The organism is Amycolatopsis speibonae (assembly GCF_042647925.1).
Taxonomy (GTDB): domain Bacteria; phylum Actinomycetota; class Actinomycetes; order Mycobacteriales; family Pseudonocardiaceae; genus Amycolatopsis; species Amycolatopsis speibonae.
On record NZ_JBHRWK010000036.1, the window covers coordinates 1 to 91,339 of the forward strand.

Genomic DNA, 91,339 nt, shown 5'->3' on the forward strand with positions numbered 1-91,339 from the left:
CCAGCGCGCCACAGCTCCTGCGGCAGTTCGGGAAGGAAGGTCTCGGACACCTCTCCATAATACGCCACATCAGTCGAACATGTGTTCGTAATTTTAAGTGACAATGAAAACGGGGCATCGACACCTATAGAGTGATTTCGCCAGAGCGAAGCCACTACCCGCCGCAACACCAAGATCGCCGAAGACTCAAGGAAATCCCGACACGCACTCAAAACAGAACAGCACTAAGAACCTCGCGAGAGGCAAAGGTGAAAGGCATTCATCGGGGCTGTGTTTCGAAAGTGCAGGGAGTACTGGTGAAGCAGGCAGGCCTCAAGAGGTGAGCGTTTTCGTATAACGGTGACAGGGCACCGAAATCGGCCCATCGAAACCAAAGGCCAGGTTGTCGAACAAGCCCTCGTCGACCCATCCGCTCCGCTCGTAAAACCGCCGCGCCCGCGCGTTCCCCGGCGCCACGGCGAGCCAAGCGTGGGAATGGCCGCCGTCACCCACCCGGCGTTCGGCTTCCGCGAGCAGTGCCCCGGCCACCCCACTCCCGCGATGATCCGACGAGACGAAGACCTGTTCGACCTCGTCGCCGATGACCATCACGAATCCCGCCACCTCACCGTCCACCACGGCGACCGCGGTGTCGGCGATGCTCTGTTCGGCCCGTGTCCAGAACGACTCGCGGGTGCGGGCCCGCACGAGTTCGGCGGGAACGTGGCCGAGATGGCCGTCCTGCCAGCCGTGGTACCAGATGTTCGCGACGGCGTCGGCGTCCGTGGGGGTCGCCCGTCGAAGTGTCAAGGACATGACCCGAAGTCTAGGAAACCAGCGCGCCGATCCGCCGGTCCACCTCGTCCGCGCTCGCGTTCCCTGCGACGAGTGTCACCACCTGCTCGCCGTCGTCCGCCAGCAAGGTCGGGTATCCGGTGACCCCCAGGTCCCTTGCCCGCCGGAAGTCGGTCGCCGCGGAAACCCGGTCCAAGGCGGTCTCGACGGCGTCCCCGTCCAAGCCCGCCCGCTGCGCGACCACGCGGTACGTCGAGACCTCGGACAGGCTCAGACCGTCGAGATAGAAAGCCTCCTGCAGCAAGGCCGCGAGCCGCACCGCGCGGTCCGGCGCGACTTCGCGCAGCGCCGCCATGCCGCAGGCGGCCGCCTCGGAGTCCATGACGAACTCGCCGTCCGCGATGAGACGGTCGTAGCTGTCCCCGAACGGGGCGCCGGTCCGGCGGGTGATCTCGGCGTTGGCTCCCTGGACGTAGCCGAACTGCCGGATCGGCACGCGGCGCCCGCCGATGAACAGGCCGCCGGACACCACTTCGACCAGCAGGTCGGGATGCCGGTGCGCGACGTCGGCCATCGTGCGGGCGAACCCGTACGACCAGCCGCAGTACGCGTCGAAGACATAGATGAGCTTCATGACGAGACTCAACAATGCCTGACCAGTCAGATATTCCTACCGGAGCCGGGGGAGTGCGTCACGGGCGGAATGGCTCAGCGTCCGCAGGTCCAGCGCGAACCGTTCGCGGTGGTCCGCGGGCAGCGGGTCGAGGAAGAGCCGCTGGATGTTCTCGACGTGCACCCGCGCGGCCCGCACGGTCGTCTCCTCGCCCTTGTCCGTCAGCCGGACGAGTTGCACGCGGCGGTCTTCGGGGGCGTTGGACCGGACGACCAGGTCGAGTGTCGTCATCCGGTCGACCAGCCGGGTCGCGCCGCCGGTGGTCAGCACCTGCTCCTGCGCGATCGCGCGCATGCTCATCCCGGCTTCGCCCGACCTCCCGACGATCAGCAGGACCTCGAACATCAGGTGCGAGATCCCGCATTCGGCCTCCAGCGCGCGGCCGAGGAGGTATTCGAGCCGGTTCGCCGCGCCCATCATCCGGCCGAACGCGACCACGCGCGGATCGTAAGCGGCTTCTTTCGCCGTGGTGATGCCCATTTCAGCTCCCTGCCGACAAGGCCAAATAGACGTCGAGCTGTTCGGTGAACTCGGTCAGATCGGTGCCGAGCAGTTCGCTCGCCCGGCCGATCCGGTACCGCAACGTGTTGACGTGGACGTGCAGCGCTCGCGCGGCCCGCGTCGGCGAGCCGGAACATTCGAGGAAGACGCGCAGGGTGTGCACCAGATCGGTGCCCTGTTCGGCGTCGTAGGTCAGCAGCGGGCCCAGCACCCGCCGCCGCAACGCCGCCCGGAGGTCGTCGGGCGCGCCGGCCAGGAGCAGCCGGTGCATGCCGATCTCGCCGCCGGGGACGACCTCGATCGTGCCCGGCCGCATCCCCGCCACGGCCAGCGCGTAGCGCGCGACCTCTTTCGCGCCCCGCAGGACGGAAACCGGGGAGCGGTCGCTGATCCCGATCAGCACCCGGCGGCAGGGCAGCAGCGACTCCACTGTGGACAATGCGGCGGTGACAGCGGCGGGCCAGTCGTCCGGCCATTCGCCGTCGTCCTCGGCCAGCGCCCAGGTCGTCTCCCCGGCGGGCCCGACGAGGGCACCCGGTGGCAGCAGCTCGGTCAGGATCCCGCGTGCGGCTTCGGATCCTTCGGTGCGGGCGACGACGACGCGCAGATCGCCGCGCAGCCCGGTCGCGGTCAGTGCCGCGTGCGGATCGCTTCCCTCGTCGAGCGCGGCGAGCAACGGTTCGAGCACCCTGTCGGTGACCGCGCGGACCTCGTCCGCCCGCGTGCGCGCGAGCCCGATCAGCCCGGCGAGTTCTTCGGCGATCTCCGCCTGGGCGGCGGTCAGCGCGCCGCCGATCGCGAGCAGCCACGGCAGCGCGTGCCTGCCGCCGACCGGCCGGACGGAGGCGTCGTCGGCCTCCAGCGAACGTCCGCCCGCGGCCACGAACCGCCGTACCAGCTCCGTGGCCGTGGCCGTGGGCTCGACCCAGCAGGGGAGGCCGATCTCCGCGCGCGCTCGTTCCATCAGCGTTTCCAGCGACGCGTCTTCCGTCGCCGCTGAAAGCAAACGCTTGCGAGCGCCTTCCGCGGCCGCGGCCAGCGCCAGCACGACGCGTTCGGTGACGACCGAGAACGACAGGTCCGTCGGTACCTCCAGCAACGGAATCCCGTGTCGCGTGCAGGCTTCGACGAGGTCTTCGGGGATCCCGTCGGAATCCGCTCCGGATGCCGCCAGCGCCACGGCCCCGGCCTTCGCCAGCGCGGCGACGAAAGCCTCGGAATCACCCGGCCCGCGCCACCACAGCAACCCGCTCAGGACGAGTTCGCCCGCCGACACGTACCGCCCGGGATCGGGCAGTTCGGTGACGTAGATCCGGGACACCGGACGGTCGAGCAGAGCCTGCCCGGCGCGCACCCGCAAGCGCAGCCCGGGAAGAGCGAGCAGAGTTTTCACGGTCGTCATCAGGTTTGTAGGAAAGCACAAAACAGCCCGGCCGGGCAGGGGAGATTTCATGCTTCGGCACCGTTGCCGCCATACGGGCGCAGGGCGTCTACTGAGTCAGCCGTCACAGCACTCCGTCGAACCGAGGAGCCCGAGAGTGGATTTCCTGCGCCCCAGCTCGCTGACCGAGGCGCTCGCCGTCAAGGCCGAGCGACCCGACGCGGTGCCGATCGCGGGCGGTACGGACGTCATGGTGGAGCTCAATTTCGACCATCGTCGTCCCGGCGCGCTGCTCGACCTGAACCGCGTCACGGAACTCGCCGAGTGGACCGAGACCGACGGCGGGATCCGGCTCGGCGCGTCCGTGCCCTACGTCCGGGTGATCGCTGAGCTGGGTGAAGTTCTGCCCGCGCTGGCGATGGCTTCCCGCACCGTCGGCTCGCCGCAGATCCGCAACCGGGGCACCGTCGGCGGGAACCTGGGCGCCGCGTCGCCCGCCGGTGACACGCATCCCGTGCTGCTCGTGCTCGGCGCCGAGGTCGAGGCCGCGTCGGTGCGCGGGACGCGGAGGATCCCGGCCGAGGAGTTCTACCTCGGCGTCAAACGCAACGCCCTCGAACCCGACGAGCTGATCACCGCGGTGCATCTGCCCGCCGCCGTCGGCCCGCAGCAGTTCGCCAAGGTCGGGACGCGCAACGCGATGGTCATCGCGGTCTGCTCGTTCGCGCTGGCCCTGCATCTGGACAGCCGCGAGATCCGCGCGGCCGTCGGCTCGGCGGCCCCGACCCCGCGCCGGGCGACCGCCGCCGAAGAATTCCTTTCCGCCGAACTTCCCTGGTCCACCAAGGCGGCGATAGCGGATTCGGTCAAACGCCGGTTCGGCGAGCTGGTCTCGCAGGCGGCGTCGCCGATCGACGACGTCCGCGGCAGCGCCGACTACCGCAAGCACGCGCTGTCCGTCCTGGCGCGGCGAACGCTGACCTGGGCGTGGAACGACTTCCAGAAGGGTGAACGCGAGTGCGCGTGAACGTGACGATCAACGGCGAGTCCCGCCAGGCCGACGACGTCTGGGAGGGCGAGAGCCTGCTCTACGTGCTCCGCGAGCGGCTCGGTCTCCCGGGCTCCAAGAACGCCTGTGAACAGGGCGAATGCGGGTCCTGCACGGTGTACCTCGACGAGGTCCCGGTGTGTTCGTGCCTGGTCGCGGCCGGTCAGGTCGAGGGCCGCGAGGTCCGCACGGTCGAAGGGCTCGCCGAGGGCGACAAGCTCGACCGGGTCCAGCAGTCCTTTGTGGACGCGGGCGCCGTCCAATGTGGCTTCTGCACCCCCGGCCTCGTGGTGGCCGCGCACGATCTGCTCAACCGGGTCGAGAACCCCGCCGACGAGGAGATCCGCGAGGCACTGGCGGGCAACCTGTGCCGGTGCACCGGGTACGAGAAGATCCTCGACGCCGTCCGGCTCGCCGCGACCAGGGGAGAGACCGCGTGAAGACCGTCATCGAGAACGCCGCGATCGCCACCGTCGACGGCGCGGGCACCGAGCACGCCTCGGGTCACGTCGTCATCGAGAACGACCGCATCGCCGCGGTCGGCGCCGGGAAGGCGCCCGAAGGCGAGTACGACGAGCGCATCGACGGCTCCGGCCACCTGGTCACGCCCGGGCTGGTCAACACCCACCACCACCTCTACCAGTGGGCCACCCGCGGCCTCGCCGCCGACCACACGCTGTTCGAATGGCTCGTCGCGCTGTACCCGATCTGGGGCAGGCTCGACGCCGACATCACGCACGCGGCCGCCACCGCCGGACTCGCGCGGCTCGCGACCACCGGATGCACGACAGTCGCCGACCACCACTACGTCTTCCCGCGCGACGGCGGAGACCAGGTCGAAGCGCTCGCCGCCGCCCGGATCCGCGTCGGCGTGCGGTTGCACGTCGTCCGCGGTTCGATGGACCGCGGCGAGTCGCAGGGCGGGCTCCCGCCGGACAACCTCGTCGAGGAGACCGAGGCCGCGCTGCTCGGCACCGAAGCCGCGATCGACCGGTTCCACGACGCCTCCGCCGGCGCCCATCTGCAGATCGCGGCCGGTCCGTGTTCGCCGTTCTCGGTGAGCGAGCGGCTGATGACCGGCGCGGCGGAACTCGCGCGGCGCAAGGGAATCCGGCTCCACACGCATCTCGCCGAGACGATCGACGAGGAGAAGCAGTGCCTCGCCGAAGTCGGCTGCACCCCCGCCGAGTACGCCGACAAACTCGGCTGGCTCGCTGAAGACGTCTGGCTCGCGCACTCGATCCACCTCGCCCCGGAAGCGATCCGGCGCCTGGGCGCCACGGGTACGGGAGCGGCGCACTGCCCGACGTCCAACGGGCGGATCGGCGCCGGGATCGCCCCGGTCCGGCAGCTGCTCGACGCCGGGGTCGCGGTCGGGCTCGGCGTCGACGGCGCCGCGTCCAACGAATCCGGTGGCCTCGGCGAGGAACTGCACCAGTCGCTGCTGCAGGCGCGTCAGCGTGGCGGGCCGCGTGCGCTGACCACGCGCGAGGCGCTGTGGATGGGCACGATGGGCGGCGCGCGCTGCCTGGGGCGCCAGAAGGATCTGGGCTCGGTCGAGGTCGGCAAGCTCGCCGACCTCGCCGTCTGGGACCTGAACGGCCTGAACTACGCCGGGATCACCGACCCGGTCGCCGCCTTGGTGCTCGGCGCGACCCCGCCGATCGCGCGGCTGTTCGTCGGCGGCGCGACCGTGGTGACCGGCGGGACCCTGCGCGAGGAATCCGAAGACGAGATCGCCCGTGAGCTGGCCGTGGCCAGTGCCCGGCTGAGGGAGACGGTATGACCACCACTGAAGTCTCCAAGCAGACCACCGAAAACGGTGTGGGCGCGAGCCCGCTGCGTCCGGACGGCACGGTCAAGGTGCGCGGGGAGTTCGCGTACTCCTCGGACCTGTGGCACGAGGACATGCTGTGGGGCGCGACGCTGCGCAGCCCGCACCCGTACGCGCGGATCACCGGCGTCGACATCACCGAAGCCCTTGCCGTGCAAGGGGTCTACGCGGTGCTGACCCACGAAGACGTACCCGGCGTGAACAAGTACGGCCTGGAGCACACCGACCAGCCGGTGCTCGCCGTCGACATCGTGCGCTACCAGGGCGAGCCCGTCGCGCTCGTCGCCGCGGACCACCCCGAGACCGCGCGCCGCGCGATGAAGCGGATCAAGGTCTCCTACGAGGTCCTCGAACCGGTGACGGACTCCGAGAAAGCCGCCGCCGGCGAGGGCGCCGAGCTGCACCCCGGCGGGAACGTCGTGCGGCACGCCAAGATCCGCCACGGCGACCAGTCAGTGAAGGCCGACGTCGTGGTGTCGGGCGTCTACGAGGTCGGCATGCAGGACCAGGCCTTCCTCGGGCCAGAGTCCGGCATGGCGATCCCGGACACCGAGGGCGGTGTCGATCTTTACGTGGCCACGCAATGGCTTCACGTCGACCAGCAGCAGATCGTCGCCGCGCTGGGCCTGCCCAAGGACAAGGTGCGGCTGACGCTCGGCGGGGTCGGCGGCGCGTTCGGCGGCCGTGAGGACCTCTCGATCCAGGTCCACGCGTGCCTCTTGGCGCTGCACACGGGCAAGCCGGTCAAGATGGTCTACAACCGCGAGGAATCCTTCTACGGTCACGTGCATCGCCACCCGGCGAAGATGTACTACGAGCACGGCGCGGACAAGGATGGCCGGCTCGTTTATGTGAAGGCGAAGCTGTACCTGGACGGCGGCGCGTATGCCTCGTCCACCGGGGCCGTGGTGGCGAACGCGGCCACGCTCGGTGTCGGTCCGTACAATGTGGACAGTGCGTCGGTCGACTGCTGGGGTGTGTACACCAACAACCCGCCCTGCGGCGCGATGCGCGGCTTCGGCGCGGTGCAGGCCGGCTTCGCCTACGAGTCCCAAATGGACAAGCTCGCCGACGCCTGCGGGATCGACCCCGTCGACCTCCGGATCCTCAACGCGATGGAGGAAGGCAGTCTCATGCCGACCGGTCAGGTGGTCGACTCCGCCGCGCCGGTCGCGGAACTGCTGGAACGCCTGCGCGCCAAACCGCTGCCGGTCACGCACGAGGAGCTCGACCTGCGCCGGATGCCCGGCGGCGTCTCCAACACCACGCACGGCGAAGGTGTCGTCCGGGGTATCGGCTACGCGGTCGGCATCAAGAACATCTGCTTCTCCGAGGGTTTCGACGACTATTCGACGGCCCGCGTGCGGCTGCAGCTCGTCGGCGGCGAACCCGCGGCGACCGTGCACACCGCCGCCTGCGAGGTCGGCCAGGGGCTGGTCACGATCATGCAGCAGATCGTGCGGACCGAACTCGGCATCGAGCAGGTGACGATCCTGCCGATGGACACCACCATCGGCAACGGCGGTTCGACGTCGGCGTCGCGGCAGAGCTACGTCACCGGCGGTGCGGTCCAGGCCGCTTGCGTCGCGGTGCGATCCGGGCTGCACAAGCACTTGGCGGGCAGACTCGCCGCCGACGGGAAGCTGAAGGTCGTCGCGAACAAGGTCGTCTCCGTCGACGGCAGCGTGCTGGCGGACCTCGCCGACGTCCTCGGCGACGAGGTCTTCGACGAGACCGTGGAGTGGCGTCACCGTCCGACGACGCCCATCGATCCCGAGACAGGGCAAGGGAACGCGCATGTCCAGTACGGCTTCGCGGCACATCGCGCGGTCGTGGACGTCGACACCGAACTGGGGCTGATCAAGGTCGTCGCGCTCGACTGCGCGCAGGACGTCGGCAAGGCGCTCAACCCGCAGGCGGTGCTCGGCCAGATCCAGGGCGGCTCCGCGCAGGGCCTCGGGCTCGCGGTGATGGAGGAGATCCAGACCGTGGACGGGAAGATCCGCAACCCGTCGTTCACCGACTACCTGATCCCGACCGTGCTGGACATGCCGCCGATGGACATCGACGTCCTGGAACGGCCCGACCCCAACGCGCCGTACGGTCTGCGCGGGGTCGGCGAACCGCCGACGATCTCGTCCACCCCGGCGATCGTCGCGGCCATCCGCGCGGCCACCGGGCTCGCGCTGCCCCGTGTCCCGGTGCGTCCCGAACACCTCACCGGCACCTGACATCCGCCTTTTTTCGAGCTAGGAGCACATCCGTGGGTACCCGTCTGTCCATTTCGGAGTCCGACGAGCAGAAATGGCTCGCCGAAGCCGTCCAGCTGGCCACCACGAACGTCGAACGCGGCGGTGGCCCGTTCGGCGCGATGATCGTCCGGGACGGTTCGGTGCTGGCCACCGGGACCAACCAGGTGACGCCGACGCTGGACCCGACGGCGCACGCCGAGGTGGTCGCGATCCGCGCGGCCTGCCAGGCGATCGGCGACCACAAACTCGACGGCTGCGTCCTCGTGACCTCCTGCGAACCCTGCCCGCTCTGCCTTTCCGCCGCGCTCTGGGCGCGTGTCGGCAAGGTCGTCTACGCCGCGGACCGCCACGACGCGGCCGAGGCGGGCTTCGACGACCGCGAGTTCTACGACCTCTTTTCCCGCCCGCGCGAGACCTGGTCACTACCCGTCGGCCAACTGTCCCTTCCGGACTCTTTCGCGCCTTTCCAAGCCTGGCTGTCGAAACCCGACAAGAAGGCTTACTAGCATCTTCCCGCCCCACAACGTTGTGGAGTAGGCATGACCCAATTAGGTACAGAGCGTCCCCACCTGCCCCCGTCCGAGCCGGGGCGGCTGTCCGGGCTCGACCGCTGGTTCAAGATCTCCCACCGCGGCAGCACGATCGGCCGCGAGGTGCGCGGCGGGATCACCACCTTCGTCGCGATGTGCTACATCGTGTTGCTCAACCCGCTCATCCTCGGCGCCTCGGCCGACATCACCGGCGCCCGGCTGAGCACCGAGGCGATCACGACCGCGACCGCGCTGGCGGCGGGCGTCACCACGATCCTGATGGGACTCGTGGGGAACGCGCCGCTGGCGCTCGCTGCCGGTCTCGGCGTCAACGGTGTCGTGGCGTTCCAAATGGCGCCGACGATGACGTGGGCGCAGGCCTTCGGGCTCGTCGTCCTCGAAGGCGTCTGCATCGTGTTCATGGCGGTTTCCGGCGTCCGGGAACGGATCATCAACGCGATCCCGATGCCGCTCAAGGTGGCGATCACGGTCGGCATCGGGCTCTACATCGCGCTGGTCGGCCTGGTCAGCGCCGGATTCGTCACCCGGACACCGGACTCCGCGCAGTCGACGGTGCCGGTGCGGATGGGGATCGGCGGGCACCTCGAAGGCTGGCCGATCGCGATCTTCTGCCTCGGCCTGCTGCTGATGATCGTGCTCGTGAGCCGTCGCGTGCCGGGCGCGGTGCTGATCAGCATCGCCGTCGCGACCGGGCTCGCGGTGCTGGTCAACAGCGTGTTCCACGTCAAGGGCTGGGGACTGGTCGAGCCCAAGGTGCCCGACCAGGTCGTCGCGCATCCCGACTTCAGCCTGCTGGGGGACATCGATCTCTTCGGCGGCTTCGCGTCAGCGGGCGCTGTGACCGCGGCGGTCTTCCTGTTCACGCTGGTGCTTTCCGGATTCTTCGACGCGATGGGCACGATCACCAGCGTCTCCGAGGAAGCGGGGCTGACCAAGGACGGCAAGGTCGAGGGGATGGGCCGCATCCTGCTGGTCGACGGCGCCGGCGCGCTCGCGGGCGGCGTCACCGGTTCGGCCCCGAACACCGTGTTCCTCGAATCGGCCGCCGGTGTCGGAGAAGGCGCGAGGACCGGGCTGGCGAGCATCGTCACCGGTGGGTTGTTCACCGCCACGCTGTTCCTGACCCCGCTCGCGGCGGTCGTCCCGGCGCAGGCCGCGGCGCCCGCGCTGGTCGTCATCGGCGGGATGATGATGGCCCAGTGCGCGCGGATTCCCTGGCGTGACCTGGACTTCGCGATCCCGGTGTTCCTGACCATCGCGCTGATCCCGTTCACCTACTCGATCACCAACGGGATCGGCGCCGGGCTGGTCGCCTACGTGCTGATCAAGATCTGCAAGGGCAAGACCCGCGAGATCGGCTGGATCCTCGGGATCTTGGCCGCGGTGTTCGGGGTGTACTTCGGGATCGAAGGGATCATGTCGTGGTTCTGATGTTCCTCAACGGCGGCGGGATGCGCGGTGGACCGCTGCACGAGCAGTTGCAGGGCGCGCCGCTGTGCTGCGTGGCCCGCTCCGCGCCGAAGTACCACTACTTCTCCGTGGGCGACCGGTTTCCGGCGATGCACGAAGGCGGTTCCGGATCCGTCGTCGGTGAGGTCTACGACCTGCCGCTGGCGGTGTTGCGGGACCACCTCGTCCCCGTCGAACCGCCGGAACTGGAGCTGGGCGTCATCGAACTGGAGGACGGCGCGGCCTGCCTCGCCACCGTCCTGCGTTCGTCCTTTGTGGACTCCGGCGAGCTGACGGACATCACCTCCGTCGGCGACTGGCGGGCCTACCTGGCGTCCCGTTAGCTATCCGTGAAGGCCTCCTTCCCTACTTTCAGGGTAAGGAAGGAGGCCTTCACGGCAACGTCAGAGCACGAAGACGAGGTCGCTCGCCGCCGCGTGGAACATTTCGGGCGCGCCCGCGTAGAAGGCGCGCCAGACGCCGGGCTTGCGGTGGTCGGCCGAGGCCGCGAAGGCCCAGGTGGTGCCGTTCCAGGTGGCGTCGACCGTCGTCGCCGTGGTCCAGCGGTAGGTGCCGAACGAGAAGTACTGGAGTTCGACCGGGATCGGGTTCGCGGTGTACTGCCCGGGGAAGTCGATCGTGCCGGAGCCGGTCACGGCCTTGGCCGCGCCCCGGCCCGCCGCGAACGACGTGATCTTCGCCGGGTGGAGCACGACGATCTTCGGGGTGTCGGCGCGCGAGTTCGCGATCGCCGGGTCGGTGGAGAAGAAGTCGGCGTGGTAGTTGCCGGTGCGGATCGGGGTCAGGGTCGCGGTGTAGACGCCGGTGGCGTCGGTGACCGGCTTGGCCTGGGCTTCGCCGCAGAAGCCGTTGAAGCAGAACGAGATGCCCACCTCGGCCCCGGCGATCGGGGTGGCGTCGGCCTTGGTGAGCTTCCCGGAGACCGTGACGGTCTTCCCGGCGTCGATCTTGGTGCTGCTGGTGGTCGTGGTGAGGGTGGACGGCTGGACCTCGGCGGCGGTCGCGGGCACCGCGCCCGCGGTCAGCAGGGCGGCGGCCGCGATGGTGCCGATCACGAGCTTCCTGATGATCATGTGCTCCCCAAACGGATTCCGGTGTTGGTGACCGCTAGGTCGGCCGGAAGCCGTTGTGCGTTGCGGGGAATCTTCTCTGTTCAGCAGCCCGCCGTCGGTGCTTCACGCATCGGGGAGCAACGTGCGCGCGAGCGCGACGGACGACAGCCCCGCGACCTCGAGCGCTTCGGTGTTACGCAGCGATCGGCTCAACACGAACGCCCCTTCGAGGCTGTTCACCAGGGCGATCGTGAGCTGCCGGGAGGCCGCGGGTTCGAGGCCGTACTTGCCCAGCTTCGCGGCGCCGGTCTCGATCCAGGCCGTGAACACGTCGGCCGTCGCGATCCGCAGCTTCTCGTTGGTGCTGGCGACCTCGAGCGCGACAGTCGCGATGGGGCACGCGTCGGCGTAGTCGGTCTCCTTGAGCGTTTCGGCGGCGCCGGCGAAACACGCCTCGATCCCGTGGATCAGGTCCGGCTCGTCGGCGAAGAAGATCTCGAAAAGCGCGAGGTACATCATCCCGGAGGTGCGGATGACCTCCTCGCCGAGCTGTTCCTTGCCGCCGGGGAAGAAGTGGTACAGCGAGCCGAAGGGCGCTTTCGCGGCCTCGACGATCTGCTTCACCCCGGTGCCGGTGTACCCGTTCCGCCGGAGCAGCTCGGCGCCGGCGTTCACGATGCGTTCCCGCGTTCCTGTCACGCCCCCATGATAGAGCGTTCTATCTAACCCCTGAAACGTGAAAGATACTCACTTCTATTGTGGACGGAGGTGGGAACTTGTCAAGATCGGTCGGTAGTCCAACGACGGATCACGAGGTCGCCATGCGCCGTACCGCCCGACTTGTCCTCGCCACGCTGGTGGCAGTCGTCTCTCTAGCGAGTTTGGGGACACCGGCGAGCGCCGCCGAGACCCCGTCCTTCCGCAAGTACGTCGCCCTCGGCGACTCCTACACCGCGGGTCCGCTGATCCCGTGGCAGCAGGCGAGCTGGTGCTTCCGGTCGAACAACAACTACCCGGCCTGGCTCGCCACCAAGCTGGGGCTTTACTACAAGCCGGGCGCCTTCACCGACGTCAGCTGCTCGTCGGCGGACACCACGAACATGCTCAGCCCGCAGACCGTCCCCTCGCCGAGTCTCGCGCTCGGCTCGGCGCCGGCGCAGTTCGACGCGCTGACCCTGGACACCGACCTGGTGACCATCGGCATCGGCGGCAACGACTACGGCGTCTTCGGCAGCCTGATCGGTACCTGCCCCGAGCTGCGCGACGAAGACCCGACCGGTTCGCCCTGCAAGAAGCACTTCACGATCAACGGGACCGACACCCTGCTCGCCGCGCTCAAGAACACCCAGCGGAACCTCGAACGCGTCGTCAAGGGTGTCCGGGAACGTTCGCCCGCCGCCACGATCGTGCTGGTCGGCTACCCGCGCATCGTGCCGTCGAAGGGCTATTGCCCCAGCGTTCTCCCGTTCGCCGACGGCGACTACGCCTGGGCCGACGAGGTCGAGCGCGCCCTCAACAAGGCCGTCTCCACCGCCGCCCGGAAGCAAGGTGCCCGTTACGTCGACACGTTTGGGCCGAGCAGCGGTCACGACGCCTGCGCCGGGGACGCGGCCTGGGTGAGCGGCAAGGACACGAACCTCTTCCGCGCGGTGGCCTACCACCCGTACGCCGCCGGGATGAAGGCCGAGGCCGACCTGATCTTCAAGACGCTGGGCGGCACCGCCGCGGCGTCTGAGAAGGCGCCGGACGCGCGGAACGCGAGCACTCCGGGCGAACTCCAGCGCAAGGCCGCCGCGGCCGGACTTGTGCCGCGGTCCTAGCCGCCCTCAACCCTTGGTCCACCTTCCGGCGATACCTGCGGTCGATGTTCGCCGAGCGTGCCCGGCCTTAGCGTCGGGAGCCGTTGGGAATCAAGGGAAGAAGGGGGCAGGAGATGAAGCGGCTACTGACCGCCGGGGTGATCCCGGTGGTCGTGGGCGGGCTGCTCGCCGGAGCCGTGCCGGCTTCGGCGAGCACGCTGAACACGACGAACATCCCCGGGTACTACACCGGTCAGACACTGGATTGGCATCCCTGCGCGGCGGACGAACTGGTCACGTTGCCGCCGGGCACCGACATCGGCGGACTCGAATGCGCGTCCTATCGCACCCCTCGCGACTGGGACCGCGCGAACGAGCGGCAGGACTTGACGATCGCGGTCAGCAGGCTGAAGTCGACCGGGCTGTCGACGGCCTCGGTGCTGACCAACCCCGGTGGCCCCGGCGGTCCCGGGCGCTGGTTCCCGGTGACCTTCCGGGGGCAGGAGAAGCTGCGCGAACACCAGGACGTCATCGGCATCGACGTCCGAGGGACCGGCAAGAGCACCAACGTCACCTGCCGGGACACCGCCGGGCTCATCCAGCAGCTGGATCCGCGTGACCGCGATCCGCGCAACCTGGACCAGATCCTGGCGAACGCGGAGCACGTGGCCCGATCCTGTCAGAACGCCAACGGTGAACTCGGGCCGCTGATCACCACCTACCAGACGATCAAGGACTACGACCTGCTCCGGGTCCTGCTCGGTCGGGACAAGATCAACTGGATCGGTTACTCCGGCGGCACCTGGCTGGGCGCGCACTACGCGCAGCAGTTCCCCCAGCGGGCCGGACGGTTCGTGCTGGACTCGTCGACAGACTTCACCACCGACTGGCAGAAGACCTTCGACCGGCAGGCGGTCGGCTTCGAACGGCGCTGGCGGCAGGACTTCCTGCCGTGGATGGCGCGCTACGACGCCAAGTACCACTTCGGCACCAGCGGCGAACAGGTCCGCCAAACGTACGAGCGGGTCCGCTACGCCTTGTCCCGCAACCCGATGGACGGGAAGGGGCCGATGCAGCTCGAGTCCGTCATGGTCTACCTGCTGTACAAGAAGACGAGCTTTCCGGCGCTGGCCGACCTGATGGTCAAGGTCCGGGACGCGATGGAGAAGGGCGCGGCCCCGCAGGCCAAGGCCGCTCTCGACGCCGCGAGCGACTTCCCCGACGCGCAGGACGGGACGTTTTGGAACACCGTCTGTGGCGAAGGGCGGTTCGTCGGTACCCGCGAGTCGCTGATCCGCGACTCACAGCGGAACCTCGACCGAGGGCTGCTCCTGGCGGGTGGCGGCAAGCTGAACGCTTCGGTCTGCCTGTTCTGGGACAAGCAGCCGCGTCCGCTGCCGAAGCTGGACGGCAAGGGAGTGCCGCCGGTGCTGATCGTCCAATCCGAACACGACCCGGCCACGGCGATCGAGGGCGCCAGGCGGGCACACGCGGGATTCGCGAATTCGCGGATGCTGACCGTGACCGGTGAGGGTGACCACGGGATCTACGCGGGCGGCAACCCGGCCGTGGACAAGGTCGTGGACGCCTACCTGGTCGACGGGGTCGTCCCCGCCGACCAGAGCGTCACCGGGATGCCGCTGCCGACACCCTAAAAGGCGGCGAGGGTGTGCCAGGCCAGACCGGCGTCCTCCGCGTCATCGCGAAGGACCACACCCTCGATCAGGCCGTACGGACGATCGGCGGCGTAGAAGACCTCGTTGTCGTTCTTCAGTCCGAACGGCGACAGATCCACCAGGAAGTGGTGCTTGTTCGGCAGTGAAAGCCGGACTTCGGCGACTTCGCCGCGTTCCTCGAGCACAGCCTCTCCCATCGCGTACAGCGTCTGCTGCAGGGAGAGGCTGTGCTTGTCCGCGAAGGTCTCCAGCAGGATCCGCCGGACCTCCGCGTGGCTCGTCGCCCAGTCGATCCCGTCGCCCTGATAGCGCCAGCGCGCGGTCACGGCGGTCGCGAGGATCCGGTCGTTCGTCTCGGCCAGCGTCGTGTACTCGTCGCGCGGGAAGCCGTGGAACTCCGAGCCGGTCGACTTGAGCACGACGAGATCGTCCAAACCGGACACCACCCAGGCTTGATCGTCCTGAATGGTCACCGCCGTCGTCCGCTGTTCGCTGCCCGCCTGGGAGAACGCGTGGTCGTGGCCGGAGATGCGGTTCCAGCCGTGCTCCCCGATCAGGATCCGGGCACCGGAAATGTGCTCGAACGAGTCGACGAAATGCCGTCCGAGGCGCAGCGCGAAGTCCTCGATCTCGCCGACAGGGGACTCCTTGGCGAAGGCGTAGACGGTGTTCTTCTGGGTATCCGTCGCGACGACGTCGGCGTTGTCGCCGGTGAGGTGCGTGGCCGCGAGGTCGCCGCGCAGCGACGTCGAAACGGTGAGGTCCTTGAGGTGGTGCACGCTGCCCTCGCGCCGCACGGTGACGAGCCGGACTTCGGCCTTGCCGTACTGGTTGGGGCCCAGGGTGATGGCCACGGGCGATCAGCTCCCTCGATAGGTGGAATAGGCGAACGGGCTCAGCAGCAACGGCACGTGGTGGTGCTCGGTCCCGTCGGCGATGCGGAAGGTCAAGATGACTTCGGGGAAGAAGGAGTCCGGGCCCAGGTGGGCGCCGGTGTCGAAGACCAGCCGGTAGACCCCGGGTTCCAGGGTGTCCGGGCCGAGGTCGCGGATCCGGCCGTCGGCGTCGGTCCGCCCGTCGGCGACGGGTTCGCCCGCGCCGGTTTCGAGCCGGACCCCGACGCCCGCCGCCGGCCTTCCCGCGGCCGTGTCGAGGATGTGCGTGGTCACGAGGCTCATGCCGTCACCGCCTTCTCCAGCCGCAGCGCGGCGATCTTGGTCAGCTCTTGGCCGGCCACTTCGAGTTCCTTCTCCGGATCGTTCGAGAGTCTCGAACGCAGGTTTTCCAGCAGTTCGGCACCGCTCCGGCCGCTCGCGCACACCAGGAAGACATGTCCGAACGTCGCTTCGTACTCGGCGTTGGCCGCGGCGAACTCGCGCGCCGCGTCACCGTCCACACCGGACTGTTCCGAGCGCGACCAGCCCGCCTCGGTGCTCTTGCCGCCCGCTTTCTCCCCGATCCGGGGATGGGCGGCCATGGCGCGCCGGATCTCTTCGGGGCGCAACGGGGTGAGCGCTTCGGACGCGGCGAGCAGGGCGGCGACGTCGGCGTACGGGCGCCTGGCCAGCAGGGATTCCACCCAGCGCGGGACGTCGAGGCAGGCTGTCAGCGCCGGCCGGACGTCCTGAGCGGGAGCCTGGTCGAACTCTCGAATGGTGAGCGGCACGGGAACCGACGGTACGGCGACGATTCCCCTGTCGTCAACATTTTGTTGAAATAGCTCTTCAGTCTTGGTCTCGGTTGAGGTAGTTGTAGACCGTGAACCTCGTGACCCCCAGCGCCTCGGCGACTGTCGACACCGACTTGCGGAGGCCGAACGCGCCGCGTTCCTTGAGCAGTCGCACCGCGCGCTGCTTGGCGGCGCGGTCGAGAGTGTCGAGCTTGCCGCCGAGTTCGCGTTCGACGTCGCCGATGAGCCGGGCCAGCGCGCTGTGCAGCTCGACGGGGGGTTCGTTCGTGTCGTCGCCGACCTGCCGGAGCTGGAGGGTCACGCGGGTCGCGCCGCCGTTCAGCGCCGCCCTGGCGATGGCGGGGAGCGCGTCGAGCAGGGTGTCGGCGTCACCGCGGACGAGGGTGCCGAGCGGGCCGAAGTCGGCGGAGAGGCCCGCGCTCTCCGCCGTGTCACGGGCTTTGACGGCGTGCTCGGGTGGCGGACCCTCGCCGTGGAACGGTTCGCTGGTGAACTCGGCTTCTAACTGCACCAAGCGAAGGTAGCGCCGCTCCGGCTCGTTGACGAGCAGGGTGGCCGGAGTTAATGTCGGAGTGCGAAACCTCGATTCCACCTAGTGGAAATTGGAGGCTTTAGATGGACTTGGTGATCAAGGCCGCGCGAGCCGTGACGGCCGCCGGAGAGGTACCCGCGACCGTCGGTGTCGACGAGGGCCGCATCGTCGCCGTCGAACCCGCCGGGGCCGGCCTGGACGGCGATCGGGTGCTCGAACTCGGCGAGGACGTCGTCCTTCTGCCGGGTCTCGTGGACACGCATGTGCACGTCAACGACCCGGGCCGCACCGAATGGGAGGGTTTCGCTTCGGCGACCCGCGCGGCCGCCGCGGGCGGGGTCACCACGATCGTGGACATGCCGCTGAACAGCCTGCCGCCGACGGTCGACGTCGCGTCGCTGGAAGTGAAGCGCAAGACCGCGGAGGGCCGCGTGCACGTCGACGTCGGGTTCTGGGGTGGCGCGATCCCCGGCAATCTCGCGGATCTTCGTGGCCTGCACGAGGCCGGGGTGTTCGGCTTCAAGTCGTTCCTGCTGCATTCCGGCGTCGACGAGTTCCCGCCGCTGGACGCGCGCGGACTCGAAGAGGCGATGACTGAATTGCGGACCTTCGACGGCATGATCATCGTGCACGCGGAGGACTCCGACGCGATCGACCACGCGCCCGACCCGCACGGCGAGAAGTACGAGGACTTCCTGCACTCGCGCCCGCGCGGCGCGGAGAACGTGGCGATCGCGCAGGTCATCGAACTCGCCAGGAGGACCGGTGTCCGCGCGCACATCCTGCACCTGTCGTCCTCGGACGCGCTGCCGATGGTCGAGAGCGCGCGGCGCGACGGTGTCCGGCTGACCGCCGAGACCTGCCCGCACTACCTGAGTTTCACCGCGGAGGAGATCGGCGACGGCGCGACGCAGTTCAAGTGCTGCCCGCCGATCCGCGAAGCCGGGAACCGCGAACTGCTGTGGCAGGGGCTCGCGGACGGTGTCATCGACTGCGTGGTGACCGACCATTCGCCGTGCACGCCGGAGCTGAAACGCTTCGACAGTGGCGATTTCGGGCTCGCCTGGGGCGGGATCGCCGGACTGCAGCTCGGCCTGCCCGCGGTCTGGACCCAGGCCCGGCAGCGCGGGTTCGCCCTCGCCGACGTCGTCCGCTGGATGGCCGAGCACCCGGCCGCGCAGGCGGGGATGCGGCGTAAGGGACACCTCGCGCCGGGCTACGACGCCGACTTCAGCGTGTTCGCGCCCGACGACGCTTTCGTCGTCGACGTCGCGAAATTGAAGCACCGTAACCCGGTCAGCGCGTACCACGGACGCCCGCTCGCGGGCGTCGTCCGGAGCACGTGGTTGCGGGGGAAAGAGATCACCGGTGACGACCCGGCAGGCGTTCTGCTGACCCGGGGTGACTGCTGAGATGGAGGAGACCGTGAACGACCGTCCTGAGTGGACAGCCCTGCCCGACCTGGCCTCGCGGAAATTCGGCGGGACCGTGATGTGGGCGACGGACGAGTTGTTCGCCGAGAAGGAGAACCTGGTCAATCCGTGGGTGCCCGCGCATCGGACGGAGACCTTCGGGCCCAAGGGGCAGGTCTACGACGGCTGGGAGACCCGGCGGCATCGTGAGCCCGGCGACGACCAGGCCGTCGTCCGGCTCGGCCTGGCGGGCGCGATCACCGGCGTCGTCGTCGACACCGCGTTCTTCAAGGGGAACTACCCGCCGTTCGTCTCGGTCGAGGCGTGCGCCGTCGAGGGCTACCCGAACGCCGCTGAACTGGCCGGAGTGGACTGGGACGTGCTCGTGAAGCGCGGCGTGGCCGCGGGACACACGGAGAACTTCTTCGAGATCGGCGGGAGCAAGCGCTACACGCACGTCCGGCTGACCATGCATCCGGACGGCGGGGTCGCCCGGCTGCGGGTGCACGGCACGCCGATCCCGGATCCTCGCCTGCTCGACCTCGGCGCGCTCGACCTCGCCGCGCTGGAGAACGGCGCGGTCGTCACCGGGTGCAGCAACATGTTCTATTCCTCGCCCAACAACCTTTTCTCGCCAGGGCTCGCGGCGCATCAGGCCGAGGGCTGGGAGACGGCGCGGCGCCGGGACGACGGGAACGACTGGGTCACCGTCCGGCTGGCCGGGGCGGGCGTCGTCCGGTTCGCCGAGTTCGACAACAGCAACCTCAAGGGCAACGCGCCTGGTTGGGCGGCGCTGAGCGGCCGGGACGGCGACGGCGAGTGGGTCGAACTGTTGCCGAAGACGCGTCTGCAGCCGGACACGCGGCACCGGTTCGTACTGGCTTCGGGACCTGAAGTGACCGAAGTCCGTCTCGACATCTACCCCGATGGCGGGATGGCGCGCCTACGCCTCTTCGGAGCGCTTTCCGAGCGAGGCCGTGCCGATGTCGCCGCGCGCTTCGAGGGCGCTCAGGGCTGAGCGCCGGGCCGGTTCAGGTACGCGGAGAACAGCGACAGGACGATCCCGATCGAGAAGATCGCGGTGAGCCACCAAGCGCCGCTGATGGACAGGTTCCACACCAGGGCACCCGCCATGAGCACTGCCATGACGATGTTCCTGAGCTGCAGCGGCGTCGGTTTGACCATACCGCCACCTTCTCACGCGTCCGGATTTTTCGAAGCGGCGGGCAACCCCGTGGGTGTGACATGCGTAAGCGATGTGTCAACTTGTCACCCACGACTGGGGAGATCGAAGTGCCAGCCGAAACCCGAAGAATCCCGCGGCGGGGCCTCGCGCTCGTTGCCGCGTGCCTGGCCGGGAGCGCCTTGTTCACCGCTCCCGCGCAAGCGACGACGCCCGAAACCGTGGCGCGTGCGCAGAACAAACCGGTCGAAATCCTCTCCGAGCGTACGGAGAACTCGGCCACCTTCGCCAATCCCGACGGCTCCCGCACCACCCAGGTGCACGGTGGTCCGGTCCACGTCCGCCGCGGCGGCGACTGGGTCCCGGTCGACCTGACCCTGGTCAAGGGCGCGGACGGTCTCATCCGGCCGAAGGCGCATCCGCGGGACCTCGTGCTGGGAGGCGCGAGCGGGGATCTCGCCACGGTGCAAAGCAGGGACGGGAAGGTCACCCTGCAGTACCCGGGCAAGCTGCCCGAACCGGTGCTGACCGGTGAGGTCGCCACCTATCCGGAGGTCCAGCCCGGCGTCGACCTGCAGGTCAAGGCCACACGGACCGGGTTCGAGCAGTTCTTCGTCGTCAAGCGCCGTCCTGATCGTCCGCTGACCTTCGCCCTCCCACTGCGGGCCGCCGGGCTCACCACGCGCACCGACGCGGACGGGAACACGCAACTCGTCACCGCCTCCGGCGCGGTGGTGGGCAGCGTGCCCGCCGCCGAGATGTGGGACTCGCGGGTCGACCAGCGCAGCGGCGATCCGGCCGCGAAGGTGAAGGTCGGGAAGGTGATGTCCGCCAAGGAACGCGGCACCCTCGGCCTGGACGTGACGCCGGACGCGGGGTACTTCGCCGATCCGGCGCGGGCGTATCCGGTCATCGTCGATCCCGGTGTCTCGCTGTGGACGAACTTCGACACCTTCACGCAGTCGAACATCGCGGACACCGACCAGTCCGGCGCCACCGAACTCCGCATCGGCACCTATGACGGCGGAGCCACGAAAGCCCGGTCGTACCTTCACTTCGATGTGTCGCGATTCCGCGGCGCGGAGATCGAGTCGGCCACGTTGTCGTTGTGGGCCAACCATTCCTACTCGTGCTCGCCCCGCAACTGGGAGATCTGGGACACGGCGCAGGTGAGCACCGGAACCCGCTGGGCGAACCAGCCGCAGCCCTACACCCGCTGGGCGACGACGAACGCGACCCGCGGCTACAGCGCGACCTGCGCGGCGGACTGGGTCCGGACCCCGATCGCGAACCTGGTCGGCGCCTGGGCCGGCGCGGGGGTCACGACCGGTTCGATGGTGCTGAAGGCGGAGAACGAGGCGGATTCGTTCGGCTGGAAGAAGTTCTCGTCCAGCGAAGGCGGCAAGTCGCCGTACCTCGAGGTGACGTACCGGAACCAGCGGCCGAATCCCGCCGCCGGGCACGACATCTCCGACCGCGTCGACATCGGCGGTGTCACCCACACGAAGTCCCTCACCCCGACGCTGCGCTTCACGCCGACGGACCCCGACGGCGGCAACGTCACCGCGGTCTTCTACGTCTACGAGGGCGAAACGATGATCGGGGACTACTGGCAGTGGGACGTCCCGTCCGGCAGCACGGCGACCTGGACGGTGCCGCCGGGATTGCTGCAGGAGAACCACAGCTACCGGTTCCGGGCCACCACGTTCGACCCGGGCGGGGAGTTCGCGGACGACGCCTGGGTCTCGCTGCAAGCGGTGTCGAGCGGGCTCTACGCCGACGTCGCCGCGTGCGGCTGGAACAACGGGACCAAGGTGCAGCAGTGGCCGTCGAACGGCGCGGACTGCCAGAAGTTCTTCCCGTGGGGTACCGGTGACGGCTACTACCAGTTCCGCGCCAAGCATTCCGGGCAGGTGCTGGACAACACCGGCTGCAGCACGGCCAGCGGGAACCCGGTGACCACCTACGACCGGGTCGCGGGCGCGTGCCAGAAGTGGACGATCGAACCGCAGACCGTCGGCACGGGGGTCTACCGGTACGCCGTCCAGAACGCGGGCAAACTGCTGGACCAGGGCTGCACCGCCGCCCAGGGAGCGCCGCTGTTCATCTGGGACCGGATTCCCGGTCGTGGCTGCCAGAACTGGCGGATGCCGGTGTCCCCGGCGAACGGCGTCACCGTCGGGTGGCTGCCGTTCACGGTGAGCACTTCGGCGAAATAGCGGTCAGAGGCGTGGGTACAGATGGTCGTGAGTGGCAAGTCGCGTTAGAACGGCACTTGTCACTCACGACCACTGTGCCCCCCGTCAACAGCACCTGAACTAACCGAGCGCGGAACGAAGCCGCCGGTCCCGTTCTTCCGGTGTCTGCCGAGGACAGCTGGCGCATTTAGGATTGCCCGCTTCGTAGATCAGGCAGCAGGAAGCTCGGCGCACCACGGTGTTCCGCCCGATCCGGGAGAACCGCGGCTCCGGCATCCCGAGTCCGATCGCGGCCACGAGCGGCGCCGCCAGCGTGATCGCCCGTTCGGTGTCGCCGGTCCACAGGAGGCGGTTGCCGATCGAATCCGTCGCGATCGCGCCCAGCGCGCGCGGATTCGCCCCGGTGACGTCCGCGATCGTGCCGATCGCCGTGCCCAGCGTCGTGGCGAACGCCTCGCCGAGTTCGGTCAGGCCGCCGGTGAGGCCCCGTGACGATCGGGCTCCGGTGAAGCGGCCGTCGGGGACGAGGTCGATCGTGACGGCGTCGAGCGACGGGTCCAGAGGGGAGCCGTCGCGCACGAGGGATTCCACCGATGGGGCGACGAGGACCGAGGACAGCGAGTACCACCAGATCGTGCCGAGGACTTCAGGCCGTGAGCAACCGTAGAGTTTCGCGGCGCCACCGATGCGGGCGCTGACCCAGGCGGCGTCGGCGAGCAGGGTCGCGGGCGCCTCCATCAGGGCACCGGCCGGTACAGCGTGACGCTGAACGAGGTGGTGACCTCCACCGGGTCGGTGATCGCGTCGAGGCGTTCGCGGCGTCCGTCGCGGTGGAGGTGGTGCGCGCTCGGGCCCATTTCGACGACCTGGCGGATCTGGGCGGGTGACAGCGTCACCTGCTGGGTGACATCGCGCCGTTCCGCTCGGCTGAAACGCTCGCCGAGGGTTTCGGCCAGCCGCGCGTCCTTGCCACCGTCGACGGAGATCACCAGGTCGCCCAGTTCCCGGAGGTGCCCGGGGTTCGGCGTCGCGACGACCAGCAGCCCGTCCGCGGTCAGGACGCGGTGGAACTGAGGGGCGTTGCGGGGTGCGAAGACGTTGAGGATCAGTGAAGCGCTCGAGTCCGCCACTGGCCAGGGTTCCCACAGATTCCACACGGCCGCGCCCGCGCGCGCGTGTGCGCGGGCGGCCCGGCGCAGGGCGACGGCGGAGACGTCGAGCGCCAGTCCGTACGCGTCGGGGACGGCGTCGAGCACGTGCGCGAGGTAGTACCCCGTGCCCGCGCCGGCGTCGATGATCAGCCCGCTCTCGACATGCTCCGAAGCCACCTTCGCGAGGGCGTCGGCGAGAGGGAGATAGGCACCCGAAGAGAGGAGGTCGACGCGCGCCGCGACCATCGGCGCCGTGTCCGCCGTACCGGCCGGGATGCGCGCGTGCAGAAGATTGACGTAACCCTGCTTCGCTACGTCGAACGAGTGGCCCCGTCCGCAACGCACCGTGCGATCGGCTGCCCCGACCGGGCCACCGCAGACCGAGCACAGCAGCGACCGGACGATCTCCGGTGGCAGTGGGTCATTGCCGTGCTCATGCGCGTTCATGGGCATATTCGACCACGACGTTTCGCAACCGGACAGAACGCACCGGGTCACCGGAAACCTGCACGTAACAACGCCGTACCGACAGTTCACGCGGGTGAAACCTGAATCGCGGCCCGAGGAAACACCCCGGCCCAAAGATTCCTGCGCAGTACACCCCAGGCACGGGAGGAAGATTGTGCTGAACGCAGGAGACACGGCATGGGTACTGATCAGCGCCGCGCTGGTCATGCTCATGACACCGGGATTGGCGTTCTTCTACGGCGGCATGGTCCGCGCGAAGAGCGTCTTGAACATGCTGATGATGAACTTCATCGCGCTGGCCGTAGTCGGTGTCCTCTGGACGCTGTACGGCTTCACGATGGCGTTCGGCAACGACCTGGGCGGTGGGCTGCTCGGTAACTTCGATTTCGCCGGTCTCTCGAACATCTCCGGCAAACTCGCCGGGTTCGCGACCGCCGCGACCGACACCGCGCCCGAGGTCGCCTGGCCCGGCGCGGACGGGCTGCCGTTGTTCGCCTTCGTGATGTTCCAGCTGATGTTCGCGATCATCACGCCCGCGCTGATCTCCGGTGCCATCGCCGACCGCGCCAAGTTCTGGGGCTGGACGCTGTTCGTCGCGGTCTGGGTGACCATCGTGTACTTCCCGGTGGCGCACTGGGTGTTCTCGTTCAACGGCTTCATCGGCGCCGATTCGGTCGGCGGCTGGATCGCCAACCAGCTCAAGGCGCTCGACTTCGCCGGCGGTACCGCGGTCCACATCAACGCCGGTGCGGCCGGGCTGGCGCTCGCGATCGTGCTCGGCAAGCGCAAGGGCTGGCCCAAGGGCACCGGACGCCCGCACAACGTGCCGTTCGTGCTGCTGGGCGCCGCGTTGCTGTGGTTCGGCTGGTACGGCTTCAACGCCGGTTCGTCGCTGGCCGCCAACGACCTCGCCGCCGTCGCGTTCACCAACACCACCGTCGCGACCGCGGCCGCGATCCTCGGCTGGCTGATCATCGAGCAGATCAAGGTCGGCAAGCCGACCACCCTCGGCGCCGCTTCCGGTGCCGTCGCGGGTCTCGTCGCGATCACCCCGGCGGCCGGGTTCGTCAGCCCGCTGGGTGCCATCGCCATCGGCCTCATCGCCGGTGCCCTGTGCGCCTTGGCGATCAGCCTCAAGTTCCGCTTCGGTTTCGACGACTCCCTCGACGTCGTCGGCGTCCACCTCGTGGGTGGCCTCGTCGGTACGCTGCTCATCGGTTTCTTCGGCACCACCAGCGTCAACTCGCTCGGCGTCGACGGCCTGTTCTACGGCGGCGGCCTCGGCCAGCTCGGCAAGCAGGCAGCGGCGGCGGGCGCCGTCCTCGTGTACTCGTTCGTGCTCACCTTCGTCATCGGCTGGGTGATCAAGAAGCTCGGCGGGTTCCGCGTCAGCGCGGAGGATGAGGTCAGTGGTATCGATGAGGCCCAGCACGCGGAGAGCGCGTACGACTTCACCGGTTCGGGCGGCGGCCTCGGCCAGCCGACCGGCATCCCGGTCAAGGCGCCCACCGGACACGCGGCCACGAAACTCGAGGAGAGCAAGGCATGAAGCTGATCACCGCGATCGTCAAGCCGTTCACGCTCGACGACGTCCGTTCCGCGCTGGAACAGCTGGGCGTGCTCGGCATGACGGTCAGCGAGGTGCAGGGCTACGGCAGGCAGAAGGGCCACACGGAGGTCTACCGGGGCGCGGAGTACTCCGTCGACTTCGTGGCGAAGCTGAGGGTCGAGGTCGTCACTGACGACGCCAATGTCGAGAAGGTCCTCGACGCGATCACCACGGCCGCCCACACCGGCAAGATCGGCGACGGGAAGATCTGGGTGACGCCGGTGGAGACGGTCATCCGGGTACGCACCGGCGAGCGCGGCTCGGACGCCCTTTGACGCTCGGCGTGCGCCGCGTCTTGGAATCGACCAGAACGGCGCTTCGCCCGAAGGGCTCGCTAACGCGGAGGCGGGTCGCCGTACAGCTGAAGGTGAGGAACACATGCCAACGAGCGACCCGGCTACGCGTTCGCGATCGCGCCACATGATGAGCACTGCGCTATAGGCGTCAGGGATGGCCGACGGGGGTGAGCTGGTCAAGGCCACCGAGCGGTTGCTCGAGGGCAGGCACGGGAGACTGGGAGCGGCCGCTTTGCGGGCGGCCCTGGTCGACCTCTACGAATTTTGGTTGGGCAAGGGCGCCACGGCGGCCGGCGTCGACACCGCTGAACCCGGTGTCGCGCTGGCCGCCGTCGGCGGCCTCGGTCGCCGCGAGCTGGTGCCCTTCTCCGACCTCGACCTGTTGTTGCTGCACAACGGCAACTCCCGTGTCGGCGAGATCGCCGACGCGATCTGGTACCCGTTGTGGGACGCCAAGATCGGCCTCGATCACTCGGTCCGCACCCCGGGTGAGGCGCTGAAGGTCGCGTCCGAGGACCTGCGGACCGCGATGGGGCTGCTCGACATCCGCCACCTCGCCGGGGACGCCGAGATCACCGCCAGGCTGGCTGCCGCGGCCCGGGACCAGTGGCGGCGGACCACCCGGAAGCGGGTGGGCGAGCTGTCGGAGGCGGTGCACCAGCGCTGGGCCCGCAGCGGTGAGATCGCGCAGTCCGCCGAGCCGGATCTCAAGCACGGCCGAGGCGGGCTTCGCGACTTCGCCGTCTTGGAGGCGCTGGCGGCGGCACAGCTGACAGCCAGGCCCGGCGAGGAACTCTTGGCGGCCAAGAGCCTGCTGCTCGACGTCCGGACGGAGTTGCGCAAGGAACTGCGCCGGGAGCGGGACATCCTCAGCGCGCCGGAGGCCGGGACGGTCGCGGGCGAACTCGGGTTCGGCGACAGGTTCACCTTGGCACGCAAGCTTTCCGGTGTCGGGCGGACGATCGCGTACGCGGTCGACGTCGCGCTCCGGTCCACTGTGGAACCGCCCAAGGCGCGGTTCGGGCGGCGGCCGGCGCGGACGCCGCTCGACGAAGGCGTCGTCCTGCACGGGAACGAGGTCGCGCTGGCACGGGACGCGGTGCCCGCCAAGGATCCGGCACTGTTGCTGCGGGTCGCCGCGGCGTCGGCCCGGATCCGGCGGCCCATTTCGCACGGGACCCTGCGGGCACTCGCCGAGACCGCGCCGGAACTACGCGCGCCGTGGCCCGCTGACGCCCTCAAGGCGCTGGTGGAACTGCTCGGCGCGGGCGAGGGGCTGGTCGACGCCGTCGAGGCGCTCGACCGCACCGGCCTGTGGGCGCGGCTGTTCCCCGAGTGGGGAGCGGTGCGGGATCTCCCGCCGAGGTCGCCGGTGCATTCGTGGACCGTTGACAGGCATCTGGTCCGCGCAGCCGTCGAGGCGTCGAAGCTGACGACCACCGTTTCCCGGCCGGACCTGTTGCTGATCGGCGCGCTGCTGCACGACATCGGCAAGGGGCGCGAGGCGGACCATTCCGAACTCGGCGCGAAGATCAGTGCCCAGGTGGCGGCCCGGCTCGGGTTGACGGAGACCGACTCGGCGCTGGTGGCGGCGATGGTCCGGCATCACCTGCTGCTGCCGCACACCGCGACGCGGCGGGACATCAGCGATCCGGCCACGATCCAGCGCGTGACCAAGACGCTCGACGACAACCTCGTCCTGCTGGAACTGCTGCACGCGCTGACGACGGCCGATTCGCTGGCCACCGGGCCGGGCGTGTGGACCGACTGGAAGGCCCGCCTGCTCGCCGAACTCGTGTCCGGCTGCGAGGAAGCCTTGCACGGCAAGGGTTTCTTGCCGCCGGAGCCGATGGGCGCCGAGCAACGAGAGCTCGTCGCCGAAGCCGTCGCGTCCGGCCGCGGGGAAGTGCGGATAACCGCCGTGGGCAAGGTCGTGACCGTGGTGCTCGCGGTCCCGGCCCGCGCCGAACTGCTGGCGCCCGCCGCCGGAGTGCTCGCGCTGAACTCCCTGGAGGTCCACGCGGCGGTGCTGCGCGGGCACGACGGGGGACGGGCGGGCGTCTTCACGGCGTCACCGAAGTTCGGCTCGCTGCCCGACGTCACGTTGCTGCGGGAACAGTTCGCGAGGGCGGTGGCCGGGACGCTGCCGCTCACCCAGCGGCTCGCGGCGAAGGAACGGGACTACGGCGGTGGCGAGACGCCTTCGGCCGGAGCGAAGGTGATCTGGTTCGACGACGAGACCAGCGGGCGGGACACGGTCGTGGTGGAACTGCGGGCCGCGAACCGGATCGGGCTGTTGTACCGGGTCGCGGGCGCGCTGCGCCGATGCGAGGCCGAGGTGCGCTGGGCGAAGGTGGCCACGCTCGGCGGCGCGGTCGTCGACTCGTTCGCCGTCGCGCCGCGGACGGGCAAGGTCGATCAGGCGTGGCGCTCGAAGATCGAAGCCGCGCTGCTGGCGGCCGCTTCTTGACGGCCCCCGGGGCGGGAGCGAAGGTCCCTTGCTCCCGCCCCGGGGTGTCGCGCGAAGTGCGGAGGGTGACGGTGGCAGGATGTGCGCGGTCGAAACCCGAAGGCTCCGGAGGGCGGTGATCGCGTGCTGGGTCATGAGCAGAACTCGCCAGGACCACAGCGGATCACACTGCCGCCGACAGTCGTCGCTTCTCATTTCCGGGCGTGCGCGGACGACCTCGCCGTCTCCCTGAACGCGTCCGGCACCGCCGCGACAGTGCCCGAGCTGCTCAAGGTGATCCGGCATCTCGTCGCGGGCCAGCAGGCGCTGGCCATCGCGCTCGAAGGCATGGCGGGCCGGGTCGAGGTGGGCGGCGAAGGCGCGCTGGCCACCGCCCCGATGGTCGACGTCGAGGTCGTCGCCGAAGTACTCCGAGCGGCCGCCACCGCTGTCGACTGTTCGGCCGAAGCACTCGCCGAATCGCGTCCGTCATTCGAATGTGTGAGCGAATCAGTCGCCCCTGACACCCGTTTGTAGCTGTCCCGCCGCTTCGGCGCGTGGATACGCTGACCAGGCGGAGGTGGGCCATGCGAGCGGTGTGGAAAGGCACGATCGGATTCGGGACCTACGCCGTTCCGGTGAAGGCGTACAGCGCGACCGAAGAGCACAACCTCCCCCTCCATCAGGTGCACGAGCCGGACGGCGGCAGGGTGCGGGTGAAGTGGGTCTGCGAGGTCGACGGTGCCGAGGTGCCCGCGGCCGAGATCGCCAAGGGACACTCCGTTCCCAGCGGTGACGTCGTCCTGCTCACCGGCCGGGACTTCGCTTCGCTGCTCGCGCCGACCACCCAGTCGATGGACGTCATCGGCTTCACCCCCGCCGAGCAGGTCGACTCGATGTACTTCGCGCGCAGCTACTACTTGGAACCGGAGCCGGCGGGTACCAAGCCGTACGTGCTGCTGAGTGAGGCGCTGCAGCAGACCGGGCGGATCGCGATCGTGAAGGTGACGCTGCGCCGGCGCGAGACGCTGGGTGCGCTGCGCGTGCGTGACCAGGTGATCGTGCTCGAGACGATGCTGTGGCCCGACGAGATCCGGCGGCCCGACTTCCCGTTCCTGCACGAGGACGTCGACTTGCGGCGCGGAGAACTGCGGAACGCGGTTTCGCTGATCGAAGACCTCACGCAGGACTTCGACCCCGGCCGGTACACCGATCGCTACCGTGAAGCGCTCGAAGCGCTCATCCAGGCCAAACTCGACGGGGACGACGTCCTCCAGCCGACCGCCGCCGAACAGGCGGAAGGGGTGACGCGCCTGCTGGCGGCCCTGCAGCAGAGCTCCGTCGAGGCCGACCGAGCCCCGGTCGAGAAGGCCAAGGAAGCGGCGGAGAAAGCACGCCAGGCGCGGACGCGGGCGAAGCGGGCCTCGTCGTCCACCAAAACCGGTTGAGTAGTTCTACCCAGGGACAGTTGAGGGTCTTCACGCTCCCGTGACCCCGTGGTGACCGGGCATTGTTATGCCCATCGCGAGGAGAGAACGCGGGAAGCGGAAGTCGCCAGGTACTGGGGGTCCGGCGAGACCGAATCCCGCGAAGCTCGCCAAGTGTGCTTACGGTCGGCTCGCGGGGAGGCGAGCCTTCCGTAGGGGCTCCGGTACCGGTCTGCGAGGGGCGGCCGGTCCCGGAGCCCTGTCTGCGTCAAGCCTGGAACGCCGAAGCGTTGTCCGTGACCCAGTCCGCGTAGCTCCGCGGCGGGCGTCCGAGCGCTTCGGCCACGCCGTCGGTGACGAGGCCGGGCTGCCCGGCGAGCCGCCGGTACCTGTTCATCAACGCTTCGGCGAAGGCTTCCGGAAAGCCGCGCGCGATCATGGTCTCGGCGGCCGCGTCCGCCGGGATTTCCTGATACCGCAAGGTCTTGCCGAGCACCGTGCCGATCACCTCGACCATTTCCGCGTGGGTGAGCGATCGCGGGCCGGTCAGCTCGAGTTTCCGGCCGGTGAACTCGTCGGTCAGCAGGGCGCGGGCCAGTACGTCGGCCAGATCTTGTTCGTGCAGCGGCGCTTCGGCGAAGTTCGCGAACGGGCCGTAGATGACGTCGCCGGCGCTGATCTGGCCCGCCCAGGTCAGCCGGGTGTTGGCCGCGAAGAAGGACGCCCGCACGCTCACCCAGTCCAGCCCACTGGCGACGGAGGCTTGCTCGACCTCCTTGTTCCGGTCGCCCTGGAACCGCGACGGCTGGTGCTCCGCCGGTTCGTCGACGTTGGTGGCCGACAACGCGACCACTCGCCGCACGCCGTGTCGCTTCGCCAGCGCGAGCACGTCCGAGGGGGCGGCGGCCGCCGCCCGGGAGTGCAGGAAGATCCCGGTGACGCCCGCCATGAAGGGGGCGATGCTGTCGGGAACCGACGGATCCCCTTCGACGACTTCGACGCCGGAAGGCCATCCGGATGCGGCTTCGGCGTCGCGGGTTATGGCTCGTACGTGCGCTCCAGCCTCGACGAGCTTGGCGATCAGCGGCCGCCCCACCAAGCCGCCGGCCCCAGTGATCAGGTACATGACCCATCTCCTTATCGGTTGTCATACAATATGAAAACCGTATCACCTGTGAGCATGGGAACGAGATCATATGACTTTCGTAACACCCGATGGCCGACCTCGGCGACGGAAGGTCACCGGGATCAAAGGGGCGCTGCGCGAGCTGAACAACCAGTTCGCGCTCTTCAACCACCAGCTCAGCGCCAAGGTCGCGCTCAAGCCGGTGGATTTCGACTGTCTCGAACTGCTCAACCTGCACGGTCCGCTGAGCCCGAGCGCGCTCGCGAAGCAGGCGGGCCTGCACCCGGCCACCATGACCGGGGTGCTGGACCGGCTGCAACGCGCGGGCTGGGTCACCCGTGACCGTCCGCCGGACGCGGTCGACCGCCGCGCGGTCGTCGTCTCGGTGACCGGCGATCGTGACCGCGAGATGTACCGGCACCTGGCCGGGATGAACGCGAAGATGGACGACCTCTGCGACGGCTACACCGACGCCGAACTGGACCTGATCGCCGATTTCCTGGGGCGCACCACCGCGGCCGGGAAAGACGCGACCGGGGACCTGGCGGGGGAAAGCGAATAGGCGAGGTCGTCACCGCGTCAACCCCCGGCCTCGGACACCGACTACCCTGGGAAGCCGTCGGTCCGTACCGGCAAGCCACAACGACCCAGCTGGAGCGTGCACACCCGTGTTCGACACCCTCTCCGATCGGCTCACGTCCGCCCTGCAGACCCTGTCTCGCAAGGGCAGGCTCTCCGACGCCGACATCGACGCCACCGCGCGCGAGATCCGTATCGCGCTGCTCGAGGCGGATGTCGCGCTGTCGGTGGTCAAGGACTTCATCGCCCGGATCAAGGAACGCGCCAAGGGCGCCGAGGTGCACGGCGCGCTGAACCCGGCGCAGCAGGTCATCAAGATCGTCAACGAGGAACTCGTCACCATCCTCGGCGGCGAGACCAGGCGGCTCACGTTCGCGAAGAACCCGCCGACGGTCATCATGCTCGCGGGTCTCCAGGGTGCCGGTAAGACGACGCTCGCCGGAAAGCTCGCGATGTGGCTGAAGAAGCAGGGCCACGCGCCACTGCTGGTCGCCTGTGACCTCCAGCGCCCCAACGCGGTCACGCAGCTGCAGGTCGTCGGCGAGCGGGCCGGGGTCGCCACGTTCGCGCCCGAGCCCGGCAACGGCGTCGGTGACCCGGTCGACGTCGCCCGCCGCGCCATCGACGAGGCCAAGCGTGCCCAGCACGACATCGTCCTCGTCGACACCGCCGGCCGTCTCGGTGTCGACGAAGAGCTGATGAAGCAGGCCGCGGACATCCGCGACGCCGTTTCCCCGGACGAGACGCTGTTCGTCGTCGACGCGATGATCGGTCAGGACGCGGTCACCACGGCCGAGGCGTTCCGCGACGGCGTCGGCTTCACCGGCGTCGTGCTCACCAAGCTCGACGGTGACGCCCGCGGTGGTGCCGCGCTGTCGGTCCGCCAGGTCACCGGCCAGCCGATCCTGTTCGCGTCGAACGGCGAGAAGCTCGAAGACTTCGACCTCTTCCACCCGGACCGGATGGCCAGCCGGATCCTCGGCATGGGTGACGTGCTCAGCCTCATCGAGCAGGCCGAACAGCATTTCGACCAGGAGAAGGCCGAGCAGACGGCGGCCAAGCTCGGCAGCGGCCAGCTCACCCTCGAAGACTTCCTCGAGCAGATGCTCGCGGTCCGCAAGATGGGCCCGATCGGCAACCTGCTCGGCATGCTGCCCGGCGCCGGGCAAATGAAGGACCAGCTCGCGCAGGTCGACGACAAGCAGCTCGACAAGCTGCAGGCGATCATCCGCGGCATGACCCCCGCCGAGCGCGCGGACCCGAAGATCATCAACGCTTCGCGCCGCGTGCGGATCTCGAAGGGGTCCGGTGTCGCCGTCCGCGACGTCAACGACCTGGTCAACCGCTTCTTCGAGGCGCGCAAGATGATGGCGCAGATGGCGGGCCGGTTCGGCTTCGGCGGCGGAGGCGGCGGCAGCAAGACCCGCAAGGGCAAGAAGGGGAAGAAGGGCAAGGGGCGCGGCCCGACACAGCCCAAGGTCCGCGGCGGCTTCCCTGGCGGCATGCCGATGCTGCCCCCGGGCGGGATGCCCGGCGGTCCCGGGGGCGGGATGCCCGACCTCTCCCAGCTCGGCGGCATGAACGACGTACCCGGGTTCGACCCGAAGAAGTTCAAGCTGCCGAAGGACAAGTAGCCCGTGGAGGCGCTGCATCTGGCGGGGGTCGTCCTACCGGACGGCGAGCACCGCGAGCTGTGGGTCACCGGCGGCCGGATCACCAGCGAACCGGTCGCCGGAGCGGAAACCGTTGTCCGGGAAGGCTTTCTCGTTCCCGGACTGGTCGACGCGCATTGCCATCCCGGAATCGGGGCCGGCGGCGCGACGACCCTCGAAGAGGCCACCGAACAGGCGATCACCGATCGCGACGCCGGGACGCTGCTGATCCGCGACTGCGGGCTGCCGATCGACGTCCGGCCGTTGCAGGCGCGCGCCGACCTGCCGCGGATCATCCGCGCCGGACGGCACCTCGCCCTGCGCAAGCGCTACATCCCCGGCCTCGGCATCGAACTCGAAGACCCATCCGAGCTGCCGAAGGCGGTCGCCGAACAGGCCCGTGACGGCGACGGCTGGGTCAAACTCGTCGGCGACTGGATCGACCGCGGCGTCGGCGATCTCGCGCCCCTGTGGCCCGACGACGTCCTCGCCGAGGCCATCGCGGTCGCGCACGCCGAGGGCGCCAAGGTGACGGCGCACGTGTTCGGCCAGGCCGCGTTGCCGGGCTTGATCGACGCGGGCATCGACTGCCTCGAACACGGCACGGAACTCTCGTCGGACCAGCTGGGCGTCCTCGCCGACCGCGGGATCGCCCTCGTGCCGACCCTGATCAACATCGAGAACTTCCCCGGGATCGCCGACAAGGCCGGAAAGTACCCGGTCTACGCCGATCACATGCGCGCGCTGCACGCGGGCGTCGGCGACATGGTCTCGACGGCGATCGAGGCCGGTGTCCAGGTGTATGCCGGGAGCGACGCGGGCGGGATGGTCGAGCACGGCAGGCTCGTCGACGAGATCGAGGCGCTGCACAAGGCGGGCATGTCCGCCGAGCAGGCGCTGGCGTCGGCTTCGTGGGCGGCTCGCGAGTGGCTCGGTGTGCCCGGGATCGTCGATGGCGCTTCGGCCGACCTGCTCGTCTACCCGTCCGATCCGCGTGAGGATCTCGCGGTGCTACGGCATCCGAGTCACGTCGTCCTGCGTGGCAAGATCTACGCCTGACCCGACTCCACCCGTGACCGGAGCGGCACTTAGCGTGGAGGCGTGGTGGACGACGGGCAGGCTCGCGAGCGTTTGGTGCTCGGAGCGCACTGGGGATTCGTAGCGTTCTTCGCGGGCATCGCCGGGTACCACTTCGTCACGCTCGTCATGAGCTTCGTGATGTCAGGCCGCTTCGGCGGCTACGACCCGCTCGAACTCCGTGACGTCGGCCCGCTGCTGATCCTCGCGTTCCTGCCGACCCTCGTACTCGGCCTCGGCCCCGCGGTCGGCTCCCGCGTCTGGGGGCAGGGACTAAGCACGGACTTCGGGCTCAAGCCCACCTGGCGCGACGTCCGGATCGGGCTCGCCTGCGGAGCGGCCGCGCTCGCCGCCGGTTATCTCCTCAACCTGCTCCTGCTCGCCGTGTACGGGACCGACGGCGACGACAGGACCTTCTCCGACGTCTCGCCCAGCCCGATCACCGAACTTTCCGGCACCGCCGAAGGCGACACCGTCTGGCTGGTGTTGGCCGCCGTCATCGTGGTCCTCGCCGCCCCGGTCACCGAAGAACTGCTCTTCCGCGGCACGCTCTGGAACGCGATGGGCTTCCACCGGCTGCCCTCGTGGGTGATCCTGCTGGTCACCGCGCTGGTGTTCGCCCAGCTGCACGGGGAGGCCGCGCGCACGATCGCGCTGTTCGGCCAGGGCATCGCCATCGGCCTCGCGCGCTATCTTTCCGGCCGGGTGAGCGCGGCCGTCATCGCGCACGCGGCCAACAACCTCCCACCGGCTGTATTGCTCTTCGCGGCGAGGTGATCGCCGCTCGAGGCGGTTAGAGTCTGTGAGTAACCGAACGATCACCGGAGGATCGGCGTGACCGTATCTCAGCCCAGGGAGCCGATCCCCGAGGCCGCGCCGCCGGACGAACTCATCGCCGGAGGTGAGGTGGCCGAGCCCGCCACGCCACCGTCGCATCGCTGGGGATTCGGGGCCTTCCTGCTGGTGGAGGCTGTCCTGCTGGCGTCGGCGGCGTTCATCAGCGTCCTGCTCGGCGACGTCCAGCCCGGCCAGCCCCTGCCGATGCGCATGGTGTTGCTGGGCACGATGGTGCCGACGATGATCGCCGCCGGGGTCGCGCTGCTGATCACCCGGCTGCGCGGCAACGGCCCGGTCATCGACCTGCGGATCGGCTGGAGCTGGGCCGACGTCAAGGTCGGCCTCAAGCTCGGAGTGCTCGGGCTCGGGTTCACCTCGCTCGCCGCGTGGGCCTGGACGCAGCTGGTGGGCAACGAGAACGCGACCTCGGCGATCAGCGCGCTCGTGGAAGACCGGCGGATGTCGGTTTCGGCGGCCGTCGTGATGTTCATCTACCTGTGGCTGGTCGGGCCGATCTGCGAGGAGATCATCTACCGCGGCCTCCTGTGGGGCGCCGTCGAGCGGCTGCAGTGGCGCACGGAACGCTGGGGGAGGATCGTGGCGTTCCTGGTCTCCACGGCCGTTTTCGCGGCGAGCCACCTCGAACCGCTGCGCACCACGTTGCTGCTGGTGATCGCGATCCCGATCGGGCTGGCCAGGGTGTTCACCGGACGGCTGCTCGGCAGCGTGGTCGCCCACCAGGTGAACAACTTCCTCCCGGCCGTGACGATCCTGCTCGCCTCGCTCGGGATAGCCGCGTTCTGACAGTCAGTCGGCGTCTGGCAGAATGTTCGCTTGCCTGCTTTGGCCGGACCCTCTCACCGCGCCCGAGCTCCGGACCTTCGGGTGTGCGTAGCCGTTCCCCACTCGGCTGGCGTGCGCCTTCCACATGCATCAGAGAGAACTGAGGAGTACCCACACCCGTGGCCGTCAAGATCAAGCTTCAGCGTCTCGGCAAGATCCGTGCGCCGTACTACCGCATCATCGTCGCCGACGCGCGCACCCGCCGTGATGGCAAGGCCATCGAGACGATCGGCAAGTACCACCCGAAGGAAGAGCCGAGCTTCATCGAGGTCGACACCGAGCGGGCCCAGCACTGGCTGTCCGTCGGTGCCCAGCCGACCGAGCCGGTCCAGCGCATCCTCGAGATCACCGGTGACTGGCAGAAGTTCAAGGGCCTGCCGGGCGCCGAGGGCACCCTGAGGGTCGCCGAGCCGAAGCCGTCGAAGCAGGACCTGTTCAACGCCGCGCTCGCCGCCGCCGGTGACTCGGCCTCGGCCGAGGCCACCACGCCGAAGAAGAAGTCCGCCCCGAAGAAGGCGGAAGCCGACAAGGCCGAGGCCGCCGAGGGTGACAAGGCCGAGGCGTGAGCTTCCTCGCTGACTCCCTCGAGCACCTGGTGCGCGGGATCGTCGACAACCCGGACGAGGTCCGGGTCGAGCTGCTGACCACGCGTCGTGGCCGCACGCTCGAGGTGCACGTGCACCCCGACGATCTCGGCAAGGTGATCGGCCGGGGCGGTCGTACCGCGACAGCCCTGCGCACCGTCATGGGCGGCATCGGTGGCCGCGGCGTCCGTGTGGACGTCGTCGACACCGATCGCTGACCAGGGACAAAGAGACAGATCGAGATGGACGTCGTAGTCGGCCGGATCGCCAAGGCGCACGGAATCCGCGGGGAACTCGCGGTGGACGTGCGCACGGACTCGCCGGAACAGCGGTTCGCGGTCGGTTCGGCCGTCATGACGAAGCTGCGTGACGGCAGTAGCAGAAACCTCACCATCGCAGCCGCCCGCGAACACAGCGGGCGGCTGCTGGTGCGTTTCGAAGAGGTGCTGACCAGGGACGTCGCGGAGACCCTCCGCGGCGCGCTGCTGATCGCCGACACCTCCACGCTGCCGCCGACCGAAGACCCCGACGAGTTCTACGATCACGAACTCGAAGGCCTGCGGGCCGAACTCGCCGACGGCACGCTTGTCGGCAAGGTGCTCGAGATCGTGCATTCGGCGGCGGGGGAACTCCTGTCGATCGAGCACGACGGACGTGAGGTCCTGGTCCCGTTCGTGAAGGCGATCGTCCCGGCGGTCGACGTCGCGGGCGGCCGCGTGGTCCTCGACCCGCCGGAAGGCCTGCTGGACGCCTGATGCGCCTCGACGTCGTCACGATCTTCCCCGAGTACCTCGACCCGCTCCGCGCCGCGCTGCTCGGCCGCGCGATCGACCGCGGCCTCATCGAGGTCGGCGTCCACGACCTGCGGAACTGGACGCACGACGTCCACCGCGCGGTCGACGACGCCCCGTACGGCGGCGGGCCCGGCATGGTGATGAAGCCGCAGATCTGGGGTCCCGCCCTGGACGAAGTCTGCGGTGAGAACACCCGCCTCGTGGTCCCCACCCCCGCCGGACGGCCGTTCACCCAGGCCATGGCCCACCAGTACGCCGCCGAGGAACACCTGGTGTTCGCGTGCGGCCGCTACGAGGGCATCGACCAGCGGGTGATCGACGACGCCGCACAGCGGATGCCCGTCGACGAGGTCTCGATCGGCGACTACGTGCTGGTCGGTGGCGAGGCCGCGGTGCTGGTGATGGTCGAGGCCGTCGTCCGGCTGCTGCCCGGCGTACTCGGCAACGCCCGCTCCGCCGAGGAGGACTCGTTCTCCGACGGCCTCCTCGAAGGCCCCAGCTACACGCGGCCCGAGGTCTGGCGCGAGCTCGCCGTGCCGGACGTCCTGCGGTCGGGAAACCACGCGCTGATCGACCGCTGGCGCCGCGACCAGGCACTGGAACGCACCGTACGGCGCAGGCCCGAACTGATCGGCCTGCTGCCGGAGGGTAGTCTCGACAAGCACGATCTCCGGGTCCTCGAGCGGTTGGACGAGGGCACCGGCGAGGCCGGGTCGAGCACCTGAGTCCCGGTCTGCAATACTTGACAGGTTGGCGTGAGTGGACGCGCGGCTTCACAGCCGGCGCCGTACACCGGAACGCCATCAGCCCCCGGGTAGGTCGCAGTGCCCGACACTGCGCGCCCAAGCTGCACGTAAGCCATACGAAGACGAGGACGGACCACCGATGAACACCCTGGACGCGCTGGACGCGCAGTCACTGCGTTCCGACATCCCGGACTTCCGACCGGGCGACACGCTCAAGGTTCACGTCCGCGTCATCGAGGGCAACCGCGAGCGTAACCAGATCTTCCAGGGCGTCGTGCTGCGTCGCCAGGGCGGCGGCATCCGCGAGACCTTCACGGTCCGCAAGGTGTCGTTCGGCATCGGCGTGGAGCGCACCTTCCCGGTGCACTCGCCGAACATCGCCGAGGTCGAGGTCTACAAGCGCGGCGACGTCCGCCGGGCGAAGCTGTACTACCTCCGTGAGCTTCGCGGCAAGGCCGCCAAGATCAAGGAACGCCGCGAAAACCGCGAGAAGACCTCGGCTAACTGAGTAGCCACACGGTTACAGGTAACCTGGCGTCGTGGTCGAACCCGTGTCCCAGAACACCTCCGAAGACGAACCCGATCGCCCCGAAGAGGAGCGCCCCACCCGGGCCTCCCGCCGGGGCCGATCCGGTTCCAAGAAATTCGGCAAGGTCAACAAGAAGCGGTCGTTCTGGAAGGAACTGCCGATCCTGATCGTCGTCGCACTCGTGCTGACGATCTTGATCCAGCAGTTCCTCGCCAAGGTCTACATGATCCCCTCGGGATCGATGGAGACCACCCTGCACGGCTGCTCCGGGTGCACGGGCGACCGGATCCTGGTCGACCGGATCACGTACGACTTCACCGATCCCGGCCCGGGTGACGTGGTGGTCTTCAAGGGACCGCCCGCCTGGGTCGGCGAGATCGAGACGCCGGAGTCCGGCAACATCTTCGTCACCGGCTTCCGCGCCCTCGGATCGCTGATCGGGTTCGCGCCGCCGGACGAGCGCGACTTCGTCAAGCGGATCATCGCGGTCGGCGGCCAGACGGTGCAGTGTTGCGACAACAACCGGGTGGTCGTGGACGGCAAGGCACTCGACGAGCCGTACGTCCACTGGGAAGAGGGCATGCCGCCCACCGAGAAGACGTTCGAGCCGGTCAAGGTGCCCGCCGGATACGTCTGGGTGATGGGCGACAACCGCAACAACTCGAGCGACTCCCGGTTCCAGGGCGGCGGTGGCGTCAACGGCGCCGTCCCGGTGGACAACATCATCGGCAAGGCTCGCGTCATCGTGCTCCCGCCCGGCCGCTGGGGTGGCGTTTCGGACCACAACCCGCAGGCGAACGCGCAGCCGCTGGCACTCGGTGCGCCGGCCTGGCAGCAGGGGCTTCCCCTGGGCGTCGGCATCGCCGCGGCGTGGCCCGTGGTCTTCTTCGGCAGGCGGATGTCGGCCGGAGTGCGCAAGGCGGTCGACGACCGGAGGCGGTAAGGCCTTGAGAGTTCCTGTACCGCTCACACCGGCCGAGCCGCTTCGGCCGCCGCGGGCAGTGGTGCGCGGCGACCTCTTCTGGGGGTTGCAGGGCGCGCTGGACCGGCGGGGCCTCGGGCCCGTCGCCGGGGTCGACGAGGCTGGGCGCGGTGCTTGCGCCGGCCCGCTCGTCGTGGCCGCCTGTGTCCTGCGTCCCGGCGACGCCGCCCGGCTGCCCGAACTAACCGACTCGAAGGTCCTCACGGCCAAGGCCCGCGACAGGGTCTACGACCGGGTCGTGCAGCGTGCCGTCGACTACGCGGTCATCGTCATCCCGGCGGCCGAGGTCGACTTGTTCGGCATCCACGTCATGAACCTCGAAGGCATGCGACGTGCCGTTTCGGCGCTGCGGAAGACCCCTGGCTACGTCTTGACCGACGGGTTCCGCGTGTCCGGGCTGCCCGCCCCGAGCGTCCCGGTGATCAAGGGGGACAAGGCCGTCGCCTGCGTGGCGGCGGCGTCCGTGCTGGCCAAGGTCACGCGGGACAGGATCATGGGCGACCTGCACGACGTCCACCCGCACTACGGTTTCGACGTGCACAAGGGGTACAGCACGTCCGAGCACAGCGCGGCGCTGAACACGCACGGTCCGAGTCCGGTCCATCGCTGGTCGTACGCCAATGTGGCCACCGTGGCCGCCGCGCATCGGGCGCGGCCGCCTCACCCGGTCGTGCTGACCGTCGCGGCACTGGAAAACCCGAGCGTGCCGATACGTGCCCTCGGCCCCTACGTGGGTAACAATGAACGCTCCGCCGCTGGAGTGTCAGCAGAATCGCGAGGAGGGGCGCGGATTTCATGAGCGCAGAGGATCTCGAGAAGTACGAGACCGAGATGGAGCTCTCGCTTTACCGCGAGTATCGCGACATAGTCGGCCAGTTCTCGTACGTGGTGGAGACCGAGCGGCGATTCTATCTGGCCAACGCCGTCGACGTGCAGGTGCGCGACGGTGGCGGTGAGGTGTACTTCGAGGTCCGCATGTCCGACGCGTGGGTCTGGGACATGTACCGGCCGGCCAGGTTCGTCAAGCACGTCCGGGTCATCACGTTCAAGGACGTCAACGTCGAGGAACTCGACAAGCCGGATCTCCGGCTGCCGGAGGAAGGTCCGTTCTCCGGCTGATCTTCGGAAGTAAGTGAAGGCCCTCTTCAGAGCGCTGGACGCCCTGAAGGGGGCCTTCACGTTTCCCTAGCACGATCACCGACGATTTCCGGCTCGCACCCCTCCGCGACGTCCGAGTTATCCACAACACCCCAGTTGTCCACAGGCGGGCGAATCGAGCCTGTTCGACGGCCGCTCACCCTGGCAGCGTTGATCGCACACACACCGTGATGATCGCTGAGGGGGATCGAGATGACGAGCACGGCCGAACAGCCACCCGCCGGGGCGCCGCACATCGAGCTGGGCCGATGGGGCGAAGAACTCGCCGTCCGGCATCTGGAGAAGACCGGGTATGTCGTCCTGTACCGCAACTGGCGCTGCCGGGACGGTGAACTGGATCTTGTCGCGACGGACCGGAAACGCCTCATCTTCTGCGAGGTGAAGACGAGGACGGGGCTGGGCTTCGGCACTCCGGCCGAAGCGGTGACCCCGGCCAAGGCGGATCGCATCCGCCGTCTCGCGCACCAGTGGCAGCGCAGGTTCATGATCCGCTGGTGCCCGGTCCGCTACGACATCATCGCGATCGTCGCCCGGCCCGATGCCCGGCCGAAGGTGCGGCACATCAAGGCGGCGTTCTGAATGGCGCTGTCGAAGTCCTGGTCCGTCGCGCTCATCGGCGTCGACGGCAGGATGATCGAGATCGAGGCCGACATCGGCGGTGGGGCGCCGAAGGTGACGATGGTCGGGCTGCCCGACCCAGGGCTGAGGGAGGCCAAGGACAGAGTCCGCTCGGCCGTCCGCAATTCGGGGCAGACGTGGCCGGACGAAAGAGTGATCCTCGGCCTGTCTCCGGCGAACCTGCCGAAGGTGGGGTCCGGCTACGACCTGGGCATCGCGGCGGCGGTACTGGCCGCGACGGGGTCGGTTCCGGCCACGAAACTGCTGAACACCGTGCTGCTCGGCGAACTCGCCCTCGACGGCAGGGTGCGTGCCGTCCGCGGGGTCCTGCCGGGGCTGCTGGCGGCGCGCAACGCCGGATACCGGCGCGCGGTCGTGCCCGCCGAATCGCTGTTCGAAGCCGCCCTCGTGGACGGGCTGGAGATCGGCGGGGTAGCCCGGCTGAGCGATTTCGTGGACTGGCTCAAGGGCGAAGGGGAACTCACCCGGCCCGAGCCGTTCGTCGCCCAAGAGCCGCCGCGAGTACCCGACCTCGCCGACGTCGTGGGACAACCGGAAGCGCGTTGGGCACTGGAGGTGGCCGCTGCGGGCGGGCATCACCTGCTCATGACCGGTCCTCCCGGGGTGGGCAAGACGATGCTGGCGAAACGCCTCCCCGGCCTCCTCCCACGACTGAGCTCCGAAGAGTCGTTGCAGGTCACCGCGGTTCATTCGATCGACGGTTCGCTCTCCCCGACCGAACCGCTGGTCACCGTGCCGCCGTTCGTCGCGCCGCATCATTCGATCAGCGTGCCCGCGCTGATCGGCGGCGGCAGCGGCCTGGCCGTTCCCGGTGCCATCAGCCGGGCGCACCGGGGCATCCTGTTCCTCGACGAGGTCTGCGAATTCGGCCCGGAACGGCTGGAGTCGCTGCGCACGGTCCTCGAAGAGGGCGAGGTGCGGATCGCGAGGGTCAAGGGCGCCGTGCGGTACCCGGCACGCTTCCAACTGGTGCTGGCGACCAACCCCTGCCCCTGTGCCCCGACGAAAGACGCTGACTGCACCTGCTCGGCGTCCGCGCGAAGGCGGTATTTGGGCCGGCTCTCCGGACCCTTACTCGATCGGGTGGATCTGCGGGTTCGGTTGCGCCCGCTGTCCGCGCTCAGCGCGCACCTGGGCGAGCCGCCCGAGGCGTCGGCGGCCGTCCGGGAGCGGGTTCTGGAGGCGCGCGAGCGCGCCGGAAAGCGCTGGGCCGAGCACGGCTGGCCGACGAACGCGGAGGTGCCCGGCCCGGCACTGCGCCGCGAATTCGCCCTGCCACCGCAGGTCACGGCCTTGCTGGACCGCGCGCTCGAAAGGGGTGCGATCACCGCGCGCGGCGCGGACCGATGCCTTCGCATCGCTTGGACACTCACCGATCTGAAGGGTGCCGACAAGCCGGAGGCGGACGAGGTCGCGGCGGCCCTGAACTTCCGAGAGAGGTCATCCGGATGAGTGAACTCGAAGCCGAACGCGTCGCGCGGTCGTATCTCTTGCGCGTGGCCGAGCCTCCGGCGCCCGCCTTGGTGGGTTTCGTCGGCGAACACGGCCCGGTCGTCGCCGCGGAACGAGTGCGGCGTGCCGATTGCCCGCCGAAGGTGCGCGACGAGACGGCCGCGCGGCGTGCGCACGACTACGCCGAGCGGGATCTGGAGCGCGCGGCCGCCGACGAGACCCGGCTCGTCATCCCGGAAGACGGCGAATGGCCGGCTTGGCCGTTGCTTTCGCTGGCCGTCGCCCAGGGCCGGGGTGTCTCCGGCATGGCGCCTCCGCTGGCGCTGTGGGTACGCGGCCCGGCCAGGCTCGACGAGGCGGTGGACCAGGCGATCGCGATCGTCGGCGCCCGCGCGGCGACCGAGTACGGCGAGCACAACGCGGCCGAACTCGGGTATCACCTGGCGAGCAGGGGGATCCCGGTGTTCTCGGGGGCGGCGTACGGCATCGACGGCGCGGCCCACCGGGGCGCGTTGAGTGCGGACGGCACGACGGTCGCTTTGCTCGGCTGCGGGATCGACGCCGGTTATCCGGCCCAGCACACGACCCTGTTGCGCACCATCGGGAAGACCGGCGCGGTGGTCAGCGAGTACCCGCCGGGCACTTCGCCCGCGAGGCATCGGTTCCTCGTCAGGAACAGGCTCATCGCGGCCCTCACGGAAGGGACCGTCGTGGTCGAGGCGGGCAGGCGCAGCGGCGCGCGGAACACCGCCGGTACGGCCGGAGCGCTGGGCAAGGTCGTGATGGCGATGCCGGGACCGGTGTCGTCGGGGATGTCCGCCGGCTGCCACACGCTGATCCGCGAAGGCGAGGCCACGCTGGTGACCTCGGTCGACGAGATCCTCGAGACCGCCGGACGGCTGGGGGAGCACGGCGCGGATCCGTCGAAACCGCGCCGCCGCACCGATCGGCTGGGCCCGGAAGCACTGCGAGTGCACGACGCGCTGTCCGAACGGTCGGCGAGACCCGAGGAGCGGATAGCCGCCGAGTCCGGCGTGCCCGTCGAGCGCGTCCGCTCCCTGTTGCCCGAACTGGAACTCGACGGTTTCGCGGAAAGAGGTGACGCAGGGTGGCGAAGACGGGCCACCAAGACCTGACTGGCCTACACCTGAGACGCCATCCCGGCACGATCCGACCACGGACACCGCAACAGGGTGCGGCGATACTTGACCATCCGCCGTACATCGCGCAGCGTGATCGGCATGCCGTCGACCGAAGGTCCCCACGGCACGGGAAAACGCGCCCGCAGACCCGATCTGCGCGCCGCCCGTGCGGCGCTGCCGGAGCCTGTCCGGAAGCTGATCGACGACTACGAGCGGCACCTCACCCTGGAACGCGGGCTCTCCGCGCATACCGTGCGTGCCTACCTCGGCGATGTGGTGTCGCTGCTGGGCTTCGTGGACGGGAACGGCGGCCGGTTCGAGGATCTCGACATCGGGACGCTGCGCGGCTGGCTGGCCCGGCAACGCGAGGACGGGGCCGGGCGGACGACGCTGGCCAGGCGAGCGGCGGCGGCCCGCACCTTCACCGCGTGGGCTCACCGAGGCGGGGCGCTCGCGTCCGACCCGGGAGGGCGGCTGGTGGCGCCGCGCGCGCACCGCAAGCTTCCCGGGGTCCTCCGCGCGGAGCAGGCGAGCGAGGTCATGCGCTCCTCAGCCGCCGGTGCCGAACAGCGCGACCCGGTGGCTTTGAGGGACAGTGCCATCGTGGAACTGCTCTACGCGACCGGTGTGCGGGTCTCCGAACTGTGCGGGCTGGATACGGGCGACGTCGACTTCTCCCGCCGCGTCGTGCTCGTGCTGGGCAAGGGCGGCAAGGAACGCGTCGTGCCGTTCGGTGTCCCCGCCGAGGCGGCTTTGCGGGTGTGGCTGGACGAGGGCAGGGGAAAGCTCGCCGTCGAAGCGAAGGGGCCGGTCGAAGCCGCACTTTTCCTGGGGGCACGGGGAGGCAGGCTCGACCCGCGGGCGGCCCGCCGGGTCGTCCACGACGCCGTCGGCTCGGTTCCGGGTACGAGTGACATGGGGCCGCACGGCCTGAGGCATTCGGCGGCCACTCATCTGCTCGAAGGCGGTGCCGATCTTCGGAGCGTTCAGGAACTGCTTGGTCACGCTACGCTGGCCACAACGCAGCTCTACACTCATGTGACCGTCGATCGGCTGAAGGCGATCCACGACCGCGCGCACCCCCGGGCCCGATGATGCCGGGGAGGACTCGGCAGGTGACCCGGCGGCCCGAACCGGCGGCGCACGCGCATCCGCACGAGCACGGAGATCACGCTGAGTCGCATGCTGAGAACGGCGGTCCGATGACCGCCGACCCACATGTCACCGAAGCCGCCGGGAAACACCGTCCCGGCGGGGACGGTCCTGCCGTCGCGCCCGGAACGCGGACGAGCTACGAGGTCGACGCCGGGATCCAGGCGTTGTGGCGGGAGTTCACCGAGTCGCCGGACCAGATCGTGCGCGACAGGCTCGTGCTGCACTACGCCCCGCTCGTCAAGTACGTCGCGGGCAGGGTCGGCACCGGCCTGCCGACCCACGTCGACGTCGGCGACCTGATCCAGTCCGGGATCTTCGGCCTGGTCGACGCGATCGAAAAGTTCGAACCCGCCAGGGGCCTGCGGTTCGAGACCTACGCCATGCAGCGCATCCGGGGCGCGATCCTCGACGATCTCCGGTCCCAGGACTGGGTCCCCAGAGCGGTGCGCAGCAAGGCCCGCGAGGCCGAGCGTGCGCTGGAACGCCTCGGCGCCCGCCTGAACCGCACGCCGACAGACGCCGAGCTGGCGGCCGAGCTCGAAATCAGCGTCGACGACCTGCGCGAGTTCTACGGCCAGATGCAGCTGACCAGCGTCATCGCACTGGAAGACCTGGTCGCCGCGGGCAAGGACAGCGGCTCGCTGGTCGACACCCTGCCCGACGACGGTGCCGTCGACCCGGTGGCCGTCCTGGTCGACCAGGACAACCGCCGCCAGCTGGCGGCGGCGATCGCCCAGCTCACCGAACGCGACCGGATCGTGGTCGGTCTCTACTACTTCGAGAGCCTGACCCTCGCCGAGATCGGCAAGGTCCTCGGCGTCACCGAGTCGCGGGTCAGCCAGCTGCACACCCGCGCCGTCATGCGACTGCGCGCGAAGCTGGTCGAGCAGGCCTGACGGCCCCGGGAACCGTCCCGCCGGACGGGTGTCGTCCGTCCACACACGGTTGTCGTCCGTCTGATCACGCGTGACCTCCTGTAGAGACCGTCGCACCGCCGCGACCGCGGAGCACCTCCTCGACGCCATTCGGCCAGACGCGCCCACAGCCGTGATCAGACACGGGACTCGCGTGATCAGACGCGGAACTCGCGTGATTGGGCAGGCGACATGCGTGATCAGGGGCGCGACTCGCGTGATTGGGCGGGCGACTCGCGTGATCAGGCGCGGGACTCGCGTGAGCAGGGGCGGGAGCCGCGTGGCTGGGCGGACGACACGCGTGAGTCGAACGCGCGCGGGAGGGCGCTCAGTCTCCTTCCCACGGTTTGAGGCGGATCTCGGACGGTTCACCGATCAACGCGAGCGGATCGACGTACTCTTCGCCCCGCCGGACGCCGAAATGCAGGCAAGCCGGCTCGGGACAGCCTGGATGGCCCGCGACGAGCGTTCCGAGCACCTGGCCCCGGTAGACCTGATCACCCGCGGTGACCGTCGGAGCGAGCGGTTGGTAGCTGGTGCGCAGACCTCCGTCGTGATCGATCGAAACCACCCCGCGGCCCGCCACCTGCCCGGCGAACATCACCACTCCCTCGGCGGCCGCGAGCACGTTCGTGCCCGGTGCGGCGGCGAGGTCGATGCCCCGGTGGCCTGGGCCGTACGGCGTCGACGGCGGCTCGAAGTACCTGGTGACGCTCGGTGCCGGAGAAAGCGGCCAGGAGAGGCGCCCTTGCGGCGAAGGCGCGCCTCTGGCCGTTCCCGGCGTCGCCGAAGCGGCCAAGAGCGCGAGCACGGTCGCGAGGATCACGAGGCGGGGAAGGCCTCGCGGGCGCCCCGGACGGCGGTGCCTGCCACCGGTGCGGTCGATCGCGAAGGAATGCCTGGTGACAGGGCGGGAACAGGTCGTCGTCGTCATGTGTCCCAGCTTGCTGGCACGGCGTGGCGTGCGGGGCGCGCCGATGGAATCTGTGGGTAACCGAGCCGGTTGTGGACAACCGCTCTCATCAGGGGCTGCCGGTGCGGTAGGTGGCGACGACAGGGAGTAGACTTCTTTGCGCGGTCCGCGTCAGCGGGCTGACTTCGCGTGCACGTGCGCGCTCCCGATGGCCGATCTCCTCACGGAGGGTCAGGACAGGCGGGAGCACACGGCCCGGCGGTCCCTGGGGTCACTTCACTCCCGGGTCCGGGCCCGAGCATCTGCACCAGGGCGATCGGCCACCCGGCCGTGAGCGACGAACCGAAAAGCGCGGTCCCGGCGGAGCCGGGCGCGCACGACACAGAAGAGGTTGATTCCGGCAATGGCCGTCGTCACCATGAAGCAGCTGCTCGACAGCGGCGTCCACTTCGGGCACCAGACCCGTCGGTGGAACCCGAAGATGAAGCGCTACATCTTCACCGAGCGCAATGGCATCTACATCATCGACTTGCAGCAGACGCTGACGTACATCGACCGTGCGTTCGAGTTCATCAAGGAAACCGTCGCGCACGGCGGCACCATCATGTTCGTCGGCACGAAGAAGCAGGCTCAGGAAGCCATCGCTTCCGAGGCCGCGCGCGTGGGCATGCCCTACGTGAACCAGCGCTGGCTCGGCGGCATGCTGACCAACTTCCAGACGGTGCACAAGCGTCTTCTCCGCCTGAAGGAGCTCGAGTCGCAGGAGCAGACCGGCGGCTTCGCCGGCCTGACCAAGCGAGAGATCCTCACGCTCACCCGTGAGAAGGACAAGCTCGAGAAGACCCTCGGCGGTATCCGCGACATGGCCAAGGTGCCGAGCATCGTGTGGATCGTCGACACCAAGAAGGAGCACATCGCCGTCGGCGAGGCTCGCAAGCTGAACATCCCGGTCGTCGCGATCCTGGACACCAACTGCGACCCCGACGAGGTCGACTACCCGATTCCGGGTAACGACGACGCGATCCGTTCGGCCGCGCTGCTGACCAAGGTCGTGGCCGAGGCCGCCGCCGCCGGTCTGATGGCCCGCTCCAGCCGCAACGGTTCTTCTTCCGCCGACACCAAGCCCGAGGCGGGCGTCGCCACGGGCGAGCCGCTGGCCGAGTGGGAGAAGGAGCTGCTCGCCGGCTCCGAGACCGCCGCCGCGGACGCCAAGGAAGCCGCCGCCGCGACCGGCGCGGCCACCGAGGCCACCGAGGCCCCGGCTGAGGCTCCGGCAGAGGTCCCGGCCGAGCAGGCCACCGCCTCTTCCTGATCCACCCGCTTGTGGGGCCGCCTCCGGGCGGCCCCACGAGTACCTCCCCAAAAGACTTTTCTCGTACCTGAAAAGGACGGATACACCCACGATGGCGAACTACACCGCCGCAGACGTGAAGCGTCTCCGCGAGCTGACCGGCTCCGGCATGATGAACTGTAAGAAGGCGCTGGAGGAGAACGACGGCGACTTCGACAAGGCCGTCGAGTTCCTGCGCATCAAGGGCGCCAAGGACGTCGGCAAGCGCGCCGAGCGCGCCACCGCCGAAGGCCTCGTCGCCGGCGACGGGGGCGTGCTGATCGAGCTCGACTCCGAGACCGACTTCGTCGCGAAGAACGAGGACTTCCAGGCCCTCGCCGCGAAGATCGTCGAGGTCGCGAAGGCCGAGAAGACCAGCGACGTCGAGAAGCTGAAGGCCGCCTCGCTCGACGGCAAGACCGTCGACGAGCAGGTCCAGGCGATGGCCGCCCGTATCGGTGAGAAGCTCGAGCTGCGCCGTGTCGCCGCCTACGAAGGCACCACCACCACGTACCTGCACCGTCGCGGTGCGGACCTCCCGCCCGCCGTCGGCGTGCTCATCGAGTACACCGGCGAAGGCGAAGCCGCCGCCGAGGCCGCTCGCGGTGCCGCCATGCAGGTCGCCGCGCTGAAGGCCAAGTACCTCACCCGTGACGAGGTCCCGGCCGAGATCGTCGACAACGAGCGCCGCGTCGCCGAGGCGACCGCCCGCGAAGAGGGCAAGCCGGAGCAGGCCATGCCCAAGATCATCGAGGGCAAGGTCAACGCCTACTACAAGGACAACGTCCTGCTCGAGCAGCCGTCGGTCAAGGACAACAAGAAGACCGTCAAGGCCCTGCTCGACGAGGCCGGCGTGACCGTGAGCCGGTTCGCCCGGTTCGAGGTCGGCCAGGCCTGATCCAGGCGCGGAACACAAGAACCACCACTGTGCCCCGTCTCCGTCCATCGGGGACGGGGCACAGTCGGGTTTCAGAGCATTAGGGAGGGCGACATGGGTGTCCGGGTCGAAGGCGGATACCGGCGGGTGCTGCTGAAACTGGGCGGCGAGATGTTCGGCGGCGGTTCCATCGGGGTTGATCCGGATGTGGTGCACTCGGTCGCTCAGCAGATCGCCGACGTCGCCCGCACGGGCGTGCAGATCGCCGTCGTGATCGGCGGCGGCAACTACTTCCGCGGCGCGGAGCTGTCGCAGCGCGGTATGGACCGTGACCGCGCCGACTACATGGCGATGCTCGGCACCGTCATGAACTGCCTGGCGCTGCAGGACTTCCTGGAGAAGGAGGGGTTGCCCACCCGCGTGCAGACCGCCATCACCATGGGGCAGGTCGCCGAGCCGTACATCCCGCGCCGCGCCGAGCGTCACCTGGAGAAGGGCCGCGTCGTCATCTTCGGCGCTGGGGTCGGCATGCCGTACTTCTCGACCGACACCGCCGCCGCGCAGCGCGCGCTCGAACTCGGCTGCGAAGCCGTCTTGATGGCGAAGGCCGTCGACGGCGTCTACACCGCGGACCCGAAGAGCGATCCGACCGCCGAGATGTTCCACGAGATCAGCCACCGCGAGGTGCTGGAACGGGACCTCAAGGTCGCCGACGCCACCGCGTTCAGCCTGTGCATGGACAACAACATGCCGATCATCGTGTTCAATCTGCTCACCGAGGGGAACATCGCCCGCGCGGTCAGCGGTGAGAGGATCGGCACCCTGGTCGACACCCCCGCCGACGGGGTGCCCGCGTAGTCCTGCTCTGATCTTCGCAATCGGTACGCATACACAACAACGGGAGTTGCCGTGATCGACGAGACCCTCCTCGACGCCGAGGAGAAGATGGAAAAAGCGGTGTCCGTCGCCAAGGAGGACCTGTCGTCGGTACGCACCGGCCGGGCCCACCCTGGGATGTTCTCGCGCGTTGTCGTCGACTACTACGGCGCGCCGACCCCGCTGAACCAGCTGGCGGGAGTCAACATCCCCGAAGCCCGGATGGCGTTGATCAAGCCTTACGACCAGACCTCGCTCAACGCCATCGAGAAGGCGATCCGCGAGTCGGACCTCGGTGTGAACCCGAGCAACGACGGCAACGTGATCCGCATCGTCATCCCGCAGCTCACCGAAGAGCGCCGCAAGGAGATGGTGAAGGTCGCCAAGTCCAAGGGTGAGGACGCCCGCGTCTCGATCCGCAGCGTCCGCCGCAAGGCCAAGGAAGAGCTGGACCGGATCAAGAAGGACGGCGAGGCAGGCGAGGACGAGGTCGTCCACGCCGAGAAGGAACTGCAGAACCTCACCGACTCGTACACGCACAAGGTCGACGAGCTGGTGAAACACAAGGAAGCCGAGCTACTCGAGGTCTGATGAGCCAGGTGAGCGAGGAACGCGAGGACCGGGTGGAGAACCCGGAACCGGTTCCGGCGGAGAAGCCGGAACCGGCGCAGAAGGTTTCCCGCGCCGGCCGTAACCTGCCCGCCGCGATCGGGGTCGGGCTGGTGCTGGGGGCGGCGATCGTGACGTCCCTGCTCACCGTGCGCTATCTGTTCATCGGCATCATCGCGATCGCGATCGCGGTCGGCACGATCGAGCTGGCCGGGGCACTGAAGCGCGCGGCGGGCATCCGGATCGCGCTGGTCCCGGTGCTCGTCGGCGGCCAGGCGATGATCTGGCTGGCTTGGCCGTACGGCCGCGAAGGCGCGTTGACGGCGTTCGTGCTGACGGTGCTCGTCTGCCTGCTGTGGCGGTTGCCCGGCGGTGCGGACGGCTATCTGCGCGACATCAGCGCGTCGGTCTTCGCCGCCGCGTACATCCCGCTCTTCGGTGCCTTCGCCGCCATGCTCGTCCCGCCCGAGGACGGTGTCGGCCGGGTTCTGGCGTTCATGATCGGCGTCGTCGCCTCGGACACCGGCGGTTACATCGCCGGCGTGCTGGGCGGCAAGCATCCGATGGCGCCCAGCATCAGCCCGAAGAAGACCTGGGAAGGCTTCGCCGGGTCGCTCGTGGCCGGTGTGGTCGCCGGTGCGCTGACGCTGAGCCTGCTGCTCGACGGCCACGCCTGGCAGGGTGTGCTGTTCGGTGCGGCGATCGTCTGCACCGCGACACTGGGCGATCTCGTCGAGTCGCTGATCAAACGCGACCTCGGGGTCAAGGACATGGGGAACATGCTGCCGGGGCACGGCGGGCTGATGGACCGGCTCGACTCGTTGCTCCCGTCGGCCGTCGTCTCCTGGCTCCTGCTCTCGGCGTTCGTCCCCGTCTAGACGAAACCCATGTGACAAGTCCGGTGCGCCGGGCCAAGGTCGGGAGTATGCGAACTCGACGGATGAGTAAGCGGCTTCTGACCCTGGCTCTGAGCGTGGTGACGCTCGGCGCCCTGACGACAACCGTGGCGGAAGCGGGCGAAAGCCCGGTCGTCCGCACGGATTCCGGTCCCGTTCGCGGCGTGAGTACCAGCGAATACCGGAGTTTCCAAGGCATTCCGTTCGCCGCGCCACCGGTCGGTGAGCGGCGCTGGGCGCCACCCGCCAGACCCGAGCCGTGGACCGCCGTGCGGGACGCGAGCAAGCCCGGGCCTCGGTGCGCGCAGGGCGCGGGGATCGGTTCGGACCCGAGTGACGCCGAGGATTGCCTGTATCTCAACGTGACCAGCCCGGCCAAACCGGCGCACAAGCCGCGTCCGGTGATGGTCTGGGTGCACGGTGGCGGCTTCACCTCCGGCGCCGGCAGCGACTACGACTTCAAGCGCATGGCCCTCGGCGGGGACGTCGTCGTGGTGACCGTGAACTACCGGCTGGGCGTGTTCGGCTTCTTCGGCCACCCGGAGCTCGGAAGCGACTCCGGCGTCTTCGGCCTTCAGGACCAGCAGGCCGCTCTTCGCTGGGTGCAGCGCAACGCCCGCGCCTTCGGGGGAGATCCCCGGAACGTCACGCTGTTCGGTGAATCCGCCGGCGGGATGAGCACGTGCGCCCAGCTGACCTCCCCGTCGGCCGCGGGATTGTTCCACCGCGCGATCATCCAGAGCGGGCCGTGCACGCTGACCTGGCCTGACGGCGGATTCTTCCCGGGAGCGCCCGCGGGGTCGCCGTACGTTCCCCGCGCCGACGCCGAGGCGGCGGGTGCCGACGTCGCGAAGAAGCTGGGCTGTGCCGACGTCGACTGTCTTCGCCGCGTCCAGGCCAAGGATCTGCTGAGTCAGCCGGCCGGCGCACCCACGTACGGCACCGATCTGCTGCCGGAGCATCCCGCCACCGCGCTCCGCGAAGGCCACTTCGCCCGTGTGCCGGTGCTGACCGGGATCACGAGGAACGAGTCGAGGCTGCTCGTCGCGCTGTTCCCCGGACATCCGTTCACCGAAGAGCACTACCAAGAGCTGTTGCGCACCGCGTTCAAGGACAAGGCGCCGCTTGTCGCCGCCGAGTACCCCTCCGCGAAGCACGGCGGCCCGGCGATGGCGTTCGCGGACGCCATGACCGACCGGAGCTGGGGGTGTCCTCAGGCAGGGAACGAGCGGTTGCTGCGCGAGCGCACCCGGACCTTCGGCTACGAGTTCGCCGATCGGGACGCTCCGCCGCTTCTCCCGGCCCCGCCGGGAATGGTTCCCGGAGCTTCTCATGGATCCGAATTGGCTTATTTGTCTGATATGACCCCGTCGCCGGGGAAATTGACGTCCGCGCAACAGAAGCTCGCGGCGCAAATGATTCAATACTGGACCCGGTTCGCCCGGACCGGGAATCCGAACGGTGAAGGTCTGCCGAAGTGGCGTCCCACGCCGCGGACGCAGTCGCTGGCGCCGGGCGAGATCGGCCCGGTCGACCTCACGTCCGTGCACAACTGCGGGTTCTGGGCGGGTCTCTGACGAAAGAGCCGGGGTGACCACGTGGTCACCCCGGCTCTTCGGTCAGTCGTCGTAAGGATCGTCGACTTCGGCGCTGCCCCAGCCCTCGACCGCCCGGGAGTGGTCGATCACGGCGAACACCGAACCGTCCGGGTCGGCGAGGATCGCCATCCGGCCGTACGGGGTGTCGTAGGGCTGGACCACGACGGCGCCGCCGAGCATCAAGGCCTGTCCCGCCGTGGCGTCCGCGCCCCGGGCCGGGTCGAGTTCGAGGTAGACCATCCAGTGCGGGGGAGTGTCCGGCCGGTATTCCGAGCCCATCACGTACCGGTACAGCACCGGTTCGTGCTCGATGAGCCATTCGGCGTAGTCGAGCGACGTGCCGTCGCCGATCTGGTGGCTGGTGTAGTCGAAGAGGCGGCAGTAGAAGTGATCCGCCGCCGCGCCGTCGTGGGTGTTGAGATCCGCGCCGCTGAAGGTGTTGGGCACGCCCGTCGCGAACTCCCAGGTGGCGGGCGGTTCCCAGAAGACGACGTGCGCGCCGCACGCGTCGATGGCGTGGATTATGTTGCCGCGATGGGGAATCGCCATCGGGCCGAGCGTGACCCGGCCACCGAGACTGTCCACCCACTCCGCGGCCGCGGCCGCCTGCGGCACCGAGATGTGGATGCTCCAGCCGGACGGCCCCTCCGCACCCGCGCGGTACAGACCGCCGGTCGGGACGCCGTTCAGCGTCGCGATCGAGTATCGGCCGGTCGGCGTCGCCGGATCACGCTGAACGGCGAATTCCCAGTCGAATAGTCCGCTGTAGAAGGCTTGTACGGCCGCTTCGTCTCTGCATGCGAGTTCGATCCAGCACGGGATTCCTGAAGGGATGACGGAAGTGTGGGCGGCCGAGCCAAGCGACATGCGGTTCTCCCTTACCGGTGGGAGTAAAGTCTAGTCGCTATCCGCATTGTTTCCGTGAAAGATTTCGAACCTGGATGGCCCGGAACCCGGCCCGGTGTCCCATCGTTGGAGCTTCCGTGCGCTGGTTTCCCCGAGCTGTCTCCGCCTTCCGTCGTGGCGAGGAAGTGCTGCCGAGCCCGAATATCTGGTACTACCAAAAGGCTTACGAGGTCGAGAACCGCGCGCAGGACGTCGGGGACGAGATCTGGCGGGTGCTCGCCGGGTACCGCGACTGGGCCGGAGCGGACGTGCTCGACATCGGCTGTGGTGACGGGTTCCACCTGCCTCGGTTCGCCTCGACCGCGCGGTCTGTGCTCGGGATCGAACCCCACGAGCCGCTCGCCCGTGACGCGCGGCACCGCGTCGAGGACCTGCCGAACGTCGAAGTGCGGCAAGGCCGTGCGCAGCGGCTTCCGGTGCCGGACGAGGCTTTCGACGTCGTCCACGCCCGGACCGCGTACTTCTTCGGCCCCGGCTGTGAGCCCGGCCTTCGTGAAGCGGAGCGGGTGCTGCGGCCCGGTGGGACGCTGCTGATCGTGGATCTCGATGTCGCGAGTGAGCCCTACGGACGCTGGATGCGACTGGATCTGCCGCACTACGACCCGCCGGGAGTCGAGAAGTTCTTCGCCCGCCGGGGATTCGACTGCCGCAAGGTGATGACGCGGTGGCTGTTCGAGGACGCCGCCGCGATGGAAGCGGTGTTGAGGATCGAGTTCAGCGCTCCGGTCGCGGCGAAGGCGATCGCGGAGGTCCGGCGCCTGAACGAGGTTTCGTCAGGCGCCGGTGCGGAGCAGGTGACGGTGCCGGTGGGCTATCGCGTCCATGCGCGGACCAAGCCCACCGACCTCGTCGTCCCAGGTCACTCCGCGTCCTCGGCGGATGCCGTGCCCGGAGCGGTGTCGTCGGCCTCGCCGAGGATGCCGTAGATCGTCCGGCGTGCCTCGTTGAGGACGTCGACGGTGCGGGCCTGCTGGGCTTCGCTGCCGGCGTGCATGACCTGCGCGACGGCCGCGGCCAGGGTCGCCCCCGCCTTGCGCAGGTTCACCTCGACCGGGTCGACGTCGTGGGCGATCTGCTCCCACGGCGGGACGGCGTCCTGCTGCTCGGCCGCGGCGCGGCCGGATTCGGTGAGTTCGAACAGCTTCTTGCCGCTCTCGTCCTTGCTGATCACCAGGCCTTCGTCGGCCAGCATCTGCAGGGTCGGGTAGACCGAGCCGGGGCTCGGCTTCCAGAAGCCGCCGCTGCGCTCGCCGATCTCGCGGATGATCTCGTAACCGTGCCTCGGCTGCTCGGACAGCAGCGCGAGGATCGCGGCGCGGACGTCGCCGCGCTTGCCACGCCGTCCGCCGGGACGGCCGTGCCGATGCCGGTGGCCCGGCCCGCCCGGACCCGGGGGGAAGTCGCCGAAGCCGCCGCGAGCCCAGGGCCCGAAGGCGGGTCGGCCGTGTTCTGAAGGGAAAGGTCGTCGTCGCATGATGTGAATCCTCTCTACGTAATGTTTCGACCCGTTCACGATATATCGGAAACAGTCGCATGGCAACCTTCCTCTTGTGAGGTGGGTCTCGTTGGCTTGTGCTCGTCAAGCGTGGGGAAGCGGCGACACGAGGCCCGGCACCAGGGTGTGCGTGACCCGGAATCCGGCCGCCGCGACGTCACAGGTCGTGAGGTCGACGCTGATCACTTCGAGGCCGCGGGCTTCGACGCGGTCCTGGTACGCCTTGAGCCGCCGTTCGCCGAGCGCGGGCAGGTCGTCCCAAGACCGGTCCGGCAGGTTGCGCAACGGCGGCGCGACCCGGTGGCTGGCCCTCGGGTCGAGGCGGATCTGGTGCCGGCAAAGGGGATCGGTGACGTCGGCGAAGTCGTCGCGATAGGAGTCGAGGTAGCGCCTGTCCGCCCGGTACGGCTTGAGATCGCCGTGCTCCCGCCGCAGGGCGGCCAGTCCGCTTTCGTCGTCGAGGGCCCGATAGGTGTGGTGCAGCGCGAAACCCTCGGCGAGTGCCTGCTTGGCGGCTTCCAGCGCGTCCGGCCGGGCGGTTAAACCGAGGGACACCCGACGCGTCACGCGGTCGAACACCGCGGCGGCGACCACCGGGACGTCGAATCCGTTGTCGAGAGGGATGAGCGTGACCTCGTGGCCGTCCACGGTGTCGGCGATGAGCGACCGGAGCCCGTCGGGGATCGGCAGCCGCGCGAGGCGGGGCGTGTTCACCAACCGGAGCATCGTGGTGTCGCCTTCGAGGACCGCTTCGAGGCCGGACGTGACGGCGTGTTCTCCGGAGATCCCGCTGGCGAGGCCCGACGGCAGGGGATCGGCGAAGCGTGCTTCTCCCGCTTGCCGTTCTCGGGAAACCAGGAACGCCGGTACCCAGAGGGATTCCCCGGTGCTGTGGGAAAAGCCCTCCACCCACGAGCAGTCCGCGTCCGGCGTCAGCGGCGTGAAAGGGAAGCCAGGGGATCGGTACTGCTCGGCCGAGTAGAGGTTCAGACGGTGAGGGTCGAGCGCCGGGACGCCGTAGCGGGCGAGCCGCTCGTAGCTGGCGAAGCGCACTTCACGGTCTGGCGCGAGCCAGCTGCCGCAGTAGCGCTTCACCGCTTCGCCTACGGCTGTTTGCTGGGCGAGTTCGAAGTCGTGCCATGCCGCGCCGACGGCCTGGCGGTCGTTGGGCCAGTTCGTGACGCGGCGCATGTCCGCGACGTCGACAGCGCACACGCGCAGCCTGGCAGGCATCCCCGGCGACGGCGAGATCTCACGGATCCCGGTCACGATCCCGGTCCGGTCGTCGATCAGCGACGCCGGCGCGGAGACCGGCCGGGTGCGATCCGGGACGGGGAGGACAGGGTGGCGGACCTCGGTCAGGTCCGCCGGGTTCAGGTCGATCTCGCCAGTGGTGATCGCGGTCTGTCCCCGGGAGAGCCAGCGTTCGAGGTGGGCGGAGAGATTCGCCAGCACCCAGCGGGCGTCCCCCGGATCAAGCGCGGGCAGGACCACGTCGAGCGCGTGGGGTTCCGGCGCGGCCGCGCGACGGCGGGCGACGACGTCGGCGAAGTCGATCCCGCCGGGTGCGATCGCGGGTCCGGCGATCACCCGGCCTTGTTCGCGGCGCAGCGGCAGCCATCGCACGCCGCTCTCGGCGCACAAGGCGTCCAACGCGGTCAGTTCGGCGTGGGCGGGGTGATCGAAGGCCGCGACCACGACGGTGTTCTCTGTGTCCACTTCGGACAGCCCGCACAGAGTGCCCACCCTCGCGTACCCGCTCGCGGCGAGCAGTTCCGCGAGCGGCACGGTGAGCGCCCGGGATCCGGTGAGGAGAACCGTGGTTTCGGTAATGATTTTGCACCACCTCCGCCGACCGAGTCTCGGACGGCACATGACGCACGCGCGTCTCCTCGTATGCGATCCGCACGGCGGGTCCGGGCATCGGTCACGTGACCTGGGGAACAGTGCTCCGGGGCGGCCCGGGCGCGTCGAAGGTGGACATGGGAGACTGACTGGGCTATGACTGTCCTCCCTCTCGTCTTCGACGCGCCCAAGCGCGGCCTCCCGCCGCGCCACCTCGCCGACCTCACCGCCGCGGAGCGGGCCGAGGCCGTCGCCGAGCTGGGTGAGAAGCCGTTCCGCGCGAAGCAGCTGTCGAACCACTACTTCTCGCGGCTCACGGTGGACCCGGAGGAGATGACCGACATCCCGGCGGCTTCGCGGGAGAAGCTCGTCGGCGATCTGATGCCGACGCTGCTCACCGAGATCAAGGCGCTCGCCTGCGACGACGGCTCCACCCGCAAGACCCTGTGGCGCGCGCACGACGGGACGCTGCTGGAGAGCGTGCTGATGCGCTACCCGGACCGCGCGACCCTCTGCATTTCGAGTCAGGCGGGCTGCGGCATGGCGTGCCCGTTCTGCGCGACCGGACAGGGCGGCCTCGACAGGAACCTTTCGACGGCGGAGATCGTCGACCAGGTCCGTTCGGCCGCCGCCGTGATGCGTGACGGCGGGATGGCGGGCGGCCCCGGCCGTCTGTCGAACATCGTCTTCATGGGCATGGGCGAGCCGCTGGCGAACTACAAGCGGGTGGTGGCGGCCGTCCGGCGGATCACCGACCCGTCGCCCGACGGCCTGGGGATCGGCCAGCGTTCGGTGACGGTGTCGACCGTCGGCCTGGCGCCGGCGATCCGCAAGCTGGCGGACGAGAAGATGCAGGTGCGGCTCGCGGTTTCGCTGCACACGCCGGACGACGAATTGCGCGACACGCTGGTGCCGGTGAACGAGCGCTGGTCGGTGGACGAGGTCCTGTCCGCGGCCCGGTACTACGCGGACACGTCCGGGCGGCGGGTGTCGATCGAATACGCGTTGATCCGGGACATCAACGATCAGCCTTGGCGGGCCGAGCTGCTGGCGAAGCGTCTTCGCCAGCACCTGGGCCAGCTGGTACATGTGAACGTGATCCCGCTGAACCCGACTCCGGGCAGCAAGTGGGACGCGTCGCCGAAGCCGGTGGAGCGGGAGTTCGTCCGGCTGGTGAACGCGGGCGGAGTAGCGTGCACGGTGCGTGACACGCGCGGTCAGGAGATCGCGGCGGCCTGCGGTCAGCTCGCGGCCGAGAACTGATTTTCCCTTTCAGTGATGGAGATTTTGTCGTGATGTATGCCCCCAGCCTGTTGGACCCGGCTGCGGATGAGCTGAAGCTCACGGACGTGATCGGCCATGGCGCGACAGGGGTCGCGCGTGAGGCCCGGACGCTGCTGGGTGAGCGGTTCAGCTCGGTGACCTTCATGTACGTCCTGATGCGGGCGTTCGAGGTGGAGTACACGGCGGCGCGGGACGCTTCGCGGTGGCACGAGTTCCACGGCGGGCCGTACGCGTTGTCGGACGCCGACCTCGAAGCGCTGCTGGCGCCCTGGCTCACCCGCTGATTCAGGTCGCGGGTGCGGTGCTCAGCATCCAGTCGCTGAAGGTGGCGAAGCGCTCGGCGCTCTCGACAGCCCCGTCGGCGTACTCGATCGCGTCGGAGTGCTCGCGCACCTTCTCCAGACGAGTACGACGGGCGCTCTCGTAGCGGACGAGGGCCTCGGCCGGGTCTGCTTCGCCCGTCAATTCGGCGCGCAGGACTCCGGCGTCTTCGATGCCCAGGGTGCCGCCCACCGCGAGGTGCGGGGACAGGCCGTGCGCGGCGTCCCCGATCAGCGCGACCCTGGCGGTGGTCCAGTACGGCAGCCTCGGGACGAGCATGATCTGGTTCTCCAGAATGGACTCCTCCGGCGTCGCGGCGATCATCGCCAGCAGTTCGTCGTTCCAGCCGTCCTTCGCCAGGCAGCGGGCCCCTCGCAGCGCTTGATCCCTTTTGCCGCCGACAGATTCCCCGGCGTCGAACTGGTTGACCCACCACATCGTCTGGCTCGCCGTGACCCGCGTGTACCCGCCTCGGGTCCGGTTCGAGCCGATGGTCAGCGCCGTGCCCTCCGGACGCTCGGCACCGGAAGGCACCATCGCCCGCCAGACACGATTGCCCTCGTGCTCGACGGCCGGACTTCCCGGCACCAGAGCGGCGCGGACGTCGGAGTACACCCCGTCCGCGCCGATCAGGAGATCCGTGCGCAGGGACGAGCCGTCGGCGAGGTGCACCGCCACGTCCGTGTCCTGCTCGGTGAATCCGGTGACGTGGACGTTCAGCCGGATCCGATCCAGGCCGGCGGTCTCGGCCAGCAAAGTGTTCAGGCTCGGCCGCGGCACCATCAGGAACCGGTAGCGGGACGGGTCGTAGCCGTCCGCGCGTTCCGGATTCCCGGCGGCGTCGAAGAACCAGGCGTCGACGATGTCCCCCATGCGCCGGACGTCGTCGCCGATGCCGAGCTTGTCGAACTCCCGCAACGCGTTGGGCCACAGGCCGATCCCGGCACCGACGGCCCGCACCTCCGGGGCGTGTTCCAGCACGGTGACGTCGTGTCCGATCAGGCGTAACGACGCCGCCGTGGTGAGTCCGACCAGTCCCGCTCCCACGATCACAGTGCGCATACGACCAGCCAACAAGGGAATGTGGATGACTTCAAATGCATAGCTGGGTATGGCTACCATTACCCCGGTGCATCTGGATTTGAATCTGCTGGTCACCCTGGACGCGCTGCTCGACGAATGCAGCGTCACCGGGGCGGCCGACAGGCTGTACCTCACGCAGCCGGCCATGAGCCGGGCACTCGCCCGGATCCGGCAGGCCACCGGCGACCAGATCCTCGTCCGGTCCGGCCGCACCATGCTGCCCACGCCCTACGCCGAGCAGATCCGCGACGAGGTGCACCAGCTGGTCACCCGCGCTCAGGCGGTCCTGACCCCGGCGGCGGACGTGGACCCGGCCACCTTGGAGCGCACCTTCACGGTGCAGTGCAACGACGTCGTCATCGACGCGCTCGTCGCACACCTCGCCGCCGATCTCACCCGGATGGCGCCCGGGGTCTGCCTGCGTGTCGTCAGTGACACCGACGGCCCCGCCGCCGACGACTTGCGGCGGGGCCGCGCCGATCTCCACATCACCAATCAGGTCCCGACGCACACCGAGGCCCGGTCGACCACGGTGCTCACCGACGAACTGGCCGTGATCGGCCGTCGTGACCTGCCGCGGCCGCCGTCGACGTGGGAGGCGCTCGCCGCGCTCCGGCACGTGGTCATCTCCCGTCAAGGCGGACGTCAAAACCGCGTGGACGATCTGCTGAAGGCTCGCGGACTCCGCAGGAAAGCCGCCTTCACCGTGCCGACGCTGCCGCTGGCGCTCCGGATCGTGGACACGCACAACCTGGTGACTGTCGCTCCCCGGCTGCTCACCCGGCACGCGCTCCCGCCCTCGCTGCGCGCTTATCCCATGCCCGGGGTCACTCCGCCGATCCCCGCTGTCCTCGCCTGGCACGCCCGCCACGACCGGGACGCCGCGCATCGCTGGCTGCGCACCCTGATCGTCGACGCGCTCGGCAAGATCACTGAAATGTCCTTTGTGGACGATCAGCGCGAGTGATGCCGGGTGGGCCGGTAGACGAGCTCCTGGGTGTGCCCGTCGAGCGTCCGGCTCTCGATCAGTTCGAGGTCGAAGTCGGCCGCGCCCTCGAAGGTCCGTGCCGCCCCGGTCTCGCCGGTGAGCGCAGGGAAGATCGTCACCTGGACCCGGTCGACCAGACCGGCGGCCATCAGCGCCCGGTTCATCGCCAGACTGCCGTGCGAACGCAGCGGCACGTCGGACTCCTCCTTGAGCTTGGCGACGACGTCGACGGCGTCGCCGCTCACGATCGTCGCGTCCGGCCAAGCGAGCGGTTCGCGCAGCGTCGTCGACACGATCGTCGCGGGCAGGTTCTTCAGCAGGCCGACCCACGGGTCCAGCGCCTCGATCTCCACGGCGCCCGAGGACAGCATCGCGATGTTCTCGCGAAACGTGGTGGCGCCGAAGACCATCCGCTGCTTCTCGCCGTACAAGGCGACCCGGCGCTCCAGGAACTCGGGGCCCTGCTTGCCCCAGTAGCCGCCCCAGTCGCCCGTGTGGGAGCTGTAGCCGTCGAGGCTGGAGAAGATGTCGAAGGTGTAGGTCGCGGTCATGATGGCTCCTTCTGTTCGGGCTTGCTTTCACCTCCTCTACGAACGGAGTCGGAGCCATCCGACATCGGCGCGGAAAAGATTCGCGGGGTCCGTGAGTGGCGATTCGGGTCAGGGCCAAGGGTGTCTGCTGGGTTCTGGCTGCGCTTGATCCCAGTCCGTGAAGGGCCCCTTACCTACCCTGAAGGTAGTGAAGGAGGCCTTCACGGACTTGCGGATCGCCACGTTCGCCCCAGGCGCACCATCAGTCACAGCGGATGCGCGTGAAGGACCCCTTCCCCCGTCACGCTGTCGCCTTGTCGATCACGTCGTTCGGCCGGATGGACCATTCGCGCGGCGGTCATGGGCGCCTGCGGCGAAACTCGGGGAAGGACTCGAACAGGAGGGTGAACAGGATGCCCGAGACCAAGGCGAGACAGGTGCGCCACAACAAGGCCGTCCAGGTGCTCGGACGGATCGGGATGGGCTGCTACGGGCTGGTGTACCTGCTCATCGGGTACCTGGCGGTGCGGATCGCCATCGGCGGTGGAGGCCAGGAGGCCGACGGGCGTGGCGCGGTCGCCGAGGTCGGTTCGACGCCGGTGGGCGGCGTCCTGCTGTGGGTGTTGGCGGCGGGGCTGGTGGCGTACGGCCTGTGGCAGGCGCTGCTGGCCGCGGTCGGCTACACCTGGATCGACAAGGAGAGGCAGCGCGCCGTCAAGCGGGTGACGTCCGGAGTGCGCTGCCTGGTGGGGATCTCGCTGGGCGTCTACGCGGCCCGGCTCGCCGCGGGCGCGGGAGACCAGGGCAGTTCCGACCAGAAACAGCAGGAGTACACCGCGATGCTGCTCGGGTTGCCCGCCGGTCCGTTCCTGGTGATCGCGGTGGCCGTCGTCGTTTTCGGTGTCGCCGTCGCTTCGGTGGTCAACGGTGTGCGCCGCAATTTCGTGCGGGATCTCGACCTCTCGAGGTTGCCCTCGGGGACGCGGCGATGGGTCGAGCGGCTCGGGAGGATCGGTTACACGGCACGGGGTGTCGTGTTCGGCGTGGTCGCCGTGCTCCTCGGATACGCCGCTGTGCGGCACGACCCGTCCCGCTCCGGCGGGCTCGACGCCGCTCTGCGCACCTTGGCCGCCCAGCCGTTCGGCACGGTGCTGCTCATCGTGGTGGCCGTCGGGGTCGCCGCGTTCGGCGCGTATTGCGTCGGGGCGGCACGAGCCCAGCGTGGCTGAATTCCCGCCCCGGTCCGGCGACGAACCGAGGCGGGAGACGGAACCTATTCGACGGCGAGTTCGCCCAGTTCCGACCAGCCGTCCTGGTCGACCTTCGCGTTGATGATCCGCGGCGTCTCGGCCAGGTACGGCGGCAGTTCGCGCTGAGCCGCGCGGAAATGCTCCGAACCGACGTGGGCCGCGCCCGCGTCGTCGTCCCGGAACGCCTCGACGAGAACGTATTCGTTCGGGTCGTCCAGGCCGCGGGACCAGTCGTACCAAAGGCAACCGGGCTCGGCGCGGGTCGCTTCGGTGAAGTCTCGCGCGATTTCCGGCCACCGGTCCGCGTGTTCGGGACGGACCCGGAACTTCGCCGTGATGAAGATCATGATCGTCCTGCTTTCCTGCTCAAGAGAATTGGATTCCTCCGTCGATCATCACCGACTGGCCGGTCATGTAGTCGGAATCCGGGGAAGCGAGGTACGAAACGTACGACGCCACGTCCTCGGGAACGGAGACCCGGCCGAGATGGATCAGGTTCGAATACTTCTCGATCGCCTGCCCCTTCCGGATCCCTTCCGATTCGGCCAGCTTTTCGTCGATGAGGTCCCACATGGCGGTCCCGACGATACCCGGGCAGTACGCGTTCACGGTGATGCCGTGCTGGGCCCATTCCATCGCGGCGGCCTGGGTCAGCCCGCGCACCGCCCACTTGGAAGCGGAATAGTGCCCAAGCAACGCGAACGGGCGATGGGCGACGATCGACGCCGCGCCGATGATCTTCCCGCCGTTCCCCTGGCCGATCATCTGCTTGGCCGCGGCCTGGTAACACAGGAAAATGCCGCGCGCGTTGACGGCCATCATCCGGTCCCAGTCCTCCGGGGTCACTTCGAGCAACGGCAGGACCTGGGCGATCCCCGCGTTCGCGACCATGACGTCCAGGGAACCCAGCGCACCGGCGGTCTCGCCGACCATGGCGGTGACCGCGGCCGGATCCGAAACGTCCGCGATGACCGCCGCGGAGCGCCGTCCCGTTTCGCGGATCTCCTTGGCGACGGCCTCGAGTTCCGCCTCGTTGGCGGCGATGTCGTTGACCGCGACGTCGTGCCCGTCCGCGGCGAGCCGGAGGGCGATCCCCTTTCCGATTCCTCGTGCGGCACCGGTGACGAGTACGTTCTTGCTCATGCGCTGAACTCCCTTGTTCGCCTGGGCTTGAACGGAAGGTAGGGGCGCGGGCGAGACACCGGCAGGGGTGGCGTGTCTCACTTTGAGACAGTGGCTTTGGAGACAGTGGCTTTGGATACAGCGGAGCTCAGAGCGCGGACGCCGCGCGGTAGTCCTTCGGCGAGGTGCCGAGAAGCCGGGTGAACATGGTGGAGAACGCGGCTGGGCTCGCGTAGCCGAGCGAGGCGGCGATCCCGGCGATGGGCCTGCCGTCCGACAGCAGGGAAAGGGAATGCAGGACGCAGGCCCGTTGCCGCCAGCGGGCGAAACCCATCCCGGTCTCGGCGGTGAAGATCCGGTTCAGGGTCCGCTCGCTCACGTGCAGCCGGGACGCCCAGGCGCCCACCGGATCGTGGATGTCCGGATCGTCCAAAAAGGACTCGCACAGTGCGCGCAGCCGTTCGTGCTTCGGCAGGGGGAGATCGAGCCGGACCGGTGCGGATCGGCGGATCTCGTGCAGGATCAGGCCGATGACCGAGGCGTCCCGTCCGCGCGGGGAGTACAGCGCCGGCACGCCGACGGCTTCGTTCAACAGCTCCTGGAGCAGGGTTGAGACCTCGACGACCTGGCAGCGCCGAGGGAACCACGGCACCGCTTTCGGCTCGATGTACAGGCTCCTGGTGCTCACGGTCGTCGTGAAGACCTGATGGCCGGTCTCCGGCGGGACGAGCACCGCGCGCCGGGTCGGGATGGTCCACGTACCGTCGGCCGTTTCGACCCGCATCGACCCCGTGGCGCTGTAGAGGAACTGCGCCCGTCGGTGCCGGTGCGGGGGAATCCGGTGCCCAGTCGGGTAATCGGTGCGGATCGCCACGACCGCGCGGTCGAGGTGGTCGACCTCGTCGATGGGGATGTCACGCACCTCACGCACGCTACCCCGCCTGTCCGATACACGAAAGAAAGTGTCGCTCTTTCGAATGACCGCCGCGCCGGGAGCACCTACCGTCGGAGGAGTGTTGATCGAGATCGCGGTGCTCCTCGGGTTCGGCTGTCTGTGCGGTGTCACCACCGTCCTTTTCGGATTCGGCGGCGGCTTCATCACCGTGCCCGTCGTCTACGCCTTCGCGCTCGACGGGCCGGACCACGCCTTGGGCGCGATGCACGTGGCGGTGGCCACCTCGACCGCGGTGATGGTGGTCAACGCCGGGAGCGCGACCCTCGCCCAACTGCGGACCGGACGGCTTCGCCGCGACTACCTGTGGCCGCTCGTCGCTTTCATCGGCCTGGGCGCCGTGCTCGGTTCCTTCGCCGCCACCGTGGCCGACGAAAGCGTGCTGCGCTGGCTCTTCGTCGCCTATCTCGCGCTGACGATCGCGGACAGCGTGGTCCGGAAGGGGTTCGTGAGCAGGCGGGAGGACACCCGGCCCCGCCCGCTCGGCGGGATCACCACCATCGCGGGCGGGACCGGGATCGGCGCCGTGGCGAGCTTCCTCGGGGTCGGGGGCAGCGTGCTGACCGTCCCTCTCATGCGGCGCAAAGGGTTGCCGATGGCCGACGCGACCGCGCTGGCGAACCCCCTGAGTCTGCCGGTGGCGGTCATCGGCACTGCCGTCTACGCCTTCGCGGCGACGGGAACGTCTTCGAGCGGCGCTCATCTCGGCTACATCGACCTGGTCGCCGCGGGCGCGCTGCTGTGCGGGTCGCTGCCGACCATCGCCGTGACCCGCCGGCTGGTCGGCCGGATCCCGGACCGCGCCCACGCGATCGCCTATCTCGCCCTGCTCGCCGCCGCGCTGATCGCGATCGTCGTCCGCTAGTGATCGGATGAGTTCGGTCGAAGTCAAGTCTTGACAAGCGGGCGAGCGGGATGACAAGGCGAGTTGTCCAGTAAAGATCCGACGAATCCTCTATACCTTTGTCGGATCTTGCGCCAAGATCTTCCGCATGAAACTGAGATCGATCACCAAACGCATGTTCGTTCTCGGGCTGCTGACGGTTCTCGGGACCACCGGGGCGACGTCAGCTGCCACCGCCGAACCCCTGCCCTCGCCCTCGGACGTCAACGCGACCGGGCTGCCGCGCGGAGGCTGGGAACCGATCGGCCCGAACAGCGTCGGCGGGTTGCTGGCCGTGTCGCCCGCCGGACTCGTGATGATGCAGCCCGGCCCGCCCGCGTTGTGGCTCTCCAGCGATCGCGGCGCCTCCTGGAGTGCGCGCCGGGGTCTGCCGGCGAACACCTCCATCCAGGGATTCTTCGCCGATCCGGTGAACCCGGACCGCATGCTCGCGGTGGGCAACAAGCCAGGGAACCAGGTCGGCGAGTGGCACGGGATGCTGCTGCGCACCACCGACCGCGGCCAGACGTGGGAGACCCTGCGCGAGTGGTACCCCGACGGCGCGTTCGGCATGGCCACGGACCCGACCGGCCGGGTCGTCGTGGTGCAGAACCTCGACACGCTGAGCGTCAGCACCGACGGCGGCGAGAACTGGAACGACGTGCCGAGGACCTGGCCGCGTGAGGGAATCGCCGCGCCGGTCGGCGCGCTCAAGCTCACCATGGTCGGCGACGACGCCTACTTCACGACCGTCTACCCGGAGTACTCGCTGTGGGTGGTCCGCGGGGTCAGCACCAAGGAGCCGCGGGCCGGACTCGTCTACCGCACCGACGGCGAGGTCAACCAGGTCGCTTCGGACGGCAAGCGGTTCGTGGTCACGGTCGGCACCGAGCTGCACGGTTCCACCGACGGCGGCAAGACCTGGACGGTGCTGCGCCGCGAACCGGGCGGGCAACCCCTGCGCGAGCCGCGCTTCGTCGGTGGCCGTCTGTATGTTTCGACGTATAACGACATAGACGTCAGCGCGGATTTCGGCCGCACCTGGACCCGCAAACCGGTGCCCGCCGCGGGTGAAGGCGTCAGCGACATGATCGAACTCCCCGCCGCCGCGGGCAAACCCGCCACCACGCTGATCTCCGCGCTGTACCGAGGGGTGTACGCGGACGGCGGCAAGAGCGGCTACCAGCAGCTCGGCGTCCCCGGCGAATCCATTCGCGACCTTGTGACCAGCGGGAACCTGCTGCGGGAGAACGTCGTCGCGGCCGGTGTGCAGGAGATCTACAACACCCCGCTCCCGCGCGGCAAGGTCTCCGCGACGGACCGGGCCTGGCAGTCGCACCCCACCGACAGGCTGCACGAGGACGCGCACCTGTCCGTCTCGCCTAGCCGTCCGGACGTCGTCTGGCAGGTCACCCGGAACGGGTTCGCGCTCGACGTGCTCCGCAGCGGTGACGGCGGCCGCACCTGGCAGTTCGCGGCGAAGGCGAAGGAAGGAATCCCCAGGACGATCTTCGCGCATCCGGCCGACCCGGACCGGATCCTCGTCTCGGCCTTCGCGCCCAGCGGCTACGTGCTCTACCGCAGTGACAACGCGGGCAAGACCTGGGAAAAGCTCGCCGTCGACAACGGGTTCATCGCGTTCGCGGGCGATCCCTGGAACGCGAACCGGGTCTGGGGCGGGGACTCCAGCGGCCTGTCCCGCTCCGATGACGGCGGCAAGACCTGGACCCACGTCTCCGACGAACCCGTCAGCTCGATCTCGGTGAGCCGATGGGGTGGCGGGCGTGTCCTCGTCGGCGGCGCGGGCATTCTGCTCAGCGAGGACAACGGCCGGACGTTCCGGCGGGTCCACGACGGTGAGGACCGCCGGGAGATCAGCCGGATCCTGCCGCATCCGTTCGACTTCAGGGTGTGGTTCGCGAGCAGCGCGACCGGGGGAGGCGTGCTGCGCAGCACGGACTTCGGCCGCACCTGGTCGCCGGTGCCCGGCGCGCTCCCTGACGCCAGGGTGCTCTCGATGGCGATCAGCGCAGACGGCCGGTACCTGCTCGCGGGCACCGCGCAGTCCGGGGCGTACCGGCTGACGCTGTACTGAGTCCGAGCGCTTCGTGGCCGGAGAAAGTTCCGGCCACGAAGCGTTTACTCGGTCCCTTGCCGGATGTCAGAGTCAAGGTCATGGCCATCGACGTCGCCGCCCTCCGGCTCCACTTCCCTTCCCTCGCCGACGGAACCGCCTTCTTCGACGGACCCGCGGGTACCCAGACACCCCGGCCCGTCGCCGACGCCATCGCCGGGACACTGACCGCTCCACTGTCGAACCGGGGCAAGGTCAGCCCGTCCGAACGCAACGCGGAGAACGCCGTCTCGGCTTTCCGCACCGCGTACGCCGACTTCCTCAACGTGCCGGCCGAAGGCGTCGTCCACGGCCGCAGCGCCACTCAACTGACGTACGACTTTTCCCGGCACCTGGCCAAGAACTGGCGCGAGGGCGACGAGATCGTCGTCAGCCGCCTCGACCACGACGCCAACGTCCGGCCCTGGGTCCAGGCCGCCGAGCGGGCGGGGATGACCGTCCGCTGGCTCGACATCGACCCCGAAACCACCGAACTCGACCTCGATTCCCTTGTCCTCACCGAGAGGACGAAGCTGGTCGCGGTCACGGCGGCTTCGAACGTCCTCGGCACCAAGCCGCCGATCCGCCGGATCGCCGAGCTCGCCCACGACGCCGGAGCGCTGGTGTTCGTGGACGGGGTGCACTACGCCGCCCACGATCTGGTGGACGTTCCCGCGCTGGGGGCGGACTTCTTCGTCTGCTCGCCGTACAAGTTCCTCGGCCCGCACTGCGGGGTGCTCGGCGCGTCGCCCGCCCTGCTCGAAACCGTCGAGCCGGACAAGCTCATGCCGTCGCCCGACACCGTGCCCGAACGCTACGAATTCGGCACCCTGCCGTACGAAATCCTCGCGGGCGCGGCGGCGGCGGTGGACTTCCTCGCCGACATCGACCCCGGATCGGGCGGTACCCGGCGGGAGCGGCTGACGAATTCGCTGGAATCCTTGCACGAACACGAAATCACGTTGCGCACCCGGCTGGAAAAGGGGCTGGGAGAAGCGGTCACCGTCCACTGTAAGGCGGCCGAACGGACCCCGACCCTCTTGATGAGCCTCGGCGGCCGCGAGCGCGAGGCGCAACGGCATCTCGCCGAACGGAATATCGTCGCCCCGGCCGGGTCCTTCTACGCTTACGAAGTCTTCGCGGCCTTGAAGCTGGAGGATCCGGCGCTCCGGGTCGGGCTCGCACCGTACACCAGCGCGGAGGACGTCGACAGGTTGCTGGACGGGTTGTCGACGTTCGGGTGACCACAGTGGACAGTCAGGCGTAACTCGAACAGGTTGGATTTCCGCGTCGTCGAGGATGGCCGTACTACCGTGCGTTCATGATCGACAACGGGAGGTTCGGGATGCGTTTCCGGTCGATGGCGGCTTCTGCCCTTCTCGGCTGCGCGCTGTGCGTGGCGCCGGCGGCACTCGGCGCCGGCGCCCAGTCGATCGCTATCCAGCCCTGCCCCGAGGTCAACGATCCGCCGAACTACACGATCTCCAACGGCGCCAAGGCCTGGATGAAGACGAACCTGCGCAGCGACTACCTGCGCGGGCCGGGCACGATCACCTACAACAAGACCACGACCTCCTCGGTCAACGCCTCCATCACCGGTACGACCAGCGCCGAAGCGGGCGTCATCTTCGCCAAGGCGAGTGTCTCGCTGGCGGTGACCGTCGGCGCGAGCTATTCGAAGTCGGATTCCTGGTCCTACGCCGCGACGGTGCCCGCCGGGAAGACCCTGCGGCTGCAGCAGTACAAGGAAGGCCGCTCGTTCACCGTGCAGAAGTACCGGATCGTCCCGCCCTGCAAGGTGAAGTACCTTTGGAAGAAGAAGGCCGTCGCGCCGGTGAAGAGCCCGAGCTACCTGTGGCAGCTCGTCAGCTGACCGGGTTTGGGACCGGTGACAAGACTCGTCCGCCGGATCTTGTGATCGGTCCCATGGACCCGCGGTGACCGGACCGACACCCTGGGAAGGGAACGTCGCGGGCAAGGGGTCCGCACGGAACGGGACGGTGACCACCATGGTGGGACTTCGCGCACGGACACTGATCGCCGGGATGGTCGCGCTCGCGACCGTGGGCATCACGCCCACCGCGACGGCCTCGACCGGGATCACGGACCGGTGGAGCGCACCCGGTCCCTTCGCGGTGACAGTCGAAGCCCTCGACAGCACGCACACCGTGTACCGGCCCTCGCGGCTGGAGAAACACCCGGTGATCCTGTGGGGCAACGGAACCGGCGCGAACCCGAAGATCTACGACGGCCTGCTGCGCCATCTGGCCTCCCACGGTTTCGTGGTCGCGGCGGCCGACACCCCGAACGCGGGCTCCGGCAAGGAGATGCTGGCCGGGGCCACCACCCTGATCGCCGAGAACTCGCGCCCCGGCAGTCCCTATCAGGGCAAGATCGACACCGCGCACATCGGTGCCAGCGGCCACTCGCAGGGTGGTGGTGGGGCGATCGCCGCCGGCGCGGATCCCCGCGTCACCGCCACGATCCCGATCGAGCCGGGGCCGCAGGGCTCCGCAACGGCGTTGAAGGGACCTTCGTTCTTCCTCGGTGGCCAGTTCGACACCATCGTCATCCCCGGGCTGCTGGTCATCCCGAGGTACCGCCTCGCGAACCAGGTGCCCGCGATCTACGGCGAACTCGGCGGGGCGACCCACTTCACGCCCGTCGGCGACGGCGGCGGGTTCCGCGGGGCGATCACGGCGTGGTTCCGGTTCTGGCTGTCCGGTGACGAGCGGGCCCGCGCGGAGTTCTTCGGACCTTCCTGCGGGTTGTGCCGTGACGGGGCATGGTCCGACGTCCAGCGCAACGCGAAGGCTTCGGCGGTGCCCGGGGCTTGATCGCCGGTTCTTGTCGGTGCTCCGGGTTAGGGTCTGCCACAGCAGCCTGATCTGGAGGGATACCCCATCATGACCACACTCGACAACCGGCCGAACACCGCGCTCCTCGTCGTCGACGTCCAGAACGGCGTCGTCGACGAGGGCCACGAGCGCGACGCCGTGGTCGCGAACATCGGCGCTCTCGTCGGCAGGGCGCGGCAGGAAAAGGTCCCGGTCGTCTGGGTCCGGCATTCCGACGAGGGACTCGTACGGGAGAGCGAGGAATGGCGCATCGTCGGCGAGCTGACCCCCGAGGACGCCGAGCCGGTCGTCGACAAGTCCTATGGGGACTCCTTCGAGGACACCGATCTGGAGAAGGTGCTGGCCGAACGCGGCGTCGGGCGGCTCGTGGTCGTCGGTGCGGAGACCGACGTCTGCATCCGGTCGACGCTGCACGGCGCCCTGGTCCGCGGGTATGACGCGACGTTGGTCGGCGACGCGCATACGACGGTGGACAAGACGGAACGGGGAGCTCCGACGCCGGGGCAGGTCATCGCGCATACGAACCTGTACTGGCGGTATCAGGCCGCGCCTGGCCGGAAGGGAGGGACGGTCAAGACCGAAGATGTCGAGTTCAGCGGCTGAGCCGCCTCAGCGGCCCTGCCGGCGAGCGATCAGCAGGCAGGCGTCGCCGGTGAAAGTGTTGTGGCAGTGGGATTTCGCCGCCTGAAGCACTCGCCGGACGGTTTCGGGCGGGATGTGCCCGGTGTTGGCGTCGAGGCATCCGGCGAACGCGAACTGTTCGCCGTCGGCGACGCGTGCGTTCGAGAGGCCTTCGGTATGCAGGACCAGGAGATCTCCAGGGCGCAGCCTGGTGGTCGCGATCCGGCCGGGAGGCCCGCCGCCGAACGGCGGGCGTCCCGCGCCGTCCAATGTGGACTGTTCGTGCCCGGAGCCCAGTAGGAGCGGCGGCTTCCCGCCCGCTTCGAGATAACGCAGTCCGCCGTCGGCGAGGTTCACTTCGGCCAGCGTGCCGCGGACCTTGGTGTCGTTGCCGAACTGCGTCGCCAGCGCTTTGTCGACAGCGGTTTCCTGCTCACGCAGACCCTGGCCCTCGCGGCGGGCGGATCGGTAGGCCGCGAGCGCCGTCGAGACGGCCAGGCCTGCGGCGGTGACATCCCGGCCGGCGTCGAAGACCGCCAGCCAGGCTGTCGTTTCGGACAGCGCGTAGTCGAAGGTGGCCCCGCGGACGTCGTGGGCGGGCTCGATGCCGCCCGCCACCTCGATGTCGCGCGTCGCCGCGGTCAACGGGGGCAGGCTCTGCGAGATCAGCTCCGCGATGGGACCGCGCCGTCGTTGGCGCCGCCTCGTGTCGAGGCCGTCCCCGTACCGCATCGCGGCGGCGATGAGGTGGCCGGACAGCGACGCGAGCCACTGGCACTGGGTGCGCAGGGCGGGATCGTGGAGATCGGCGCCCGGGCCGGCTTCGACCTCAAGCACGCCGATGCGCTCGTCGCCGTCCAGCAGCACGGTCCACAGCCGCGGTATTCCCGACCCTTCGGCCAGCATGGTGCCGGCCTGCCGGTACACCCGGCCGGCGGTACTGGCTTCGATGGGCAGCGGCACCCGGTCGCGGGTCTCCGCACCGGAGATCGGGAGGAGCCCGCGCTGGTCGTGGTCGGCGAGGTAGACGGTGACCTCCAGGTCCAGCGCGCGGCCCGCCACGGCGATGATCTCGGGCAGCTGCTCCGGGGTGGCCTGGCGGGCGCCGGCGAGGAGGCCCACCAGCGCGGCCAAAGGTCCGCGAGGGCGGGTGTCCTCGGCCGTCTCGAGGCTGTACGGCGCCCGGCGCGCGCCGGAGACCTCCTCGAGCCGCTCGTTGATCGCGTGGGCCACCATGTCCCGCTGGATCCTGGGCAGGGGGATCAGCCCCTGCATGAACGCCTCCAGTTCGAGTTCGCTGACGTCGCCGCCCAGCGCGAAGTACCTGAGCCACAGCTGTTCCAGGGTGAGTCCGGTTCGGGCGAAGCACGCCGCGACGATCCGTCGTTGCTCCTCCGCCTGGAGCGAGGACAAAGTGATCACCCCCGGGTTCTCGGCGACATGAGCCCCGGATACCAACCGGAACCCGGAACGAAACATTGAGGCGGCACTCGAATGGGCACCTCGTCCAGGATGAGGACAGGAGTGGACAGGAGGCGCGCCATGAACCGACAAGAGCCGGTGGGCACGGCACTGCCACTGGACGAGGTGACCATTGCCCTCCACGCGCTGAGGGACATCTTCGTGGGCGAGGAAGACCTCGAGCTTCTGCTGCGTCAGATCTGTCATCAGGTGGCCAGCGCGGTGCCTGACGTCGACGAGGTGTCCATCACGCTGCTTCGCGACGGCCACCCGCACACCGCCGTCTCGACCGCCGAGATCGTCGCCGAGCTCGATCGTGATCAGTACCGGCTCGGGAATGGCCCCTGCCTGGAAGCAGGCAGGACCGGGGAAGTCGTCCGGGTCGCCGTCCGTGAGCACTTGGCGGGCGCGGTGAACTGCTACGGGATCCAGGACGACGGTCGGGCAACTGCGGAACGCGTCGACCTCCCGTGCCGTCGTCGACCAGGCCAAGGGCGTGCTCATGGCCATCCGCCGGGTCGACGAGGACGAGGCGTTCTCGTTGCTGGTGATCCAGTCCCAGCGGGAGAACGTCAAATTACGCCAGGTGGCCGAGCGGTTCATCGACGGCGTGACCGGCAGGGACGGTGCGGGACTGGCCGAACGTGGGTCGCGGTAGGCGGGGTGATCGCATTCGGCTAAAGTCGGCTCTCGAAAGCGGTTCTGAGCGTTGAGAAGTTAGCGCCGATCCGCCGGTAACCGGGTTGGTTGCGGCGGTTGATGGTGCGCGCTCGGCGCCGGTTCCCGCCGGTGACTCCCGTGGTGCATCACGCCGATGTACAGAAGTGGGAGAGGCGGGCTTTGGCCGATGAAGTCGACTGGCAGCAGGACAAGAACCGATTCGTCGAGGATGCCGGCGACGGCGAACTGCCGGTGATCTCCGAGAACGGCGCCCGGCTCATCGCCGGGCCACTGGTCACTCAGTTCGTCTCTCTCACCAGGGCGTTGCTGGATTCCGGCTCGGTCGCGGCGGTCCTCGAACGAGTGGTCTTCGCGACGCGGGACCTGGTTCCGGGCGCGGATCTGGTGAGTGTCACCCTCCTCGATCCCGACGGCGGGTTCCACACGCCGATGCGGACCGACGAGATCGCCGGTGACCTGGACCAGTTGCAGTACCAGTACGGCGAGGGCGCCTGCGTCGAGGCCGCGCGGGCTTCGGGACCGGCGGCGGCCTTCAGCGACAACCTCGCCGAAGACCCTCGTTGGCCGCGCTTCGGCCCGGCCGCCGCGGCGCTCGGGTTTCACTCGCTGATCTCGACGGCCCTGCTGCCGGAGGTGTCGAGTTCGCAGCCTTCCGGCGCGCTGAACGTCTATTCGCGACGTCCGCACGGCATCGCCAGGGCCGACCGCGACGTGCTGCTACTGCTGGCGACGCACGCTTCGCTGGCGTTGGCGACCACGCATGCTGTCACGCGCGGTCAGCTCCAGGAGGAGCAGCTCCAGCAGGCGCTGGACAGCCGGGACGCGATCGGGCAGGCCAAGGGCATCCTGATGGCACGGCGCGGGATCGACGCGGCGGAGGCGTTCGAGGTGCTGCGGGACACGTCGCAGAACATGAACATCAAACTCCGGGAACTGGCGGAGATGCTGTCCAAACGGCATACGGAACTGGAGCTGCCCGACTGAGCCGACGGGCGCCACTAGGATCGCGATCATGGGTTTCGGCGAGCTGGAGTTGACGCGGACGTACGAGTGGCGTGGTCGTTCGGTGGCGTGGGAACGCCTCGGCGAGGGCGCCCCGGTGGTGCTGTGCCACGGGACACCGTGGTCGGCGCAGCTGTGGGCGCCTTTCGCGCGAGCGCTCAGTGAAGAGTTCGCCGTCCACATCTGGGACATGCCGGGCTACGGCCGCTCGTCGAAGGAACCCGGCCACGCCGTCGATCTCGGGACGCAGGGCGAACTCTTCGCCGATCTGCTCGGGCATTGGGGGCTGGCGGCCCCGCACGTGATCGCGCACGACTACGGCGGCGCCGTTTCGCTGCGCGCGAAGCTGCTGCACGGCGCCGAATACGCCTCGCTCGCCCTGGTGGACGTCGTCGCGCTGCGGCCGTGGGGCTCGGAATTCTTCCGGCTCGTCGCCGAAAACGCCGAAGTCTTCCAGGCGCAGCCCCCGACTGTGCACCGAGGTGCGCTGGAGTCCTATATCGGGACGGCCTCCCATCGTGGTCTCACCGGCGCGCAGCTGGCTGCGCTGACCGGACCTTGGCTGGACGAGGAGGGGCAACGCGCCTTCTACCGGCAGATCGCCGAGGCGGACGTCCGGTACACCGACGAGATCCAGGACCGTTATCCGGAACTCGCGTTGCCGGTGAAGGTGATCTGGGGCGCGGACGACACCTGGATCCCGGTGGACAGGGCGGAACAGCTCGCGAACGCGATTCCCGGTGCCCTCCTCGATGTCATTCCGGACGCCGGGCATTTGATCCAGTTCGACGCGCCGGTCGAACTGGCCTTTTCCCTGCAGCGTTGGCTCACTACGGAAGTGGACCGGTGGGGACCCGTCGGGAGCGGACGCTGAAACGCCCAGGGAAGATCAACATCGTTTCATCGAAATATTAGAAGTCGTCTACGTGATACCCCGCGACGTAGGCGTTCGCGAGCAGGCCGCCGTGACATTCCGCCGTCGACGGGCCGAAACCGATCGGAACCCAATGTCCGACGGTGTACCAGAAGGACGATCCCGACGCGCAGTGTGCCACCACTCGGTAGGTTTCCGAGTGTCTCGGCAGGGAGAAGCAGGTCATGGAAATCCCCTCGCCGAAGAGGACTCCGTAGCGGTTGCTGTCGCAGCCGTAGGGTGGGAACGGGCTTTCGGTCGCCGCGGAGGCCGGTGAAGCGGCCAGGAATCCGGCCGCCGAAAAGGCGGCCATGACTAAAGCGGCGATTTTCTTCTTCATTGCTTTCTCCCGCGGATCGTTCCCAATGGAAAGCTCAGATTAGCCGCACGGAAGAATTGTCGTGAATTCATCGGGCAGGTGAAAAGAGAACGCGAGCGGTGAGCCGCGCTGCTCCGAAAGAGCGTCCCCCGACCCTCTTCTGAGTTTCCCGCTCCCCTTTTGGCCTAGCGCCGCCGGTATTGTGCCGGAGAGGTGATCGTGGCCCGGTCCTCGTAGGATCCCGGCCTGCCGCGGTCGACATGGAACGTCGTCAGGGTGCTCACCGGCGAACGCGGGTCGCGCCGGTCGCCGACCACCCGCAGGTGCGTGCTCCAGCGGCGCGGAGTGACCTCGTAGACGTCGTAGCCGTACCTGTCGCCTTCGAAGTACTTGAGGTGCGGGTTCGCCGCGCCCATCTTCGGTCCGTTCGTGGCGTTCCATTCGGGTGAGTAGGCCCCGGAGGTGACCGAATGGGCGGTGAACTCCGTGCCGATCACCGGGGAGGACGGATCCGCGAAGTCCGGGCGGATGTCGTCGACGAACGCGGAATGCCAGTCGCCGGTGATCACCACGAGGTCTTCGAGGCCGCTCTGGGCCACGTGAGTCAGCACCTCCTTGCGCTCGGCGAGAAAGCCGTCCCACTGGTCCGTGAACATGTAGCCGCCACCCGGCTTCGCCAGCTGGCTCAGCATGATCGAGTTCACCCAGCAGTGCCACGCCTCGCCCGCGCCGGTCACCTGATCCTTGAGCCACCCCTTCTGGTCCGCGCCGAGGATCGTGCCGTCAGGCCGGTTCTGCGCGGAGCGGTACTGCCTGAGGTCCAAAATGGACAGGTCGAGCAGGTCGCCCCAGCGGCGTTGCCGATGGATCCTCGGCGTCGAGGGGTGATCGGGCCGGACCGGCATGTGCTCGTACCAGGCCTGATACGCCGCCGACCGCCGCGCCTGGAGCGACGGTGTGGTCCCGCTGTAGTCGTTGACGACCTCGTGGTCGTCCCAGGTGATGAACCAGGGGTGGGCCGCGTGGGCGTCCCGCAGCGAGGGGTCGGACTTGTAGAGCGCGTGCCGCCGCCGGTACGCCGGCAGTGTCAGCACCTCGGGGCCCTCGTGGTCGCGCAGCGGGTTCCCGCCGACCTGACCGTGCTCGTAGACGTAGTCACCGAGGTGGACGACGAAATCGAGGTCTTCCCGCGCGATCCCGGCGTGGGCGGCGTAGAACCCGTCGTGGAACGCCTGGCAGTTCGCCGAGGCGAACCGCACCCGCCGGACCGGCCCCACGGGCGCGGTGCGGGTGCGGCCGACCCGGCTGACCTTGCCGAGCGCGTGGAAGCGGTAGTAGTACTGCGAGCCCGGCTCCAGCCCGGACACCGGGACGTGCACGCTGTGCCCGAGCCCGGCGGTGGCCGCCGCCGTCCCGTGGGCCACGCGGCGGCGGAAGCCCCGGTCGGTGGCGACCTCCCAGCCGACCTCGACGGTGTCGTCCAGCGGCTGCTCGAACTCCATCGGCTTCGGCGCGAGTCTGGTCCAGAGCGCGACGCCGTACGGGACCGGGTCGCCGGACGCGACGCCGAGCGTGAACGGCGCCTCGTCCCAGGTTGCGCCCAGCGCCGCCGCGGCCTCCTCCGCCTGTGCGACCGTCATCCGCGAGCTCAACGGCCAGGCCAGCCCCAGCGCACCGGCCGTGGCGGCGCCTCGCAACAGGTCGCGGCGGTTGACGGACATCGGTGGTCTCCTCGGCTCGGCGGATCGCTCTCCGACACCGAACACCGCCGAGATGGCCGGAGGTGAACGCGAGGACGAACATCAGACGGTGATGACGACCTTGCCGCGCGCGTGCCCCTCGCTCGCGTATCGGATGGCTTCGGGGACCTCGGCCAGCGGGTACGCGCGGTCGATGACCGGCGTCAGCTTCCCGGCTTCGATGAGCGCGCGCAGCGTCTGGAGATCGTCGTGGTTTTCCGTGGAGAACAGGCCCCGGAGCTTCTGCTTCACGAACGGCCCGAGGAGCAGTGCCCGCAGGTTGCGGGCGACCGGGCCGATCCACTTCCCCTTGCCTTCGCCGCCGACGATCACGAGGGTTCCTTGCGGGGTAAGGGATTTCCGCAGTGACGTCAGCGACCGGTTGCCCGCTGTGTCGAGGATGAGGTCGTACCCGCCGCCGAACTCTTCGCGGGTGTAGTCGAACACCGTGTCCGCGCCGAGCGACCGGACGAGGTCCACCTTGCCCGGACCGCAGACGCCGTCGACGTTCGCGCCGAACGCCTTGGCGATCTGCACGGCGAACGTCCCGACGCCACCGCCCGCGCCGATGATCAGGACCCTTTGCCGGGGCGCGACCCGTCCTCGGTCCCGAAGCGCCTGGAGCGCGGTGAACGCGGAGATCGGGACGGCCGCCGCCTCGCCGAAGCCGAGCGTTTCGGGCTTCTTCGCGATTTTGTCCACTGTGGTCAGTGCGTACTCGGCGAAGGAACCTTGACAGGTACCGAAAACCTCGTCGCCCGGCTGGAACCGGGTGACGCCGTCGCCGACCGCGTGCACGACACCGGCGAAGTCCAGGCCACGGACGCAGGCCTTCGGTCTCCGGACCCCGAAGCCCATCAGGCGCACCAGGTACGGCGTGCCCTCCATGAGGTGCCACACGCCGGGGTCGACGGCCGCCGCCCGGATCCGCACCACCACGGCGTCCGGTCCCGCTTCGGGTTCGGGCAGATCGGTCAGTTTCAGGACGTCGGTGGTGCCGTACTCGTTCTGGGCGATCGCCTTCACGGCGGCCTCGTTTCCTGGCCGGGATACTGGAAGACGTCGTCGAGCCCGACGCCGAACACCCTGGCGATCTGGAAGGCCATCTCCAGGGACGGTGAGTAGCGGCCCTGCTCGATCGCGATGACCGTCTGGCGCGTGACGCCGACCCGGTCCGCGAGTTCCGCCTGGGTCATCTCGCCCTTGGCGAACCGAAGGGCGCGGATGGAGTTCGTGACCTTGGTCGGTTTCACCATGTCTGGAATCCCCCGCGGTACGCGGCGATCTTCGCGATCGAGCCGAGCAGGGAGGACAGGACGAAGGCGAGGTACACGGTGTTGGCGATCCAGAAGTGGTCCAGTTCCGCCATCGCCATGACGAGCGCCGCGACGCCGCCGAGTACGACGAACGACTGTCCGATGTGCTCGCCGAACCGGCCGATCTCGCGGTCTCGCTGGTCTTTCCGGCCCGCGTCACGCGGTGAGGCGATCGACGCGGCGATGTGCAGCACGATCGAGGCCACGATGGCCGCGCCGACCGTCCACAGCAACGTCGCCACGTAAGGGACATCGACGAGCGGGCCGGAACCCGCCCGGCCGAGGACGACGATCAGGTACGCCGCGTAGGCGCAGAGCGTGACCACAACCAGGATCCACGCGCGTTTCTCTTCCAGTGCCACGACGTCCAAGGTAAAGAATTCCGGACACGGTGTCAAAAATTCTTTACTTGATCCGAAGCGGGTTCCGCCCGGTCGGGTGTTAACGATCAGTGGCCCTCACGCGACTCTCCTCGGTCTCACCGCCACAGACTGGAGTTCCGAGATGACGAAGACCGCCGGCCGGATCGCCCTGCTTCTCGCCGTCGGCGCCCTCGGTCTCGTCGGCTGCGGCGCTGGAAACCCGCGTCCGGGGGCGCCGACGACCGTCACGGAGACGGCCGCGAGCGCGCAGCCCTCCGTCAAGACGAGCGCTCCCACGTCGGCGGCCGCCCGGCTCGTCACCGTCCCGGATGTCTCCGGGATGAACCATCAGGACGCGCAGGACGCGATGCAGGCGGCGGGTCTGTACAACCTGCGAGAGGTCGACGGGACCGGCAAGGGGCGGATGCTCGTGATGGACCGGAACTGGGTCCAGACCAAGCAGGACCCGGCGCCGGGCGCGCGGGTGGCGGCGGACGCGGTGATCACCCTCACCGCAGTGAAGATCGGCGAGAAGTGACGACAGTCCTGGTCAGGCCTCGGTAAGGGTTTCTTCGAGGGTCGACCGGTGCGTCGGCTTCGCCTCTTCGTAGCGACGACGGCCCTCATCGGTCACGACGACGAAGATCCCGCGCCGATCCGACTCGCAGAGCGCGCGCTCGACGAGCCCCTCGCGCTCGAGGCGGGCCACGAGCCTTGAGGTGGCGCTCTGGCTCAGGTGGACGACGTCGGTCAGGTCGGCCGCGCGGCACTTGCCGACGACGCAGTTGACCAGTCGTTCGAGGGCTTCGAACTCGGTGACACCGAGCCCGTGGCGCTCCTGAAGGCGGCACTCGAGTCGGCCGAAGACCGCCGCGTGCCGGGCGGACAGGGCACGCCACTCCTGCAGCAGGTCTTGTTCGGCGACGTCGCTCACGTGGCCCAAGATAGCATGCACGTGAATTTTATGCAAAGACATTTAATGCTCTTGCATTAGATGCACATGCATGTAATGTACCGATCATGAGTTCTTCCGTGCAGCTGTCCACCAGCTCGACAAGGTGGGACGCGCGCCTCTGGGGTGTCCTGCTCACTGTGTCCGTCGTCGTGGGCCTCGACGCGCTCGACGTGTCGATGGTCGCCGTCGCCCTCCCGTCCATCCAGGCCGAACTCGGCCTCTCCACCGGCGCCCTGCAATGGATCATCAGCGCCTACGTGCTCGGCTACGGTGGCCTGTTGCTCCTCGGCGGGCGCACCGCCGACCTACTCGGCAGGCGCCGGGTCTTCCTCGTCGCCGTCGCGGTCTTCGCGCTCGCTTCGCTGCTCGGCGGCCTCGTCGACGACGGCGCGCTGCTGATCGCCACCCGCTTCATCAAGGGGCTCGCGGCCGCGTTCACCGCACCCGCCGCCCTGTCCATCATCACCACGACCTTCCACGAAGGCCCCGCCCGCAACCGGGCGATCAGCATCTTCGCCGTCTTCGGCGCCAGCGGTTACTCCGCGGGCCTCGTCTTCTCCGGCCTGCTCACCGAGGTGGGCTGGCGCTGGACGTTCCTGCTGCCGGTGCCGATCGCGCTCGCCGCGCTGGTCGCCGCTGTCAAGCTGATCCCGTCCTACCTGCCGCAGACGGGTGGCGGCTATGACTTCCCGGGTGCGATCACCGGTGCCGCCGGTTCGCTCCTGCTGGTCTTCGGCGTGGTCGAAGCACCGGAGATCGGCTGGGCCGCCCCGCGGACACTGATCACGTTCGTCCTCGCGCTCGCGCTGCTCGTCACCTTCGTGTTCATCGAGAAGCGCAGCAAGCACCCGCTGCTCCGCCTCGGCATCCTGCGTTCGGGTCCGCTGGCCCGCGCCAACCTCGGCGGCGCGACGTTCTTCGGCGCCTACATCGGTTTCCAGTTCGTCGTGATGCTGTACCTGCAGACCGTGCTGGGCTGGTCCGCGCTGCAGACCGCACTCGGGTTCCTGCCCGCCGCGCTGATCGTGGCCTTCGGTTCGCCCAGGATCGAGCCGCTGATCGACCGGCTCGGCACCCCGCGCACGATCCTCGCCGGTGTCGTCGCCCACGTCATCGGGTACGCGCTGTTCCTGCGGATCGACGAAAGTTCCAGCTACGCCGGTTCGGTGCTGCCGAGCATGATCCTGCTGGGCATCGGCTTCATGCTGGCGTTCTCTTCGTTGAACATCCAGGCGACCAACGGCATCTCCGACGACGAGCAGGGTCTCGCCGGCGGTCTGCTGAACACCTCGATCCAGGTCGGCGGCGCGATCGGCCTCGCCGTGGTGACCGCGGTCCTGACCGGTAACGCGGGTGGTGCCACCGGTCCGGCCGCGCTGCTGAACGGTCTGACACCCGCGCTGACCGTCGTCACCGGCATCGCCGTGATCAGTGTCCTGGTGGCGCTGTCCGGAGTCGTGGGCCTGCGCAAGGCCGAAGCCCGCACCGCCGTCGCCGAACGGGAGTTCGCCGCGGCCGAGTGACCAGGGGGTGGCGAGTCCCTTCCCGCGCTCGGGGGCGTGGGAAGGGACTCATCCCTGCCAGCGGATCGGCAGGGACTTCAACCCGTTCTGGAAGTTCGACCGCAACCGCACCGGCTCACCGGCGAGTTCGACCTCGCCGAGCAGGTCCAGGACCGCTTCGAACATCGCGCGCAGCTGCACCCTCGCCAGCTGGGCGCCGAGGCAGAAATGCGGGCCATGCCCGAAGGTCAGGTGATCGTTGGGCGTACGGCCGATGTCGAAGCGGTCCGGGTCCTCGAAAACGGACTCGTCGCGATTCGCGGCGGAGAACCAGACGACGACCTTGTCGCCCGCCCGGATGTCCACATCGGACAGGACGACGTCTTCGGTCGCGGTGCGACGGAAGTGCATGACCGGGCACCACCAGCGCAGCATCTCTTCCACCGCACCGGGAAGCAGCGAACGGTCGGCCAGCAGCCGCCGGTACTGATCCGGATGCGACAGCAGCGCCAGCATCCCGCCGGGGATGCCGTTGCGCAGTGTCTCGTTGCCCGCCACGGAAAACAGCCAGAACAGGTTCTCGAACTCCGCGATCGACACCCGCCCGCCGTCTTCCACGTGCCTCATCAGGTTGCTCATCACGTCGTCGCCGGGGCTCCGGCGTTTGTCCTCGCCGAGCGCGGTGGCGTACGCGTAGAGATCCGGCATCCCGGCGCGGGTGCGCGGATCGGGCATCGCGCCGTCCGGCCCCGGGACCGGCCGCACGGCCAGCGCCGCCCGCGCGAGATCGGTGACCTCGCCCGCCTCGACGGTCGCGCTCACCGCGTAGTCGGCGTCCTGGTAGCCGATCACGCGATTGCTCCAGTCGTACATCAACCGCCGGTCCTGTTCGGGGATCCCGAAGACCTCGGCCAGCGTCAGCAGCGGGAGATCGGCGGCGACGGCGGCGAAGTCACCTTCGCCGTCCGCCTGGACACCGGCGATCAGCGACCTCGCCCAGCCGTGGATCCGCTCGGTCAGCCTGCCGACCGCGCGCGGCGTGAACGCCTTGGTGAGCAGGCCCCGCAGCCGGGCGTGCTCGGGCGGATCCATGTTCAGCATCATCCGCCGGACGTAACCGAGATCCTGCTCCGTCGCCGGGTCCCGGATCTGCGTCCCGCCGAGGCGCGACGAGAACAGCTTCGGGTTCTTCAGCACGTGCTTGACGTCCGAATGCCGCAGCACGGCCCAGAAATCGTCCACCCGCACGACCGGCGACTCCCGGCGCAGCGCCGCGAGATGCCCGTACGGCACGCCCCGGGTGTAGATATCCGGATCGGTGATCACGACTTCGAACACTAGTCCGTGTCCTGTGAGCCTGTCCGCGGTCTTCGCGCCCAGGTGGTCCCTGACGGCACGGGCGGATGCGGCCGAGTACGACCCGGTACGAGGCCGATCCGTCCGCACCGTCAGGAACCACCTGGATCACGAAGCCCATCGAACAGGCTCACAGGACACGGACTAGCCCGCGGACAGCTGACTGGGGAAAGATCCGTCCGGTGGAAACGCTGAAGATGCGCACCGCCGGAACCGACGGCCCTGCCGTGCTCCTGCTGCACGGCCTCGGCGCGACGGGCGCGGTGTGGGACGGCCTGATGTTGCAGCCCGGCTACCGCTGGCTGGCACCCGACCTGCCCGGGCATGGGGCGTCACCACGCTTGGCGCACTACTCGTTCGGCAGCCTCGCCGGGGCGGTCGCCGACGCGCTCCCGGAACGCGGTCCGCTGCTGGTGATCGGCCACTCCCTGGGCGGAGTGGTCGGACTCGCCCTGGCCAGCGGGTGGTTCGGGCTCCGGATCGACGGGCTGCTCGCGGTCGGCGTCAAGGTCGAATGGAGCGAGACCGACCTGGCCAAGGCCGCGGACATGGCGGCGAAACCGCCCAGGGTGTTCCTGGAGCGTGAGGACGCCGAACGAGCGTTCCTCAAGATCGCCGGTCTCACCGGGCTGGCCGAAGCGGACCCCGACGGCGTCGTCGAAACCGAAGGCGGCTGGCGACTGGCCCTGGACCCCCACGCGTTCGCCGTCGGCGCGCCCGACATGCCCGGCCTGCTCGGCGCGGCGGGCTGCCCCGTCGCCCTCGCCGCCGGCGAGCACGACCCCATGAGCCGCCCCGAACAGCTTCGCGCCCTCAGCCCGGCTTCCGCTGAACTTCCCGGACTGGGGCACAACGCCCACGTCGAAGACCCGGCGGTGCTCCTGGCCTTCCTCGGGCAGTTCGCCGGCTAACGCCTGATCTTCCCCAGGACGGCGATGCCCTCGGCGATGTCGCTCGCCGGGCTCGACCCGTAGCCGAGGACGAGGCCCGGATTCATCGGCCGCTGACAGTGCCACGACAGCGGCTGCACCTTCACGCCCTCTTCGAGCGCGGCGGCGGCGAAGTCGAGATCGGAGAACTCGGCGTCGAAGGTGATCGTCAGATGCAGCCCGGCGGCCGCGCCGTGCACCACGGCGTCCGGGAGATGCGTCCGGAGCGCGTCGATCATCGCGTCCCGCCGCCGGCGATGCCGTTTGCGCACGAACCGCAGCTGTTGTTCCATCTCGCCGGACTCCATGAGATGCGCGAGCACCAGCTGCGGGAGAACGGCGTTGCCCAGGTCGGCGAACCGTTTGGCCGCGACCACCTCGTCCCGGTATCGCGGCGGCACCAGCATCCAGCCCACCCGGAGCGCGGGCGCGAGCCACTTCGACACGCTGCCCGCGTAGCAGACCTGCTCGGCGAGCATCGATCGCAGCGCGGGGACCGGGGGACGGTCGTAGCGGTGCTCGGCGTCGTAGTCGTCCTCGATGATCAGACCGCCGTCCGCGGCCCAGCGCATGAGTTCGCGACGGCGTTCCCCGCCGAGCACGACACCCGTCGGGAACTGGTGCGCGGGCGTGAGCAGCACGGCGGGCGCGCCGCTGCGGACGAGCTCGCCGACGTCGATCCCGTCCTCGTCGACCCGGATCGGCGGCGTCGCCAGCCGCCGGTCGTGCAGATGCTGCCGCGCGCCCAGCGAACTCGGGTCCTCGACGGCGATCTCGGAGATCCCGTTGTCGCCCAGCACCTGGGCCAGCAACCCGAGACCCTGTGCGACACCGGCGACGATCAGGACGTCGTCGGCGTCGGCGGTGATGCCGCGGGTGCGGGCGATCCAGTGCGCGATGGCCAGCCGCAACGCGGGCGCGCCCCTCGGATCGCCGTAGCCGAAGGACGCCGCCGAAAGGTCGTTGAGCACGGTGCGTTCGGCGCGCAGCCAGGCCGTCCTCGGGAAGGCTGTCAGGTCCGGCACGCCGGGGGACAGGTCGATCTTCGCCGGGGTCGACCGCAGGGAGTCGAAGACGCCGATCCCCGGGGCGGGCCGGAAGATAGTGCCCGCCGCCGGGGGACCGGACGTCGTCTGTTCCTTCGTCCTCGCAGGCGCCGCGACGACCACCGTGCCCGCACGGCCACGTCCGGCGACGTGGCCGTCCTCGACCAGCCGCTGGTAGGCCTCGGTGACGACGCCGCGGGAAACCCGCAGGTCGGCGGCCAGCGCCCTGGTCGCGGGCAGCCTGCTGCCGACCGGCAGGCGGCCGTCGGAGATGGCGTGCCGCAACCGCGACGCCAGCCAGTCCGACCGGCGCCCCGGTGGTGCGTCCCCGATGTCCAGCTGCAGGAAGTCCGAGCCCTCGGCAGTCACCCGATCATTGTGTCATTCGGGCTCGTAGGCGAGGTTCGGGCGCAGCCACTGCTCCACAGTGGACAGTTCGAGGCCCCGGCGAACGGCATAGTCCTCGACCTGGTCCTTGCCCAGCCGTCCGACGGTGAAGTACCGCGAATCGGGGTGGGCGAAGATCAGCCCGCTGACGCTCGCCGCCGGCGTCATCGCGAAGGATTCGGTCAGCGCCATCCCGAGCCGGTCGGAGTCGAGCAGGTCGAACAGCTCCTGCTTCTCGCTGTGATCCGGGCTCGCCGGGTAGCCGAGCGCGGGGCGGATGCCGCGGAACCGCTCGGCGTGCAGGTCTTCCAGCTTCGGGTCGGCGTCGGGTTCGAACCAGTCCCGCCGCGCCTGGAGGTGCAGATACTCGGCGAACGCCTCGGCGAGTCTGTCCGCGAGAGCCTTCACCATGATGGCGCGGTAGTCGTCCTGCTGCGCCTCGAACTCGGCCGCGAAATCCTCGGCGCCGAGGATGGTGACCGCGAACCCGCCGAGGTGGTCGCCCGCCCCCGCCGGAGCGATGTAGTCGGACAGGCAGCGGTTCGGCCGCTCCAGCGGCTTCTTGGTCTGCTGGCGCAGCATCGGGAATTTGAGACCCTGCTCCAGGATGATGTCGTCGCCCTCGGAGTGCGCGGGCCAGAACGCGTACGCGCCCTTGGCCTGGAAGCGTTCCTCGGCGATGATCTGGTCCATCAGGGTGTTCGCGTCGTCGAACAGCTCCCGCGCCACCGGGTTGTTCAGGATCGCCGGGTACTTGCCCTTCAGCTCCCACGCCAGGAACAGGAACGTCCAGTCGATCATCTCGCGCAGCTCGGTGAGCGACGGCGAGACGTACCGGACGCCGGTGAACGCGGGTGTCGGGACCTCGTCGAAGGAGACCTTCTCCGGGTTGGCCCTGGCCTGCTCGACCGTCAGCAGCGGGGTGCGCTGCTTGTTGGCGTGCTGCTCGCGCAGCTTCTCCTGATCGGCCCGGTTGTTCTTGTCGAGGATCTCGGCGCGGTCCGCGTCGAGCAGGTCACCGACGACGCCGACGACGCGGGAGGCGTCGAGGACGTGCACGGTCGTCCTCTCGTACGCGGGCGCGATGCGGACCGCGGTGTGCTGGCGTGACGTGGTCGCGCCGCCGATCAGCAGCGGCAGTTTCAGCCCGCGCCGCTCCATCTCGGTGGCGACGTTGACCATCTCGTCCAGCGACGGCGTGATCAGCCCGGAAAGCCCGATGGCGTCGGCGCCCTCGGAGACGGCGGTGTCGAGGATGACCGCGGCCGGGACCATCACGCCGAGGTCGATCACCTCGTAGTTGTTGCAGCCGAGGACGACGCCGACGATGTTCTTGCCGATGTCGTGCACGTCGCCCTTGACCGTCGCCAGGACGACCTTCCCGTTGCCCTGGCGGGTTTCGACCCGGCCTTCGAGGCGCGCCTTCTCCTTCTCGGCCTCCATGTACGGCTCGAGATAGGCCACCGACCGCTTCATCACGCGCGCGCTCTTGACCACCTGCGGCAGGAACATCTTGCCGGATCCGAACAGGTCGCCGACGATCTTCATGCCGTCCATCAGCGGACCCTCGATGACCTCGAGCGGCCTCGGCAGCTTCTGGCGAGCTTCCTCGGTGTCTTCTTCGATGTAGTCGACGATGCCGTGCACCAGCGCGTGGCTCAGCCGCGCCTCGACCGTGTTCTCCCGCCAGGAGAGGTCGACGACGCGCTGGGTTCCCTTGCCACTGACCGTTTCCGCGAACGTGACCAGCCTGTCGGTGGCGTCCTCGCGGCGGTCGAAGAGCACGTCCTCGACCAGTTCCAGCAGATCCTTGGGGATGTCCTCGTAGACCGCGAGCTGCCCGGCGTTGACGATGCCCATGTCCAGCCCGGCGCGCACCGCGTACAGCAGGAAGGCCGAGTGCATCGCCTCACGCACGACGTTGTTGCCGCGGAAGGAGAACGAGAGGTTCGAGATACCGCCGCTGATCCGCACGCCGGGACAGCGTTCCTTGATCCGCGGCAGCGCGTCGATGAACGCCTTGGCATAGCCGTTGTGCTCGGAGATACCGGTCGCGACCGCGAGCACGTTCGGGTCGAAGATGATGTCCTCGGCGACGAAACCGGCCTTCTGCGTCAGCAGATCGTAGGCACGTCCGCAGATCGCGACCTTCCGGTCGGCGGTGTCGGCCTGCCCCGTCTCGTCGAAGGCCATCACGACCACGCCCGCGCCGTAGTCACGGATGCGCCGGGCCTGCTGGAGGAACTGCTCCTCGCCCTCCTTGAGGCTGATGGAGTTGACGACGCCCTTGCCCTGCACGCACTTCAGTCCGGCTTCGAGGACCGTCCAGCGTGAGCTGTCGATCATGATCGGCAGCCGGGCGACCTCGGGTTCGGTGGCGATGAGGTTCAGGAACGTGGTCATCGCTTTTTCGCTGTCGAGCAGGTCGGCGTCCATGTTGACGTCCAGCAGGTTCGCCCCGCCGCGGACCTGCTCCAGCGCGACGTCGACGGCGGCCTGGTGGTCGTCGGCCTCGATCAGCTTGCGGAACTTGGCGGACCCGGTGACGTTGGTCCGCTCGCCGATCATGACGAAGCCGGTGTCCTTGCCGATCTCGAACGGCTCGAGCCCGCTGAACCGGGTGTGCGGCTTCGGATCCGGGACGTGCCGCGGCGCCATCCCGCGGACGGCGTCGGCGATACCCTTGATGTGCGCGGGAGTCGTGCCGCAGCAGCCGCCGACGACGTTGACCATCCCGGCCGTGGCGAAGTCGCCGAGCAGCGCGCCGGTCTCCTCGGGCGTCTGGTCGTATCCGCCGAACGCGTTCGGCAGGCCGGCGTTGGGGTGACAGGCCGTGTACGTGCCCGCGAGGTGGGCCAGTTCGGCGATGTGCGGGCGCATCTCCTCGGCGCCCAGCGAGCAGTTGACACCGACCAGCAGCGGGTCCGCGTGCTCGATGGAACTCCAGAACGCCTCGACCGTCTGCCCGGACAGCGTCCGGCCGCTCAGGTCGACGATCGTCACCGAGATCCACAGCGGCAGATGCGGTGCGACGTCACGGGCCGCGGAGATCGCGGCCTTGCAGTTGAGGGTGTCGAAGATCGTCTCGATCAGAAGCAGGTCTACGCCGCCTTCGGCGAGGGCTTTGATCTGATCGGCGTACGACGCGTACACCTCGTCGAAGGTCACCGCGCGGAACGACGGATCCTCGACCTTCGGCGACAGCGACAACGTGACGTTCAGCGGCCCGACCGATCCGGCGACGAACTTCCCGCCCGCCGCGTCCGCCGCCTCGCGCGCGATCTGGGCGCCGCGGAGGTTCATCTCGTACGCGAGGTTCTCGAGCCCGTAGTCCGCCTGGCCGATGGTGGTGGCGGTGAACGTGTTCGTCGTCGTGATGTCCGCGCCGGCGTCGAGATACTGGCGGTGGATGTCGAGGACGACGTCCGGCCTGGTGATGTTCAGCAGGTCGGGGTCGCCGGTGATGTCACGAGGGTGATCCTGGAACCGCTCGGTGCGGTAGTCCTCTGGCTTGAGGCCGGCGTTCTGGAGCATCGACCCCCACGCGCCGTCGAGCACGACGATGCGCTCTTTCAGCAGCTTTCTCAGGGCGGTCGTTTCCATCCAGCGCTCCTCCCATGTCGTGGGAGGCGCCCTTGCGATGAAGTCCGGGGCCGAGCGTGGCGGACTCAGCGGTCCGTTGCAGCGCCTCTCGACCTTGGCGACCAGAGTACCGGATCAATTCAAGCGCGCTTCGCTTGAATTGCTCAGCCGCTGGCCAGGGCGGGTTCGACATCCCGCACTGTGGGATCCGGTGGGGAGGGTCTGCGCCGGGCGTCGGATCGTGTTCCGCGCCAAGCGACCACCTTGCGGCCGACGTCGATCATCGGCATCTCGACCCAGCGGTAGAGGACGTCGGAAATGACGAGGGCGACGACGGTCACGGCGATCGCGGTCAGCGTCCGGTGCGTGCCCAGCTGGGGAATCGACAAGGCGACCACGGTCGCCGCCACCCCTTGCAAGAGGTACACCGAGTAAGACCGCTCGCCGATGAACCGCATCGGCGGGGTGGAGAAGAGCCAGGCGATCGGGCCACGCGGGATCAGCGAAGTGATCAACAGCGCGACCAGTACCGCGTACGTGGTGCCGCCAACCGTTCCGCCGTCCTGGAAGAAGGCTTCGATGTCCGTCACATGGGTCTGGAGGACCACGAGAGCCGCGAGCAGGACGAAGCTGGCCAGGGGGTGGGTGAAGACCCGGAGGATCGCGAAGCCCTTGCGGTAGTGGAGGCCGATCGCGAGCGCGCAACCGATGATGATGGGTGAGTAAGCACCGGCGTACGGCATCACCGGGATCAGCGCGATCATGAGCGCGATCAGGCCGATCGCCAGGCCCAGCCGCTTCGGGAAACTCAGCGCCGCGATGCCGAAGGCCATGAACGGCCAGACGAGGTAGAACTTCTGCTCGACACCCAGCGTCCACGACTGACCGAAGGGCGCGTTGTGGGCGAACTCGTTCGTGAAGGTCAGGAAGTACGGCATCGCGCCTGAGAGGCCACTGGAGGTGTACTGGCCGCGCAGGTACGTGAACACCACGATGATGCCCAGTACCGCGAAATACACCGGCAGAATGCGGAACGCGCGACGGATGTAGAAGTTCGCGAGCGAGATCCTGCCGTTTCGGTCCTCTTCGCGCAGTGCCAGCGTGGTGATGAGGAAACCGGAAAGGACGAAGAACAGGTGAACACCGATCCACCCGTTGGCCATGGCCCACGACGGTCCTCCGTAGTGGAACACCACCACGAGGAGCGCGGCGATCGCGCGCAGCCCGTCGAGGGCCGGGAATCTCTTCGTGGACAGGTACTGCTCGTGCGTCATCATGCTTGAACCCCCAGGAACGCCACCGGCAGTCAGACCGATGAGGATGCGTCACTCTAAAGGGTGAAAGACTGGTTCCTGTGAGGGGGCTGTGTGATTCCTGTGCGTGGTGAAGACGGCTACGGCGCGTGGCGTCAATTGGTAACGACCGTTTGCGGCTTGTGGTGATCTAGTTTCTTGCAGTGGCCGCTCAACGCTTTCTCGACGAGAAGATCCGAGGATGACGAGGGTTGGGCATTCGGCTACAGCGGCCGGGCGCTCGTCGAGCGCGGTGAGTTCATGACGTCGTTGGTCGGCAACGGCCGATCACGGTCCCGGGGTCTGGTGTCACCGTCTTAGGCGGCTTTACGGCGCCGTCCGAATTAGCCTAAGGGGGCCGGTTCGTCGACGGTCTCTGATGCCTCTCTCGACTGTCCATGAGGGACGTCATCTTGAGGTGCAGGCGCAGGTGACCGATTTGGGCGATGGGTCCTATTTGGCGAGTGGGTCGTGAGTGGCAAAGAGCGTTAGAACCCTCTTTGCCACTCACGACCCCTCGAAAAAACGTGCTATTACCCAAACCGGGCAACTGTGTCTCGAGAGACGTCCCTTATGGACAGTCGGCAGAGGTGTCAGGGACCGTTGGTGAACCCGCTCCCGCCGCTACCTTCGCCACGCCACCGTTGACTTCCGGCTCACTTAGAAACTCAAGGTCGCCTTCTGGATCTTCACCGGCTTAGCGGGCAGCCCGTCCTGCGGTCCGTTCGGATCCGTCGGGATGATGCCGGCGGCCACGATCTTGTCCAGCACGTCCATGCCCCGAACGACCTTGCCCATCACCGAGTAGTTCTTCGGGATGTTCGCGAACGAGTGCACGATGAAGAACTCGCTGCCGTTGGTGCCGGCGCCCTGATTGCCCATGGCGATGGTGCCGCGTTCGTAGGTCTCGGTGCCGTCGACCTCGTCCGGGAACTTGTAGCCCGGGCCGCCCTTCTCGGCTTCGTAGATGTCGCCGCACTGAAGGACGCCGAGGCGTGCGGAGTTCGTCAGGCGCCAGCACTGGCTGTGGTCGTAGAAGCGCTGCAGTGCCAGGCTCGCCAGGTTGTGCGCAGCGCACGGGGCGGCGCCCGCGCGGTTCAGGCGCACGGTGACGGGGCCGTAGTTGAAGCGGAACGTGACGTCGATCGTGCCGCGGGTCAGCGCGAAGGGGATCGGCCGCAGGACCGGCCGGGCGGCGGGGTTCTCGGGCGTCGGCGTGAACTCGCAGCGCACGATCGGCAAGGACGCCGAAGACGCGGGCGCGGCCGTGGCCACCCCGGGCAGCAGGACGACGGCGAGAGCGGAGACGACGGCGGTTACACCCCAGCGCAGCTTCATGAGGGGGAACCTAACCCAAAAGAGTGGTCGTGGGGTAGCAGTTCACGCGGGCGCGCCGCACTTGCGATTCAGTCCGTGAAGGCCTCCTTCCCTACCTTCAGGGTCAATGCCAGGAACTTAAGCGGCTCTGGGTTGGGCTGGGGTTGCTGTTGTGTTGGCTGTGTCCTGTTCGGT

The 91,339-nt window shown here is 68.9% G+C and carries 93 protein-coding genes; 58 read left to right on the forward strand and 35 right to left on the reverse strand.

Annotated features, from left to right (window positions below; translation table 11 throughout):
* Positions 1-312 precede the first annotated feature (312 nt).
* From ACFOSH_RS23130 to ACFOSH_RS23145, 4 genes are read right to left on the reverse strand one after another with little or no spacing between them, the layout of a single operon-like run.
* Positions 313-795 (reverse strand): GNAT family N-acetyltransferase, encoded by a 483-nt coding sequence (locus tag ACFOSH_RS23130; RefSeq protein WP_378241126.1) that lies wholly within the window; start codon positions 793-795, stop codon positions 313-315.
* A 10-nt stretch (positions 796-805) separates the two neighbouring features.
* Positions 806-1,408 carry a DsbA family protein gene (locus ACFOSH_RS23135; RefSeq protein ID WP_378241127.1) on the reverse strand — a complete coding sequence of 201 codons (603 nt, stop codon included), beginning with the start codon at positions 1,406-1,408 and terminating at the stop codon, positions 806-808.
* A 36-nt stretch (positions 1,409-1,444) separates the two neighbouring features.
* Positions 1,445-1,927, reverse strand: coding sequence for a MarR family winged helix-turn-helix transcriptional regulator (locus tag ACFOSH_RS23140; RefSeq protein ID WP_378241128.1), 483 nt, complete (start codon positions 1,925-1,927; stop codon positions 1,445-1,447).
* A 1-nt stretch (position 1,928) separates the two neighbouring features.
* A complete protein-coding gene (locus tag ACFOSH_RS23145; protein ID WP_378241129.1) occupies positions 1,929-3,350 on the reverse strand; it encodes a PucR family transcriptional regulator in 1,422 nt (473 codons plus the stop codon).
* A gap of 136 nt (positions 3,351-3,486) precedes the next feature.
* Here ACFOSH_RS23145 and ACFOSH_RS23150 point away from each other — a divergent pair, with 136 nt between their 5' ends.
* The 7 genes from ACFOSH_RS23150 to ACFOSH_RS23180 are packed head-to-tail and all read left to right on the forward strand — an operon-like array spanning position 3,487 to position 10,807.
* Entirely contained in the window at positions 3,487-4,356 is an 870-nt protein-coding gene (locus ACFOSH_RS23150; protein ID WP_378241130.1) for an FAD binding domain-containing protein, read from the forward strand.
* On the forward strand, positions 4,347-4,817 hold the full coding sequence (locus ACFOSH_RS23155) for a (2Fe-2S)-binding protein (protein WP_093938252.1): 471 nt from the start codon (positions 4,347-4,349) through the stop codon (positions 4,815-4,817). Before ACFOSH_RS23150 ends, ACFOSH_RS23155 begins: the two co-directional genes overlap by 10 nt.
* Positions 4,814-6,163 (forward strand): 8-oxoguanine deaminase, encoded by a 1,350-nt coding sequence (locus tag ACFOSH_RS23160; RefSeq protein ID WP_378241131.1) that lies wholly within the window; start codon positions 4,814-4,816, stop codon positions 6,161-6,163. The genes ACFOSH_RS23155 and ACFOSH_RS23160 overlap by 4 nt, the downstream gene beginning before the upstream one ends.
* Entirely contained in the window at positions 6,160-8,442 is a 2,283-nt protein-coding gene (pucD, locus tag ACFOSH_RS23165) for a xanthine dehydrogenase subunit D (protein ID WP_378241132.1), read from the forward strand. Before ACFOSH_RS23160 ends, pucD begins: the two co-directional genes overlap by 4 nt.
* Positions 8,443-8,474: 32 nt before the next feature.
* On the forward strand, positions 8,475-8,969 hold the full coding sequence (locus tag ACFOSH_RS23170; RefSeq protein ID WP_378241133.1) for a nucleoside deaminase: 495 nt from the start codon (positions 8,475-8,477) through the stop codon (positions 8,967-8,969).
* A gap of 33 nt (positions 8,970-9,002) precedes the next feature.
* The gene (locus ACFOSH_RS23175) at positions 9,003-10,445 is read left to right on the forward strand and encodes an NCS2 family permease (RefSeq protein ID WP_378241134.1); all 1,443 of its coding nucleotides are present in this window, start codon (positions 9,003-9,005) and stop codon (positions 10,443-10,445) included.
* The gene (locus tag ACFOSH_RS23180) at positions 10,436-10,807 is read left to right on the forward strand and encodes an allophanate hydrolase-related protein (protein WP_378241135.1); all 372 of its coding nucleotides are present in this window, start codon (positions 10,436-10,438) and stop codon (positions 10,805-10,807) included. Before ACFOSH_RS23175 ends, ACFOSH_RS23180 begins: the two co-directional genes overlap by 10 nt.
* A gap of 60 nt (positions 10,808-10,867) precedes the next feature.
* Here the strand turns inward: ACFOSH_RS23180 and ACFOSH_RS23185 are convergent, their stop codons facing one another.
* Together ACFOSH_RS23185 and ACFOSH_RS23190 are read right to left on the reverse strand one after the other, a co-directional pair.
* On the reverse strand, positions 10,868-11,557 hold the full coding sequence (locus tag ACFOSH_RS23185; protein WP_378241136.1) for a hypothetical protein: 690 nt from the start codon (positions 11,555-11,557) through the stop codon (positions 10,868-10,870).
* A 102-nt stretch (positions 11,558-11,659) separates the two neighbouring features.
* Positions 11,660-12,235, reverse strand: a complete 576-nt coding sequence (locus ACFOSH_RS23190) for a TetR/AcrR family transcriptional regulator (protein WP_449224191.1) — start codon at positions 12,233-12,235, stop codon at positions 11,660-11,662.
* Between the two features lie 122 nt (positions 12,236-12,357).
* Between ACFOSH_RS23190 and ACFOSH_RS23195 the strand changes: the two genes are divergently transcribed.
* Positions 12,358-13,356, forward strand: a complete 999-nt coding sequence (locus ACFOSH_RS23195; protein WP_378241137.1) for an SGNH/GDSL hydrolase family protein — start codon at positions 12,358-12,360, stop codon at positions 13,354-13,356.
* A 113-nt stretch (positions 13,357-13,469) separates the two neighbouring features.
* Complete coding sequence (locus ACFOSH_RS23200; protein ID WP_378241138.1) at positions 13,470-14,990, forward strand: alpha/beta hydrolase; 1,521 nt, start codon at positions 13,470-13,472, stop codon at positions 14,988-14,990.
* On the opposite strand, the gene pucL is transcribed toward ACFOSH_RS23200, so the two are convergent.
* Genes pucL through ACFOSH_RS23220 form a run of 4 tightly spaced genes read right to left on the reverse strand, consistent with a single transcriptional unit; the run spans position 14,987 to position 17,212 of the window.
* A complete protein-coding gene (gene pucL, locus ACFOSH_RS23205; RefSeq protein ID WP_378241139.1) occupies positions 14,987-15,865 on the reverse strand; it encodes a factor-independent urate hydroxylase in 879 nt (292 codons plus the stop codon). The genes ACFOSH_RS23200 and pucL overlap by 4 nt on opposite strands.
* A gap of 6 nt (positions 15,866-15,871) precedes the next feature.
* Positions 15,872-16,189 (reverse strand): hydroxyisourate hydrolase, encoded by a 318-nt coding sequence (gene uraH, locus ACFOSH_RS23210; RefSeq protein WP_378241140.1) that lies wholly within the window; start codon positions 16,187-16,189, stop codon positions 15,872-15,874.
* Entirely contained in the window at positions 16,186-16,677 is a 492-nt protein-coding gene (uraD, locus tag ACFOSH_RS23215) for a 2-oxo-4-hydroxy-4-carboxy-5-ureidoimidazoline decarboxylase (protein ID WP_378241141.1), read from the reverse strand. The genes uraH and uraD overlap by 4 nt, the downstream gene beginning before the upstream one ends.
* Positions 16,678-16,735: 58 nt before the next feature.
* Positions 16,736-17,212 (reverse strand): helix-turn-helix domain-containing protein, encoded by a 477-nt coding sequence (locus tag ACFOSH_RS23220; protein ID WP_378241142.1) that lies wholly within the window; start codon positions 17,210-17,212, stop codon positions 16,736-16,738.
* A gap of 104 nt (positions 17,213-17,316) precedes the next feature.
* Here ACFOSH_RS23220 and allB point away from each other — a divergent pair, with 104 nt between their 5' ends.
* Together allB and alc are read left to right on the forward strand one after the other, a co-directional pair.
* The gene (gene allB, locus ACFOSH_RS23225) at positions 17,317-18,645 is read left to right on the forward strand and encodes an allantoinase AllB (protein ID WP_378241143.1); all 1,329 of its coding nucleotides are present in this window, start codon (positions 17,317-17,319) and stop codon (positions 18,643-18,645) included.
* A 1-nt stretch (position 18,646) separates the two neighbouring features.
* Complete coding sequence (alc, locus tag ACFOSH_RS23230) at positions 18,647-19,663, forward strand: allantoicase (protein ID WP_378241144.1); 1,017 nt, start codon at positions 18,647-18,649, stop codon at positions 19,661-19,663.
* Here the strand turns inward: alc and ACFOSH_RS23235 are convergent.
* Positions 19,654-19,830 (reverse strand): hypothetical protein, encoded by a 177-nt coding sequence (locus ACFOSH_RS23235; RefSeq protein ID WP_378241145.1) that lies wholly within the window; start codon positions 19,828-19,830, stop codon positions 19,654-19,656. The genes alc and ACFOSH_RS23235 overlap by 10 nt on opposite strands.
* A gap of 108 nt (positions 19,831-19,938) precedes the next feature.
* Here ACFOSH_RS23235 and ACFOSH_RS23240 point away from each other — a divergent pair, with 108 nt between their 5' ends.
* Positions 19,939-22,047 (forward strand): RICIN domain-containing protein, encoded by a 2,109-nt coding sequence (locus ACFOSH_RS23240; RefSeq protein WP_378241146.1) that lies wholly within the window; start codon positions 19,939-19,941, stop codon positions 22,045-22,047.
* A gap of 99 nt (positions 22,048-22,146) precedes the next feature.
* Here ACFOSH_RS23240 and ACFOSH_RS23245 read toward each other — a convergent pair whose 3' ends face one another.
* Both ACFOSH_RS23245 and ACFOSH_RS23250 read right to left on the reverse strand, forming a co-directional pair.
* Positions 22,147-22,764, reverse strand: coding sequence for a (2Fe-2S)-binding protein (locus ACFOSH_RS23245; RefSeq protein ID WP_378241147.1), 618 nt, complete (start codon positions 22,762-22,764; stop codon positions 22,147-22,149).
* Positions 22,764-23,624 carry a putative RNA methyltransferase gene (locus ACFOSH_RS23250; protein WP_378241148.1) on the reverse strand — a complete coding sequence of 287 codons (861 nt, stop codon included), beginning with the start codon at positions 23,622-23,624 and terminating at the stop codon, positions 22,764-22,766. The genes ACFOSH_RS23245 and ACFOSH_RS23250 overlap by 1 nt, the downstream gene beginning before the upstream one ends.
* 175 nt (positions 23,625-23,799) lie before the next feature.
* Between ACFOSH_RS23250 and ACFOSH_RS23255 the strand changes: the two genes are divergently transcribed.
* The 5 genes from ACFOSH_RS23255 (at position 23,800) to ku (ending at position 29,447) form a co-directional block, all read left to right on the forward strand.
* A complete protein-coding gene (locus tag ACFOSH_RS23255) occupies positions 23,800-25,194 on the forward strand; it encodes an ammonium transporter (RefSeq protein ID WP_378241149.1) in 1,395 nt (464 codons plus the stop codon).
* The gene (locus ACFOSH_RS23260; protein ID WP_005154745.1) at positions 25,191-25,529 is read left to right on the forward strand and encodes a P-II family nitrogen regulator; all 339 of its coding nucleotides are present in this window, start codon (positions 25,191-25,193) and stop codon (positions 25,527-25,529) included. Before ACFOSH_RS23255 ends, ACFOSH_RS23260 begins: the two co-directional genes overlap by 4 nt.
* Positions 25,530-25,704: 175 nt before the next feature.
* Positions 25,705-28,020, forward strand: coding sequence for a [protein-PII] uridylyltransferase (locus ACFOSH_RS23265; RefSeq protein WP_378241150.1), 2,316 nt, complete (start codon positions 25,705-25,707; stop codon positions 28,018-28,020).
* Between the two features lie 123 nt (positions 28,021-28,143).
* The gene (locus ACFOSH_RS23270) at positions 28,144-28,536 is read left to right on the forward strand and encodes a hypothetical protein (RefSeq protein WP_378241151.1); all 393 of its coding nucleotides are present in this window, start codon (positions 28,144-28,146) and stop codon (positions 28,534-28,536) included.
* 50 nt (positions 28,537-28,586) lie between these two features.
* The gene (gene ku / locus ACFOSH_RS23275; RefSeq protein WP_378241152.1) at positions 28,587-29,447 is read left to right on the forward strand and encodes a non-homologous end joining protein Ku; all 861 of its coding nucleotides are present in this window, start codon (positions 28,587-28,589) and stop codon (positions 29,445-29,447) included.
* Positions 29,448-29,694: 247 nt separating this feature from the next.
* Here the strand turns inward: ku and ACFOSH_RS23280 are convergent, their stop codons facing one another.
* On the reverse strand, positions 29,695-30,552 hold the full coding sequence (locus tag ACFOSH_RS23280; protein ID WP_378241153.1) for an NAD(P)H-binding protein: 858 nt from the start codon (positions 30,550-30,552) through the stop codon (positions 29,695-29,697).
* 70 nt (positions 30,553-30,622) lie between these two features.
* Between ACFOSH_RS23280 and ACFOSH_RS23285 the strand changes: the two genes are divergently transcribed.
* From ACFOSH_RS23285 to ACFOSH_RS23370, 18 genes are all read left to right on the forward strand, one after another.
* Positions 30,623-31,114, forward strand: coding sequence for a MarR family transcriptional regulator (locus ACFOSH_RS23285; protein WP_378241154.1), 492 nt, complete (start codon positions 30,623-30,625; stop codon positions 31,112-31,114).
* A gap of 106 nt (positions 31,115-31,220) precedes the next feature.
* The gene (gene ffh, locus ACFOSH_RS23290; protein WP_378241155.1) at positions 31,221-32,765 is read left to right on the forward strand and encodes a signal recognition particle protein; all 1,545 of its coding nucleotides are present in this window, start codon (positions 31,221-31,223) and stop codon (positions 32,763-32,765) included.
* 3 nt (positions 32,766-32,768) lie between these two features.
* Positions 32,769-33,842 carry an amidohydrolase family protein gene (locus ACFOSH_RS23295; protein ID WP_378241156.1) on the forward strand — a complete coding sequence of 358 codons (1,074 nt, stop codon included), beginning with the start codon at positions 32,769-32,771 and terminating at the stop codon, positions 33,840-33,842.
* A gap of 45 nt (positions 33,843-33,887) precedes the next feature.
* Entirely contained in the window at positions 33,888-34,637 is a 750-nt protein-coding gene (locus ACFOSH_RS23300; RefSeq protein ID WP_378241211.1) for a CPBP family intramembrane glutamic endopeptidase, read from the forward strand.
* 57 nt (positions 34,638-34,694) lie between these two features.
* Positions 34,695-35,501 (forward strand): CPBP family intramembrane glutamic endopeptidase, encoded by an 807-nt coding sequence (locus ACFOSH_RS23305; RefSeq protein WP_378241157.1) that lies wholly within the window; start codon positions 34,695-34,697, stop codon positions 35,499-35,501.
* Between the two features lie 158 nt (positions 35,502-35,659).
* Complete coding sequence (gene rpsP / locus ACFOSH_RS23310) at positions 35,660-36,106, forward strand: 30S ribosomal protein S16 (RefSeq protein WP_378241158.1); 447 nt, start codon at positions 35,660-35,662, stop codon at positions 36,104-36,106.
* Positions 36,103-36,342: an RNA-binding protein gene (locus tag ACFOSH_RS23315; protein WP_003103110.1), complete on the forward strand. Its 240-nt coding sequence runs from the start codon at positions 36,103-36,105 to the stop codon at positions 36,340-36,342. The genes rpsP and ACFOSH_RS23315 overlap by 4 nt, the downstream gene beginning before the upstream one ends.
* A 24-nt stretch (positions 36,343-36,366) precedes the next feature.
* Positions 36,367-36,879 carry a ribosome maturation factor RimM gene (gene rimM / locus ACFOSH_RS23320; RefSeq protein ID WP_364033747.1) on the forward strand — a complete coding sequence of 171 codons (513 nt, stop codon included), beginning with the start codon at positions 36,367-36,369 and terminating at the stop codon, positions 36,877-36,879.
* Positions 36,879-37,643, forward strand: a complete 765-nt coding sequence (gene trmD / locus ACFOSH_RS23325) for a tRNA (guanosine(37)-N1)-methyltransferase TrmD (RefSeq protein WP_378241159.1) — start codon at positions 36,879-36,881, stop codon at positions 37,641-37,643. The genes rimM and trmD overlap by 1 nt, the downstream gene beginning before the upstream one ends.
* Before the next feature lie 160 nt (positions 37,644-37,803).
* The gene (gene rplS / locus ACFOSH_RS23330; protein WP_378241160.1) at positions 37,804-38,172 is read left to right on the forward strand and encodes a 50S ribosomal protein L19; all 369 of its coding nucleotides are present in this window, start codon (positions 37,804-37,806) and stop codon (positions 38,170-38,172) included.
* A 31-nt stretch (positions 38,173-38,203) separates the two neighbouring features.
* The gene (lepB, locus tag ACFOSH_RS23335) at positions 38,204-39,136 is read left to right on the forward strand and encodes a signal peptidase I (RefSeq protein WP_378241161.1); all 933 of its coding nucleotides are present in this window, start codon (positions 38,204-38,206) and stop codon (positions 39,134-39,136) included.
* A gap of 58 nt (positions 39,137-39,194) precedes the next feature.
* Positions 39,195-39,974, forward strand: a complete 780-nt coding sequence (locus tag ACFOSH_RS23340) for a ribonuclease HII (RefSeq protein ID WP_378241212.1) — start codon at positions 39,195-39,197, stop codon at positions 39,972-39,974.
* On the forward strand, positions 39,971-40,294 hold the full coding sequence (locus tag ACFOSH_RS23345) for a DUF2469 domain-containing protein (protein WP_378241162.1): 324 nt from the start codon (positions 39,971-39,973) through the stop codon (positions 40,292-40,294). The genes ACFOSH_RS23340 and ACFOSH_RS23345 overlap by 4 nt, the downstream gene beginning before the upstream one ends.
* A gap of 231 nt (positions 40,295-40,525) precedes the next feature.
* Positions 40,526-40,912, forward strand: a complete 387-nt coding sequence (locus ACFOSH_RS23350; RefSeq protein WP_378241163.1) for a YraN family protein — start codon at positions 40,526-40,528, stop codon at positions 40,910-40,912.
* The gene (locus tag ACFOSH_RS23355; RefSeq protein ID WP_378241164.1) at positions 40,913-42,424 is read left to right on the forward strand and encodes a YifB family Mg chelatase-like AAA ATPase; all 1,512 of its coding nucleotides are present in this window, start codon (positions 40,913-40,915) and stop codon (positions 42,422-42,424) included.
* Positions 42,421-43,560, forward strand: coding sequence for a DNA-processing protein DprA (gene dprA, locus ACFOSH_RS23360; protein WP_378241165.1), 1,140 nt, complete (start codon positions 42,421-42,423; stop codon positions 43,558-43,560). The genes ACFOSH_RS23355 and dprA overlap by 4 nt, the downstream gene beginning before the upstream one ends.
* A 105-nt stretch (positions 43,561-43,665) precedes the next feature.
* Positions 43,666-44,661 carry a tyrosine recombinase XerC gene (locus ACFOSH_RS23365; protein ID WP_378241166.1) on the forward strand — a complete coding sequence of 332 codons (996 nt, stop codon included), beginning with the start codon at positions 43,666-43,668 and terminating at the stop codon, positions 44,659-44,661.
* Positions 44,662-44,681: 20 nt separating this feature from the next.
* The gene (locus tag ACFOSH_RS23370) at positions 44,682-45,617 is read left to right on the forward strand and encodes a FliA/WhiG family RNA polymerase sigma factor (RefSeq protein ID WP_449224192.1); all 936 of its coding nucleotides are present in this window, start codon (positions 44,682-44,684) and stop codon (positions 45,615-45,617) included.
* A gap of 346 nt (positions 45,618-45,963) precedes the next feature.
* On the opposite strand, the gene ACFOSH_RS23375 is transcribed toward ACFOSH_RS23370, so the two are convergent.
* Positions 45,964-46,569 carry a murein hydrolase activator EnvC family protein gene (locus tag ACFOSH_RS23375; RefSeq protein WP_378241168.1) on the reverse strand — a complete coding sequence of 202 codons (606 nt, stop codon included), beginning with the start codon at positions 46,567-46,569 and terminating at the stop codon, positions 45,964-45,966.
* A 382-nt stretch (positions 46,570-46,951) separates the two neighbouring features.
* Here ACFOSH_RS23375 and rpsB point away from each other — a divergent pair, with 382 nt between their 5' ends.
* From rpsB to ACFOSH_RS23405, 6 genes are all read left to right on the forward strand, one after another.
* Positions 46,952-47,860 (forward strand): 30S ribosomal protein S2, encoded by a 909-nt coding sequence (gene rpsB, locus ACFOSH_RS23380; RefSeq protein ID WP_378241169.1) that lies wholly within the window; start codon positions 46,952-46,954, stop codon positions 47,858-47,860.
* Between the two features lie 91 nt (positions 47,861-47,951).
* Complete coding sequence (gene tsf / locus ACFOSH_RS23385; RefSeq protein WP_378241170.1) at positions 47,952-48,776, forward strand: translation elongation factor Ts; 825 nt, start codon at positions 47,952-47,954, stop codon at positions 48,774-48,776.
* Positions 48,777-48,869: 93 nt separating this feature from the next.
* Entirely contained in the window at positions 48,870-49,613 is a 744-nt protein-coding gene (pyrH, locus tag ACFOSH_RS23390) for a UMP kinase (RefSeq protein WP_005154669.1), read from the forward strand.
* Between the two features lie 51 nt (positions 49,614-49,664).
* The gene (frr, locus tag ACFOSH_RS23395) at positions 49,665-50,222 is read left to right on the forward strand and encodes a ribosome recycling factor (protein WP_005154668.1); all 558 of its coding nucleotides are present in this window, start codon (positions 49,665-49,667) and stop codon (positions 50,220-50,222) included.
* On the forward strand, positions 50,222-51,118 hold the full coding sequence (locus tag ACFOSH_RS23400) for a phosphatidate cytidylyltransferase (RefSeq protein ID WP_378241171.1): 897 nt from the start codon (positions 50,222-50,224) through the stop codon (positions 51,116-51,118). The genes frr and ACFOSH_RS23400 overlap by 1 nt, the downstream gene beginning before the upstream one ends.
* Positions 51,119-51,180: 62 nt before the next feature.
* Entirely contained in the window at positions 51,181-52,713 is a 1,533-nt protein-coding gene (locus ACFOSH_RS23405) for a carboxylesterase/lipase family protein (RefSeq protein WP_378241172.1), read from the forward strand.
* Between the two features lie 42 nt (positions 52,714-52,755).
* On the opposite strand, the gene ACFOSH_RS23410 is transcribed toward ACFOSH_RS23405, so the two are convergent.
* On the reverse strand, positions 52,756-53,601 hold the full coding sequence (locus ACFOSH_RS23410; protein ID WP_378241173.1) for a VOC family protein: 846 nt from the start codon (positions 53,599-53,601) through the stop codon (positions 52,756-52,758).
* Between the two features lie 116 nt (positions 53,602-53,717).
* On the opposite strand from ACFOSH_RS23410, the gene ACFOSH_RS23415 reads away from it, so the two are divergent.
* Entirely contained in the window at positions 53,718-54,566 is an 849-nt protein-coding gene (locus tag ACFOSH_RS23415) for a class I SAM-dependent methyltransferase (protein ID WP_378241174.1), read from the forward strand.
* Here ACFOSH_RS23415 and ACFOSH_RS23420 read toward each other — a convergent pair.
* Positions 54,500-55,114: a PadR family transcriptional regulator gene (locus tag ACFOSH_RS23420; RefSeq protein ID WP_378241175.1), complete on the reverse strand. Its 615-nt coding sequence runs from the start codon at positions 55,112-55,114 to the stop codon at positions 54,500-54,502. The genes ACFOSH_RS23415 and ACFOSH_RS23420 overlap by 67 nt on opposite strands.
* Before the next feature lie 105 nt (positions 55,115-55,219).
* Positions 55,220-56,923 carry a YcaO-like family protein gene (locus tag ACFOSH_RS23425; RefSeq protein ID WP_378241176.1) on the reverse strand — a complete coding sequence of 568 codons (1,704 nt, stop codon included), beginning with the start codon at positions 56,921-56,923 and terminating at the stop codon, positions 55,220-55,222.
* A 213-nt stretch (positions 56,924-57,136) separates the two neighbouring features.
* Here ACFOSH_RS23425 and rlmN point away from each other — a divergent pair, with 213 nt between their 5' ends.
* Positions 57,137-58,243 carry a 23S rRNA (adenine(2503)-C(2))-methyltransferase RlmN gene (gene rlmN / locus ACFOSH_RS23430; protein WP_378241177.1) on the forward strand — a complete coding sequence of 369 codons (1,107 nt, stop codon included), beginning with the start codon at positions 57,137-57,139 and terminating at the stop codon, positions 58,241-58,243.
* A 32-nt stretch (positions 58,244-58,275) separates the two neighbouring features.
* The gene (locus ACFOSH_RS23435; RefSeq protein WP_378241178.1) at positions 58,276-58,548 is read left to right on the forward strand and encodes a hypothetical protein; all 273 of its coding nucleotides are present in this window, start codon (positions 58,276-58,278) and stop codon (positions 58,546-58,548) included.
* A 1-nt stretch (position 58,549) separates the two neighbouring features.
* Here ACFOSH_RS23435 and ACFOSH_RS23440 read toward each other — a convergent pair whose 3' ends face one another.
* Positions 58,550-59,647: an FAD-dependent monooxygenase gene (locus tag ACFOSH_RS23440; protein ID WP_378241179.1), complete on the reverse strand. Its 1,098-nt coding sequence runs from the start codon at positions 59,645-59,647 to the stop codon at positions 58,550-58,552.
* A gap of 67 nt (positions 59,648-59,714) precedes the next feature.
* On the opposite strand from ACFOSH_RS23440, the gene ACFOSH_RS23445 reads away from it, so the two are divergent.
* Positions 59,715-60,635 carry a LysR family transcriptional regulator gene (locus ACFOSH_RS23445; RefSeq protein WP_378241180.1) on the forward strand — a complete coding sequence of 307 codons (921 nt, stop codon included), beginning with the start codon at positions 59,715-59,717 and terminating at the stop codon, positions 60,633-60,635.
* Here ACFOSH_RS23445 and ACFOSH_RS23450 read toward each other — a convergent pair.
* Positions 60,623-61,207, reverse strand: coding sequence for a dihydrofolate reductase family protein (locus ACFOSH_RS23450; protein ID WP_378241181.1), 585 nt, complete (start codon positions 61,205-61,207; stop codon positions 60,623-60,625). The genes ACFOSH_RS23445 and ACFOSH_RS23450 overlap by 13 nt on opposite strands.
* Before the next feature lie 392 nt (positions 61,208-61,599).
* On the opposite strand from ACFOSH_RS23450, the gene ACFOSH_RS23455 reads away from it, so the two are divergent.
* Positions 61,600-62,415, forward strand: a complete 816-nt coding sequence (locus ACFOSH_RS23455) for a DUF1206 domain-containing protein (RefSeq protein WP_378241182.1) — start codon at positions 61,600-61,602, stop codon at positions 62,413-62,415.
* 44 nt (positions 62,416-62,459) lie between these two features.
* Here ACFOSH_RS23455 and ACFOSH_RS23460 read toward each other — a convergent pair whose 3' ends face one another.
* From ACFOSH_RS23460 to ACFOSH_RS23470, 3 genes are all read right to left on the reverse strand, one after another.
* A complete protein-coding gene (locus tag ACFOSH_RS23460) occupies positions 62,460-62,783 on the reverse strand; it encodes a putative quinol monooxygenase (RefSeq protein ID WP_378241183.1) in 324 nt (107 codons plus the stop codon).
* Positions 62,784-62,802: 19 nt separating this feature from the next.
* Positions 62,803-63,579: an acetoin reductase gene (locus ACFOSH_RS23465; protein ID WP_378241184.1), complete on the reverse strand. Its 777-nt coding sequence runs from the start codon at positions 63,577-63,579 to the stop codon at positions 62,803-62,805.
* A gap of 127 nt (positions 63,580-63,706) precedes the next feature.
* Positions 63,707-64,480, reverse strand: a complete 774-nt coding sequence (locus ACFOSH_RS23470) for an AraC family transcriptional regulator (RefSeq protein ID WP_378241185.1) — start codon at positions 64,478-64,480, stop codon at positions 63,707-63,709.
* Positions 64,481-64,571: 91 nt separating this feature from the next.
* Between ACFOSH_RS23470 and ACFOSH_RS23475 the strand changes: the two genes are divergently transcribed.
* The 6 genes from ACFOSH_RS23475 (at position 64,572) to ACFOSH_RS23500 (ending at position 70,967) form a co-directional block, all read left to right on the forward strand.
* Positions 64,572-65,375, forward strand: a complete 804-nt coding sequence (locus ACFOSH_RS23475; RefSeq protein ID WP_378241186.1) for a sulfite exporter TauE/SafE family protein — start codon at positions 64,572-64,574, stop codon at positions 65,373-65,375.
* Between the two features lie 127 nt (positions 65,376-65,502).
* A complete protein-coding gene (locus ACFOSH_RS23480; protein WP_378241187.1) occupies positions 65,503-67,488 on the forward strand; it encodes a peptidase S8/S53 subtilisin kexin sedolisin in 1,986 nt (661 codons plus the stop codon).
* An 80-nt stretch (positions 67,489-67,568) separates the two neighbouring features.
* On the forward strand, positions 67,569-68,750 hold the full coding sequence (locus ACFOSH_RS23485) for a cysteine desulfurase-like protein (RefSeq protein WP_378241188.1): 1,182 nt from the start codon (positions 67,569-67,571) through the stop codon (positions 68,748-68,750).
* Between the two features lie 77 nt (positions 68,751-68,827).
* On the forward strand, positions 68,828-69,379 hold the full coding sequence (locus ACFOSH_RS23490; protein WP_378241189.1) for a hypothetical protein: 552 nt from the start codon (positions 68,828-68,830) through the stop codon (positions 69,377-69,379).
* A gap of 64 nt (positions 69,380-69,443) precedes the next feature.
* Positions 69,444-70,343: a poly(ethylene terephthalate) hydrolase family protein gene (locus ACFOSH_RS23495; protein ID WP_378241190.1), complete on the forward strand. Its 900-nt coding sequence runs from the start codon at positions 69,444-69,446 to the stop codon at positions 70,341-70,343.
* 69 nt (positions 70,344-70,412) lie between these two features.
* On the forward strand, positions 70,413-70,967 hold the full coding sequence (locus ACFOSH_RS23500) for a cysteine hydrolase family protein (protein WP_378241191.1): 555 nt from the start codon (positions 70,413-70,415) through the stop codon (positions 70,965-70,967).
* A gap of 6 nt (positions 70,968-70,973) precedes the next feature.
* Here the strand turns inward: ACFOSH_RS23500 and ACFOSH_RS23505 are convergent, their stop codons facing one another.
* A complete protein-coding gene (locus ACFOSH_RS23505; RefSeq protein WP_378241192.1) occupies positions 70,974-72,950 on the reverse strand; it encodes a PP2C family protein-serine/threonine phosphatase in 1,977 nt (658 codons plus the stop codon).
* On the opposite strand from ACFOSH_RS23505, the gene ACFOSH_RS23510 reads away from it, so the two are divergent.
* From ACFOSH_RS23510 to ACFOSH_RS23520, 3 genes are all read left to right on the forward strand, one after another.
* Positions 72,949-73,104: an ANTAR domain-containing protein gene (locus ACFOSH_RS23510; protein ID WP_378241193.1), complete on the forward strand. Its 156-nt coding sequence runs from the start codon at positions 72,949-72,951 to the stop codon at positions 73,102-73,104. The two genes, ACFOSH_RS23505 and ACFOSH_RS23510, sit on opposite strands and share 2 nt — an antisense overlap.
* A gap of 182 nt (positions 73,105-73,286) precedes the next feature.
* Positions 73,287-74,111 carry an ANTAR domain-containing protein gene (locus ACFOSH_RS23515; protein WP_378241194.1) on the forward strand — a complete coding sequence of 275 codons (825 nt, stop codon included), beginning with the start codon at positions 73,287-73,289 and terminating at the stop codon, positions 74,109-74,111.
* A 28-nt stretch (positions 74,112-74,139) separates the two neighbouring features.
* Entirely contained in the window at positions 74,140-75,003 is an 864-nt protein-coding gene (locus ACFOSH_RS23520) for an alpha/beta fold hydrolase (RefSeq protein ID WP_378241195.1), read from the forward strand.
* Positions 75,004-75,040: 37 nt separating this feature from the next.
* Here the strand turns inward: ACFOSH_RS23520 and ACFOSH_RS23525 are convergent, their stop codons facing one another.
* The 5 genes from ACFOSH_RS23525 to ACFOSH_RS23545 form a co-directional block, all read right to left on the reverse strand.
* Positions 75,041-75,382 (reverse strand): hypothetical protein, encoded by a 342-nt coding sequence (locus ACFOSH_RS23525; RefSeq protein ID WP_378241196.1) that lies wholly within the window; start codon positions 75,380-75,382, stop codon positions 75,041-75,043.
* A gap of 164 nt (positions 75,383-75,546) precedes the next feature.
* A complete protein-coding gene (locus ACFOSH_RS23530; RefSeq protein ID WP_378241197.1) occupies positions 75,547-77,082 on the reverse strand; it encodes an alkaline phosphatase D family protein in 1,536 nt (511 codons plus the stop codon).
* 81 nt (positions 77,083-77,163) lie between these two features.
* Positions 77,164-78,126 (reverse strand): NAD(P)-dependent alcohol dehydrogenase, encoded by a 963-nt coding sequence (locus ACFOSH_RS23535; protein WP_378241198.1) that lies wholly within the window; start codon positions 78,124-78,126, stop codon positions 77,164-77,166.
* A complete protein-coding gene (locus ACFOSH_RS23540; RefSeq protein WP_378241199.1) occupies positions 78,123-78,356 on the reverse strand; it encodes a helix-turn-helix transcriptional regulator in 234 nt (77 codons plus the stop codon). Before ACFOSH_RS23540 ends, ACFOSH_RS23535 begins: the two co-directional genes overlap by 4 nt.
* A complete protein-coding gene (locus ACFOSH_RS23545; protein ID WP_378241200.1) occupies positions 78,350-78,778 on the reverse strand; it encodes a hypothetical protein in 429 nt (142 codons plus the stop codon). The genes ACFOSH_RS23540 and ACFOSH_RS23545 overlap by 7 nt, the downstream gene beginning before the upstream one ends.
* Before the next feature lie 142 nt (positions 78,779-78,920).
* Between ACFOSH_RS23545 and ACFOSH_RS23550 the strand changes: the two genes are divergently transcribed.
* Positions 78,921-79,316 carry a PASTA domain-containing protein gene (locus tag ACFOSH_RS23550; RefSeq protein ID WP_378241201.1) on the forward strand — a complete coding sequence of 132 codons (396 nt, stop codon included), beginning with the start codon at positions 78,921-78,923 and terminating at the stop codon, positions 79,314-79,316.
* Between the two features lie 12 nt (positions 79,317-79,328).
* Here the strand turns inward: ACFOSH_RS23550 and ACFOSH_RS23555 are convergent, their stop codons facing one another.
* On the reverse strand, positions 79,329-79,712 hold the full coding sequence (locus tag ACFOSH_RS23555) for a MarR family winged helix-turn-helix transcriptional regulator (protein ID WP_378241202.1): 384 nt from the start codon (positions 79,710-79,712) through the stop codon (positions 79,329-79,331).
* A gap of 86 nt (positions 79,713-79,798) precedes the next feature.
* Between ACFOSH_RS23555 and ACFOSH_RS23560 the strand changes: the two genes are divergently transcribed.
* The gene (locus tag ACFOSH_RS23560; RefSeq protein WP_378241203.1) at positions 79,799-81,256 is read left to right on the forward strand and encodes an MFS transporter; all 1,458 of its coding nucleotides are present in this window, start codon (positions 79,799-79,801) and stop codon (positions 81,254-81,256) included.
* Between the two features lie 48 nt (positions 81,257-81,304).
* Here ACFOSH_RS23560 and ACFOSH_RS23565 read toward each other — a convergent pair whose 3' ends face one another.
* Complete coding sequence (locus tag ACFOSH_RS23565) at positions 81,305-82,561, reverse strand: cytochrome P450 (RefSeq protein ID WP_378241204.1); 1,257 nt, start codon at positions 82,559-82,561, stop codon at positions 81,305-81,307.
* A 212-nt stretch (positions 82,562-82,773) separates the two neighbouring features.
* Between ACFOSH_RS23565 and ACFOSH_RS23570 the strand changes: the two genes are divergently transcribed.
* Entirely contained in the window at positions 82,774-83,502 is a 729-nt protein-coding gene (locus tag ACFOSH_RS23570; RefSeq protein ID WP_378241205.1) for an alpha/beta fold hydrolase, read from the forward strand.
* Here the strand turns inward: ACFOSH_RS23570 and pdxR are convergent.
* The 4 genes from pdxR to ACFOSH_RS23590 all read right to left on the reverse strand — a co-directional run bounded on the left by pdxR (position 83,499) and on the right by ACFOSH_RS23590 (position 91,165).
* Positions 83,499-84,935: a MocR-like pyridoxine biosynthesis transcription factor PdxR gene (gene pdxR, locus ACFOSH_RS23575; RefSeq protein WP_378241206.1), complete on the reverse strand. Its 1,437-nt coding sequence runs from the start codon at positions 84,933-84,935 to the stop codon at positions 83,499-83,501. The genes ACFOSH_RS23570 and pdxR overlap by 4 nt on opposite strands.
* A gap of 12 nt (positions 84,936-84,947) precedes the next feature.
* Complete coding sequence (gene metH, locus ACFOSH_RS23580) at positions 84,948-88,556, reverse strand: methionine synthase (protein ID WP_378241207.1); 3,609 nt, start codon at positions 88,554-88,556, stop codon at positions 84,948-84,950.
* A gap of 143 nt (positions 88,557-88,699) precedes the next feature.
* Positions 88,700-89,812: an acyltransferase family protein gene (locus ACFOSH_RS23585; protein WP_378241208.1), complete on the reverse strand. Its 1,113-nt coding sequence runs from the start codon at positions 89,810-89,812 to the stop codon at positions 88,700-88,702.
* Positions 89,813-90,487: 675 nt separating this feature from the next.
* Complete coding sequence (locus ACFOSH_RS23590; RefSeq protein WP_378241209.1) at positions 90,488-91,165, reverse strand: peptidylprolyl isomerase; 678 nt, start codon at positions 91,163-91,165, stop codon at positions 90,488-90,490.
* Between the last annotated feature and the right edge of the window lie 174 nt (positions 91,166-91,339).

Excerpts from the sequence above, each read along its gene's own strand:
- ACFOSH_RS23130 (WP_378241126.1), bottom strand. The coding sequence starts at position 795 with ATGTCCTTGACACTTCGACGGGCGACCCCCACGGACGCCGACGCCGTC.
- ACFOSH_RS23135 (WP_378241127.1), bottom strand. The coding sequence starts at position 1,408 with ATGAAGCTCATCTATGTCTTCGACGCGTACTGCGGCTGGTCGTACGGG.
- ACFOSH_RS23140 (WP_378241128.1), bottom strand. The coding sequence starts at position 1,927 with ATGGGCATCACCACGGCGAAAGAAGCCGCTTACGATCCGCGCGTGGTC.
- ACFOSH_RS23145 (WP_378241129.1), bottom strand. The coding sequence starts at position 3,350 with ATGACGACCGTGAAAACTCTGCTCGCTCTTCCCGGGCTGCGCTTGCGG.
- pucD (WP_378241132.1), top strand. The coding sequence starts at position 6,160 with ATGACCACCACTGAAGTCTCCAAGCAGACCACCGAAAACGGTGTGGGC.
- ACFOSH_RS23175 (WP_378241134.1), top strand. The coding sequence starts at position 9,003 with ATGACCCAATTAGGTACAGAGCGTCCCCACCTGCCCCCGTCCGAGCCG.
- ACFOSH_RS23185 (WP_378241136.1), bottom strand. The coding sequence starts at position 11,557 with ATGATCATCAGGAAGCTCGTGATCGGCACCATCGCGGCCGCCGCCCTG.
- ACFOSH_RS23195 (WP_378241137.1), top strand. The coding sequence starts at position 12,358 with ATGCGCCGTACCGCCCGACTTGTCCTCGCCACGCTGGTGGCAGTCGTC.
- ACFOSH_RS23200 (WP_378241138.1), top strand. The coding sequence starts at position 13,470 with ATGAAGCGGCTACTGACCGCCGGGGTGATCCCGGTGGTCGTGGGCGGG.
- uraH (WP_378241140.1), bottom strand. The coding sequence starts at position 16,189 with ATGAGCCTCGTGACCACGCACATCCTCGACACGGCCGCGGGAAGGCCG.
- allB (WP_378241143.1), top strand. The coding sequence starts at position 17,317 with ATGGACTTGGTGATCAAGGCCGCGCGAGCCGTGACGGCCGCCGGAGAG.
- alc (WP_378241144.1), top strand. The coding sequence starts at position 18,647 with ATGGAGGAGACCGTGAACGACCGTCCTGAGTGGACAGCCCTGCCCGAC.
- ACFOSH_RS23235 (WP_378241145.1), bottom strand. The coding sequence starts at position 19,830 with ATGGTCAAACCGACGCCGCTGCAGCTCAGGAACATCGTCATGGCAGTG.
- ACFOSH_RS23245 (WP_378241147.1), bottom strand. The coding sequence starts at position 22,764 with ATGGAGGCGCCCGCGACCCTGCTCGCCGACGCCGCCTGGGTCAGCGCC.
- ACFOSH_RS23250 (WP_378241148.1), bottom strand. The coding sequence starts at position 23,624 with ATGAACGCGCATGAGCACGGCAATGACCCACTGCCACCGGAGATCGTC.
- ACFOSH_RS23260 (WP_005154745.1), top strand. The coding sequence starts at position 25,191 with ATGAAGCTGATCACCGCGATCGTCAAGCCGTTCACGCTCGACGACGTC.
- ACFOSH_RS23265 (WP_378241150.1), top strand. The coding sequence starts at position 25,705 with ATGGCCGACGGGGGTGAGCTGGTCAAGGCCACCGAGCGGTTGCTCGAG.
- ku (WP_378241152.1), top strand. The coding sequence starts at position 28,587 with ATGCGAGCGGTGTGGAAAGGCACGATCGGATTCGGGACCTACGCCGTT.
- ACFOSH_RS23280 (WP_378241153.1), bottom strand. The coding sequence starts at position 30,552 with ATGTACCTGATCACTGGGGCCGGCGGCTTGGTGGGGCGGCCGCTGATC.
- ACFOSH_RS23285 (WP_378241154.1), top strand. The coding sequence starts at position 30,623 with ATGACTTTCGTAACACCCGATGGCCGACCTCGGCGACGGAAGGTCACC.
- rimM (WP_364033747.1), top strand. The coding sequence starts at position 36,367 with ATGGACGTCGTAGTCGGCCGGATCGCCAAGGCGCACGGAATCCGCGGG.
- trmD (WP_378241159.1), top strand. The coding sequence starts at position 36,879 with ATGCGCCTCGACGTCGTCACGATCTTCCCCGAGTACCTCGACCCGCTC.
- rplS (WP_378241160.1), top strand. The coding sequence starts at position 37,804 with ATGAACACCCTGGACGCGCTGGACGCGCAGTCACTGCGTTCCGACATC.
- ACFOSH_RS23345 (WP_378241162.1), top strand. The coding sequence starts at position 39,971 with ATGAGCGCAGAGGATCTCGAGAAGTACGAGACCGAGATGGAGCTCTCG.
- ACFOSH_RS23350 (WP_378241163.1), top strand. The coding sequence starts at position 40,526 with ATGACGAGCACGGCCGAACAGCCACCCGCCGGGGCGCCGCACATCGAG.
- ACFOSH_RS23355 (WP_378241164.1), top strand. The coding sequence starts at position 40,913 with ATGGCGCTGTCGAAGTCCTGGTCCGTCGCGCTCATCGGCGTCGACGGC.
- dprA (WP_378241165.1), top strand. The coding sequence starts at position 42,421 with ATGAGTGAACTCGAAGCCGAACGCGTCGCGCGGTCGTATCTCTTGCGC.
- ACFOSH_RS23365 (WP_378241166.1), top strand. The coding sequence starts at position 43,666 with ATGCCGTCGACCGAAGGTCCCCACGGCACGGGAAAACGCGCCCGCAGA.
- ACFOSH_RS23375 (WP_378241168.1), bottom strand. The coding sequence starts at position 46,569 with ATGACGACGACGACCTGTTCCCGCCCTGTCACCAGGCATTCCTTCGCG.
- rpsB (WP_378241169.1), top strand. The coding sequence starts at position 46,952 with ATGGCCGTCGTCACCATGAAGCAGCTGCTCGACAGCGGCGTCCACTTC.
- tsf (WP_378241170.1), top strand. The coding sequence starts at position 47,952 with ATGGCGAACTACACCGCCGCAGACGTGAAGCGTCTCCGCGAGCTGACC.
- pyrH (WP_005154669.1), top strand. The coding sequence starts at position 48,870 with ATGGGTGTCCGGGTCGAAGGCGGATACCGGCGGGTGCTGCTGAAACTG.
- ACFOSH_RS23400 (WP_378241171.1), top strand. The coding sequence starts at position 50,222 with ATGAGCCAGGTGAGCGAGGAACGCGAGGACCGGGTGGAGAACCCGGAA.
- ACFOSH_RS23405 (WP_378241172.1), top strand. The coding sequence starts at position 51,181 with ATGAGTAAGCGGCTTCTGACCCTGGCTCTGAGCGTGGTGACGCTCGGC.
- ACFOSH_RS23410 (WP_378241173.1), bottom strand. The coding sequence starts at position 53,601 with ATGTCGCTTGGCTCGGCCGCCCACACTTCCGTCATCCCTTCAGGAATC.
- ACFOSH_RS23420 (WP_378241175.1), bottom strand. The coding sequence starts at position 55,114 with ATGCGACGACGACCTTTCCCTTCAGAACACGGCCGACCCGCCTTCGGG.
- rlmN (WP_378241177.1), top strand. The coding sequence starts at position 57,137 with ATGACTGTCCTCCCTCTCGTCTTCGACGCGCCCAAGCGCGGCCTCCCG.
- ACFOSH_RS23435 (WP_378241178.1), top strand. The coding sequence starts at position 58,276 with ATGTATGCCCCCAGCCTGTTGGACCCGGCTGCGGATGAGCTGAAGCTC.
- ACFOSH_RS23440 (WP_378241179.1), bottom strand. The coding sequence starts at position 59,647 with ATGCGCACTGTGATCGTGGGAGCGGGACTGGTCGGACTCACCACGGCG.
- ACFOSH_RS23450 (WP_378241181.1), bottom strand. The coding sequence starts at position 61,207 with ATGACCGCGACCTACACCTTCGACATCTTCTCCAGCCTCGACGGCTAC.
- ACFOSH_RS23455 (WP_378241182.1), top strand. The coding sequence starts at position 61,600 with ATGCCCGAGACCAAGGCGAGACAGGTGCGCCACAACAAGGCCGTCCAG.
- ACFOSH_RS23460 (WP_378241183.1), bottom strand. The coding sequence starts at position 62,783 with ATGATCTTCATCACGGCGAAGTTCCGGGTCCGTCCCGAACACGCGGAC.
- ACFOSH_RS23465 (WP_378241184.1), bottom strand. The coding sequence starts at position 63,579 with ATGAGCAAGAACGTACTCGTCACCGGTGCCGCACGAGGAATCGGAAAG.
- ACFOSH_RS23480 (WP_378241187.1), top strand. The coding sequence starts at position 65,503 with ATGAAACTGAGATCGATCACCAAACGCATGTTCGTTCTCGGGCTGCTG.
- ACFOSH_RS23485 (WP_378241188.1), top strand. The coding sequence starts at position 67,569 with ATGGCCATCGACGTCGCCGCCCTCCGGCTCCACTTCCCTTCCCTCGCC.
- ACFOSH_RS23490 (WP_378241189.1), top strand. The coding sequence starts at position 68,828 with ATGATCGACAACGGGAGGTTCGGGATGCGTTTCCGGTCGATGGCGGCT.
- ACFOSH_RS23500 (WP_378241191.1), top strand. The coding sequence starts at position 70,413 with ATGACCACACTCGACAACCGGCCGAACACCGCGCTCCTCGTCGTCGAC.
- ACFOSH_RS23510 (WP_378241193.1), top strand. The coding sequence starts at position 72,949 with ATGGCCATCCGCCGGGTCGACGAGGACGAGGCGTTCTCGTTGCTGGTG.
- ACFOSH_RS23505 (WP_378241192.1), bottom strand. The coding sequence starts at position 72,950 with ATGAGCACGCCCTTGGCCTGGTCGACGACGGCACGGGAGGTCGACGCG.
- ACFOSH_RS23520 (WP_378241195.1), top strand. The coding sequence starts at position 74,140 with ATGGGTTTCGGCGAGCTGGAGTTGACGCGGACGTACGAGTGGCGTGGT.
- ACFOSH_RS23525 (WP_378241196.1), bottom strand. The coding sequence starts at position 75,382 with ATGAAGAAGAAAATCGCCGCTTTAGTCATGGCCGCCTTTTCGGCGGCC.
- ACFOSH_RS23530 (WP_378241197.1), bottom strand. The coding sequence starts at position 77,082 with ATGTCCGTCAACCGCCGCGACCTGTTGCGAGGCGCCGCCACGGCCGGT.
- ACFOSH_RS23540 (WP_378241199.1), bottom strand. The coding sequence starts at position 78,356 with ATGGTGAAACCGACCAAGGTCACGAACTCCATCCGCGCCCTTCGGTTC.
- ACFOSH_RS23550 (WP_378241201.1), top strand. The coding sequence starts at position 78,921 with ATGACGAAGACCGCCGGCCGGATCGCCCTGCTTCTCGCCGTCGGCGCC.
- ACFOSH_RS23560 (WP_378241203.1), top strand. The coding sequence starts at position 79,799 with ATGAGTTCTTCCGTGCAGCTGTCCACCAGCTCGACAAGGTGGGACGCG.
- metH (WP_378241207.1), bottom strand. The coding sequence starts at position 88,556 with ATGGAAACGACCGCCCTGAGAAAGCTGCTGAAAGAGCGCATCGTCGTG.
- ACFOSH_RS23585 (WP_378241208.1), bottom strand. The coding sequence starts at position 89,812 with ATGATGACGCACGAGCAGTACCTGTCCACGAAGAGATTCCCGGCCCTC.
- ACFOSH_RS23590 (WP_378241209.1), bottom strand. The coding sequence starts at position 91,165 with ATGAAGCTGCGCTGGGGTGTAACCGCCGTCGTCTCCGCTCTCGCCGTC.